This window comes from Qipengyuania sp. RANM35 (genome assembly GCF_041021145.2).
Taxonomy (GTDB): Bacteria; Pseudomonadota; Alphaproteobacteria; order Sphingomonadales; family Sphingomonadaceae; genus Qipengyuania; species Qipengyuania soli.
Window position 1 is genome coordinate 2,711,265 of the sequence record NZ_CM196433.1, and the last position, 112,661, is coordinate 2,823,925.

At 64.2% G+C, this 112,661-nt stretch carries 104 protein-coding genes and 1 tRNA gene (2 of these 105 cut by a window edge); 50 read left to right on the forward strand and 55 right to left on the reverse strand.

Annotated features, from left to right (window positions below; genetic code table 11):
• The 4 genes in view from RAM60_RS13605 to RAM60_RS13620 are tightly spaced (at most 60 nt apart) and all read left to right on the forward strand, a layout consistent with a single transcriptional unit that may run on beyond the window.
• Positions 1-23: the 3' portion of a MaoC family dehydratase gene (locus RAM60_RS13605; RefSeq protein ID WP_200981855.1), read on the forward strand. Its footprint begins 427 nt before the window's first position; 23 of the gene's 450 nt are visible here — the last part of the coding sequence; its start codon lies beyond the left edge, outside the window; its stop codon occupies positions 21-23.
• A 56-nt stretch (positions 24-79) separates the two neighbouring features.
• Entirely contained in the window at positions 80-1,261 is a 1,182-nt protein-coding gene (locus RAM60_RS13610) for an acetyl-CoA C-acyltransferase (protein WP_200981856.1), read from the forward strand.
• Positions 1,261-1,842 carry a carboxymuconolactone decarboxylase family protein gene (locus RAM60_RS13615; protein ID WP_369026313.1) on the forward strand — a complete coding sequence of 194 codons (582 nt, stop codon included), beginning with the start codon at positions 1,261-1,263 and terminating at the stop codon, positions 1,840-1,842. The genes RAM60_RS13610 and RAM60_RS13615 overlap by 1 nt, the downstream gene beginning before the upstream one ends.
• A gap of 60 nt (positions 1,843-1,902) precedes the next feature.
• Positions 1,903-2,517 carry a DUF4126 domain-containing protein gene (locus tag RAM60_RS13620; protein WP_200981858.1) on the forward strand — a complete coding sequence of 205 codons (615 nt, stop codon included), beginning with the start codon at positions 1,903-1,905 and terminating at the stop codon, positions 2,515-2,517.
• On the opposite strand, the gene RAM60_RS13625 is transcribed toward RAM60_RS13620, so the two are convergent.
• Complete coding sequence (locus RAM60_RS13625) at positions 2,514-3,752, reverse strand: polyhydroxyalkanoate depolymerase (protein WP_369026312.1); 1,239 nt, start codon at positions 3,750-3,752, stop codon at positions 2,514-2,516. The two genes, RAM60_RS13620 and RAM60_RS13625, sit on opposite strands and share 4 nt — an antisense overlap.
• 201 nt (positions 3,753-3,953) lie before the next feature.
• Between RAM60_RS13625 and RAM60_RS13630 the strand changes: the two genes are divergently transcribed.
• The 5 genes from RAM60_RS13630 (at position 3,954) to RAM60_RS13650 (ending at position 9,585) form a co-directional block, all read left to right on the forward strand.
• Entirely contained in the window at positions 3,954-5,741 is a 1,788-nt protein-coding gene (locus RAM60_RS13630) for an ABC transporter transmembrane domain-containing protein (RefSeq protein WP_369027319.1), read from the forward strand.
• Positions 5,742-5,865: 124 nt separating this feature from the next.
• Positions 5,866-8,010, forward strand: coding sequence for a M13 family metallopeptidase (locus RAM60_RS13635; protein ID WP_369026311.1), 2,145 nt, complete (start codon positions 5,866-5,868; stop codon positions 8,008-8,010).
• Positions 8,011-8,092: 82 nt separating this feature from the next.
• Positions 8,093-8,905, forward strand: a complete 813-nt coding sequence (locus RAM60_RS13640; protein WP_200981862.1) for an undecaprenyl-diphosphate phosphatase — start codon at positions 8,093-8,095, stop codon at positions 8,903-8,905.
• Positions 8,906-8,990: 85 nt separating this feature from the next.
• Positions 8,991-9,245 (forward strand): GlsB/YeaQ/YmgE family stress response membrane protein, encoded by a 255-nt coding sequence (locus tag RAM60_RS13645; RefSeq protein ID WP_200981863.1) that lies wholly within the window; start codon positions 8,991-8,993, stop codon positions 9,243-9,245.
• A gap of 79 nt (positions 9,246-9,324) precedes the next feature.
• Complete coding sequence (locus RAM60_RS13650; RefSeq protein ID WP_200981864.1) at positions 9,325-9,585, forward strand: hypothetical protein; 261 nt, start codon at positions 9,325-9,327, stop codon at positions 9,583-9,585.
• Between the two features lie 63 nt (positions 9,586-9,648).
• On the opposite strand, the gene phhA is transcribed toward RAM60_RS13650, so the two are convergent.
• The gene (gene phhA / locus RAM60_RS13655) at positions 9,649-10,587 is read right to left on the reverse strand and encodes a phenylalanine 4-monooxygenase (RefSeq protein ID WP_369026310.1); all 939 of its coding nucleotides are present in this window, start codon (positions 10,585-10,587) and stop codon (positions 9,649-9,651) included.
• A 56-nt stretch (positions 10,588-10,643) separates the two neighbouring features.
• On the opposite strand from phhA, the gene ppk2 reads away from it, so the two are divergent.
• Positions 10,644-11,414 (forward strand): polyphosphate kinase 2, encoded by a 771-nt coding sequence (gene ppk2, locus RAM60_RS13660; RefSeq protein ID WP_369026309.1) that lies wholly within the window; start codon positions 10,644-10,646, stop codon positions 11,412-11,414.
• Here ppk2 and RAM60_RS13665 read toward each other — a convergent pair.
• The 6 genes from RAM60_RS13665 to RAM60_RS13690 all read right to left on the reverse strand — a co-directional run bounded on the left by RAM60_RS13665 (position 11,411) and on the right by RAM60_RS13690 (position 16,522).
• Complete coding sequence (locus RAM60_RS13665; RefSeq protein ID WP_369026308.1) at positions 11,411-12,265, reverse strand: HTD2 family dehydratase; 855 nt, start codon at positions 12,263-12,265, stop codon at positions 11,411-11,413. The two genes, ppk2 and RAM60_RS13665, sit on opposite strands and share 4 nt — an antisense overlap.
• Positions 12,265-13,497 carry an acetyl-CoA C-acetyltransferase gene (locus RAM60_RS13670; protein WP_369026307.1) on the reverse strand — a complete coding sequence of 411 codons (1,233 nt, stop codon included), beginning with the start codon at positions 13,495-13,497 and terminating at the stop codon, positions 12,265-12,267. Before RAM60_RS13670 ends, RAM60_RS13665 begins: the two co-directional genes overlap by 1 nt.
• Positions 13,494-14,750, reverse strand: a complete 1,257-nt coding sequence (locus tag RAM60_RS13675) for a CoA transferase (protein WP_369026306.1) — start codon at positions 14,748-14,750, stop codon at positions 13,494-13,496. Before RAM60_RS13675 ends, RAM60_RS13670 begins: the two co-directional genes overlap by 4 nt.
• Position 14,751: 1 nt before the next feature.
• Positions 14,752-15,936, reverse strand: coding sequence for an acyl-CoA dehydrogenase family protein (locus tag RAM60_RS13680; RefSeq protein ID WP_246449822.1), 1,185 nt, complete (start codon positions 15,934-15,936; stop codon positions 14,752-14,754).
• A complete protein-coding gene (locus RAM60_RS13685; protein ID WP_369026305.1) occupies positions 15,933-16,139 on the reverse strand; it encodes a hypothetical protein in 207 nt (68 codons plus the stop codon). Before RAM60_RS13685 ends, RAM60_RS13680 begins: the two co-directional genes overlap by 4 nt.
• Positions 16,140-16,234: 95 nt before the next feature.
• Positions 16,235-16,522, reverse strand: a complete 288-nt coding sequence (locus tag RAM60_RS13690) for a hypothetical protein (RefSeq protein ID WP_369026304.1) — start codon at positions 16,520-16,522, stop codon at positions 16,235-16,237.
• Between the two features lie 137 nt (positions 16,523-16,659).
• Here RAM60_RS13690 and recQ point away from each other — a divergent pair, with 137 nt between their 5' ends.
• The 5 genes from recQ to RAM60_RS13715 all read left to right on the forward strand — a co-directional run bounded on the left by recQ (position 16,660) and on the right by RAM60_RS13715 (position 20,952).
• Positions 16,660-18,447 carry a DNA helicase RecQ gene (gene recQ / locus RAM60_RS13695; protein ID WP_369026303.1) on the forward strand — a complete coding sequence of 596 codons (1,788 nt, stop codon included), beginning with the start codon at positions 16,660-16,662 and terminating at the stop codon, positions 18,445-18,447.
• 58 nt (positions 18,448-18,505) lie between these two features.
• Positions 18,506-19,417 (forward strand): SPFH domain-containing protein, encoded by a 912-nt coding sequence (locus RAM60_RS13700; RefSeq protein WP_369026302.1) that lies wholly within the window; start codon positions 18,506-18,508, stop codon positions 19,415-19,417.
• A gap of 24 nt (positions 19,418-19,441) precedes the next feature.
• Positions 19,442-19,633 (forward strand): type II toxin-antitoxin system antitoxin, encoded by a 192-nt coding sequence (locus RAM60_RS13705; protein ID WP_369026301.1) that lies wholly within the window; start codon positions 19,442-19,444, stop codon positions 19,631-19,633.
• A 1-nt stretch (position 19,634) separates the two neighbouring features.
• Positions 19,635-19,904 (forward strand): hypothetical protein, encoded by a 270-nt coding sequence (locus tag RAM60_RS13710; RefSeq protein WP_369026300.1) that lies wholly within the window; start codon positions 19,635-19,637, stop codon positions 19,902-19,904.
• A gap of 61 nt (positions 19,905-19,965) precedes the next feature.
• Positions 19,966-20,952 (forward strand): right-handed parallel beta-helix repeat-containing protein, encoded by a 987-nt coding sequence (locus RAM60_RS13715; RefSeq protein ID WP_510639885.1) that lies wholly within the window; start codon positions 19,966-19,968, stop codon positions 20,950-20,952.
• Here the strand turns inward: RAM60_RS13715 and RAM60_RS13720 are convergent.
• The 3 genes from RAM60_RS13720 to xth form a co-directional block, all read right to left on the reverse strand.
• Positions 20,949-21,449 (reverse strand): GNAT family N-acetyltransferase, encoded by a 501-nt coding sequence (locus RAM60_RS13720; protein WP_369026298.1) that lies wholly within the window; start codon positions 21,447-21,449, stop codon positions 20,949-20,951. The two genes, RAM60_RS13715 and RAM60_RS13720, sit on opposite strands and share 4 nt — an antisense overlap.
• Positions 21,446-22,372, reverse strand: a complete 927-nt coding sequence (ribA, locus tag RAM60_RS13725) for a GTP cyclohydrolase II (RefSeq protein WP_510639888.1) — start codon at positions 22,370-22,372, stop codon at positions 21,446-21,448. Before ribA ends, RAM60_RS13720 begins: the two co-directional genes overlap by 4 nt.
• Before the next feature lie 131 nt (positions 22,373-22,503).
• Positions 22,504-23,295, reverse strand: a complete 792-nt coding sequence (gene xth / locus RAM60_RS13730; protein ID WP_369026296.1) for an exodeoxyribonuclease III — start codon at positions 23,293-23,295, stop codon at positions 22,504-22,506.
• Between the two features lie 103 nt (positions 23,296-23,398).
• Here xth and RAM60_RS13735 point away from each other — a divergent pair, with 103 nt between their 5' ends.
• Positions 23,399-24,838, forward strand: coding sequence for an alkaline phosphatase (locus RAM60_RS13735; RefSeq protein WP_369026295.1), 1,440 nt, complete (start codon positions 23,399-23,401; stop codon positions 24,836-24,838).
• A 221-nt stretch (positions 24,839-25,059) separates the two neighbouring features.
• Here RAM60_RS13735 and RAM60_RS13740 read toward each other — a convergent pair whose 3' ends face one another.
• From RAM60_RS13740 to pabB, 5 genes are all read right to left on the reverse strand, one after another.
• A complete protein-coding gene (locus tag RAM60_RS13740; RefSeq protein WP_369026294.1) occupies positions 25,060-25,719 on the reverse strand; it encodes a LolA family protein in 660 nt (219 codons plus the stop codon).
• Between the two features lie 74 nt (positions 25,720-25,793).
• A complete protein-coding gene (gene rpmG / locus RAM60_RS13745) occupies positions 25,794-25,961 on the reverse strand; it encodes a 50S ribosomal protein L33 (RefSeq protein ID WP_200981879.1) in 168 nt (55 codons plus the stop codon).
• Positions 25,962-26,091: 130 nt separating this feature from the next.
• A complete protein-coding gene (gene arfB, locus RAM60_RS13750) occupies positions 26,092-26,496 on the reverse strand; it encodes an alternative ribosome rescue aminoacyl-tRNA hydrolase ArfB (RefSeq protein ID WP_369026293.1) in 405 nt (134 codons plus the stop codon).
• A gap of 6 nt (positions 26,497-26,502) precedes the next feature.
• Entirely contained in the window at positions 26,503-27,171 is a 669-nt protein-coding gene (locus RAM60_RS13755; protein ID WP_369026292.1) for an RluA family pseudouridine synthase, read from the reverse strand.
• A complete protein-coding gene (pabB, locus tag RAM60_RS13760; RefSeq protein WP_369026291.1) occupies positions 27,168-28,979 on the reverse strand; it encodes an aminodeoxychorismate synthase component I in 1,812 nt (603 codons plus the stop codon). Before pabB ends, RAM60_RS13755 begins: the two co-directional genes overlap by 4 nt.
• A gap of 109 nt (positions 28,980-29,088) precedes the next feature.
• On the opposite strand from pabB, the gene RAM60_RS13765 reads away from it, so the two are divergent.
• Positions 29,089-30,615, forward strand: a complete 1,527-nt coding sequence (locus RAM60_RS13765; RefSeq protein WP_369026290.1) for a helicase HerA-like domain-containing protein — start codon at positions 29,089-29,091, stop codon at positions 30,613-30,615.
• Here RAM60_RS13765 and RAM60_RS13770 read toward each other — a convergent pair.
• The 5 genes from RAM60_RS13770 to RAM60_RS13790 all read right to left on the reverse strand — a co-directional run bounded on the left by RAM60_RS13770 (position 30,612) and on the right by RAM60_RS13790 (position 36,003).
• Positions 30,612-32,006 carry a sensor histidine kinase gene (locus tag RAM60_RS13770; RefSeq protein ID WP_369026289.1) on the reverse strand — a complete coding sequence of 465 codons (1,395 nt, stop codon included), beginning with the start codon at positions 32,004-32,006 and terminating at the stop codon, positions 30,612-30,614. The genes RAM60_RS13765 and RAM60_RS13770 overlap by 4 nt on opposite strands.
• A 32-nt stretch (positions 32,007-32,038) precedes the next feature.
• Positions 32,039-32,773, reverse strand: coding sequence for a response regulator (locus tag RAM60_RS13775; protein ID WP_369026288.1), 735 nt, complete (start codon positions 32,771-32,773; stop codon positions 32,039-32,041).
• A 49-nt stretch (positions 32,774-32,822) separates the two neighbouring features.
• Complete coding sequence (locus tag RAM60_RS13780; protein ID WP_369026287.1) at positions 32,823-33,548, reverse strand: hypothetical protein; 726 nt, start codon at positions 33,546-33,548, stop codon at positions 32,823-32,825.
• A 199-nt stretch (positions 33,549-33,747) separates the two neighbouring features.
• Entirely contained in the window at positions 33,748-34,140 is a 393-nt protein-coding gene (locus RAM60_RS13785; RefSeq protein ID WP_369026286.1) for a VOC family protein, read from the reverse strand.
• A gap of 60 nt (positions 34,141-34,200) precedes the next feature.
• Positions 34,201-36,003: an aminopeptidase P family protein gene (locus tag RAM60_RS13790; RefSeq protein WP_369026285.1), complete on the reverse strand. Its 1,803-nt coding sequence runs from the start codon at positions 36,001-36,003 to the stop codon at positions 34,201-34,203.
• A 158-nt stretch (positions 36,004-36,161) separates the two neighbouring features.
• Here RAM60_RS13790 and RAM60_RS13795 point away from each other — a divergent pair, with 158 nt between their 5' ends.
• Together RAM60_RS13795 and RAM60_RS13800 are read left to right on the forward strand one after the other, a co-directional pair.
• A complete protein-coding gene (locus RAM60_RS13795; RefSeq protein WP_369027318.1) occupies positions 36,162-38,246 on the forward strand; it encodes a S9 family peptidase in 2,085 nt (694 codons plus the stop codon).
• A gap of 1 nt (position 38,247) precedes the next feature.
• The gene (locus tag RAM60_RS13800; RefSeq protein WP_369026284.1) at positions 38,248-38,643 is read left to right on the forward strand and encodes an acyl-CoA thioesterase; all 396 of its coding nucleotides are present in this window, start codon (positions 38,248-38,250) and stop codon (positions 38,641-38,643) included.
• Here the strand turns inward: RAM60_RS13800 and RAM60_RS13805 are convergent.
• From RAM60_RS13805 to ald, 3 genes are all read right to left on the reverse strand, one after another.
• Positions 38,640-40,349: a sensor domain-containing diguanylate cyclase gene (locus RAM60_RS13805; RefSeq protein WP_369026283.1), complete on the reverse strand. Its 1,710-nt coding sequence runs from the start codon at positions 40,347-40,349 to the stop codon at positions 38,640-38,642. The two genes, RAM60_RS13800 and RAM60_RS13805, sit on opposite strands and share 4 nt — an antisense overlap.
• A gap of 67 nt (positions 40,350-40,416) precedes the next feature.
• On the reverse strand, positions 40,417-42,135 hold the full coding sequence (locus RAM60_RS13810; protein WP_369026282.1) for a sensor domain-containing diguanylate cyclase: 1,719 nt from the start codon (positions 42,133-42,135) through the stop codon (positions 40,417-40,419).
• Positions 42,136-42,245: 110 nt separating this feature from the next.
• Positions 42,246-43,361 carry an alanine dehydrogenase gene (gene ald, locus RAM60_RS13815; RefSeq protein ID WP_200981892.1) on the reverse strand — a complete coding sequence of 372 codons (1,116 nt, stop codon included), beginning with the start codon at positions 43,359-43,361 and terminating at the stop codon, positions 42,246-42,248.
• Positions 43,362-43,486: 125 nt separating this feature from the next.
• Here ald and RAM60_RS13820 point away from each other — a divergent pair, with 125 nt between their 5' ends.
• From RAM60_RS13820 to RAM60_RS13830, 3 genes are all read left to right on the forward strand, one after another.
• Positions 43,487-43,951 carry an Lrp/AsnC family transcriptional regulator gene (locus tag RAM60_RS13820; protein WP_200981893.1) on the forward strand — a complete coding sequence of 155 codons (465 nt, stop codon included), beginning with the start codon at positions 43,487-43,489 and terminating at the stop codon, positions 43,949-43,951.
• A 179-nt stretch (positions 43,952-44,130) separates the two neighbouring features.
• Positions 44,131-46,821 (forward strand): TonB-dependent receptor plug domain-containing protein, encoded by a 2,691-nt coding sequence (locus tag RAM60_RS13825; protein ID WP_200981894.1) that lies wholly within the window; start codon positions 44,131-44,133, stop codon positions 46,819-46,821.
• Between the two features lie 268 nt (positions 46,822-47,089).
• Positions 47,090-49,969 carry a TonB-dependent receptor domain-containing protein gene (locus RAM60_RS13830; protein ID WP_369026281.1) on the forward strand — a complete coding sequence of 960 codons (2,880 nt, stop codon included), beginning with the start codon at positions 47,090-47,092 and terminating at the stop codon, positions 49,967-49,969.
• A gap of 70 nt (positions 49,970-50,039) precedes the next feature.
• On the opposite strand, the gene RAM60_RS13835 is transcribed toward RAM60_RS13830, so the two are convergent.
• From RAM60_RS13835 to RAM60_RS13845, 3 genes are all read right to left on the reverse strand, one after another.
• Positions 50,040-51,575: a DUF389 domain-containing protein gene (locus RAM60_RS13835; RefSeq protein ID WP_369026280.1), complete on the reverse strand. Its 1,536-nt coding sequence runs from the start codon at positions 51,573-51,575 to the stop codon at positions 50,040-50,042.
• 34 nt (positions 51,576-51,609) lie between these two features.
• Positions 51,610-53,952, reverse strand: coding sequence for a DNA translocase FtsK (locus RAM60_RS13840; protein ID WP_369026279.1), 2,343 nt, complete (start codon positions 53,950-53,952; stop codon positions 51,610-51,612).
• A 71-nt stretch (positions 53,953-54,023) separates the two neighbouring features.
• Entirely contained in the window at positions 54,024-54,560 is a 537-nt protein-coding gene (locus RAM60_RS13845) for a thiamine phosphate synthase (RefSeq protein WP_369026278.1), read from the reverse strand.
• Here RAM60_RS13845 and RAM60_RS13850 point away from each other — a divergent pair.
• Positions 54,559-55,221, forward strand: coding sequence for a YggS family pyridoxal phosphate-dependent enzyme (locus RAM60_RS13850; protein WP_369026277.1), 663 nt, complete (start codon positions 54,559-54,561; stop codon positions 55,219-55,221). The two genes, RAM60_RS13845 and RAM60_RS13850, sit on opposite strands and share 2 nt — an antisense overlap.
• A gap of 10 nt (positions 55,222-55,231) precedes the next feature.
• Here RAM60_RS13850 and RAM60_RS13855 read toward each other — a convergent pair whose 3' ends face one another.
• Both RAM60_RS13855 and RAM60_RS13860 read right to left on the reverse strand, forming a co-directional pair.
• Positions 55,232-57,991, reverse strand: a complete 2,760-nt coding sequence (locus RAM60_RS13855) for a [protein-PII] uridylyltransferase (protein WP_369026276.1) — start codon at positions 57,989-57,991, stop codon at positions 55,232-55,234.
• A complete protein-coding gene (locus RAM60_RS13860; RefSeq protein ID WP_369026275.1) occupies positions 57,988-59,682 on the reverse strand; it encodes a class I adenylate-forming enzyme family protein in 1,695 nt (564 codons plus the stop codon). The genes RAM60_RS13855 and RAM60_RS13860 overlap by 4 nt, the downstream gene beginning before the upstream one ends.
• Positions 59,683-59,847: 165 nt before the next feature.
• Between RAM60_RS13860 and lgt the strand changes: the two genes are divergently transcribed.
• From lgt to RAM60_RS13875, 3 genes are read left to right on the forward strand one after another with little or no spacing between them, the layout of a single operon-like run.
• Positions 59,848-60,723 carry a prolipoprotein diacylglyceryl transferase gene (gene lgt, locus RAM60_RS13865; RefSeq protein WP_200981902.1) on the forward strand — a complete coding sequence of 292 codons (876 nt, stop codon included), beginning with the start codon at positions 59,848-59,850 and terminating at the stop codon, positions 60,721-60,723.
• Complete coding sequence (locus tag RAM60_RS13870) at positions 60,720-61,805, forward strand: class I SAM-dependent methyltransferase (RefSeq protein WP_369026274.1); 1,086 nt, start codon at positions 60,720-60,722, stop codon at positions 61,803-61,805. Before lgt ends, RAM60_RS13870 begins: the two co-directional genes overlap by 4 nt.
• Positions 61,802-62,212, forward strand: coding sequence for a DUF2147 domain-containing protein (locus RAM60_RS13875; RefSeq protein ID WP_369026273.1), 411 nt, complete (start codon positions 61,802-61,804; stop codon positions 62,210-62,212). Before RAM60_RS13870 ends, RAM60_RS13875 begins: the two co-directional genes overlap by 4 nt.
• On the opposite strand, the gene RAM60_RS13880 is transcribed toward RAM60_RS13875, so the two are convergent.
• The 4 genes from RAM60_RS13880 to RAM60_RS13895 are packed head-to-tail and all read right to left on the reverse strand — an operon-like array spanning position 62,209 to position 66,472.
• Positions 62,209-63,744: an ABC transporter permease/substrate-binding protein gene (locus RAM60_RS13880; protein ID WP_369026272.1), complete on the reverse strand. Its 1,536-nt coding sequence runs from the start codon at positions 63,742-63,744 to the stop codon at positions 62,209-62,211. The genes RAM60_RS13875 and RAM60_RS13880 overlap by 4 nt on opposite strands.
• Positions 63,741-64,508, reverse strand: a complete 768-nt coding sequence (locus RAM60_RS13885) for an ATP-binding cassette domain-containing protein (RefSeq protein WP_369026271.1) — start codon at positions 64,506-64,508, stop codon at positions 63,741-63,743. Before RAM60_RS13885 ends, RAM60_RS13880 begins: the two co-directional genes overlap by 4 nt.
• Positions 64,505-64,966: a hypothetical protein gene (locus tag RAM60_RS13890; RefSeq protein ID WP_369026270.1), complete on the reverse strand. Its 462-nt coding sequence runs from the start codon at positions 64,964-64,966 to the stop codon at positions 64,505-64,507. The genes RAM60_RS13885 and RAM60_RS13890 overlap by 4 nt, the downstream gene beginning before the upstream one ends.
• Positions 64,967-65,026: 60 nt before the next feature.
• The gene (locus tag RAM60_RS13895) at positions 65,027-66,472 is read right to left on the reverse strand and encodes a sensor histidine kinase (protein ID WP_510639901.1); all 1,446 of its coding nucleotides are present in this window, start codon (positions 66,470-66,472) and stop codon (positions 65,027-65,029) included.
• 242 nt (positions 66,473-66,714) lie between these two features.
• Here RAM60_RS13895 and RAM60_RS13900 point away from each other — a divergent pair, with 242 nt between their 5' ends.
• The 6 genes from RAM60_RS13900 to RAM60_RS13925 all read left to right on the forward strand — a co-directional run bounded on the left by RAM60_RS13900 (position 66,715) and on the right by RAM60_RS13925 (position 73,915).
• Positions 66,715-67,284, forward strand: a complete 570-nt coding sequence (locus RAM60_RS13900; protein WP_369026268.1) for a DUF4402 domain-containing protein — start codon at positions 66,715-66,717, stop codon at positions 67,282-67,284.
• Positions 67,235-67,837 carry a DUF4402 domain-containing protein gene (locus tag RAM60_RS13905; protein ID WP_510639903.1) on the forward strand — a complete coding sequence of 201 codons (603 nt, stop codon included), beginning with the start codon at positions 67,235-67,237 and terminating at the stop codon, positions 67,835-67,837. Before RAM60_RS13900 ends, RAM60_RS13905 begins: the two co-directional genes overlap by 50 nt.
• Before the next feature lie 138 nt (positions 67,838-67,975).
• Positions 67,976-68,458, forward strand: coding sequence for a DUF4402 domain-containing protein (locus RAM60_RS13910; RefSeq protein WP_200981910.1), 483 nt, complete (start codon positions 67,976-67,978; stop codon positions 68,456-68,458).
• A 70-nt stretch (positions 68,459-68,528) separates the two neighbouring features.
• On the forward strand, positions 68,529-69,050 hold the full coding sequence (locus RAM60_RS13915; RefSeq protein WP_369026266.1) for a DUF4402 domain-containing protein: 522 nt from the start codon (positions 68,529-68,531) through the stop codon (positions 69,048-69,050).
• A gap of 99 nt (positions 69,051-69,149) precedes the next feature.
• A complete protein-coding gene (locus RAM60_RS13920; protein ID WP_369026265.1) occupies positions 69,150-70,052 on the forward strand; it encodes a fimbrial biogenesis chaperone in 903 nt (300 codons plus the stop codon).
• Positions 70,049-73,915 carry an SdrD B-like domain-containing protein gene (locus tag RAM60_RS13925; RefSeq protein WP_369026264.1) on the forward strand — a complete coding sequence of 1,289 codons (3,867 nt, stop codon included), beginning with the start codon at positions 70,049-70,051 and terminating at the stop codon, positions 73,913-73,915. The genes RAM60_RS13920 and RAM60_RS13925 overlap by 4 nt, the downstream gene beginning before the upstream one ends.
• Before the next feature lie 9 nt (positions 73,916-73,924).
• On the opposite strand, the gene RAM60_RS13930 is transcribed toward RAM60_RS13925, so the two are convergent.
• Both RAM60_RS13930 and RAM60_RS13935 read right to left on the reverse strand, forming a co-directional pair.
• Entirely contained in the window at positions 73,925-75,262 is a 1,338-nt protein-coding gene (locus RAM60_RS13930) for a patatin-like phospholipase family protein (RefSeq protein WP_369026263.1), read from the reverse strand.
• 52 nt (positions 75,263-75,314) lie between these two features.
• Positions 75,315-78,095, reverse strand: a complete 2,781-nt coding sequence (locus RAM60_RS13935; protein WP_369026262.1) for a phosphoenolpyruvate carboxylase — start codon at positions 78,093-78,095, stop codon at positions 75,315-75,317.
• Positions 78,096-78,323: 228 nt separating this feature from the next.
• On the opposite strand from RAM60_RS13935, the gene RAM60_RS13940 reads away from it, so the two are divergent.
• Genes RAM60_RS13940 through putA form a run of 3 tightly spaced genes read left to right on the forward strand, consistent with a single transcriptional unit; the run spans position 78,324 to position 83,896 of the window.
• Positions 78,324-79,196, forward strand: a complete 873-nt coding sequence (locus RAM60_RS13940) for a phosphorylase family protein (protein WP_200981916.1) — start codon at positions 78,324-78,326, stop codon at positions 79,194-79,196.
• On the forward strand, positions 79,193-80,701 hold the full coding sequence (gene glpD, locus RAM60_RS13945; protein ID WP_369026261.1) for a glycerol-3-phosphate dehydrogenase: 1,509 nt from the start codon (positions 79,193-79,195) through the stop codon (positions 80,699-80,701). Before RAM60_RS13940 ends, glpD begins: the two co-directional genes overlap by 4 nt.
• A 60-nt stretch (positions 80,702-80,761) precedes the next feature.
• A complete protein-coding gene (gene putA, locus RAM60_RS13950) occupies positions 80,762-83,896 on the forward strand; it encodes a bifunctional proline dehydrogenase/L-glutamate gamma-semialdehyde dehydrogenase PutA (protein WP_369026260.1) in 3,135 nt (1,044 codons plus the stop codon).
• Between the two features lie 86 nt (positions 83,897-83,982).
• Here putA and RAM60_RS13955 read toward each other — a convergent pair whose 3' ends face one another.
• Positions 83,983-84,396, reverse strand: coding sequence for a hypothetical protein (locus RAM60_RS13955; protein ID WP_369026259.1), 414 nt, complete (start codon positions 84,394-84,396; stop codon positions 83,983-83,985).
• Positions 84,397-84,700: 304 nt separating this feature from the next.
• Here RAM60_RS13955 and dcd point away from each other — a divergent pair, with 304 nt between their 5' ends.
• From dcd to RAM60_RS13975, 4 genes are all read left to right on the forward strand, one after another.
• Positions 84,701-85,255 (forward strand): dCTP deaminase, encoded by a 555-nt coding sequence (gene dcd, locus RAM60_RS13960; RefSeq protein ID WP_173212812.1) that lies wholly within the window; start codon positions 84,701-84,703, stop codon positions 85,253-85,255.
• Positions 85,252-86,046, forward strand: coding sequence for a hypothetical protein (locus RAM60_RS13965; protein ID WP_369026258.1), 795 nt, complete (start codon positions 85,252-85,254; stop codon positions 86,044-86,046). Before dcd ends, RAM60_RS13965 begins: the two co-directional genes overlap by 4 nt.
• Before the next feature lie 339 nt (positions 86,047-86,385).
• Positions 86,386-87,561: a saccharopine dehydrogenase family protein gene (locus RAM60_RS13970; RefSeq protein ID WP_369026257.1), complete on the forward strand. Its 1,176-nt coding sequence runs from the start codon at positions 86,386-86,388 to the stop codon at positions 87,559-87,561.
• A gap of 52 nt (positions 87,562-87,613) precedes the next feature.
• Entirely contained in the window at positions 87,614-88,072 is a 459-nt protein-coding gene (locus tag RAM60_RS13975) for a DoxX family protein (RefSeq protein ID WP_200981921.1), read from the forward strand.
• Here RAM60_RS13975 and RAM60_RS13980 read toward each other — a convergent pair.
• Together RAM60_RS13980 and RAM60_RS13985 are read right to left on the reverse strand one after the other, a co-directional pair.
• The gene (locus RAM60_RS13980; protein ID WP_369026256.1) at positions 88,069-90,219 is read right to left on the reverse strand and encodes a TonB-dependent receptor; all 2,151 of its coding nucleotides are present in this window, start codon (positions 90,217-90,219) and stop codon (positions 88,069-88,071) included. The genes RAM60_RS13975 and RAM60_RS13980 overlap by 4 nt on opposite strands.
• Positions 90,220-90,313: 94 nt before the next feature.
• Positions 90,314-90,388, reverse strand: a tRNA-Gly gene (locus RAM60_RS13985).
• 195 nt (positions 90,389-90,583) lie between these two features.
• Between RAM60_RS13985 and RAM60_RS13990 the strand changes: the two genes are divergently transcribed.
• Positions 90,584-91,495, forward strand: a complete 912-nt coding sequence (locus tag RAM60_RS13990; protein ID WP_369026255.1) for a tetratricopeptide repeat protein — start codon at positions 90,584-90,586, stop codon at positions 91,493-91,495.
• Positions 91,496-91,502: 7 nt separating this feature from the next.
• Positions 91,503-92,114: an LON peptidase substrate-binding domain-containing protein gene (locus RAM60_RS13995; protein ID WP_246449836.1), complete on the forward strand. Its 612-nt coding sequence runs from the start codon at positions 91,503-91,505 to the stop codon at positions 92,112-92,114.
• 3 nt (positions 92,115-92,117) lie between these two features.
• Here the strand turns inward: RAM60_RS13995 and RAM60_RS14000 are convergent, their stop codons facing one another.
• The 7 genes from RAM60_RS14000 to RAM60_RS14030 form a co-directional block, all read right to left on the reverse strand.
• Positions 92,118-92,741, reverse strand: coding sequence for a MarC family protein (locus RAM60_RS14000; RefSeq protein ID WP_200981925.1), 624 nt, complete (start codon positions 92,739-92,741; stop codon positions 92,118-92,120).
• Positions 92,738-93,412 (reverse strand): Cif family virulence factor, encoded by a 675-nt coding sequence (locus RAM60_RS14005; RefSeq protein WP_369026254.1) that lies wholly within the window; start codon positions 93,410-93,412, stop codon positions 92,738-92,740. Before RAM60_RS14005 ends, RAM60_RS14000 begins: the two co-directional genes overlap by 4 nt.
• Positions 93,409-94,305 (reverse strand): bifunctional methylenetetrahydrofolate dehydrogenase/methenyltetrahydrofolate cyclohydrolase FolD, encoded by an 897-nt coding sequence (gene folD, locus RAM60_RS14010; protein WP_369026253.1) that lies wholly within the window; start codon positions 94,303-94,305, stop codon positions 93,409-93,411. Before folD ends, RAM60_RS14005 begins: the two co-directional genes overlap by 4 nt.
• Complete coding sequence (locus RAM60_RS14015) at positions 94,305-94,595, reverse strand: YggT family protein (protein ID WP_200981928.1); 291 nt, start codon at positions 94,593-94,595, stop codon at positions 94,305-94,307. Before RAM60_RS14015 ends, folD begins: the two co-directional genes overlap by 1 nt.
• Before the next feature lie 82 nt (positions 94,596-94,677).
• Complete coding sequence (argB, locus tag RAM60_RS14020; RefSeq protein ID WP_200981929.1) at positions 94,678-95,577, reverse strand: acetylglutamate kinase; 900 nt, start codon at positions 95,575-95,577, stop codon at positions 94,678-94,680.
• Positions 95,578-95,629: 52 nt separating this feature from the next.
• Positions 95,630-96,541 carry a sulfotransferase domain-containing protein gene (locus tag RAM60_RS14025; protein ID WP_369026252.1) on the reverse strand — a complete coding sequence of 304 codons (912 nt, stop codon included), beginning with the start codon at positions 96,539-96,541 and terminating at the stop codon, positions 95,630-95,632.
• Positions 96,542-96,612: 71 nt separating this feature from the next.
• Positions 96,613-96,789 carry a hypothetical protein gene (locus tag RAM60_RS14030; RefSeq protein ID WP_369026251.1) on the reverse strand — a complete coding sequence of 59 codons (177 nt, stop codon included), beginning with the start codon at positions 96,787-96,789 and terminating at the stop codon, positions 96,613-96,615.
• A gap of 107 nt (positions 96,790-96,896) precedes the next feature.
• Here RAM60_RS14030 and RAM60_RS14035 point away from each other — a divergent pair, with 107 nt between their 5' ends.
• Entirely contained in the window at positions 96,897-97,742 is an 846-nt protein-coding gene (locus tag RAM60_RS14035; protein ID WP_369026250.1) for an SDR family NAD(P)-dependent oxidoreductase, read from the forward strand.
• Here RAM60_RS14035 and RAM60_RS14040 read toward each other — a convergent pair.
• Positions 97,739-98,077, reverse strand: coding sequence for a DUF1294 domain-containing protein (locus RAM60_RS14040; protein ID WP_369026249.1), 339 nt, complete (start codon positions 98,075-98,077; stop codon positions 97,739-97,741). The genes RAM60_RS14035 and RAM60_RS14040 overlap by 4 nt on opposite strands.
• Positions 98,078-98,153: 76 nt before the next feature.
• Between RAM60_RS14040 and RAM60_RS14045 the strand changes: the two genes are divergently transcribed.
• Positions 98,154-98,723 (forward strand): thermonuclease family protein, encoded by a 570-nt coding sequence (locus RAM60_RS14045; protein ID WP_369026248.1) that lies wholly within the window; start codon positions 98,154-98,156, stop codon positions 98,721-98,723.
• A 43-nt stretch (positions 98,724-98,766) separates the two neighbouring features.
• On the opposite strand, the gene RAM60_RS14050 is transcribed toward RAM60_RS14045, so the two are convergent.
• Positions 98,767-99,045 (reverse strand): YjhX family toxin, encoded by a 279-nt coding sequence (locus RAM60_RS14050; RefSeq protein ID WP_369026247.1) that lies wholly within the window; start codon positions 99,043-99,045, stop codon positions 98,767-98,769.
• 351 nt (positions 99,046-99,396) lie between these two features.
• Here RAM60_RS14050 and RAM60_RS14055 point away from each other — a divergent pair, with 351 nt between their 5' ends.
• Positions 99,397-99,528, forward strand: coding sequence for a hypothetical protein (locus RAM60_RS14055; protein WP_369026246.1), 132 nt, complete (start codon positions 99,397-99,399; stop codon positions 99,526-99,528).
• Between the two features lie 149 nt (positions 99,529-99,677).
• Positions 99,678-99,812, forward strand: coding sequence for a hypothetical protein (locus RAM60_RS14060; protein WP_369026245.1), 135 nt, complete (start codon positions 99,678-99,680; stop codon positions 99,810-99,812).
• Positions 99,813-99,832: 20 nt separating this feature from the next.
• Here the strand turns inward: RAM60_RS14060 and RAM60_RS14065 are convergent, their stop codons facing one another.
• On the reverse strand, positions 99,833-100,087 hold the full coding sequence (locus RAM60_RS14065; protein ID WP_369026244.1) for an HP1242/YdcH family protein: 255 nt from the start codon (positions 100,085-100,087) through the stop codon (positions 99,833-99,835).
• A 105-nt stretch (positions 100,088-100,192) separates the two neighbouring features.
• Here RAM60_RS14065 and RAM60_RS14070 point away from each other — a divergent pair, with 105 nt between their 5' ends.
• On the forward strand, positions 100,193-100,603 hold the full coding sequence (locus RAM60_RS14070) for a hypothetical protein (RefSeq protein ID WP_369026243.1): 411 nt from the start codon (positions 100,193-100,195) through the stop codon (positions 100,601-100,603).
• Between the two features lie 10 nt (positions 100,604-100,613).
• On the opposite strand, the gene RAM60_RS14075 is transcribed toward RAM60_RS14070, so the two are convergent.
• Both RAM60_RS14075 and RAM60_RS14080 read right to left on the reverse strand, forming a co-directional pair.
• Positions 100,614-101,675, reverse strand: a complete 1,062-nt coding sequence (locus RAM60_RS14075; protein ID WP_200981939.1) for a ribonucleotide-diphosphate reductase subunit beta — start codon at positions 101,673-101,675, stop codon at positions 100,614-100,616.
• A 288-nt stretch (positions 101,676-101,963) separates the two neighbouring features.
• Positions 101,964-102,353 (reverse strand): PepSY-associated TM helix domain-containing protein, encoded by a 390-nt coding sequence (locus tag RAM60_RS14080; RefSeq protein WP_369026242.1) that lies wholly within the window; start codon positions 102,351-102,353, stop codon positions 101,964-101,966.
• 161 nt (positions 102,354-102,514) lie between these two features.
• Between RAM60_RS14080 and RAM60_RS14085 the strand changes: the two genes are divergently transcribed.
• Both RAM60_RS14085 and RAM60_RS14090 read left to right on the forward strand, forming a co-directional pair.
• A complete protein-coding gene (locus tag RAM60_RS14085) occupies positions 102,515-103,738 on the forward strand; it encodes a GGDEF domain-containing protein (RefSeq protein ID WP_369026241.1) in 1,224 nt (407 codons plus the stop codon).
• Positions 103,739-103,829: 91 nt separating this feature from the next.
• Positions 103,830-104,105 (forward strand): DUF2171 domain-containing protein, encoded by a 276-nt coding sequence (locus tag RAM60_RS14090; RefSeq protein ID WP_200981942.1) that lies wholly within the window; start codon positions 103,830-103,832, stop codon positions 104,103-104,105.
• Between the two features lie 78 nt (positions 104,106-104,183).
• Here the strand turns inward: RAM60_RS14090 and RAM60_RS14095 are convergent, their stop codons facing one another.
• The 4 genes from RAM60_RS14095 to RAM60_RS14110 all read right to left on the reverse strand — a co-directional run bounded on the left by RAM60_RS14095 (position 104,184) and on the right by RAM60_RS14110 (position 110,058).
• Positions 104,184-106,226 carry a ribonucleoside-diphosphate reductase subunit alpha gene (locus RAM60_RS14095; RefSeq protein WP_369026240.1) on the reverse strand — a complete coding sequence of 681 codons (2,043 nt, stop codon included), beginning with the start codon at positions 106,224-106,226 and terminating at the stop codon, positions 104,184-104,186.
• Between the two features lie 602 nt (positions 106,227-106,828).
• The gene (locus RAM60_RS14100; RefSeq protein ID WP_369026239.1) at positions 106,829-107,326 is read right to left on the reverse strand and encodes a TonB family protein; all 498 of its coding nucleotides are present in this window, start codon (positions 107,324-107,326) and stop codon (positions 106,829-106,831) included.
• Between the two features lie 396 nt (positions 107,327-107,722).
• Positions 107,723-109,090: a peptide MFS transporter gene (locus RAM60_RS14105; RefSeq protein ID WP_369026238.1), complete on the reverse strand. Its 1,368-nt coding sequence runs from the start codon at positions 109,088-109,090 to the stop codon at positions 107,723-107,725.
• A gap of 77 nt (positions 109,091-109,167) precedes the next feature.
• Positions 109,168-110,058, reverse strand: a complete 891-nt coding sequence (locus RAM60_RS14110; RefSeq protein ID WP_369026237.1) for an alpha/beta fold hydrolase — start codon at positions 110,056-110,058, stop codon at positions 109,168-109,170.
• Between the two features lie 266 nt (positions 110,059-110,324).
• On the opposite strand from RAM60_RS14110, the gene RAM60_RS14115 reads away from it, so the two are divergent.
• Together RAM60_RS14115 and RAM60_RS14120 are read left to right on the forward strand one after the other, a co-directional pair.
• Positions 110,325-110,657 (forward strand): PilZ domain-containing protein, encoded by a 333-nt coding sequence (locus RAM60_RS14115; protein ID WP_369026236.1) that lies wholly within the window; start codon positions 110,325-110,327, stop codon positions 110,655-110,657.
• 118 nt (positions 110,658-110,775) lie between these two features.
• The gene (locus tag RAM60_RS14120; RefSeq protein ID WP_369026235.1) at positions 110,776-111,141 is read left to right on the forward strand and encodes a PilZ domain-containing protein; all 366 of its coding nucleotides are present in this window, start codon (positions 110,776-110,778) and stop codon (positions 111,139-111,141) included.
• 3 nt (positions 111,142-111,144) lie between these two features.
• Here the strand turns inward: RAM60_RS14120 and nadB are convergent, their stop codons facing one another.
• Positions 111,145-112,661 carry the 3' portion of an L-aspartate oxidase gene (gene nadB / locus RAM60_RS14125; RefSeq protein ID WP_369026234.1) on the reverse strand. Its footprint extends 70 nt past the window's final position, so the window shows 1,517 of its 1,587 coding nt (coding positions 71-1,587); the start codon falls outside the window, past its right edge; it ends in the stop codon at positions 111,145-111,147.

Below are 112,661 nucleotides of genomic sequence, written 5' to 3' on the forward strand. Positions count from 1 at the left end.
GGATCATGCAGTTCTTCGTCTGATTTCCCCCTCCTCCCCGGCGAGGATCGGACATTCTTAGCTATCCAAGGAATTACCCATGCGTGACGCAGTCATCGTCTCAACCGCCCGCACCCCGCTGACCAAGGCGGCGCGCGGCGCCTTCAACAACACCACCGGCGCGACGCTAGGTTCGTGGTCGATCAAGGCCGCTGTCGAACGAGCCGGCCTCGAAGGCGGCGAGATCGACGACGTGGTGATGGGCTGCGCCGCGCAGCAGGGTTCGACCGGCGGCAACGTCGCGCGCCTCGCCGCACTGCGTGCGGGCCTCCCGGTGACGGTCCCGGCCATGACCATCGATCGCCAGTGCTCCTCGGGCCTGATGACCGTGGCGACGGCTGCCAAGCAGGTCATCGTCGACAACATGGACATCTGCGTTGCCGGTGGCCTCGAAAGCATTTCCAAGGTCGTGGGCAGCGGCAAGATGTTCGTCGAGCCCGACCGCCAGCTGCTCGAGATGCACCCGCACATCTACATGCCGATGATCGGCACGGCAGAAGTCGTGGCCAAGCGCTACAATATCAGCCGCGAGTACCAGGACGAATATTCGCTCCAGTCGCAGCAGCGCACTGCCGCAGCGCAGGCCGCAGGCAAGTTCGATGACGAAATCGTCGCCTGCACCGCAACCATGGCGGTGATGGACAAGGAAACCAAGGAAGTCTCCTTCCACGAAGTCACTGCCGATCGCGACGACTGCAACCGTCCCGACACCACGCTCGAAGGCCTCGCCAGCCTCAAGCCAGTGATGGGCGAAGGCCACACGATCACGGCAGGCAACGCCAGCCAGCTGTCGGACGGTTCGTCGTCCTGCGTGGTGATGGAAGCCAAGGTCGCCGAGAAGCGCGGCCTCGAACCGCTGGGCCGTTATGTCGGCATGGCGGTTGCCGGCACGGAGCCCGACGAGATGGGCATCGGCCCGGTCTTCGCAATTCCGAAGCTGCTCGAGCGCTTCAACCTCAAGATGGACGACATCGGCCTGTGGGAGCTTAACGAGGCCTTCGCGGTGCAGGTGCTCTACTGCCGCGACAAGCTCGGCATTCCCGACGAACTGCTCAACGTCAACGGCGGCTCGATCTCGATCGGCCACCCCTTCGGCATGACCGGCGCGCGCTGCACCGGCCACGCGCTGATCGAAGGCAAGCGCCGTGGCGTGAAGTATGCCGTCGTCACCATGTGCATCGGTGGCGGGCAGGGCGCAGCGGGCCTCTTCGAGGTCTTCTGATGCGCCTTTCTGCCCCTCGCATTGAGCCGCTCGACATGGAGCGGCTCGACGAGGAGCAGCGCGAAGTTCTCGCCCCCTTCGCCGATCCTTCCAACAAGGTCGGTGGGGGGCGAGTCCTCAATATCTTCCGCACCCTAGCCCGCGCACCCAAGGCCCTGACGGGCTTCCTGGCGTGGGGCAATTACATCCTATCCCGCCGCAACAGCCTGCCACCACGCGAGCGGGAAATCGTTATCCTGAGAACCGGCTGGCTGTGCCGTTCGGGGTACGAATTCGCCCAGAACCGGCGCATCGGCATCGACTGCGGCCTGACGCCGGAGGAAATCGAGCGGATCAAGGCGGGGCCCGATGCGCCTGGCTGGACGCCGCTTGAATCGGCTATGCTGCGCGCTGCCGATGAACTCGTCGCCGATAACTTCGTCTCTGACCAGACCTGGAAGGCACTCGAAGAACTGGGCGACAAGGGAAGCATGGACCTCGTCTTCACGGTGGGCCAGTACACGCAGGTGTCGATGCTGCTCAACAGCTTCGGCGTGCAGCTGGAAGACGGCGACGCTGCGGATCCCGACCTTACACCCTGATCTTGCTATAGTCTGTCGGCGGGCGCATGCTCAGGCAGCGTCAATGGCGAAGGGTTCGCGATGGGCATCATGGAAATCATCGGGGTCGCTGCCAGCGTCAGCATCCTTTCCGGCTGGCGGCTTTACCTGTGCATCTTTGCGACAGGCCTCGCCATGCGGTTAGGGGCGCTGCCGTTGCCCGACCACCTCGCCTCGCTAGACGTGCTCGCCAACCCCTGGGTCATGGGTATCGCCGCACTGGGTGCCACGGCGGAGTTCCTTGCGGACAAGGTCATGTGGCTCGATTCCATCTGGGACACGGTCCACACTCTGATCCGTCCGGTCGGCGGGGCGCTCCTGGCCCTGGCTATCGTCGATCCGTCGGACCCCGCAACGCAGGTTATCGCCTTCATCCTCGGCGGTGGGGCAAGCTTCATGGCCCATGCCGGCAAGGCCGGCGCGCGCGGCGTTGTCAACGTCAGCCCCGAGCCGGTGAGCAACGTGGCCGTATCGACCGCCGAGGACATTGCCACGATGGGGCTGCTGTACCTGGCCTACCAGTACCCGGTTGCGGCAGGAGTGATCGCCGTCATCCTGCTGGTGCTGGTCATCTGGCTTCTGGTCCTCGCCCGCCGCGTGCTCGGACGACTGGTCGCCAGCGTTCGCGCACCACAGGAGCCGCTGCCGCCGGCCTAGCCGTGCCTGGCGATGAAGTCCTCGACCACAGGCGCAATCTTCTCGCGCCAGCGACTGCCGTTGAAGATCCCGTAATGTCCGGCACCTTCCGCCATGTAATACCGCTTCTTCGATGAAGCGAGCTTGGGCGTCAGGTCGAGCGCGGCCTTGGTCTGACCGAGACCCGAGATGTCGTCGCGCTCACCCTCGATGGCGAGGAGCGCCGTTTTCGTGATGTCGCCGAGGTCGACGCGCTTGCCGCGATGGAAGAATGTTCCGTTTGGCAGGGCATGGGTCTGGAACACCTCTTCCACCGTCTGCAGGTAGAATTCGGCGGTCATGTCACAGACGCTGCGGTATTCGTCGTAGAAATCCTTGGTCGCCTGTGCGCTCTCGTCGTCGCCGATGGTAAGGTGTTTGAACATCTCGTAGTGGCTCATCATGTGATTGCCGAGGTTCATGCTCATGAAGCCGGCAAGTTGCATGAAGCCCGGGTACACTTGTCGACCGGCGCCGCGATACTGCATCGGGACGGTGGCGATGACGTTGTGGCGGAACCACTCGATCGGGCGTTCCATGGCAAGATCGTTGACCGATGTCGGTGAACAGCGCGTGTCGATCGGCCCGCCCATCATGGTAAGCGTCATGGGCGCGCAGGGATGATCGTCACGGTTCATGATAGCCGTGGCAGCGAAGACCGGCACGGACGGCTGGCACACTGCCATGGCGTGCGCGCCTGGTCCGATATGCTCGAGGAAGCCGATGACGTAGTCCATGTAGTCGTCGAGATCGAAGGTGCCGTGATGCATCGACACGGTCTTGGCGTCGGCCCAGTCGGTCACGAAGACGCGATAATTCTGCAGCATCCGCTCGACCGTGCCGCGCAGGAGAGTAGCGTAATGACCGCTCATCGGAGCGACGATCAGCAAGCGCGGAGCATTTTCGGGAAGACCGGTACGATGGAAACACTTGAGGTCGCCGAACGGGCGGTTGACCACGGTTGCCTCGATCACCGGGTCGAGCGTTCCGTCAACGTCGACGGCATCGATGTTCCATGCAGGTTTGCCATAAGGAGCCGTGGCGTGTGCGAAAACTTCCAGTGCGCTGGCCGCCATCGGGCCTATGCCCATGTATCCCATCGGGCCGACATAGTTCATCGGATTGGCAGGATTGGACAGCATCTCGGCCCCGATCGAGGCCCATGCGCTGGCCGAGTTGAGCCAGCTGCGCTGCAGTTCGTAGGCATGGTATAGCAATGCGTGTCCCCTGCTGGCCGGCCTGTTCTTTTCTCTGACCGGTCCTGAAAGGAGGGTATCCTGCCGCCGATCACTGCGTTGTGCAATGCACAATCAGTGCAATTGTGCCCAAGTCGGGGCTCGCCTGTGGATTTTCACTCTTGGCGCACCTAGTTGGGGCCGATGGACGTGGAAACGGTAGAACAGGCGCCAAGGCGGCGCATTTTCGGGCGCAGCAAGGCCGATGGCGAACCCAGGGAGCGCTCGCTCAAGCCGCTGCGGATGGTCTGGCAGTCTGGCGCCCGCTATCCCGGTCACGTCGCACTGGCGCTGATCGCCCTGCTGATAACCGCATCGGCCACGCTCGCCATCCCGGCGGGTTTCAAGATGGTGATCGACAAGGGTTTTGCCCAAGGTGCCGATCCGGGCGAGATGGCACGCTGGTTCCGGTACCTGCTGATGATCGTCTGCGTACTCGCAATGGGTACGGCCATGCGGTTCTATTTCGTCAGTTGGCTGGGCGAGCGGGTCGTGGCCGATATCCGGCTGAAAGTGCAGGAGAACCTGCTGCGCCTCGCGCCGGGTTTCTACGAAGAGAACAGCCCCAAGGAAATTTCCAGCCGCATGACCAGCGACACAGCGCTGATCGAGACGGTCGTGGGAACGACCGTCTCGGTGGCCCTGCGCAATGTTCTTATGGCCATCGGCGGGACGGCCTATCTTTTCTGGCTCGTCCCCAGCCTGACGCTAGGCCTCGTGCTCATAATTCCGGCAATCGTGGTCCCGATCACCGTGTTCGGCCGTCGCTTGCGCAACGTCAGCCGCACCAGCCAGGACCGGGTCGCCGACATCGGTGCCATGGTCACCGAGGTCCTGTCGGCGATGAAGATCGTCCAGGGCTTCAACCAGGAGGAGCGCGAGCACGGCCGCTTCACGCAGGCGGTCGAACGGACATTTTCGACCGCCAAGCGGCGCATCATCATTCGCGCGGCCATGACTGCGGTCATCATCCTGTGCGTATTCGGCGGTATCACCCTGCTCGTCTGGCGAGGGGCCGAGGCTGTCGGAGAGGGCACGATTTCCGGTGGTACAATCGCCGCCTTCGTCCTGACCGCAGGCCTTGTCGCAGGTGCCTTCGGTGCATTGACCGAGGTCTATGGCGACCTTCTGCGCGGGGCAGGTGCAGCAAGCCGTCTTGCCGAACTGCTCGACGAAAAGCCCGGCATTACCGCTCCGGAACGCCCTCAGGCCCTGCCGCAGCCGCCGCGCGGCGGGTTGTCGTTCCGCAATGTCACCTTCCGCTATCCGACGCGGCTCGATGCTCCCGCGATCCTCGACTTCAACCTCGAGGTAGAGCCAGGCGAAACGGTCGCGATCGTCGGCCCGTCGGGCGCGGGCAAGTCGACGATCTTCCAGCTTGCCGAGCGCTTCTACGATCCGCAGGCGGGCTCGATCAGGCTCGACGGCGTGCCGCTGACCAGTGCCGACCCGGCCGAAATCCGCCGCAGGATGGCCTATGTCCCGCAGGAAGGTGTGCTCTTCAGCGCCAATGCCCGCGACAATCTTCGTTACGGTCGCTGGGATGCGAGCGACGAGGATATCTGGGCCGCAGCGCGCGCTGCCAACGCGGAGGACTTCCTGAAGCGCCTGCCTGACGCGCTCGACACCTATCTTGGCGAAAGCGGCACACAGCTTTCGGGCGGTCAGCGCCAGCGCATCGCCATCGCCCGCGCGCTGTTGCGCGATTCTCCCATCCTGCTTCTCGACGAGGCGACGAGCGCACTCGACGCCGAGAGCGAGCGGCTGGTGCAGGAAGCTCTCGAGCACCTCATGGAAGACCGCACCACGCTGGTCATTGCGCACCGCCTGTCGACCGTGCGCGCCGCTGACCGGATCGTGGTGATGGAAGAAGGACGCATCGTCGAGCAGGGTACGCACGATCAGCTCGCCGCCAATGGCGGGCTCTATGCAAGGCTCGCTTCGCTGCAGTTCGTGCTCGAAAACGGCTGATTCTTCTACAAAACGTGCGCGGCGGACGACGAACGTCTTCGCGCACGCACGCGCGACTGCTATCGGGCGTGCCACTATCCGCCGCCCGGTCCCGGGCTGGCGCCTTTCCGGGAGACTGCAACCAATGATCCGCAAAGCACTTGCCATCGGCACCAGCGCGCTCGCACTTGCGCTGTCCGCGCCGGCCCTGGCCGACGAGACCGCGGCTACGCCCAAGGCCGAAGAAACCAGCACCCTGCCGACGATGAGCTTCGGCACTTGGGGCTTCGATCCCGAATATATCTCGCAGGACATCAAGCCGGGCGACGACTTTTTCGCATATGCCAACCAGAAGTGGCTCGATGCCAACCCGCTGCCGCCCGAATTCAGCCGCTTCGGCGCGTTCAACCTGCTTCGCGAGAAGTCGACCAGCGACGTTAAGGCACTCGTCGACGAACTGACCGCCAAGGATCTGGCAGAGCTCACCGCCGACGAGAAGCGCATCGTCGATGTCTATGCATCCTATCTCGACACTGCCGCCATCGATGCCAACGGCATGGCTGCCGCCCAGCCCTACCTCAACCAGATCATCGCCGCCGACACGCTCGAAAAGCTCCTGAAGCTGTGGGCGACGCCGGGCTTCCCCTCGCCGCTGGGTGGGGGCGTTGAAGTCGACGCCAAGGAAACCGATCGCTACTCGGTCTATCTCGGCACCGGCGGCCTCGGCCTGCCCGATCGCGATTACTACACCGACACCTCGGAGAAGGGCGAGAACGTCAAGGCGAAGTACAAGGAGTACCTCACCTTCCTGTTCGGCAAGGGCGGATACGCCGACCCCGCAGGCGCCACCGCCGCGGTCTATGCCTTCGAGGACCAGATCGCCCGCAAGGTCGATTCCGACCGCGCAGCGAGCCGCAATGCCGACCTCTTCTACAGCAAGTTCAGCCCTGCGGAGCTGACTGCACTGGCCGGTGACTTCCCGATCGACATCATGCTCGATGCCTCGGGCTTCGGCGAAACCGATCGCTACATCGTCACCAACCTGCGTCCGAGTGAAGAGCGCGCCAAGGAACTCGGCTTGACGCCCGAAATGATGGCAAAGCTGGGCAACGGCTTCGAAGGCATGCTCGAACTGCTCGGCAAGACCCCCGTCGCGACGCTCCAGGCCTGGACGATCAAGGAATTCCTCGACGCCAATTCGGCAATCCTCGGCTCGGACATCGATGCCGCGGACTTCGCCTTCAACGGCACCGTATTGAACGGTACGCCCGAACAGCGTCCGCGCTGGAAGCGCGCCATCGGCGAGACCGAGAGCCTGTTCGGCGAACTGCTCGGCAAGTCCTATGCCGCGCGCTACTTCCCGGCTTCGAGCAAGGCCGAGATGGAGGAACTGGTCGCCAACCTGCGCAAGTCGATGGCTGCCTCGCTCGCCGAGATCACCTGGATGAGCGCGGCGTCGAAGGAACAGGCCATGGCCAAGCTCGACAGCTTCGACCCGAAGATCGGCTATCGCGACAATCTCGAGACCTATGAAGGCCTCGTCGTGGCGGCTGGCGATCCGCTCGCCAACCGCATGGCTGCCGCCCATTGGAACTGGCAGGACAATCTCGACAAGCTCGGCAAGCCGATCGACCGCACCGAATGGGGCATGCTGCCGCAGACGGTGAACGCCTATTACAACCCGCTGAAGAACGAGATCGTCTTCCCCGCCGGAATCCTGCAGCAGCCGTTCTTCGGCCCGACTGCCGATCTTGCCGTGAACTACGGTGCCATCGGCGGCGTGATCGGCCACGAAATGGGTCACGGCTTCGACGACCAGGGCTCCAAGTTCGACTCGACCGGCGCGCTGCGCAACTGGTGGACCGATGCGGATCGCAAGAACTTCGATGCGCTGACCAACGCTCTGGTCGCCCAGTACGATGCCTTCTGCCCGCTCGACGACGGCAAGACCTGCGTCAACGGCCGCCTCACGCTGGGCGAGAACATCGGTGACCTCGGTGGCCTGTCGATGGCCTATCGCGCCTACAAGCTCGCCACTGCGGGCAAGGAAGTGCCGGTGATCGACGGTTTCACCGGCGACCAGCGCTTCTTCCTTGCCTGGGCACAGGTATGGCGTGCGACCCAGCGCGAGGATGCACTGCGCAACCAGCTGCGCACCGATCCGCACAGCCCGACCTATTTCCGCACCAACGGCATCGTCCGCAACTTCGACGAATGGTACAAGGCATTCGACGTCAAGCCGGGCGACAAGATGTACCTGCCGCCGGAAAAGCGCATCCGCATCTGGTAAGCGCTTCACTGCGTCGCAAAACTTCGCCGGGGCGGGACAGGTCGCTTGACTTGTCCCGCCCTTGCTTCATTTCCCTGCGGCGATGAACGATATCCTCACCGCAGTCTTCCTCGGCATCGTCGAGGGCCTCACCGAATTCATTCCTGTATCCTCCACCGGGCACCTCATCCTCGCCACCGAATTGAGCGGCGCGGACCCCGAGGAATGGGCCATGTTCAACGTGGTCATCCAGCTCGGGGCGATCCTCGCGGTGGTCTACCAGTACTGGGGCACCTTCTGGGGTGCCTTCATGGGCGTGCTGAAGCGCGAACGCGAGGGACTGATGTTTGCCCGGAACATCATCCTGGGTTTCCTTCCCAGCGCGGTGATCGGCCTTGCAATCTACGACACGATCGAGGCCATGCTCGGCAATCCGGCAATCGTGCCATGGGCGCTCATTGTCGGCGGCATCGCGATCCTCGTGATCGAGAAAGTTGCCAACCCGCAGGGCGATACCAGCGTTGCGGACCTGCCGGTGAGCAAGGTGCTCGGGGTCGGCTTCGCCCAGTGCCTCGCGATGATCCCCGGGGTCAGCCGCTCGGGTGCGACGATCATGGGGGCGCTGGCCATGGGCATCAACCGCAAGACTGCGGCGGAGTTCTCCTTCTTCCTCGCCGTACCGACCATGATTGGCGCATCTACGCTGGAAGTTCTGGGTAAGTACGACAGCCTTATGAGCGGAGCGACCAGGGTCGGTTGGGGTGACATCGCTGTCGGATTCGTTGTCAGCTTCATCGTCGCGCTGGTTGTCATCAGGGCTTTCGTTGCGTTCGTCAGTCGTAGCGGCTTCGCCCCGTTTGCCTGGTATCGCATCGTCGCCGGCGTTGCGGCAATCCTCTGGCTGGGCCTCGCCTGAGCAACTGCAAAAAGCGACGAACCGATCGGAACCTTTTCCGAATTGCGGCTTTATTGAGGCTAATGTGCAATAGCGGAAGGAGCCTATGGGCCTTCTCATTCTCGTCGTCGTCGGAGCCATTCTTGGATGGCTTGCGACTATCGTCCTCCGGATCGAGGATGGCCGCGGCATTCTGACAAATGCCCTGGTGGGTATCTTTGGTGCGCTGGTTGCTGGGTTCGTGGCCGGTAATGGCCTGTTTCTCGGCGCCCTGACCGGTTCCGCACTCATGTGGTCGGTGCTTGGAGCAATCCTTGCCCTTGCCGCATTCAATGTGGCCAAGCAGCGCGCCTTCCGCTAGGCAGATTTTTGCTTTAATCACAATCACTTGGGGTTAGCCTTCAATTCCTGGGGCGCCCCGCCAACCAAGGGGAAGACAAATGAAGTTCAACAAAGCCATGATCGCTTTTTCGGCCGCAGCCCTCAGCCTCGGCGTTGTCGCTTGCGACGGCCCGAAGGAAAACGCTGCTGAAGACGCCGGCGAGCAGCAGGCTGAAGTCGTGAACGAGCAGGCTGAAGCCATGGAAGACGCCGGCCAGATCACCGACGCCCAGGAAGACGCCATCACCGACGCCGCCGAAGACAAGGCCGACGCGATGGAAGAAGCCGGCGAAGCAGCCGACAACGCCGACGGCAACTAAGCCTCAGCCGCAAGGCAATCAAAAGCCGGTCCGGGAGCGATCCCGGGCCGGTTTTTGTTTGCGCTAGACCGGGGTGGCGCCGCTCCCACGTCCGCCGCGCAAGGTGTATTCGAGCGTGCCCTCGTTCACGACGTAGTCGACGTCGATTACCGCTGTGTTGGCGTAGGTGAAGCCTGGCCCGAGGTGGCGATACAGCTTGTCGAAATCACGCTCGACCGTCTGGCGGTAGAGGTCTTCGAAACTCTCGATCACGAAATAGGTCGGCTGCAGATCGCTGATGACGTAGTCGGTGCGCATGACGCGATCGACGTTGAGCATGATGCGGTTGGGGCTCTTTGCTTCCGTCGCATAGACCACTTCGGTCGGGCCAGAAAGGATGCCCGCACCATACGCCTTGATCCCGTCTTTCTCCTGGATCAGCCCGAATTCCACCGTGTACCAGTAGAGCGCTCCCAGCGCCTTCAGCCGGTTGTAACGCATCGCCTTCCAGCCCGCGCGGCCGTATTCCTGCATGTAGTCGGCATAGACCGGATCGGTCAGCATCGGCACGTGGCCGAAGACGTCGTGGAAGACGTCGGGTTCCTGGATGTAGTCGAAGGTTTCGCGCGTGCGGATGAAATTGCCCGCCGGAAAGCGCCGGTTTGCAAGGTGCCAGAAGAAAACGTGGTCCGGGATCAGCATGGGCACCGGCACCACGCTCCATCCCGTGAGCGCGTTCAGGTCTTCGGATAGCTTGCCGAACTCCGGCACGCCGCCGCGATTGAGATTGAGCTTTTGCAGTCCGGCCATGAAGGCACTTGCCGCGCGACCTGGAAGGACGTCCATCTGGCGGGCAAAGAGGTCGTTCCAGATGGCATCGTCGTCGGACGAATAGACGGTCTGCGCAGGCTCCAGCCAATCGTCGCCGACATGAGCCGGTTTCTTGAGCGGCGCGGTGAAAACCTCTGCCGGAAGGTCCGGAAGGCGGGTAAAGTCCTGTTCGGGTTCTGCGATGCTGGCCATATCGTTGCTGATGATACTACTATCGGGCGCTCGGCACAAACGGGGAGAAGGCTTTCATGAAGCGTGAGGAATACGAAGCCGCGATGGAGCCTATGCAGGCCGAGCTGGTCGGCATGGCGCGCTGGGCCAAGGCCACCGGCCAGCGCGTGTTGGTAATCTTTGAGGGTCGCGATACGGCGGGCAAGGGCGGCGCGATCGGCGCGGTGCGCGAAAGCCTCAACCCGCGCCAGTGCCGCACCGTCGCCCTCTCCAAGCCGACCGAGGCGGAGCAGGGCCAGTGGTATTTCCAGCGCTATGTCGAGCACCTGCCGACTGCGGGCGAGATCGTCCTGTTCGACCGCAGCTGGTACAATCGCGCAGGCGTCGAAAAGGTCATGGGCTATGCCAGGCCGGAACAGATCGACGCCTTCCTCGAGCAGGTGCCGGTGTTCGAGAAGTTGCTCGTCGACGATGGGATCCTGCTCTTCAAATACTGGCTCGCGACCGACCAGGCCGAGCAGGAAGAGCGCCTGCGTGAGCGGCTCGAAGATCCGATGAAGCGGTGGAAGCTGTCGCCCGTCGACCTCGCTGCGCGCGACAAGTACGACGCCTACACGGAGGCACGCGAGGCGATGTTCGCTGCGACCCATACCGCACAGGCTCCGTGGACCGTAGTCGACTTCAACGATCAGAAGCTGGGGCGTTTGACGCTGGTGCGCGACCTGCTCGATCGTTTGCCCGATACCAAAGTCGACCCGCAGGAGATCGAATTCGGTCCCTTGGGTCGCGAACCTGCAGTCGAGACTTATGGGGTGCTGCGCCCGATCCAGTCCTATCCCGAAAGCTAGGCGAGGGCGGCTTTTGCCTTCGTGACCTGCCGTCCGTCGGCAGCGAAAGCGCCGAGTTCGATAGCATCGCCGTCGCCCCGCATGACGAGATGAAGCGGTTCGCCCGCGATGGCTGGGCTGAGCCCACGGAAGGAGAAGCTAGCCAGGCGATTGTCGCCGAAGCGCGATGCAGCAAGTTGCAGCAAGAGGCTAGCGGTCAGCGGGCCGTGGACCACCAGGCCGCGATAACGCTCGATATTGCGCGCATAGGGCGTGTCGTAGTGGATGCGGTGCGTGTTGAAGGTGAGTGCGGAATAGCGGAACAGCAGGCGCGGATCGGGCGCGACCTCCCGGTGAGCGTCCCAACCGGCAGGATCAAAGGTGTTCTCGCCTGTTGCCGGCGGGACAAGCGCCGCATCGGCCGGCGCGGCGTCGCGATAGACGAGGGTTTGTTTCTCGTGGACTGCCTCGACATTCTCGCAAGTCGTGACGTGCTCGACCTCGACGAAGGCGAGCTTGCCGCTCGAACCGTCCTTTTCCGAAATCGAGGCGATCCGGCTGATCCGGTCGATGCGAGCGCCGGTCCAGATCGGCGAGAGGAAGGTAATGTCGCTGCTTGCCCACATCCGGCGCGGCATGGGGATGGGCGGCATGAAGCTGTCGGGATTGTCCGAGCGGGCCGGATGGCCATCTTCACCCAAGGCACTTGTCGCAGCGTCGGGCGTGCAGAGGCAGAAATGGATGCCCTGCGGCATCGTGGTGTCCGCTCCTGCCTGCAGGTCAAACGTGGCGAGCCAGCGCCTTGCCAGTGCCTCGTCCAGCCGGTCCTCGCGCATTTCATTGCGCCCGAGCCAGCTGTCCCACTCGCCCATCAGGCGGCGCGCTCGAACACGGCGGCCATGCCCTGCCCGCCGCCGATGCACATGGTCTCGAGCCCGTAGCGGGAACCGCGCCGGTGCATCTCGTGCGCCATGTCGGCTAGGATGCGGATGCCGGTCGCGCCGATCGGATGGCCGAGCGAGATGCCCGAGCCGTTGACGTTGACGATGTCACGGCGGCTGTCGTCACCGGAGAAGCCCCAGCCCTTGAGCACGGCGAGCGCCTGCGGGGCGAAGGCCTCGTTCAGTTCGATAAGGTCGATGTCGTCCCAGCCGAGGCCGTTGCGCGCGAACAGGCGCTCCACCGCCGGGACCGGGCCGATACCCATGCGGCTGGGATCGCAGCCAGCGGCACTCCACGAGTGGAACCACAGCATGGGTTCGAGGCCGAATTCGGCGACCTTTTCCTCGGCCACCACGAGGCAGGCCGCCGCGGCATCGTTCTGCTGGCTGGCATTGCCTGCCGTGACGATGGCTTGCGGATCGCGCTTCAGGTCGATGGCGCGCAAGAGCCCGAGCGTTTCCATGCTCGCGTCGGGACGAAATCCTTCGTCCTTGGCGAAGACCTCAGGGTCGCCCTTGCGCGAGGGGATCTCGACAGGGACCAGCTGCTCATCGAACTTGCCCTCGTCCCAAGCGCGCGTCGCGTTCTGGTGGCTGCGCACGGCAAATGCGTCGGCCTCTTCGCGGCTGATGCCGTAATCCTTGGCGAGGTTCTCGGCGGTCTCGATCATGCCGGTGATGATGCCATAGCGCGCGATCGGCTGGCTCATCAGGCGGCCGCGCGTCAGGCGGTCCCACAGCTGCATGTCGCCCATGCGCACGCCGTTTCGCACCGCAGTGGTATAATGTTCGACATTCGACATGCTTTCGACGCCGCCCGCAAGCACGCAGTCGGCAACGCCGGTCTGGACCATCATCGCTGCCGTCGCGACGGCCTGGAGGCCCGAACCGCAGCGGCGGTCCAGCTGGAAGCCCGGCACCTCCTCAGGGTAGCCGGCGGCGAGCCAGCTCCAGTGGCCGATCGCAGGGGCTTCGCCGCTGCCGTAGCCTTGGCTGAAGACGACGTCGTCGACGCGGGTCGGATCGATCCCGCTGCGTTCGACCAGCGCCTTGATGATGATGGCGCCAAGCTGCCCTGCCTCTAGCGAAGCGAGGCTGCCGAGGTATTTGCCGACCGGCGTCCTCAGCGGCTTGCAGATGGCTACTCGGCGAAGTGACGTCATGGCATGATCCTGGTCTTGGAATAGTCGTGGCCCTCGTCGCTCAATGCGGCGATGCCGCTGTCGACGAGCTTGCCGATCTGGCCCGAGGACAGGCCGAGCTTGTCGGCTAGAACTTCCTCGGTGTGTTCGCCGAGATAGGGTGCGCGGCGCGGCTCGCCGCGGGGCTTGTCGGGCATGTTGGCAAAACTGCGCGCCACCGGATAGTCGACCCCGCTGGGGTTGTCGGGCGTGCGCCCGAACATGGGGTTTGTGCCGACAAGAACCGGGTCCCTGGAGGCCTCGTAGGGTGTGCGATAGCGCTCGTAGGTCGTGCCCGCCGCGGCCATGCGCTTTTCAAGCTCGGCATAGTCATGCTGGCTGGCAACGGACTGGAACAGGCCGAGCAGGCGGTCGCGATGCTTGAAACGCGGCGTATCGCCATCGGCGAAGCGGACACCGAGTTCGGTTTCCAGTTCGGCGATGCGGTCGACGAGGCCGAAAGCCTCGACAATGCCGTCCCACTGCTTCGGCGTCAGCGCGGCGACCATGAAGCGCACGCCATCGCGGGTGATCATGTCGCTACCGAATGCACCCCAGATGGCATTGCCGAGCCGCTCGCGGTCGGCGCCGCGGAACAGCATCTCGGCCATCGTGCCCGAGTTCGCCAGCGTTCCGATCGCGACATCGCCCAGCGGCACGCGGATCTCGGCGCCCTCGCCGGTGGCGTCACGGTGGCGCAGCGCCGCAAGCAGGCTGAAGGCGCAATAAGCGCCGGTTAGGAAGTCCCAGGCGGGCATCAGCTGGTTGACCGGCGGTGCGGTGGCCGGGTCCCAATCGGCAGGGCCGGTCATCATCGGATAACCGGCGGCGGCATTGACGGTGAAGTCCATCGCCTGCCTGCCGTCGTGCCAGCCCATTATGCGGACCGAGACCATGTCCTCGCGCCCCCTGGCCATGGCCGCGTGGCTGAGGAAGCTCTTTTCCGGCAAATTGGTCACGCACTGGCCGATCCGGCTGGCGAGTTCGACGCACAGTTCGCGCCCTTCGCCGCTGCGCAGGTCTAGCGCGACCGACTTCTTGGTGCGGTTGAGGTTCTCCCACGAGAGCGAGCGGCCGTTGTCCGCCAGCATGAAACGGTCGTAGTCGAGCCCCCCGCGCTTGTCGTCGACGCGGATAACCTCGGCCCCGAACTGGCCGCAATAGAGGCCGACGGTAGGCGAAGCGACGAAGCTCGAAACTTCGAGGATGCTCAGCCCGGAGAGGAAATCGTACACCTCAGGCCTGCTCGGCAAATTCGCGCAGCATGTGCTTTGCGATCTGGAGCTGGAGGATCTGCGTCGTGCCTTCGTAGATGCGATAGATGCGCGCATCGCGGAAGAAGCGCTCCGCATCGTATTCGGCGAGGTAGCCCGCACCGCCGTAGATCTGCACCACCCGGTCGACCACGCGGCCGCACATTTCGGAGGCAAAGACCTTGAAGGCAGCGGCCTTCCTGAGGATGTTCTCGCCGCGGTCGGCGCGCGCGGTGACATCGGCCATCATCGCTTCGGCGGCGTAAATCTCGGTCTCACTCTCGGCGAGCATCTGCTGGATAAGCTGGAAGTTGGCGATCGGCTCGCCGAAGGCCTTGCGCTCGGTGGCGTAACGCAGCGCGCTGTCGAGCGCGCGGCGGGCATAGCCGGTCGAGGCCGCACCGACCGAGATGCGGCCATTGTCGAGGCTCATCATGGCGAAGCGGAAGCCCTTGCCGGTTTCTCCGCCAAGCAACGCCTCGCCCGGCACGTGCACGTCTTCGAGGATGATGTCGGCGATATGGCTGCCCGACTGGCCCATCTTGTGGTCCGGGCTGCCGACGGTGATGCCGGGCGTGTCCATCGGCACGATGAAGGCGGAGACATGCGCGTTCTTGGGCAGCGCTTCTTTCTCGGTGCGGGCCATGATCAGGCCGACCTCGGCATGGGGGGCATTGGTGATGTAGCGCTTGGTCCCGTTGAGGATCCAGCCATTGCCGTCGGGGTCGGGGCGCGCAGTTGTAGCCATCGCGGCGCTATCGCTGCCTGAACCCGGTTCAGTCAGGCCGAAGCAGGTGATCGACCCCGCTGCGACTTTCGGCCACCATTCGGCCTTCTGTGCCTCGGTGCCGCCGTTCTTGATCGCGGAATTGAACATGCCGACGTTGATGGAGAAGATCGAGCGGAAGGCCGGTGCGGCATAGGCCATGGTCTTGACGACCTTGGCGTATTGCGAGGTGTTGAGGCCCGCGCCGCCGTATTCTTCGGGCACGGTCAGGCCGAACAGGCCCATGTCCTTCATCTCGGTGACAATCTCGTCCGGGATGCGATCGTCGGCGATGACCTGCTTCTCGGCCGGGATCAGCCGCTCGCGAACATAGCGTTCGAGCTGTTCGAGGAACTGGTCGAAAATCTCCGGGTCCATGCCCGGGTTGGGCGCGCTGCTCATTGCTGGTCCTCTCCCTCGACTGCTTGGGTTTCGCTTTTGTCCTGTTCGACCGCATCCGCTGGCAGGCGCTGTTCCTCGAGCATCTCGGCCGCCTCATCGAGGGCCTTCGCTTCGGAGGGCGAAACGGCGTCGACCGGCTCCTCTTCACTGGAGCAGGCGGCGAGCGCGGCAAGCGCGGCGAGGGGGATTGCGAGTCGCTTCATGCGGGCAAGCTATCGCTGGTAGGCCGCAACGGGAAGGACGCTACGGAACGCAAGGGGGAATGGGGCCGGCGCGTCATGCGCCGGCCCCGGAATGCTTAGTTTTCGGTGTCTTCGGCCATGGCGTCCATCGCCTCGGCAGCGGTGTCGGCGGCCTTGTCGCCGGCTTCCTGGATGGCGGCTTCTTCGGTGGTCGCCGCATCGTCGGCTTCTTCCGTGGCGGTGGCGGCCTCGTCGGCCACCGGGGTCGCGTCGACGCCGGTCAGGGCTTCGTCGGCCGGAATCTCGACAGTGTCGGCTTCGGCTGCGGTCGAGGCGTCCTCGGTGCTGCCGCAGGCGGCGAGCGCAACGGTTGCGGCGACGGCGAGGGCGATACGGAACTTCATTGCGAACTCTCCTGTGATGTGCGCGACAGCATGCCGCGACGTGCTGGCGTTCTAAAGCGCGAGTGACGGGCAAGGGGCAAGGGGAAAATGCGCCGCAGCTGGTTGCCAGCAGGCCCTGCGCCCGCGATCAGGGGCCAATGCCCGACATCGCCACCCCACTTCCCGACCGCGCCCGCGCGCAGCTGAAGTCCGTCTTCGGCTTCGACGCATTTCGCGGACGTCAGGCCGACGTGGTCGCGCGCGTGCTCGACGGGCTGTCGACGCTGGCGGTCATGCCGACGGGGGCAGGCAAGTCGCTGACCTACCAACTTCCGGCCAACATGCTGGAGGGGACCTGCGTCGTCATCAGCCCGCTGATCGCGCTGATGCACGATCAGCTGCGCAGCGCGCGGGCGAACGGTATCCGGGCCGCCACTCTGACCAGCGCCGATGCCGACTGGCGCGAGACGCAGGATGCCTATCGCAGCGGTCAGCTCGACCTTCTCTATGTCGCGCCCGAGCGGGCGAGTCAGCCCGCCTTTCGCGACTTCCTCGCCTCGTCCCCAATCTGCCTCTTCGCCGTGGACGAGGCGCATTGCGTGTCCGAATGGGGCCATGATTTTCGCCCCGACTACCGCCTTCTGCGACCGCTCATGGACGCTTTTCCGGATGTCCCGCGCCTTGCGCTGACGGCGACTGCCGACCGTCAGACGCGGGCGGATGTCATGGCGCAGCTGGGTATCCCGGACGACGGGCTGGTGCTCGCTGGGTTCGACCGGCCCAACATCCGCTACGCCATCCGCCACCGCGACAACCCGGTGCGCCAGATAGAGACGCTGATGGCGGAGGAGCCGGGGCCGGGCATCGTCTATGCCCCGACCCGCAAGAAGGTCGAGGAACTGGCTGCCAAGCTGGCCGCCGCGAGCGGACGGAAAGTTCTGCCGTATCACGCGGGCCTCGACCCGGAGACGCGCGCCGCCAACCAGTCCGCCTTCGTCGCCAGCGAAGACATGGTGATCGTCGCCACGATCGCCTTCGGCATGGGCATCGACAAGCCCGATGTCCGCTTCGTCGCGCATGTCGGCGTGCCCAAGTCGATCGAGGCCTATTACCAGGAAACCGGACGCGCCGGGCGCGACGGCGACCCTTCGCAGGCGGTGATGTTCTGGGGGGCGGGTGATTTCGCCACGGCCCGTCAGCGCCTGGCAGAAATCGACGACGTTCGCCGCAATGCGGAGCGCGCGAGGCTCGATGCGCTTGCGGGGCTGGTGGAAACCGCCGCCTGTCGCCGCGCCGTTCTGCTGCGCCATTTCGGCGAGGACCCCGCCCCGACCTGTGGGAATTGCGACAATTGCCTCAGCCCGCCCAAAGTCAGCGACACGACCGAACTGGCGCAGAAGCTGCTCTCGGCCGTCTATCGCACCGGCCAGAGCTTCGGCCTCGGCCACCTGCAAAAGGTTCTGACCGGGGTGGAGGATGACCGCGTGCGCCAGCGGGGCCACGACGCCCTCTCGGTGTTCGGCATCGTCGGCGGCGAGGAAGCGGTGATGATCCAGCCGCTTGCCCGCGCCCTGCAGGCGCGCGGCGACCTCGTCGCGACGGAGCACGGCGGTCTGGCGTTGGGCGAGGGTGCGCGCGCCATCCTCAAGGGTGAGCGCGCTGTCGCCATCGTTGTCCCGCCCAAACGCGAACGCGGTCGCAGACGCGGCGATGCAGCACCCAACCCCGTGGGCGATCCGCTGTTCGATGCCCTGCGCGAGTTGCGTCGCGAACTGGCGATCGAAGGACAGGTGCCGCCTTACGTCATCTTCCACGATGCCACACTCCGAGAGATGACTGCGCGACGCCCTGGCAGCCTCGCCGAACTGGGTCGCTTACCCGGTGTGGGGGCGAAGAAGCTGGAAGCCTATGGCGAGCAGTTCCTGCGCGTGATCGATCGCCATTGACTCCGTCACCAAGCGATATAAATATGATATCATAATTATATCGAAGGAGTGATTCGTCATGTCGGTTGAACTCAAGGGGATGAAGACCAGCAGCGAGCAGGCGGGAGCCAGCTTCAGCGGTTATCCTATCCTGCTCGGGATCCTGGCCCTGCTGGTGCTGGTGGTGTGGAACGTTTCGGGCAACCTCCCGCCCGACGGAGCCACAAAGGCGATGAAACTGACCTTCCTCAGCCTGCTCGTCCTTCCGCTGCTGGTGCTGCTGTTCCTGTCGGCCGGTTTCTTCATGATCCAGCCCAACCAGGCTGCCGTGCTGACCCTGTTCGGCGAATATCGCGGGACGGAACGGCGCGAGGGGTTGCGCTGGGTGTGGCCGTGGATGGGCAAGAACAAGGTCTCGGTCCGCGCGCACAACATCCATTCGGAGCGGGTGAAGATCAACGACAAGCGCGGCAACCCGATCGAAATCGCCTGCAACGTGGTGTGGCGTGTCGCCGACAGCGCACAGGCGAGCTTCGACGTCGACGACTACAAGAAGTTCGTCGAGATCCAGATCGAGGCGGGTCTGCGCACCGTCGGATCACGCCACCCCTATGACGACTTCGAGAACGAGGAAGTCACTCTGCGCGGCAGCGGCGAAGTGGTCAATCACGAGCTGCTGGTCGAACTCAACGACCGGCTCAAGGTCGCCGGCATCATCGTCGACGAGGCGGGCCTGACCCACCTCGCCTATGCTCCGGAAATCGCCGGTGCGATGCTCCGCCGCCAGCAGGCCGACGCGGTCATCGCCGCGCGCCAGAAGGTGGTCATCGGCGCCGTCGGCATGGTCGAGGACGCGCTTGCCAAGCTGGCCGCGGACGGCATTGTCGAGCTCGACGACGAGCGCAAGGCGGCGATGGTCTCCAACCTCATGGTCGTGCTCTGCGGCGACCGCGAGGCGAGCCCCGTGGTCAACGCCGGCTCGCTCTACTGACACGAAGAATACGGGTTCGCGACCATGCAGAAGAAGGCCTTCGCCCTCCGTCTCGATCCGGCAGTCCATGCCGCGATCGAACGGCTGGCGGCGGCCGAATTGCGCAGCGCCAATGCCCAGATCGAGATGCTCCTGCGCGAGGCGCTGTCGAAGCGCGGTGTGGAAGTGCAGGCCAGCAAGCCCCCCAAGCGCGGGCGACCGGCGAAGGAGGATTGAGATGACCGACAAGCAAGACGACGGCGCGTGGTTTTCGGCCAAGACCCACGGGTACGGCGCGGGCCTCCCGATTGCATGGCAGGGCTGGGCGGTTCTGGGCGCCTATCTCGCGGTGATGTTGTTCGCGGGGCTCCTGATCGAATGGTACTGGGAGGAAGGAGCGATCTTCGCCATTCCGATCATGCTGGTCGCGACCCTGGGCCTGTTCCTCATCGCCCGTGCGAAGACGCGTGGCGGGATGCGCTGGCGCTGGGGTGGAAAGGACGACTGACCGCGTTCGCCCCGGTGTGCCGGTTATCGCGGAATTAACCATTACACCCTAGGATTGAGGCATGGTTTCACCGGCCCCCTTTCCTCCGTCGCGCATGCCGACATGGGTACTCGGTGTCGTTGTCGGCTTCGCACTTGTCGCGATCCCCATGGCCGCCGTCCTGGCGCAGGATGTCCGGCCCGCTCCTTTCACCGTGGTCGAAACGGGCCGCGGCTATCCCACGCTCCAACAGGCTGTCGATGCCGTCGGTGACCGGCAGGCGACGATCGAAATCGCCGAGGGCAACTGGCGCCAATGCGCCGTGCAGAGCGCGGGTACCATTACCTACCGCGCTGCGAACCCCGGCAAGTCACTGCTTGGCGGCACAGCTTGCGAGGGCAAGGCATTGCTTGTCCTGCGCGGTCGCGCCGCTCGGGTGGAGGGCCTCATCCTTGCGGACGTCAACGTGCCGGACGGCAATGGCGCGGGCATCCGGCTGGAACAGGGAGTGCTGAACGTCTCGCAGACATGGTTCCGCGACAGCCAGCAGGGAATCCTCACCGGCAACGATACCGCGAGCGAGATGATGATCGACAAATCGACCTTCACCCGCCTCGGCACATGCGAGAACGCAGCCGGATGCGCGCATTCGATCTATGCGGGGGACTATGGCCGCGTGGTCGTGACCCGCAGCCGCTTCGAACAGGGCCGCGGCGGGCACTACGTCAAGTCGCGCGCCGCGCGCACCGTGGTCGAGAACAGCAGCTTCGACGATTCTCACGGCAACGGTACCAATTACATGATCGACCTGCCCAATGGCGGCAGCGGCGCGATCCGGGGCAACTGGTTCGTGCAGGGCGCGGACAAGGAAAACTGGGGCACCTTCATCGCCATCGGTGCGGAGAATGCGCAGTACAGTTCCGACGGGCTGGTGATCGAGGGGAACGATGCACGCCTCGTCCCCGGCCTTTCGCGCAAGCCCGCCTTCATCGGCGACTGGACCGGCGACAAGCTCGCCATCGGCCGCAACACCCTGGGACCCGGCGTCAAGCCCTTCGAAGCGCGCTAGCCGAAAGCAGGTGCATAGGTGACCACGCCTGCGGGCGGCGGTCCATTCAGCACCAGCCGCTGGAAGTATTCGGGCGGGGGTCCGGGATAGGCGAGCAGCGGATCCTGTTCAAAGCCAAAGCGACCGTAGTACTCCGGGCTTCCGAGAAGTACGATGCCTCTTGCCCCGGCTGCGGAGAGGTTGGCGATCCCCTGCCTGATGAGCGAGGATCCGATGCCTTGTCCATGGAGTTCGGGCCAGACACTCACCGGCCCAAGGCCGAACCAGCCCTCGCTCCCGTCCGAGATCGAAACGGGTGAAAAGGCGATGTGACCAATGACCCGTTCGACGTCCTGCGCGACGAGCGACAGGCTCAGGTCGCCGTCCGCTCGCAGCCGGTCGATGAGGTCCTGCTCGTCACCGTCGCTGAAGGGCATGTCGCGGAAGGCCGCCTCGGTCAGCGCGTGGATGGTAGCCTCATCGCCCGACTGCTCGGGCCGGATGATGATGGCGCTCACGGGAGGATGTGGCCCGCACGGTCGCGCTTGGTCGCAAGGTAGCGGGCGTTGTGCGGATTGTCGGGGAGCGAGTGCGGCACGCGTTCGGCAACCTTCACCCCCTCAGCCTCGAGCACGGCGACCTTGGCCGGATTGTTCGTCATCAGCCGGATTTCACCGACGCCGAGAAGGTCGAGCATGCGCGCGGCGGTCGGGAAGTCGCGCGCCTCGTCGGGCAGGCCCAGCCGGGTGTTCGCATCGACCGTGTCGAAGCCCTGGTCCTGCAGGCGATAGGCGCGCAACTTGTTGACGAGGCCGATGCCACGCCCTTCCTGGCGCATGTAGAGCAATACACCCCAACCACCCCTGTCGGCCTCGTCCGCCATAGCATGGAGCGCTGCGTCGAGCTGCGGCCCGCAATCGCATTTAAGGCTGCCGAGGATGTCGCCGGTCAGGCATTCGGAATGGAGGCGGACCAGCGGCGCGACATCGCTGCGCTGCTGCCCGATGACCAGCGCGACATGTTCGCGCGTGTCGTCGGGGCTGCGGAAGGCGACGATGCGTGCGCCTTCGGCTGCGGCTACGGGGAGCCTTGCGCGGGCGGCGATCTGGAGGCGCGAGGCGTCGGCATAGGCAGCGACGTCGGACGCCTCGATGCTCACCGGCTCGCCCGCACCCTGCGGATCGACGAGGAAAGCGGGCAGCACGCCAGCCATGCGCGCGAGTTCGAGCGCGGCCTTAGCCTGCGCCTCCCACTCGTAATGCAGCGCCTTGAACGGACCTTTCAGCGGCGCATTGAGGTCCAGCGCGGGATCGGCCACCGCAAGGGCGTGCGGCAGGTCGAAAGGATCGGCAGCGCGCATCAGCACTGGCTGGCGCGGCACCGCGGCCTCGATCTGGTTGGCGAGCTTCAATGTCGCGGCGCGGCTGGCCGACAACAACATGGCCTCGCCTGTGATGTCTCCGAACGCCGTTTCCACCGGCTGGAGCAGCGGCGCGCCGGCGATTGCCAGCGGCCAGCCGTGGCGCAGCGCGTCGACCGCCTGCGCCGCCCGGCGAGAGGGCGAGCTCTCGCTCAGAGGGTGAACTCCGTCACCAGCGGCACGTGGTCGGAAGGTTGGGTCCAGCCGCGTGCATCCTCGTGCACCCGATGGCCGGTTGCCTGTTTCGCGAGCTCGGGGCTGGCCCACATGTGGTCGAGCCGCCGCCCGCGGTCGTTCGCCTGCCAGTCCTTCGCGCGGTAGCTCCACCAGCTGTAATAGCGCTGGGGGTCGGGGATGTGCTGGCGCCCGATGTCGGCCCAGCCGTGCGCGTCCATAAAGCGCTGCAGGCTTTCGACCTCGATCGGCGTGTGGCTGACCACCTTGAGCAGCTGCTTGTGGTTCCACACGTCGCTTTCGAGCGGGGCGATGTTGAAATCGCCCACGATCAGCGTTGGACGGTCGACCTTGTCGGCCCAGCGGGTCATGCGTTCGAGGAAGTCGAGCTTCTGGCCGAACTTCGCGTTGATCTCGCGGTCGGGCTCGTCGCCGCCCGCAGGAACGTAGACGTTCTCGACAATCATGCCCTGGTGATCGGGCAGCTCGACGCCGACATGGCGCGCCTCGCCATTGTCCTGCCAGTCGTGGCGCGAGAATTCGCGGATCGGCACGCGGCTGACCGTGGCGACGCCGTGATAGCCCTTCTGCCCGTGCACCGCGAAATGATCGTACCCCAGAGCGCGGAACGCCTCGTAGGGGAACTGGTCCTCCTGGCACTTGATCTCCTGCAGGCAGAGCACGTCGGGTGCCTGCTCCGTCAGGAAGCGTTCGACGATCGGCATCCGCAAGCGGACCGAATTGATATTCCAGGTAGCGACAGTGACCATGCGCGCCGAGTTAGGCGAGCGCCCCCGATGCCGCAAGCGTCACGCTTCCGTCTTACGACCGGCTGATATAGGGCGGGTCACGGATTGCCCCGGGAGAGCATTGATGAGCATTCGCACGATTTTCCTCGCCACCACCACTGTCGCCGCACTGGCGCTGGGTGGCTGCACCGCCACCATGGCGCGCGAGGCGCCGCAGGCGGCGATGACCGCACCGGCGCCCAAGAGGGCGAAGAACGTCATTCTCTTCATCGGCGACGGGATGGGTATTTCCACGGTTACCGCTGCGCGCATCTATGCGGGACAGAAACTCGGCCACACGGGCGAAGAATACGTCCTGCCCTTTGAAACCTTCGATCACGTCGCGCTGGTAAAGACCTACAACAGCAACGCGCAGGTGCCCGACAGCGCCGGCACGGCTTCTGCGATGAACACTGGCGTAAAGACCAACATCGGCATGCTAGGCTACGGCCCCGAAGCGAAGAATGGCGATTGCCGCTCGGGCGCGGGACATGAACTCCCGTTGGTGAGCGAGGAGGCAAAGAAGCATGGCCTCGCGCTCGGGATCGTGTCGACTGCGCGCATCACACATGCCACCCCCGCTGCGGTCTATTCGCGCAGCGTCAATCGCGACTGGGAAGCCGATGTCGCTATCCCCGAAACGCAGCGCGACCTCGGCTGTCGCGACATCGCCGAACAGCTAATGGCGAAACCCTTCGACGTGGCGCTGGGCGGGGGGCGTGCGGCATTCTATGGCAAGGCCGGTGGCGGTCAGCGCCTCGATCCGGCGGCAAACCTGCCCGCGGCATGGGTCAAGGCCACGGGCGGCACCTATGTGGAGAGCACTGCCGCGCTTGCCGCCGCGCCCAAGGGCAAGCCGGTCTTCGGTCTGTTTTCGCCCAGCCACATGACCTACACCGTCGACCGGAAGGCCGACAGCAGCGAGCCGACGCTGACCCAGATGACGCAGGCGGCGGTCTCGCGCCTCGGCACCGATCCGGACGGCTATTACCTGATGGTCGAAAGCGGCCGCATCGATCACGGCCACCATGCCGGACAGGCCGGCTATGCGCTGGAGGAAGCGGTCGAATTCGCCCACGCGATCCAGTGGGCAATCGACAATACCAACCCTGAAGAGACGCTGATCCTGGTCACTGCAGACCACAGCCATGTCTTCACCATGTCGGGCTATCCCCGGCGCGGCAACGACATCCTCGGCCTGGTAGTCCCGCCCGAGGGCGGGGGCGAGGATGGCGGTTCGGGCGACGGCCCGACGCTGGCTTCGGACGGCAAGCCCTACACCACGCTGGGCTATGCCAACGGACCCGGCGCAGTGCCGATGAACACCGAGGGTGGCCGCCCGATGCCCGAGACCGGCGTCCATGCGCACCAGCAGTCGCTGGTTCCCACTGGTGCCGAGACGCATGGCGGCGAGGACGTTGCGCTTTACGCCAACGGGCCGGGTGCCGAACGGGTGAAGGGGGTCATGGAACAGAACCTGATCTACAACGTGATCCGCGCCGCCTTCGGGTGGATGTCGATGTAGGCAGGATGCAAAAAACCCTCGTGCCGGGGGCATTGGCACGAGGGTTCCTTGTGAGCGTTCGTCACGCTTGGAACGAGGCGAACCAGGGCGAGCGGTTCAACAGGGGGGAAAACCCGCTCGCTTCGTCTCGTGAATTACAAACTAGGCCTCGCCCGCTTGCTCTTCAATGAACAAATGGCGGCGGGATGTCGCAAATTTACACCCGCCCGCCGTCCATCCGTTTACCGTGGGCGACGAGACGTTTTGCGCGGATCCTTGAAGGTGAACGCGCTGTCAGCCACCGAAACGCCATAGCGCTGGTTGCGCAGGCGCACCGTGGTGCGGTTATTCTGCGAGTCGAGCGCCACCCAGTGCGTCAGCTGCAAACCGCCCGGCGCGGATCCGTCGCGGCTGAAGATCAGCGTGATCACGCCATACTCGGGATGCTTGGTATCGCGCACTTCCACGCTGATCACATCGGGGTGACTGGTGGGCAGCAATTTACCGTACTTCTTCACGTCGCGGCTGGGGTCGAGCAGCGCTCCGAGCGGCGAGTTCGAAATCGGCCAGCGCTGGACCTGCTTCACCTCGTAATCGACGAGATACATCGATTTGCCGTTCGACACGACGAGCATGGGCACGCTCTTATCGTATTCGAAGCGGATCTTGCCGGGGCGCTTCAGCGTCATCACGCCTGCGACGGACTGGCCGTTGCGGTCGGTCTGGATGAAATCCGCCTTCATCGTGGAGATGGCGCGCAGTGCGCCAACCGCCTTGTCGAGATCGCCTGCGGCGGCTTCGGCCGGCGGCGTGGCGAACATGGCGGATGCAGGAAGTGCCGCAGCTAGCGAGAGAGCCAGCGCGGCGCGGATCGGTTTTGCTTTGAAAGACAAGTTGCTCATGCTCCTGGAACTAGGTTCGGAGCATTGAACCCTCACTGAACCCGGCTCGTTCCCGATGTTCAGCTTGGACCGGCTTACTTGATCTTCGCTTCCTTGAACTCGACGTGCTTGCGCGCGATCGGGTCGTACTTGCGGAAGGTGAACTTCTCGGTGTGGTTCCGGGGGTTCTTCTTCGTCACGTAATAGAAGCCCGTGTCGGCGGTCGAGACGAGCTTGATCTTGACGGTTGCGGGCTTCGCCATGGCGTGTTCCTAAAGATCCTGTGAGGCCACTATCGGGCCGAAAAAATAAGGGCGGCGCGAGCAGCACCGCCGTTCCGGCGCGCCCATTGGGTGATTCCGGGGGAAAAGTCAAGCGGTGCGCAGGGGCCGCCTACCAGTCGACCTTGCCGCGGTTGGCCTTGACCTCGCCGCGCACTTTCTTGGCCTTCAGCCGCTGCGCCTTGCCGACGCGGTTGACGCGGCTCTTGGCGCGTTTCTTGAGCGGTGTGAGTGCCTCCGCCAGCAATGCCAGGAGGCGTTCGCGCGCGGCCTCGCGATTGGCTTCCTGCGTGCGGTATTCGTTGGCGGTGAGGACGATCTCCCCACCCTTGGTCAAGCGGCTGCCGGCAATCTCCCTCAGCCGCGCGAAGGTTTCGGGCGACAGGCCGAGTTCGAAGACATTGACGCGCAGCTGGACCGCGGTGGCGACCTTGTTGACGTTTTGCCCGCCCGGGCCGGAGGAGGCGATGAACTTCTCCTCCGCGATTTCGAGCGCCTTGTCGGCTATTCTTCCCACTGCGGCCTATCCATCGCCGAAGCCGAGCGCGGCGAAATCGGCTGGCAGTGGCGCGCTCGCCTCGATCGGCGGCTTGCCATCGCGCGGAAGGACGATCCCGGCTGCGTGGAGCATGGTGCGCCTGGCTCCCCCATTCCCCTTTGGCCCGTCGCCATAGACGGGGTCGCCGAGCAAGGGGATGCCAAGGCCTGCCTGACAATGCACGCGGATCTGGTGGGTGCGGCCGGTCTCGGGCCGGAACTCTACGAGCGCGCGGCCATCGTTCTCGGCCAGCACGCGCCAGTGGGTGATCGATGGCTTGCCCTTCTTCGCGGCGATCATCCGCCAGCCCTTCTCGGCGCTGCTGATCTTCGACAGCGACAGTTCGATCGTGCCTTCCTGCTCTGCCGGAACCCCTGCGAGGATGCCGAGGTAGCGCTTGCCCACCAGCCGGTCCTCGAAGGCCTTGGCGAAGCGCTTCAGCGCCTTGGGATTACGTGCGAGGAGTAGGCAGCCGCTTGTATCGGTATCGATGCGGTGGACGGGCACGGGATCGCGCTGGAAGCCGAGGCGTAGCTGCTCGAAATGATCTTCGAGGCTCGGTCCGCCCTTGCGCGGCCGCTCGATGGGCAGGCCGCCGGGCTTGTCGATGACCAGCGCCTCGCCGTCTTCGAAGAGAATGGGAATCTTGTTCATGTCTTGAGTTTCGCTGGCATCATCAGCCGCAGGGCATTGCCGAGGAAGAAACCGCCTTCGAGGTCCTCGACCCGCAGTTCCGCCTCGCGCGCCTCGCCATTGTCGATCAGCGTGCGGCGCAACACTCCGGGAAGGAGGCCGAGGCTGGCGGGCGGGGTCAGCAGCACTCCGTCGGCGCCGCGCACGAAGAGGTTCGTCACGCAGCCTTCGGTAAGGAGCCCGTCTTCGCGCACGAAAATGGTTTCCTGCGCCCCATTGGCACGCGCAACGGCCTGGGCATCCTCGTAGAAACCGCGGTCTGTGGTCTTGTGGCGCAGGCGCCAGTCGCCTGGATCGACCGGGAGCGGCATGATGATCGCCGTGGCAGGCTCTGGCCAGGCCTCGGGCATGTCCTGCGCCTCGAGCGCGATGGCGCCCGATCGGCCGGCTAGCAGGCGCACCCGGCTCGGCGCTTCGAGGACGAAACACAGTGCATGAAGCTGGTTGCGCGCCTCGTGCCGGTCGAAGGAGATGCCGAGTTCGGCAGCGCTCGCCTTCATCCGTTCGAGATGTGTCTCGAGGGATGGGATTCCCGCCTCGGGCGTAAAACGCATCGTTTCGATGAGATCGAATTGCGCGGCGCGGTGGTCGGGCGAGGACTTGCGGACGAAGGCGCCCTTCAGCAGCGCCTCGCGCCACTCTGCCCGTGGCTCGCTGTCGGCGACGATGGCACCGCCGACGCCGAGCACGGCCTTGCCGCGCCCGTTCTCGATCTCGGTCAGGCGCAGGGTACGGATGGCGACATTGAAAGCCGCATCCCCGTCGGCATCGATCCTGCCGATCGCCCCGCAATACGGGCCGCGCGGTTCGCGCTCGACTTCGCCGATCAGCTCCATGGCGCGAATCTTCGGTGCTCCGGTGATCGACCCGCAGGGGAAGAGTGCGCGGACGAGGTCAAAGGCACCTTCACCCTCTTTCAGCTTGGCCCGCACGACGCTGACCATCTGGTGGACGGTGGGATAGCTTTCCACGGCAAAGGGGTCGTCCACCCGGACGCTGCCCGCCTCGGCCACCCGGCTGAGGTCGTTGCGCATCAGGTCGACGATCATCAGGTTTTCGGCCTTGTCCTTGACCGATCCGGCAAGCTCCTCGGCGAGCGCGCGGTCGCTGGCCTCGTCTGACCCGCGCGGGCGCGTGCCCTTCATCGGCTTGGCCTTGGCCTCGCGACCCTTCAGCGACACGAACAGTTCGGGGCTTAGGCTCAGCAGCCAGTGCGAACCGTCGAAGATGACCCCGCCATACCCAGCCTGCGCAGCCGGGCGCAGCGCCGCATAGAGGCCCAATGGATCGCCGGTGAAATTGCCCGCAAGCGGGAAGGTCAGGTTTGCCTGGTAGATGTCGCCGGCGCGGATCGCCTCCTGAAGCCGCGCGAAGGCTTGCTCGTAACCGCCGGGCGAAATCTGCGGATCGAGCGGCCCGACACTGCCGCCACCCTGCGCATGGGTAGAGAGCCATTCGGGCATCGCGTCGGCAGCGATATGCTCGGGTTCGTCGAACAGGCCCAGCCAGACGAGTGGCCCTGCCCCGCCCGTGCGGCTGTCGGCCAGCGACTTGAGCCTGGGTTCGAGCGCCAGCCCCGCCTCGTAGGCGATGTAACCGGCAAGGTGCCCGCCACCTGTCCGCGCTTCCTCTGCGCGCGCGAGTACATCCTCGACCTCGTCAGCGTGGCGCGCGACAAAGGTCTCGCGCGGGTTTGCAAACAGCAGCGCGTCTACCGCACCGCTTTCGCGCGCATCATCGAGGAGTACGAAGGGATGCCGGTCGGCCATCGGTCCCACTGCCTTTAGCCGATGCGACGCGCCTGTCGAGGGATAGCTTGACCCGGAGCGCACGCCTGCGCCAAACCGCAGCCTCATTTTCACGGGAGCGGGCGCAAATATGAGCGAGATTTTCCTCGGAGCAACCGAAAGCGGCGAACGGCAGGTATTGCTGCTCGGTCAGGCCAACCGGCACGGGCTCGTCGCGGGGGCGACCGGTACCGGCAAGACCGTCACGCTACAGGGACTTGCCGAGAGCTTCTCTGCCAATGGCGTTCCGGTGTTCCTTGCCGACGTGAAGGGCGACCTGTCGGGCATCTCCATGTCGGGATCGCCGCAGTTCAAACATGCCGACAAGCTGGAAGGCCGGGCCAAGCAGCTCGGCATGACCGATTATACCTATGCCGACAACGCAGCGGTGTTCTGGGACCTGTATGGCGAGAAGGGTTTCCCGATCCGCACTACGGTTTCGGAAATGGGCCCGCTGCTGCTCGCCCGCCTGCTCGATCTGAACGAGACGCAGGAAGGTGTGCTCAACATCGTCTTCCGCTTTGCCGACGAACAGAACCTGCTGCTGCTCGACCTCGGCGACCTGCAATCGATGCTCGCCTACACGGCGGAAAACGCCTCCGAGCTCTCGGCCAAGTACGGCAATGTCACCAAGGCTAGTGTCGGCACGATCCAGCGCCAGCTGCTGAGCTTCGAATCGCAAGGCGCGGACCTGTTCTTCGGCGAGCCTGCGCTGGAGATCGACGATTTCCTGCAGGTCGACGATCAGGGCCGCGGGGTGATCAACATCCTCTCGGCGCAGAAGCTGATGCAGGGGCCGAAGCTCTACGCGACCTTCCTGCTGTGGTTGCTTTCGGAGCTTTTCGAGACCTTGCCCGAAGTGGGCGACCCCGAGAAACCGAAGCTGGTGTTCTTCTTCGATGAAGCCCACCTGTTGTTCGACGATGCGCCCGATGCGCTGCAGGACAAGGTCGAACAGGTGGTGCGCCTCATCCGCTCGAAGGGCGTCGGCGTCTATTTCGTCACCCAGAACCCGATCGACATCCCGGAAAAGATCGCCGGCCAGCTGGGTAATCGCATCCAGCACGCACTGCGCGCCTTCACCCCGCGCGACCAGAGGGCGATCAAGGCGGCGGCCGAAACTTTCCGCATCAATCCCGACCTCGACGTCGCGCAGGCCATTACGGAACTGAAAGTGGGCGAGGCGCTGGTCTCCACGCTCGACGAGGATGGCGCGCCGACAGTGGTCCAGCGCACGCTGATAAAGCCGCCGCATTCGCGCCTCGGCACGGTGACCGACAAGGAACTGGCGATCATCAATTCGGTGAGCAATCTGGACGGAAAGTACGACACGCGGGTCGACCGCGAGTCCGCCGAGGAAGTGCTCGCCGCCAAGGCCGCCGATGCCGCGGCGACCGCAGCCGAGGTCGAGGAGAAAGGGCGCGAGGAAGTCGGCAAGCGCAGCCGCACGTCGACGTCGATGTGGGGCAAGGCCGGCAAGGCCGCGGCGACAGCCGCCGCAGGTTCGCTGACTTCGATCGCGGTCGCGACCGTGCTGGGCAAGAAGTCCAGCGCCGACCCTGTCCGCACCGGCCTCAACGCCTTCGTGCGCAATATCGTCGGCGGCCTGATGCGTTAGGCCGGCAGTCGGAACTCTGCCCTCAGCCCGCCTTCCGGGCGGTTGGTGAGGACCAGAGCGCCACCATGCTGCTCGGCCACCGCGCGGGCGATGGTCAGGCCAAGGCCGGCCCCGCCGGTCTCTCGGTTGCGGCTGGTCTCGCCACGGGTGAATGGCTCCAGCATCGATGCAATGCGGTCTCCGGGTATGCCGGGACCGTCATCGTCGACGCGCAGTATCACCTGTCCTGCATCACGCGTGACGGAAACCCGCGCTGTACCTGCATAACGCAGGGCATTGGTGACGAGGTTGCGCAGGCCGCGCTTCAGCCATGTGAAGTGCACCGGAGCGACGATGCGCCCGCCGGTTTCGAGGGTCACGGGCTCGCCCATGTCCTCGAATTCTTCAACCACCGAAGCCGCTAGCGCGCCAAGCTCGACGCTTTCGGCCTCCGAGTGATTGCGGCCGATGCGGGCGAGCGAAAGGATCTCGTCGAGCGTGAGAGTGATCTCCTCGATCGTCTGCGCCATCTTCGTCCGGGCGCCCTCGTCCTCGACGCTTTCGATACGTACGCGGAGGGCGGCGAGCGGGGTCTTGAGGTCGTGGCCGATAGCGCCGAGCATGACGTCCTTCTCGTCGAGCATCGAGCCGATGCGGCTTTGCATCGCATTGTGGGCTTCGATCAGGTGGCGAACGTCATCGGGGCCGGTTGGCTCCAGGGCAGGCTCGGGTGAGCCGGACCCCGCGAACCTGCGTGTGCTTTCCGCAAGCGCAGCGAGTGGTCCGGTAATCCGGCGCAGGACGAGATAGAGCAGTCCGACCAGGACCACGAACATTATGACCGTCTGGAGAACCAGGGTGCGCACGATGGCCCGGTCGCGCAGCGGCACGGGCATGCGCGCGACTTGCCAGGTGTCGCTGCCACCCTGGCGCAACCCGACCACCAGCAACTCATGGGGAAGGTCGCGCAGTCGCCGGTGGATTAGCGGGTAGTTGGTGGCGGCCTGTTTCACCTCTGGGTCGGACATGAAGGTGCGTTCCGCCACCACGAGCTCAGCGACATCGATCCCTTGCGATTCGAGAAGGCCCTTGAGTGTTTCCTCGCGTTGAGTCGACCGATTGTCGCTGGCAGCGAGCGGGCTGCTGCCCCCTTCACTGTAACGCAGACGGCGTGGAAGGCGAGGAGAGAACGGATCCCCTTCGCGCGGTCCCCGGCGAAATCCGGAATCGAGCGAACCAGGCCTGCGCCGGTCGCGGATCTGCTCGCGATCTGCGCGTGCCGGCCCGGTCAGCAACTGGAAGGCGACCGCGTGCATGAGCCCCATCTCGCGACGCTGCTCCGAGGCGCGATAGAGGAGGGCGGTGGAAATTCCCTGCGCCACCAGCAATGCCACGGCGGTTGCCAAGAGCACTTGGCCAAGGAGGCTCCTGGGCACGAGCCGCATCACACGGGGTCCCGGGTTACACGCAGGACGTCGGCAGAGAGGCGGTATCCGCCGCCGCGCACGGTCTGGATCAGCAGCGGGTTGCGACTGTCGACCTCCAGCTTGCGACGCAACCGGCTGACTTGGTTGTCGACTGCGCGATCGAACAGTTGCGCCTCGCGCCCTTGGACCATGTCGAGCAGGCGATCGCGGTCGAGCACCTGGCGCGGGTGATCGCAGAAGGCGCGCAGCATGCGGAATTCTGCCGTCGAGATGGGTACGAGGGCACCTTCAGGATCGGTCAGGCGGCGCTTGAGTGGATCAAGCGTCCAACCTTCAAAGCGATAGGCCAGTTCCTCGTCCTGCGGTTGGGTCGGACGTTCGGCGCGGCGCAGGACCGAGCGGATGCGGGCGACCAGTTCGCGCGGCTCGAATGGTTTGGTCACGTAATCGTCGGCACCGATTTCCAACCCGACGATGCGGTCCATCGCCTCGCCGCGCGCGGTCAGGAGGATGACGGGCAGGTGCCGGCTTTCGACCAGGTGGCGGCAGAGCGACAGACCGTCCTCGCCCGGCATCATGATGTCGAGCAGGACGAGGTCGGGCAGGTCCTGCGTCAGCCGCGTGCGGGCGGCGGCGGCGCTCTCGGCCTCATGCACGACGAACCCCTGGCGAGTGAGATACTCTGCCAGGGGTTCGCGCAGGGATCGCTCGTCGTCGACGAGGAGCAGTGTGGTAGGCGCGGCGTCGGTCATGTTTGTCCTTGTCGCGCCTACCTTGGGGCAGGAGTTGCGATCAAGCGCCTTACTGTGCCTGGCGCGCTTCGCGCTTGGCCTTCCATTCGGCACGCATGGCCTTGTGCGCGGCATCGCGCTCTTCGGTGCTGATCTTGCCGTCGCGATTGGTGTCGACCTTAGCGAAGTGCGCGGCGAGCGCGGTGTCGAACTCGGCGCGGGTCACGGCCTTGTCGCCATTGGCGTCGGCCATCTCGAGCATCATGTGCGCCCCGCGCATGCCGGGCCCGCCTTCCATGCCGTGCTTGCCGCGCATTCCGCGCTTGCCTTCACGCATGCCTTCACCGCCGCGGTGCTCGCCGCGAGCTTCGTGCATTGCGCGCAGTTCGTCCTGCGACAGGCCGCCGCTATTGTCGGTGTCCATCTTGGCGAAGTGTTCGGCCATCCGCTCTTCGCGGTTGCCGGCCTTGGCGGCGCGACGTTCTTCGCGGCGCTCCTTGCGGGCTTCGTGCATGGCCTTCATTTCTGCCTGCGAGAGTTCACCGTCGTTGTTGGCATCGGCCTTGGCGAACATTTCCTCGTGATGGGCCTGGCGATCGTCGGCATTGATCGTGCCGTCACCGTTCTCGTCCATCTTGGCGAAGAGCTCGTTGCCGTGCGCCTTCATCTCGGCGAGCGTGACGACGCCATCGCCATTGGCATCGGGGTTCGGGCGGTCACCGCGTTGGGCATAGGCGATGCCCGCACCGGTCAGGGCCAGGGCAGCGGCGGAAAGGGAAAGGATGGTCTTGCGCATTGTGTCACTCCGGTTTTGCGAAACGGGGTGAGCCGCAGCGGGCGGGGGGAGGGGGAGGGAGAAAACCGACATCCCGCTGCAGCTCGTGTCCCCTGTCTAGGAGGTCAATGTCGCAGGAATATGCCGGATGCGGGCCGATTTGTATCGCTTTGTCGCGAAGGGGCGACGCGGTTCATCAGTCCGCAATCCGGCGAAGTGGTCAGGCCTTGTCCATCAGGAATGCGTTGAGCTTGTTGCCATCCGGATCGCGGAAATAGGCGGCGTAGAAGACCATGCCGTTCTCGTCGGGTTCGCCACGTGGTCCGGGTTCGCCTTCGCAGCTGCCGCCATTGGCCAGAGCGATGTCGTAGATGCGCTGGACCTGGTCGCGGTCCTTCGCCTCCAGCGCCACCATCACGCCATTGCCGACCGTTGCCGCATTTCCGTCGAACGGCTTGGTCGCAGCGATACCGGGCCCGCCGCCCCATTCGCCCCAGGCGATGAAGGTTTCGAAATCCATCATCCGCCCGACGCCGAATTCGGCGGCGATCGCATCATAGAAGGTCGCGGCACGTGCGAGGTCGTTGGTGCCGAGGGTAACGTATCCGATCATGACAATGCTCCTGCTGTTGCGACTCGCGACAGTAGGAACATTACGTGAACATGCGCGATCCTACAAGGGCGCGCATTCGCGTTCGAGCCATGCCAGGTCCTCGCCATCGAGCTGCGGCGCGAGGATCGCGCGGACCTGCTCGTGATAGCGGTTCCACCAGCCGATCTCCGCCTCGCCGAGCATCGACCTGTCGACCAGCTTGCGATCGAGCGGTACGAAGGTCAGCGTTTCGAAGCCGAGGTAATCACCCTCGCTCGTGATCTGCGCCGGAACGACCAGCACCAGGTTCTCGATGCGGATGCCGTAGTGCCCTGCCTTGTAATAGCCGGGTTCGTTCGAGAGGATCATGCCTGCGCGCAGTTCGGTCATGCTGCCGGGATAGGGGCCATTCGGCTTGGCGATACGCTGTGGCCCTTCGTGGACCGAGAGATAGCTGCCTACCCCGTGGCCGGTGCCGTGGTTGAAGTCGACCCCGCCAGCCCACAGGTGCATGCGCGCCAGCGCGTCGAGCGCGCCACCTGTGGTGCCCTGCGGGAAGATCTGCATTGCGAGCTGGATATGGCCCTTGAGGACGCGGGTGTTGCGGTCGATCATCTCGGCACTGGGCTCGCCCGGGCCGACCCAGACGGTGCGGGTGATGTCGGTCGTACCGTCAGCATACTGGCCGCCCGAATCCACGAGGTAGATGGAGGAAGGCGGGATCGGGATATTGCTGTCTTCGTCGACCTTGTAGTGCGGCAGGGCGGCGTGCGGCCCTGCGGCGCTGATGGTGTCGAAGCTGAGATCGCGCAGGTTCCCGCCCTCCGCGCGAAATTCGCGCAACTTGGCGGCAGCGGTCAGTTCGTCGATATTGCCGCTCGGCGCCTCGATTTCGAGCCAGCGGAGGAAGCGGGTCACAGCCGCGCCGTCGCGCGCCTGTGCATCGCGATGGCCCTGCTGTTCGGCGGCGTTCTTGATTGCCTTGGGCAGGACCGTGGGGTCGCCTTCGCGCACGATCCTGGCTCCGGCTGCCGCAAGTGCATGGAAGATACCTGCCACGGCATGCTGCGGATCGACCGCGACGGTCTTGCCCGATAGCCCTGCCAGTGCCGGCTCGAATTCGTCGCGCGGACGCACCGAAACCGCATTTCCAAGGTGCTGGGTCAGTTCCTGGGTGACCTTCTCGGGCGCGATGAACAGTTCCGCCGTGCCGTCTGCATGGGCGAGGACGTAGGACAGCGCCACCGGCGTGCTGTCGACATCGGTGCCGCGCAGATTGAGCAGCCAGGCGACCGAATCCAGCGCGGTGATGACCGTCGCGTCATAGCCTTCCTTTTTCAGCCAGTCGGCGACTTCGGCGCGCTTGTCGGCGCTCGAACGGCCGGCGAGCTTCTCGTCATGCGGCGTCGCGTGGTTCAGCGACGGCTGCGGGCGGTCGTCCCAGATCGCGTCGATCGGATTACCTTCGACCGGGACCAGTTCGATGCCCTTCTTGGCGAACATTTTTTCCGCTGCTTCGGCCCAGCCGATGCCGTGGAGCCATGCGTCATAGCCTATGCGGCTGCCATTGGCCGCATTATCGGCAATCCACTTCGCCGGGCTGGTGGCAGGCACATCCTCGTAATCGTAGAGCTTGCCGTCGACCTGGTCGCGCACCTGCACGGTGTAGCGGCCGTCGGTGAACATGGCGGCCTTGTCCTTCAGCACCACGGCGCTGCCCGCGCTACCGCCGAAGCCGGTCAGCCATTTGAGGCGCTGGGCATAGGAGCCGACGTACTCGCTCATGTGCTCGTCCGAGATGGGGATGACGAAACCGTCGAGCCCGCGCCTGCCCAGTTCCTTGCGCAGGGCGTCGAGGCGGGCTTCGTGGGTTTGCATGAGCATGGGCGGGTATCCTCTTGTGTCTTTCTTGCCGGTCATTTCCTCCCGGCGCTTGCCGCGCACCCGTGGCCGTCATAGATCAGGGGCGCGCATGGTAGTGCGCCCCACTTAGGCCCCTCCAGCGCCCATTTCCACCCGTTGCCAAGCTCAGGAGTTGTCCCATTTCGACGAGCCGCCCCGCCGCGCCCCCGAAGGCTGAAAAACGCGAGCATTCCTACACCCATCACGGGATCACCATCGCCGATCCCTATGCCTGGCTGCGCGACCCGGGGTACCCCGAGGTCAAGGACAAGGAAGTCCTTGCACATCTGGAGGCGGAGAACGCCTGGTTCGAAGCGCGCATGGAGCCCCACAAGGAACTCGTCGAGACGCTGTTCAAGGAGATGAAGGCGCGCATCAAGGAAGACGATTCCACCGTCCCCCAGCGCCGCGGCGACTGGCTCTACTGGTCGGAGTTCGAAGAGGGCGCGGAATATCGCAAATACTACCGCAAGCCCGCCGAAGGCGGTGGCGAGGCACAGTTGATCCTGGACGAGAACGAGCTTGCGGCGGGCCACGAATATTTCCGCCTCGGCACCTTCTCGGTGTCGGACAACGGCAAGCTGCTGGCCTATTCGATCGATAACAACGGGTCGGAACGGTTCACCGCGCGCTTCAAGGTCATCGAAAGTGGCGAACACCTGCCCGACGAGATTCCCGGCACTCTGTCGGACCTTGTCTGGGTCAAGGACGACACGGCAGTAGTCTATGGTCTCGCCGACGAGAACTGGCGCGTGCACGACGCGACGCTCCACGTGCTCGGCACGCCAATGAGCGAGGACGTCGAACTCTACCGCGAGACCGAGGACGAGGGCTTTCGCGTCGGCGCGGGCCTGTCGGCGCAGGAAGATTGGCTGGTCATCGCCACGGGCGACAACGAGACGTCCGAAGTACGGCTGGTTCCGGCGAACGACCCGACCGCCACGCCGATTCTCGTCAAGCCACGCAAGAAGGGCGTCGAATACGATGTCGACCTGCGGGACGGGACCCTGTGGATCCACACGAACGACGAGCACGTCAATTTCCGCCTCGCCACGGCACCGCTCGAACGACCCGGAGAATGGACGACGCTGATCGAAGGATCGGACGAGTTCTATCTCGACGGCTTCGAACTCTACCGCGATTTCTACGTCACCGAGGGGCGGATCAAGGGTCTCGACCAGATCCAGCTGCGTTCCTACGCCGACCCTAATCTCGTGAAGCCGATCGCCTTTGCCGAAGCGAGTTTCACCACCGGGCTGACCAACAATCCCGAATACCACCAGGACAAGCTGCGGCTGTCGTACCAGAGCATGGTCACGCCGGACTCGGTCTATGACTACCACGTCGCGGCCGGCGAACTCGAACTGCTCAAGCAGCAGGAAATCCCGAGCGGATACGACGCCTCGCTTTACGTGACCGAACGGCTGGAAATCGAGGCGCGGGACGGGACCATGGTCCCGGTCAGCGTGGTCATGCGCAAGGACCGCGAGCCGGGCGGACCGCTCCACCTCTACGCCTATGGCGCCTACGGCTATGCCGTGCCGCCGGGTTTTTCGACCACGCGCCTCAGCCTCGTCGATCGCGGTTTCGCCTATGCCATCGCGCATATCCGTGGCGGCGACGATCTCGGGCGCAAGTGGTACCTTGCGGGCAAGCTTGCCGAGCGGACCAACACCTTCAACGATTTCGTCGACGTGGCCAAGGGACTGATCGCAAAGGGCTACACGCAAAAGGGGCGCATCAGCATTTCGGGAGGCTCGGCCGGGGGCGAACTGATGGGCGTCGTTGCCAATACCGACCCTGATTTGTGGGGCGCGGTGGTGGCGCATGTGCCCTTCGTCGACGTGCTTTCGACCATGCTCGATGGCGATTTGCCCCTGACCCCCGGCGAGTGGCCGGAGTGGGGCAATCCGATCGTCTCCAAACAGGCATTTGCGCAGATCCTTGCCTACAGTCCCTATGACCAGGTGGTGGCGCAGGATTACCCGCCGATGCTGGTGACCGCCGGGCTAAACGACCCGCGGGTCACCTATTGGGAGCCGGCGAAGTGGGTCGCCAAGCTGCGCGAGCTCAAGACCGACGGCAACGAACTGCTGCTGAAGACCAACATGGGCGCCGGCCATGGCGGCAAGTCGGGCCGCTTCGAGAGCATTCGCGAGACGGCCGAGGAGGTCGCCTTCGTGCTGTGGCAGCTCGGGGTGACCGAACACCGGGGTGAACGGTGACATGAAGCGCTTCATTCGCACCTTCGTCGCCGCTCCCGAACACATCGACGAACTAGGCCACGTCAATAATACCGTCTGGGTGCGCTGGATCCAGGATATGGCCACCGCGCATTGGGATGCCGTAGCGCGACCGGAAGATCGCGAGGCGTTCTTCTGGGTCGTGACCCGTCACGAGATCGATTATCGCGGCAATGTCGACGAGGGGCAGACCGTCACCGGCGAGACCTGGATCGAAGGCCCCGCACGCGGTGCGACCTCGCTCCGCCGGGTCGATTTCCGCAACGATGCGGGCAAGGTGATCGTCTCCGCTGCGACCACCTGGGCGATGCTCGACCGGGCGAGTAACCGCCTGGTCCGCGTCCGGCCCGAGGTCCTGGCACCCTTCTCCGAAGACTAGGCCGCGGCGGCTCCGCGCTGATCGACCTGCGGCTGGAACAGCTCCAGCCGTTCGTGGACCATGCGATTCCGCCCGTCGCACTTGGCACTGTAGAGCAGTTGGTCGGCGCGCGAATAGATGGTCGCGAAATCGATCTCGCTCTCGCCGATCACGGCGGAAAAATCGAGAAAGCCCATGCTGGCGGTAATCGGCCTGTCGAGTCCGTCGATCTCTGCCAGGATACGCACGGTAATTGCCCGACGGCGCGCTTCGGCACGCTGGCGGGCGTCCGTTCCGCGCAGGAGGAGCAGGAATTCCTCGCCGCCCATGCGCACCACGCGCGCCTCTGCATCTCCGGACAGTGCCTGCGCGGATGCCTTCAGCACCTCGTCACCCATGGCATGGCCGAATTCGTCATTGATCGACTTGAAGCGGTCGAGGTCGAGCAGCGCGACCGAGGTGTAGCCCTGCGCCACCAGCCCGGCGAAGTCGTCAGTCATGGCGCGGCGGTTTAGCACGCCGGTCAGCGGATCGTGCCGCGCCTGCTGCGCCAGCCCTTCGGCCTCGGCCTTAACCTTGTCGCGTTCGTGGCGCAGGACGAGGAATCGGTCGGCAACACCGAAAGTCGTCGCCACGACTTCCAGCACCACGCCGAGGAGAAAGAGTGCTCCTGCGTCGTAGGTCGGCATGCCGGGGACGAGGTGGCTGACCGTACGGATCAAGCCGACGATGACGAGCGGGGCAAAGCCGATGGCGAGGAAGCGGGCCGAGCGGCTGCCCTTGCGCCAAGCCTGCCACGTTGCCCAGACGAAGTACGGGCTGGTGGCGAAACAGGCGACATAGAATACCGTTGCAGGCAGGCTGCCGAGAGCCGGAAGGTGGGGCGAGTGGAGCAAGGTTGCCAAGGCCACGAGAGCGGCTTGCAACCTGAAGACCTGGGCTGCGTTTCGCGGCAGGTATTCACGCTCCAGGAAGGCCCCGGTAAAGAGGTTGGCGGCGATCACGATCCCTCCGAAGCTCGCGACGCCAAGCATGCGCGAGGTCGGCAGGTCGAGCGCGAAGAGCGGGATGTTGAGGCCCGACACGGTGACAAGGTGCACCAGCGTGCTGCCGATCATGGCAATATGGAACAGGCTGAAGCGCTCACGCAAAACATGGTAGACACCGGCGTCGATCAGCATCGGCATCAGCAGCACGCCGATGACCAGTGCAAACACCAGCAGGACATTGCGATCCTCCGCGCTCGAGCCGGGCACGCGATCCTCAAGGCGGAGGTAGTCGAGCGGCATGGTCTCGGTGCCGCCCTCCATGATCGCGTAGAATGTCTGGGTCTGGTCCGTGATGACGGGGACGGGCAGGCTGAACTGGCGATCGAGAAACGCCTGCTGTCCATCGGCGAAGACGCTGCGCGTCATGCGGATGGCACCGCCCTGATCGACGGTCACGAAGGTGAGCGAGGAGAAATCGGCCTTGCGCGAGATGGCGTACTTGAGCGATCCGCGATCAGTAGTCGACGATAGGTCGATGCGCAGAACCTGGAATCGTTCTGGCTCGACCGAGAATTCTGCCGGGCAGTGCCAACCCGCGAGCGAAGCCAGGGCAGATGCTGTTGGCGCCTTGTCGAAAGTCAGCGAGCAGCGCTCCTGTGACGAAGTCGGAGCAGCAATCGCCTCCACGCCGCAAAGCGCGAGCAAACTTGCCAGCAGTATCCCGATGATCCTGTTCACGACCCGATCCCCTTGTCGGGTCGTGGTAACGGACAAAAGTTCCAGTCGGGTAAATCCGAGAGGGAAATCAGGCTACGGCGGCGGTGCTGCCACCATCTTCCTCGAACTCGGGTTCGAACAGCTCGAGCTTGTCGGCAGCCATGCGGTTGCGGCCCGCGCACTTGGCATCATAGAGCAGCTGGTCGACGCGCGTGTAGAGCGCATCGAAGTCGACGCCCGCCTCGTTCCTGACCTGCGAAAAGTCGAGGAAGCCCATGCTGGCGGTGACCGGTCGATCGAGCCCGCCGATATGTGCCAGGGTCCGCACGGTCACTGCGCGGCGCAATGCTTCTGCCCGCTCGCGCGCGTCGAAGCCGCGGAGCAGCAGGAGGAATTCCTCGCCGCCGATCCGGAATGCCACCAGATCGCGTGCGGCCCCGCCTTGCAACGCTTCGCCGGTGCACCGCAATACGGCATCGCCGATCGGGTGCCCGTGCTGGTCATTGATCGATTTGAAGTGGTCGATGTCGAGTACCGCCATCGCGGAGAAGCCCTCTTCGACAAGCGTTTCATAGCGTGCCTCAAGGGCCCGGCGATTGAGCAGGCCAGTGAGCTGGTCATGCTCGCTCAGCGCTTCGAGCGTGCGGGCCTCGTCTACCGCCTGGTCGCGTTCGCGCTTGATCGCGATGAAGCGGTCGGCAACCGCCAGCGCCGTCGCGACGACTTCGAACAGCAGGGCAAAATTCTGCGGCCATGTCTCGTCGAAGGTATAGCTGGCCGGGAACCACAGTATGCTGGCGAATTGCGCCACGATGATCGAAGTGAAGGGAGCAAAACCTAGGATCAGGTATGGTGCCATCAGGCTACCGCGCTTCCACGCCTGCCCAAGGACAACGAAATAGGTTCCCAGCATCAAGATGTAGGCACCGAAATAGGCGTGGTCGATCCACTTGCCGAAAAGCTCCGGGAAGAAGGTCGTCGAAATCCCGTTGGCCAGGGCTAGCGGAGCGATGGCGAGCAGGGCCAGGCGACCCCTGCGCCCCAAGGCCGCAGGCTCGATGAAATTGCTGGCGAAAAGCATAGTTGCGGCGATCATCACATCGACGCTCATGTAGGTGATGTAGAGCTCGGTCTTGAAATCGATCGAACTCATCAGCGGGATCAGGCCCGAAACGGAAGCGGTCTGGACGAAGGCCATTGCACAGAACAGTGCGTGCCACAGCGGAAAGGGTTCGCGCAGCGCCCTGAAGTACCCCAGGTCGAAGAGGATAGGGGTCAGCAACAGGCCGCAAATCAACGCTGCATAGAGGTGTATCAAACCAGCGATCGGCGGGACCGACGGCTGGTCGACAAGTTCTGCGGCGGCCAGAGCCTCAGGCCATTTCCCACCGTCGAGGGTGAACACCAAGGCAGTCGCTCGCCCCCTGATTTCCGGCAGTTCGACCATGGATTGCAGGCTGGACGCGCCGAGCCATGTGTCGGTGAAACCGTAGCTGCGGCTCACCGCACGGCCTTCCTCGTTGACGAGGGTCACTGTCAGCCGCTCGAACTCGTAACGTTCGAACTCGGCAAAATGAGGATTGCCGTCGGCGACTGTACGCTCTGCAAGATCGAGCCGGACGATATGGCGCTGCTGCTTGAACTCGTATTTGTCAGAATTGCATGTCCAGCTTTCCGGCTTCTGCAGGGCATCGGCAAACTGAAGGTCGCGGCTACCGGAAATGTGACAGACCGACGCGGGGGCGAAACCACCTTCCGCCGCTGCAGGCCCGGCCACGACGAAAAAGCCCGCGATGAACGCGAGCATCACGCACCGGACGGCGCGCGAAATCGTCGAGGAGAGACCCCGTCCCATCCCGCCGTTTTAAGCACGAGGGCTTAAAGCGGCGTTACGGGTGCGGGAGTAGATTATTTACCTTAGCCGATAACCTCGGCCACCGGGCGGTAGTCGTAGCCCAGTTCCTTGGCCACGGCTTCGTAGGTCACCTGGCCAGCGTGGACGTTGAGCCCTTCTGCCAGGTGCGGGTCGCTGCGCAGGGCTTCCTTCCAGCCGAGATTGGCGATGCGCAGGGCATGCGGCAGAGTCACGTTGTTGAGCGCGTATGTGCTGGTGCGCGCAACTGCGCCCGGCATGTTGGCAACGCAGTAGTGGACGATGTCGTCGACCACGTATGTCGGCTCGGCATGCGTGGTCGCACGGCTGGTTTCGAAGCAGCCACCCTGGTCGATCGCGACGTCGACGAGGACCGCGCCCTTCTGCATGTCCTTGAGCATCTCGCGGCTGACCAGCTTGGGCGCGGCAGCGCCCGGGATCAGGACTGCGCCGATGACGAGATCGGCTTCGCACACGGCCTCGTAGAGATTGGCGGCGTTGGAAAAGCGCGTCTTGGCGCGGCTCTCGAAATGGGTGCCAACGCGCTCCAGCACTTCGGGGCTGCGGTCGAGGATCGTCACGTCGGCACCGAGGCCGGCGGCCATCTGCGCCGCGTTGAATCCGACCACGCCTCCGCCGATCACGGTGACCTTGCCCGGCATCACGCCCGGAACGCCGCCGAGCAGCACACCGCGTCCGCCATGGGCCTTCTCGAGCGCGGTGGCGCCTGCCTGCACGCTCATGCGGCCGGCAACCTGGCTCATCGGCTTCAGCAAGGGCAGCTGGCCGCCCGGGCCGGTCACGGTCTCGTAGGCGATGCCGGTGACGCCGCTGGCGACGAGTTCCCTGGTCTGCTCCGGGTCGGGCGCGAGGTGGAGGTAGGTGTAGAGGATCTGGTCGGCACGCAGCTTGGCGCGCTCGACCGCCTGCGGTTCCTTGACCTTCACCACCATTTCGCATTCCGCGAAGATCGGATCGGGTCCGTCAACCACCTTGGCACCCGCAGCGACATACTGGGCGTCGGTCGCACCGATGCCCGAACCGGCCTGGGTCTCGATCCAGACCTCGTGACCGTTGTTCACGAGTTCGCGCGCGCTCTCGGGCGTGAGGCCGACGCGGTATTCGTGGTTCTTGATTTCCTTGGGGCAGCCGATGCGCATGATATCTCTCCTTATCGGTCCGACATAGCGCCAAAGCCGGGGAATGTTTTGCCTCAATAATCTCCCGATTGACGGATGATCGGAAAATATTACTGTCTATCTCCATTTATATGGGAAAATATTGCATGGACCGCGCTGACAGGAAATTGCTTACCGCACTGCAGGAAGATTCGACGCGTTCGCTCGCCGAGCTTGCCGACCTCGCCGCGCTGTCGCCATCGGCCTGTCACAGGCGGGTCAAGGCGCTCGAGCAGGCAGGGATCATTTCGGGCTATGGGGCAAGGCTCGATCCGGCCCGCCTCGGCCTCAGCCTGGTGGTGTCGGTCGAGATCACCCTGATCAGCCAAAGCAGTGAGGCGATGGCCGCGTTCGAGGCGGCGGTGCAGGACTTCGACGATATCCTCGATTGCCACCTGATGTCGGGCGCCGGCGATTACCTGCTGCGGGTCGCTGCGCGCGATCTGGAGCAGTTCGATCGAATTCACCGCGAATGCCTGTCGCGGCTACCGGGCGTTTCCTCGATGCGGTCCAGTTTCCAGATTCGCAGTATCAAGCGCTGGACTGGCTATCCCGTAGCGCGAGACCTTTGAGGTGGCATCGCTGCAGTGATGCCGAAATCACCCGCATTGCAATTATGTTACGAAAAATTCAGGCAAAGGGTTGTTTTCTGAAAGGTGCCGGTTAACCCTGTCCCTCGGGTCGAATGCGGGAGGGGCGGCGTCAGGCCGATATTTCCGCATGGACTAAACGTTCCTGGGGAGAAAACCTTATGAATTTTAGAGGGAAACAGCCTTCGGCGCGGGCGCTGCTCGTTGCTGCCACGGCGGTTTGGGCGCTTGCCAGCGCCGACGTCGCGATGGCGCAGGATGCCGGTAGCGATGATACCGCTGCAGCCGAAGAGGATTCCGACGCTCCGGCCATCGTCGTCATTGGTACACGCCGTACTGACCGCAGCGCGGTGAATTCGGCATCGCCGGTCGATGTCATTTCGGCGAGCGAGATCCAGTCGCAGCCGGCCGCGAACATGCTCGACGTCGTGAAGAACGTCGTGCCGTCGTTCTTCGTGCCGCAAAACACGATTTCGGACGCATCGACCTTCGTGCGCGCGCCGTCGCTGCGCGGCCTTCCGGCCGACAACATTCTCGTAATGCTCAACGGCAAGCGTTTCAACCGCTCGGCGCTGGTGCAGGTCTACACCGGCGGCGACACGGCGCTGTCGTTCGGATCGCAGGGCGCGGACATCTCCTCGATCCCGGCGATTGCCGTGGGCAACCTTCAGGTCCTGCGTGACGGCGCGACCGCGCAATACGGTTCGGACGCCATCGGCGGCGTGCTCAACTACGGTCTGCGCGACGATACCGGTTTCGAGGCGCAGGCACTCTATGGCCAGCACTATGAAGGCGATGGCGAAACCTGGCAGATTTCCGGCTACGGCGGCATCGGCCTGGGTGACAACGGTTTCATCTCGGTTGCCGGCGAATATTACGACAGTGAAGGCACCAGCCGCGGTGTCCAGCGCCCGTCGGCAGTGAACTTTGCCAACCAGTTCCCCAACCTGGCCGACCAGCTACCCAACTATCCGGGCCCGGTACAGATCTGGGGCTCGTCGCCTTCGCACGGCTGGAAGGTCGTGGTGAACAGCGAATTCGAAGTTTCGCCGCAAGCCACCTTCTACCTGTTCGGCAACTTCGCCAATTCGAAGGCCGACCAGAGCTTCAACTACCGCGAGGCGGTGACCACCACGGCCACCCGCTTCAACGGGACATCATCGTCCACGGGTACGCTTTCCGCAAACTCGGCATTCCGTCATCCGATCTACCTGACGGCATGTCCGGCGGGCAACGCAACCTGCCCGAGCGGCGGGTTCGTGCGCGACGCCAATGTGTTTAACTTCACCGAGCTCTATCCGGCCGGTTTCACCCCGCGCTTCGTTGGCGAAACCGATCAGGCGATCGGCGTTGCGGGCATCAAGGGCTCGCTGGATTCGGGTTTCACCTACGACCTTTCGGGGTCGCTGGCCCGCCAGTCGCTGAACCTGTCGATGTACAACTCGCTGGCACCTTCATACGGTCCGGCGACGCAGACCGAGTTCCAGTTCGGCAAGCTGATCCAGCGCGAACTCAACCTCAACCTCGACATGACCTATCCGCTCGACATGGGTCTTGCGAGCCCGGTCACGTTGTCGTGGGGTGCTGAATTCCGGCGCGAGGAATACGAGGCGACAGAGGGTGATCCGCAGTCCTACGGTGCCGGCCCATACGCTGTGCAGGACCTCTATGTTCAGACCTCGCCGGGCGTCTATGCCTATGACTCCACCGTAACAATGCCTCCTGCAGCCAGCGGCTACGGCGGCACCAGCCCGACCTTTGCCGGCACCAGCAGCGAAAAGAGCTGGGGCGTTTACGTGGGTGCAGAAGCCGACCTTACCGATCGCCTGTCGATGGGTATTGCCGGTCGTTACGAGGACTACGAGAACTTCGGCAGCGCTACGGTCGGCAAGATCAACGCCCTGCTCGAAGTGACCGATGCCGTTTCGCTGCGCGCGACGGCGGGCACGGGCTTCCACGCTCCCTCGCCCGGCCAGAACAACGTCCAGGTCCTGACCACCACCTTTATCCAGGGCAACCAGGTGCAGGTGGGTACCTATCCGGTGACGAGCGACATTGCCCAGTTCTACGGGGCAACTACCCTCGGACCGGAAGAATCGACCAACTTCGGTGCCGGTATCGTCATCAAGCCGTCGAACAACTTCACGCTCACGGCGGATGGTTATTCGATCAAGGTGCGCGACCGTATCGGTATCTCGCAGACCTTCACGGTGAGCGCAGCCGACATCGTCGCCCTGCCTTCGCTTGCTGGTGTGGGTGAAGGCGGATCGGTCCAGTACTTCACCAACGGCTTCGATACGCTCACCCGCGGTATCGACGTCGTGGGTACCTATCGTACCGGCCTTGGCGACGGTTCGCTCAACCTCACGCTCGCGTACAACTACAACAAGAGCAAGGTGACGAACTTCGACCCGGGTGTGATCGGACCGACGCAGCTGATCGACATCAAGTACCTTGCGCCGAACCACCGGGCGACCTTCTCGGCCAACTGGGAAATCGGCGATTTCGCGATCAATTTCCGTGAGAGCTATTACGGCGAATGGCGCGATTCCAACGACTACCCCATTCGTGAAGGCAACCTCTCGACCGGAGCGATCATCGATGGCCAGCACTTCGGTGCCAAGTTCATCACCGATCTCGATGTGAGCTACACCTTCGCGGACAAGTACACGCTGACGGTGGGTGCGAACAATCTGTTCGATACCTATCCCGACAAGATCGCAGCCACGGTGAACAATCCGATCTACGATCTGACGGGCAGCATCTCGAACGGATCTATCTATCCGCGTCCGGGCGGGCCTTTCGGCCTCAACGGCGGGTACTGGTACGCTCGTATCCGCGTGAAATACTGATCACGCGATACATTGCTAAGCGATGCGGACGGGGGGACGAGAGTCTCCCCGTCTTGCGTTATACTGACCAAAATTCGGCTTATACATGCAGCGTGCGATCTTGATCGCCAATAACCTAGCTTAATACTTGCAATTCTCTTCTCACCCGCCATGTGGTGCAATTGTAACAGGGGCGCAACATTACGCTATCCCTGTAAAATAACCTTTTGCCGAATTCCGATTTGGAGCGATCATTTGATCCTTGCAACATGACAAGGACACAGTTCTTATGCGTCGTTCTTTCCTTCTTGCTTCGAGCGGCTTTGCCCTCGCAGTCAGCGCAACCACGCCCGCTTGGGCCCAGGAAGTAACGTCCGGAGGCGCGGAAGCGGCGGAAGCCACTCCGGGAGCACCGATCATCGTCACTGGTTCGCGCATTCGCCGCGACCCGCTCGACAACCCCTCACCCGTCATTTCCCTCGACGATGCAGCGCTGGAGCAGACCGGTCTTTCATCGGTTGCGGATATCCTCCAGCGCCTCCCCAGCGCTGCCGGCGGCCTGAACACCAAGGTCAACAACTCGGGTAACATCGGCAACCCGCAGGATGGTGGCGGCGTCGGTGCAGGTACGGCTGAAATCGACCTGCGCTACCTGCTGGCCAAGCGTACCCTGGTCCTCGTCGACGGCATGCGCTACGTGCCCGCCACTGCAGCGAGCGGCATTCCCTCAACGATCGACTTGAACTCGATTCCGCAGAGCATGATCCAGCGGATCGAAGTGCTGCAGTCGGGCCAGTCCCCGCTTTACGGCTCTGACGCCATCGCCGGGGTCGTCAACATCATCACCAAGCAGCAACAGGATGGCCTGCAGGCCTCGGCCAAGTACGGCCAGTACCTCAAGTACAACGATGGCGAGACGCTTGACCTGTCACTGAGCTACGGCGCCAGCGGCGAGCGTGTTTCGGTCGCAGCCGGCATCGATTATGTCGACCAGAAGCAGGTCCGCACTGCCAATCGCGAACTGACCCAGTTCCCTAACCCGGGCCAGACCAGCTGCACCGATCCCATCGGTGGCTGTTCGTCGGGCACGCTAGGCGGGCGCATTGCGTTCAACCCGGGCAACCCGTCGCTTCCCGCAGGTGGCAGCGTCACCGTGCGCAGTTTCCCGCTGACCACGCGCGGCGTCTACGACCCGACGCTTGTCGGCGGCGACTTCAAGGCCTTCACCAGCGCCGATCGCTTCAACTTCGCGCCTTTCAACCTGCTGCTGACGCCTTCGGAGCGTTACGGCGCGTGGCTGAGCGCCAAGGCGGAGCTGACCGACACGATCAACCTGCGCACGAGGATGGTCTACAACCGCCGCAACTCGAAGAACCAGGCAGCATTCCTGCCGCTGTTCCTCGGGCCCGATGCGGGTAACGGCAACCTCCTCGACACCGTGTCGATCGACGTGACCAACCCGTACAACCCCTTCGGCATCACGCTCAATTCGGGTGCCGACGGCAATCCGGCGACCTACAGCTTCATTGGCCGTCGACTGGTTGAAAATGGCCAGCGCACCTACACCCAGAAGGTCGACACCTGGACCGTGGCGGCGACGCTCGACGGCCGCCTGGGCGCAAACTTCTATTGGGACGTGAATGCTGTCCTGGGCTGGAACGATGCGCACCAGCTGTTCACGGGCAACGTCAACGCCGCCAAGGTGGCGCAGGCGCTCGGCCCGGTCGCCAACTGCACCGGCGACTGCGTGCCGCTGAACATCTTCGGCGGTGCCGGGTCGATCACGCAGGACATGCTCAACTTCATCTCGTTCGACGAGAGGTCGAAGAGCGACCAGCGTCTGCAGGACTACACGGCGAACCTCTCGGGTGACCTCTTCGAACTGCCGGGCGGCATGGTCGGAATTGCGGTCGGCTACGAGCATCGCCACCAGAGCGGTTCGTTCACCCCCGATCCCATCATCCAGGCCGGGCTTGGTGCCGACATCCCGGCGCAGGCTGCGTCGGGCAGCTACAACACCAACGAGTTCTACGGCGAGTTGCGTGTGCCGCTGCTCAAGGAGACGCCGTTCTTCGAACTGCTCGAACTCGACGGTGCGGTCCGGTACGCGGATTATTCGACCGGGTTCAGCAACACCAGCTTCACCGGAACGCTGCTGTGGAAGCCGGTGCCCGACGTCTTGTTGCGCGGATCCTATGCCGAAGGCTTCAGGGCCCCGGCGCTCGGCGAACTCTTCGGTGCGCAGTCGCGTGCCGACGCGCCGATCGACGATCCCTGCACCAACGTGGCCGGCTCGCCGTGGCAGACCGACACCACTGTGCGCCAGAACTGTATCGCCAACGGGGTACCCTCGGACGGTAGCTACAACGAGCCCAATGGTGGCCAGCTCCCCACTCTGACCGGCGGCAACTCGGCGTTGAATCCCGAAACCTCCGAGACCTGGCTGGTCGGTGCAGTATACAGCCCCGACTGGGCGCGCGGCGGAGCGTTGCAGGACCTGAGCCTCGAGGTGAACTATTACGACATCACCGTCGACGGGGCGATCGCCGCGATCAATCCGCAGGTTACGCTGGCACGTTGCGCATCGCTCGGCGACGCGCTGGCATGCGACAATGTGACGCGTACCGCCAGCGGTCGCATCGCCAGCATCCAGGGCCTGCTGCAGAACATCGGCAAGATCGAGACCAGCGGGTACGATGCCACGTTCAATGCCCGAACCAGCGAAGGTGGTGCCGGAAGCTTCGGCCTCTCGGTCAATGCCAATCTGCTGACCAAGTACAAGGAAACGCTCCCGACCGCAGGCGGATCGGCGACGGTGGACTATCGCGGAACGACCCGCGGCTTCCCCGACCAGTCGTATCCGAAGTTCAAGGCGACGAGCGTCCTCTCCTGGTCGCTTGGCGGCTTCGATGCGGCGTTCACCGGCCGGTACATATCCAAGGTGACCGAAGCAGACGGCAAGGAAATGAACTCGCGGTTCTACACCGACATGCAGCTGGCCTTCACGCCCAGCTTCATGAACGATTCCTTCCGCTTCACGGTCGGCATCCTGAACCTGTTCGACAAGGATCCGCCGGCTTGCTTCAGCTGCACGGGACCGAATTACGACCCGACGACCTACGACATCCCGGGTCGCTTCGGATACGTCCAGCTGAACTACAAGATGTAATGCAAATGGAGGGGCAGGCGGTGCGCTTGCCCCTCTTTTGTTGCCTGCGCCCTGTCTGAATGAGGGCCGGCTACTGGATTGCCCAGCTTGCTCTGACCTCTGGCCCGCGCCCCGTTTCCACTCTGACGCTCACACCAGACTTTGCAAGTTGCTCGCCAATCGGGTTCGCGTCCCGATCAGGGCCCGAGAGTACCACGGTGTTTCCCGTCCGCCGGGCTGCCCAAGCGATCAGGGCCAGGGCCTTTGCGCCATCCTCGTCAGGAGTGCCGTCCTCAAATGTGATGCTGGGAAGCGTGAGCGACGGTGGCCGCAGCAACACCGTCCATCCCGGCACGTCGGACGATACCCGCCGCTCCAGTTCGCGATATCCTCCAAGCGTCAGGCCGGGCAATTGCCTTGCCGTAGCCATGACCCGCCGGTTCTCGCGGTCGATCATCACTTCGTCCCGACCGATTCCAGCGACGAGTGCCATGCGATCGCCAAGGCCGCTAATCTGCCGCTCGTTGGCCTCTGCCTGCTCTTTGGCCCGGGCCTGCGCCAGGGCGGCTTGCTCCGCAGCGCCCGGGTCGGTGCCGACACGGTACTGGTCGATATTCACCGCAACCGGGGTGCCGAGCCGTTCTTCCAGACGCTTGGCGATCTCGGTATTCGCATTGGTGCGGAATTCGGGAGTGAAGACGCTGGCGGTCACGTTGACCGGGTCGGTGTCCCAGCTCACGACGGGCTGGTCCACCCGCGCTTTCGCGCCGAACGCTGCCTTTACCTCCTGGTTGACCACGCGCTGGCCGTTGGCCTCCCAGGCGATTGTCCGCAGGGAAAAACCGAGCGGGATTGCGAGTGCGATGAACACGGCCACGATGGCCAGCGACTGTACGCGGCTCTGACGTTCCGAAAGGCCCGAACGATAGCCATAGAATCGCGCCATGACGGCCGCCGTCAGGGCGATGGTGACGAAATTGGTGACGAACAATCCGAGTGCCCCGAAGAACACCGTCCAGTTCAGCGTCGCGAGGCCGAAGCCGACCACGGCCAGCGGCGGCATCAAGGCGGTTGCGATTGCCACCCCAACGATGGTGCCTTCGCGCCCGCGAATGACGGCGTAGCCGCCGGCAAGAGCGGAAAAGAGCGCAACCAGCAGGTCGAACAAATTGGGCCGTGTCCGCGCGGCAATCTCGCTGGTTACCGTCTGCAGGGGCGAAGATACGACGATGAGCGCGCAGAACAGGACGGCAAGTCCACAACCGACAGCCAGAGCCCTGGCGCAGCGACGCAACCACTGGGCATCGCCGGTCGCGAGGGCGAAGCCCGTGCCGATGATCGGATTCATCAGCGGCGACAAGAGCATGGCGCCGATGACCACCGCCGGTGAGGAAAGCAGCAGGCCGAGGATGGCGATGCCTGCCGACATCGCGATCATGAAGACATAGCGTGTCGTCAGCAGGGATTCGTCCCTGACGCGGGCGATGGTTTCGGCGTGGTTGGTCTGGCCCACCACTTCCTCTTGCCACCAGCTGCGCATTTCCGCGAAGGCGCGGAGGATCGTGTACTTGCTGATCGGCCCGCGTTTCGGACTGTCGTTTCCAGCCGCCGCTGCAACGTCGGTCATGCCCACCCCCTCATTTTCTAGGTCTGGCCGGATGCTAGATCGGATTGCCGTCGCGGTCGCGGAATATCTCGCGTCGCCCGACGTGGTTCGCGGGCCCGACAAGGCCGTCGCCCTCCATCCGCTCGATCCACTTGGCCGCCGTGTTGTAGCCTACCCCCATCTGGCGCTGGAGCCATGAGCCAGAGGCCTTCTGGTTTTCGAACACGATCTGGCAGGCCTGGCGGTATTTGCGTTCTTCCGGATTGTCGGAGGCGGTGAACTCGTCCTCGAAGCTGAAGCCGAAGCCTTCTTCCGGCTCCTCGGTGACCGCATCGACATAATCGGGCTTGCCCTGCGCGCGCCAGTGGTCGGCGACCTTCTCGACCTCTTCATCGGATACGAACGGCCCGTGGACGCGGATCATGGCGCCGGTGTTGGGCTTGTAGAGCATGTCCCCCTTGCCCAACAGCTGTTCGGCGCCCTGTTCGCCAAGGATGGTGCGGCTGTCGATACGGCTCGTCACCTTGAAACTGATGCGGGTCGGCAGGTTCGCCTTGATGACGCCGGTAATAACGTCGACGGAGGGACGCTGCGTTGCCATGATCAGGTGGATCCCCGCAGCACGCGACTTCTGTGACAGGCGCTGGATCAACACTTCGATTTCCTTGCCGACGGTGACCATGAGGTCGGCAAGCTCGTCGACGATGAGCACGATCAGCGGCAGCGGTTCGTAATCGAGCTGCTCTTCCTCGTAGATCTCCTCGCCCGTCTCGGGGTCGAAGCCGGTCTGGACGCGGCGGCCCAGCGGCTTGCCCTTGGCGATGGCGGTTTTGATCTTCTCGTTGAAGCCGGCGATGTTGCGCGAGTTGACGCTGCTCATCATGCGATAGCGGCGCTCCATCTCCTCGACCGCCCACTTCAAGGCGCGCACCGACTTCGCGGGTTCGGTCACCACCGGGCTCAGCAGGTGGGGAATGTCGTCGTAGGTCTTGAGCTCAAGCACCTTGGGATCGATCAGGATCAGGCGGCACTCTTCGGGCGTAAAGCGATAGAGCAGCGATAGCAGTATGGTGTTCAAGCCGACCGACTTGCCCGACCCGGTAGTACCCGCGACGAGAAGGTGGGGCATGGCGGCGAGGTCGGCGACGATCGGCTCCCCTGCGATGTCCTTGCCCAGGATCATCGGCAGGCTGCCCTTGCTGTCGACGAAGGCGGCGCTGGCGGCGAGCTGCTTGTAACTGACCATCTGGCGATCGGCATTGGGCAGTTCAATGCCGATCACGGTCTTGCCCGGAATCGGCGAGACGCGGGCCGAGATCGCACTCATGTTGCGGGCGATATCCTCGGCCAGGCCGACCACGCGACTGGCCTTGATGCCGGGGGCAGGCTCCAGCTCGTACATGGTGACCACCGGGCCGGCCCGTACAGCAGTGATCTCGCCCTTTACGTTGAAGTCGTCGAGCACGTTTTCGAGCAGGCGGGCGTTGCGCTCCAGCGCCATCTTGTCGAGCTTGGGCGCGGAATTTTCCGGCATGTCGTCCAGCAGGTCGAGGCTGGGCAGCTGGAAATTGGCGAACATGTCGCGCTGCTTGGCCTTGGCCGGACGCGGGCTGGCGGGGGCGGGGGCCGGGTCGGCAATTTCGGGGGCGCGGCGGGCCGTGACGGGGGCGTCCTCGTCATCCTCCTCGTCATCCGAAAGCAGCGCAGGCTTGGCCCGCTTCGCCTTCTTCGGGACCAGAGGCAGGTCGATGTCGGAGATATGCGGGCGCTGCTTGACGAAGTCGGGCAGCGTCAGGAACTGGACCCAGTCGATCGCGAAGACGCGGGTAACGAGGGCGATTCCCCCTCCCAGAGCGACCAGCGCAAGCGCAAGGACGACCCAGCCAGAGGCCGCTTCGCCGAAGCGGTCGCCGACCGCCTCGATGCCAAGCGCGCCCAATTGCCCGAACAGTCCGCCGAGACCTGCAGGCAGGCTGCCGGTCGCCGCGTCGAAGACGAGAGCGAGGATCGTGCCGAGCAGGACCATGGCCGCAAGGAGCATGGCGAAAGGCCCCCACCAGCGGCCCGGCGTTTCTTCCTCGTCCTCGTGCTCTACGCCGGTCCACAGGCGGCGGGCGGAAATGTACAGCAGCGGCAGCAGCAATATGGCGGGCAGGCCGAAATAGTTGAGGACGCGCTCTGCCCCCCAAGCGCCACTCGCACCCATCCAGTTGCGGATGTCGGTACCGGCGGCCGCAGTGGAAGGGCTGGGGTCGGTCTGCGTGTAGCTTGCCATCGCCAGCGCGAGGAAAAGCAGCAGGGCGAACAGCAGCCCCGCGCCTGCCATGTGTGTGGCACGGCGAAAGCTGCGGCGGAATGCCGCCCGCCAATCGGGTCCTGCGCCTGCGCGCGAAGCCATGAAATTTCCCCTGATCCGTCGAGAACGGCCATTATGAATCCTCGGCGAGTCCGAGGTCAAGGAAACTTCGATCAACCGAGTCCGTCGATCGCTCCCCAACGCGGCCAGTCGAGTTCGCGCGCCCTTTCGTGGGTCATCCCGCCAAGGGCGATGACCGGTACGGGCGACTGCTGTGCGAGGACGTGAAAGCCGTGCACCCCGAGCGTGTGCGCGCCCGGATGCGAGGCGGTCGGGAACACCGGCGAAAGGAAGATGCCGTCAGCCTTGTCTTCGACGGCAGCCTGGAGCTCTTCGCCATCGTGCGCAGTGATTAGCCGCAAGCCGGTCCCGCGATGACCCGCGGGGCCATAGCTGCCGTCCGCACCCCAGTCTTCATTTCCTGCGAAGACAACGACGTGGTGACCCTGTCGGGCGATCGTGGCCAGTTCGTCGAACCTCGCACGCCGGACGTCTGGCGCAAGGTGATAATGGCGAAAGACGAAGCCCGAGCCCGTAGGCAGCTTGCTCAGGGCCTCCTCGAGAACCGCATCGTTGCGCGCATCGGATAGCAACCAAAGCAGGGGGAGGGACTGGCGCGCAGGCATCGACACGCTATAGCGCGGCGCCATGGAAATTGCAGATACTCCTCTTGCGACAGTTCGCGCCAATATCGCTGCCGCCTGCAAGATCGCGCGGCGCGATCCGGGCGAGGTGACGCTTATCGCGGTAAGCAAGACGCACCCGGCCGAAGCGATCATGCCGCTGCTGGAGGAAGGCCAGCGCCACTTTGGAGAGAACCGCGTTCAGGAAGCACAGGCCAAGTGGCCGGAACTGAAGGAACGATTTCCGGCCACGCAACTCCATCTCATCGGTCAATTGCAGTCGAACAAGGCGGAAGATGCCGTCCAGCTGTTCGACTGCATCCATTCGCTCGACCGCCCGAGCCTTGTGACCGCGCTGGCCAAGGCCTTCGATAAGCACGGGAAGCAGGTCCCCTGCTTCATCCAGGTCGATGTCGGCGAGGAGCCGCAGAAGGGCGGCTGCCCGGTGAAGGATTTGCCGGCCCTGCTCGATCAGGCGCGTGATGCCGGTATTCCGGTAGTTGGCCTCATGTGCATCCCGCCCTTCGATTTCGAGCCCGTGCCCTTCTTTGCCTTTCTCGACAAACTGGCCCGCGACCACGGGCTGGAAGGCCGCAGCATGGGAATGAGCGGGGATTACGAAACCGCCATCAAACTTGGGGCGACGCATGTTCGCGTAGGCACCGCGCTTTTCGGAGCCCGGGACTGAGCCTGCAACGCTAGGCGTTTTCGAGCTTTTCCTGCATCTCGTCGCTCGCGACTTCGATCAGCCGCGCCTCGATCCGGTTCATTCGTTCGCCCGCGTCCAGCTTACCGCCGGTCAGGTCGGTGACGTAGAACGTGTCTGCTGCCCGCTCGCCGTAGTTGGTAATGTGCGCCGAATGGACCACAAGGCGACTCTCGAACAGTGCGCGGGCGAGCCGGTTGAGCAGAGCCGGGCGATCGCGCGCGTTGACTTCGATGACCGTGAAACGGTTGGATGCCTTGTTGTCGAACAGTACCTGCGGCGACACGTCGAAGGCCTTTGACCGGCTGTGCGGCAGGGGCCGCTGCGCAAGCCGGGGGGCGAGGTCGACCCGGTTGGCCAGCGCATCGGCAATGCTCTTTTCCAGCCGGTCGAGTTGCGCCTTCTCGGCAAAGGGATTGCCGTGCGGATCTTGGACGAGAAAGTTGTCCAGCGCCCAGCCCTGCCGCGTCGTGTGGATGCGCGCGTCGATGATGTTTCCGCCGGCTAGGTGGATGCCGCCCGCGATGCGATAGAACAGGCCGGGATGGTCGGCCGCAATAACCGTGACCAATGTGGCGCCGCGCGCCTCGTAGAATTCGCAATGGACCGACAGGTCGTGCTTGGCCGCGCGCGCCTCGGCATAATGGACGAGGTTCAAGGCGATGATGTCGACCGGCTCGGCGATCCAGTAGGCATCGCCCAGCGTCCTGGCGAGCTTGTCGACCAGACCGGCCTTGTCACCGAGAAGCTCGGCGACCTGCTGTTGCTTCGCGGTCACCCGCTGTTCGCGGCCATGGCGCATGTGGCCGAGGCGCAGGCGCTCCTGCGAGACGTCGTATAGCTCGCCGAGCAATTGCCCCTTCCAGCTGTTCCACGTGCCCGGACCGACTGCGCGGATATCGACGGCGGTCAGGATCGCGAGATGGCGTAGGCGCTCGGCACTCTGCACCTGCGCGACGAAATCCTCAATCGTCTTGGGGTCGGTCAGGTCGCGTTTTTGCGCGGTGTGGCTCATCAACAGGTGGTTGAGCACCAGCCACGAGACGATGTCCGTCTCGCTCTCGGTGAGGCCAAAACGCGGGCACAGCTCCTTGGCGACTTCCGCCCCGAGGATCGAATGGTCGCCGTTACGGCCCTTCGCGATGTCGTGGAGCAGCGCCGCGACATAGGCGACGCGGCGCGAATTGACCTTGTGGATCAGCCGGCTGGCGCGCGGATGGTCGGCGGTTAGCTCGCCCTTCTCGATCTTGTTGAGCAGGCCGATCGCGCGGATGGTGTGCTCGTCCACCGTGTAGTGGTGGTACATGTCGAACTGCATCTGCGCGTTGACCTTGCCGAAATCGGGCACGAACTTCCCGAAAACTCCGGTCTCGTTCATCCAGCGCAGGACCATTTCGGGGTCATTGCGGCCGGTCAGCAGGTCGAGGAACAGGGCATTGGCGCGTGCGTCCTTGCGCACCGCGTTGTCAATGAGACCGCTGTCGCGCGTTGCCTGGCGCATGGTTTCGGGATGGACCTCGAGCTCCTCCGCCTCGGCCAGCTGGAAAACTTCGATGAGGCGCACCGGGTCCTTGCGGAACCAGTCATCCGACGGCGCGGCGATCTTGCCGCCGAAGATGCGATAGCCCTTCAACGTGCGGGCTTTCTGTTTCCAGCCGGCGAAGAACCCCGACCGCGCGCTCTTGGCCGCGAATTGCTCGTCGATATGCGCAAGGAAGACGCCAGTGAGCGAGCCCACGCGCCGGGCGTGGAGGAAATAGAGCTGCATGAAGCGCTCGACCGAGCTCTTGCCCGGCCGGTCGGCGAATTTCATTCGCTCGGCGATGCGACGTTGCATGTCGAATGTCAGGCGGTCCTCGGCCCGCCCGGTCAGCACATGCAGATGGCACCGAACGGCGAGCAGGAAGTTCTCTGCCCGGCGAAAACTGCGATATTCTGCGGGGGTGAAAAGACCGACATCGACCAGTTCCGATGCAGAGCGCACCCTGTGGATGAACTTGCCGATCCAGTAGAGCGTGTGAAGGTCGCGAAGGCCGCCCTTGCCGTCCTTCACATTGGGTTCGACGACATAGCGGCTGTCGCCCATGCGCTTGTGCCGGGCATTGCGCTCGGCCAGCTTGTCGGTGACGAAATTGCGCTCGTTCCCGCGCACGACTTCGGCATCGAACCGGCGCGAGCCTTCATCGAACAATTCCTGGTCGCCCCAGACATAGCGGCTTTCAAGCATGGCGGTGCGGATCGTGAGGTCTTCCTTCGACATCCGCAGCGCCTCGTCCACCGTGCGGGTCGAGTGGCCGACCTTCAGGCCGAGGTCCCACATCATGTAGAGCATCGCCTCGACCACCTGCTCGCACCACGGCGTGCGCTTGCCGCCGACGAGGAAAGCGATGTCGACATCCGACTGCGGCGCCATTTCGGCTCGCCCGTAACCACCCACCGCCATGATCGCGAGCCGTTCCGCCTGCGAGCGGTTGGCCGTGGCGTAGAGGTGGGTGATCGCGTGATCGTGGATGATCCGCACCAGCTGGTCGATCAGGAAGGCATGCCCGCCCGCGCATTCATGCCCGGCACTGGGCTTTTCCTCGAGCCGGCGGGCAAGCTCAGCACGGCCGTCCTCGAGCGCCTGCTTGAGCAGGGCGACGATCTTCGGGCGGGCCTTGTCGCCGTGCTCCCCGACCAGCGCGGCGAGACGGTCGGCGATATCGCGCCGGTCGATGATCGCGCGTTGGGCGGGGATGCGGACGCGGTTCAAGCGGCGAGGTGCTCCTTGGCGAAGGTCGCCTTGACCGTGCGCTTGTCGACCTTCTGCGTGCCGAGGCGCGGGAGCTGTTCCTCGCTCTGCCACATCAGCGCCGGGATCTTGAACGGTGCGATGTGTTCGCGCAGGAATGCCTGCAGGTCCTCGATCGACAAGGTCGTGCCCGGGTGGACGTAGTAGACCGCCGCGGGCACTTCGCCGAACCGTTCGTCGGGTACGCCGAAGACGCTGCATTCGGCGACGTCGGGATGGGCGTAGATCGCTTCCTCGACCTCGATGCAGGCGATGTTCTCGCCGCCGCGGATGATGATGTCTTTCTTGCGATCGACGATGAAGAGATATTCGTCCTCGTCGAGATAGCCGAGGTCACCGGTGCGGAAATAACCGTCGTCGGTGTAGGCCGCGGCGGTCGCTTCCTCGTTCTTCCAGTAGCCGAGGAAATTGCACAGCGAACGCATCGATACCTCGCCCACCTGTCCGCGCGGCAAGGGTTTGCCGTCGTCGTCGAGGATGGCAAGGTCGACCAGCGGCTTCGAAGGCATCCCGGTCGAACCGGGCTTGGCGAGGTAGTTCTCGTTCAAATTGCCACAACCCACGCCATTGGTTTCGGTGAGGCCATAGCCGAGCAGCGGGAAGCCTTCGGGGAAGGCCTCGCGGATGCGCTCGACATGCTCGACAGGACGCGGTGCGCCACCGGCGGCGAAGCTCTTGCACTGCGACAGATCGTACTTGTCGCGGTCGGGATGGGTTGCAAGTTCGTAGCTCATCAGCGGAACGCCGACGAAGTAAGTGACCTTTTCCTCGTCGAGCAGGCGCAGCGCCTCGCCCGCATCCCACTTGGGCATCAGCACCAGCTTGCGACCCATGGCGAGCGACTGGAGGAAGACCGGGACCTCACCGGTTACGTGGAACAGCGGAACGGTGACCAGTGCACTCGGCTGCACGGTGGGCGCTTCGCCGCGCTCGGTCATCAGGCCGAGGATCATCGCGGTCTGGCAGACGTAGTTCATCACGCCCGACACGACGCCGAGGTGGTCCGAATAGGCGCCCTTAGGGTGTCCGGTCGAACCCGAGGTGTAGAGAATGGTGGCCAGATCGCGCGGTCCGAGCTCGCCGAGCATCTGCGTGGCGGTATCGCCCTCTGCCCAGATCGGCGCGAGGCCCGTTGCCGGATCCCCGTGGTCGAAGATGACGACCTTGGCACTGTGCGAGATGCCATCGAGGCGCGCGGCGCGCTGCGGGTCGGCGAGCACTAGCGAGCATTCGCACAGGTCGATACCGTATGCGAGTTCTTCACCTGTCCACCAGCCATTGAGCAGGGTCGCGCAACCGCCGGCCATCAGCGTGCCCATGTAGGCAAGGATCCAATTGACCGAATTGCGTGCGGCGATGCCGACCCTGTCGCCCTTCTTCAAGCCGTGGATCGTCGCCAGTCCGTGCGCGACGTGCCGCGCGGCGGCATAGACCTCGCCGAAGGTCATGCGCATGTCGCCGTCGACGAGGAAGACCGTGTCCTTATGCTCGTTGCAGAAGTGCGCGAAGTAATGCGCCAGGCTTGGCGGGGCGTTCTTGAAGCCCGGCATCATCACGCCGCGGCGTTCCACGTCGACCAGTTCGAACATCTGTCCGGGTGCGGTCACGTTGGCGGTAAAACGATGGATGTCCTTGTCGAGTTGTGTCGGCATCGGTCCTCTCGGTTCCTCTCCAAATCCGGCGCGCGGCTTCGTTTCGAAGCCCGCGTTTGTACTGCGGCTCGACGCAGGCTTTCCCCAAATGCCCTGCTATGCCAAAAGCCGCCTCCGATGGGTCGCCGGGCGCGGCTGTGAATCAGTCTCTAAAAGGATACGCACTTGCTGTCACTACTCGCCGCGAGCGGCGCTTCGGATCCGATCTACTGGCAGGATCTCGGCCTCAGGCCCTATCTCTTCCAGATCGGCGGTTTCCAGCTGCGCTACTATTCGCTCGCCTACCTGTTCGGCATCCTGTTCGCCTATTGGCACCTGTCGAAGATGATCAAGGCGCCTGGCAGCCCGATGGCGCAGCGCCACGCCGACGACCTGTTCTTCTACTGTACGCTCGGAGTCATTCTCGGCGGGCGGCTTGGTTATGCTGCGTTCTACAAGCCCGAGCTCTTCGCCAGCACCGACCTGTTCAAGCTGTGGGAAGGCGGCATGAGCTTCCATGGCGGCGTAATCGGCGTGCTTGTGGCGATCACCTGGGTCGCATGGCGCGGCGGCCTCAACTGGCTGCGCATCTGCGATTACATCTCGGTCAACGTGCCGCTCGCCTACATGCTCGGGCGCATCGCGAACTTCATCAATGGCGAACTTTACGGCCGCCCGGTCGAAGGCGATTTCCCGCTGGCGATGATCTTCCCGACCGATCCGCAGCAGCTGCCGCGGCATCCGAGCCAGCTGTACCAGGCCGGTTTCGAGGGCTTGATGCTGGGCATCCTGATGCTCGCTCTCTTCTGGAAGACCCGCTCGCGCTATCGCCCGGGTTTTCTCGTCGGCGTGTTCACCATCGGCATGGGTCTTGGACGTTTCCTCGTCGAGTATTTCCGCGAGCCCGACGCATACCTTGCCTATGTCGTGGTCCAGACCGGCCTCTCGCGCGGCCAGTGGCTCAGCCTGCCCATGGTCGCTGTCGGCATTATCGTGATGGCCTATTCGATGATGCGACCGGCAATCGGTAGCGCCAACGGAGCGAAGCCGCAGTCCGCATGAGCGAGGATGCCCCCGCCGACCTCGGCGAGAGCTTCCGCCGCCTGATCCGCAGCCACGGGCCGATGCCCGTGGCGCGCTACATGGGCGAGAGCAATGCGCGCTACTACGCCGGGCGGGACCCCCTGGGCGCCGCCGGCGACTTCACCACCGCGCCCGAAATCAGCCAGATGTTCGGCGAGATGGTCGGGCTGTGGCTCGCGGACATCTGGGTACGGGCGGGGCGCCCTGCCGATGCAATCTATGTCGAACTCGGGCCGGGGAGGGGAACGCTGGCGAAGGATGCGCTGAGAGCCATGGCGAGCCAGGGCCTGCGTCCCGAGGTGCACCTCGTCGAAGGCTCGCCCGCCTTGCGCCAGATCCAGTCGGGCGCGCTCGGAGGGGCGATATTCCATGACTCGCTCGACACCTTGCCCGACGACCGCCCGATCCTGCTGGCAGCCAATGAGTTTCTCGACGCCCTGCCCGTGCGACAGCTGGTGATGACCGAAAAAGGCTGGCGCGAGCGGATGGTGGCGCTGGATGACGCCGAAGGGTTCGTGTTTGCCGCCGGACCAAGCCCGATGGACGATGCCGTTCCTCAGGACAGGCGCGCCGCCGAACCGGGCACGGTGATCGAGACCTGCCCGGGTGCTGCTGCTCTCGTGGAGGCACTATGCGAGCGGATCGAGCGGCAGGGCGGCGCGGTGATATTCTTCGACTACGGCTATCTCGCCCCGCAGAATGGATCGAGCCTGCAGGCCATCCGTGCGCACGAGAAGGTTGGCGTCTTCGATGCCCCCGGAGACATGGACCTGACTGCCCTCGTAGATTTCGCCTCGCTGGTGGAATTGGCCCGCCGCAGCGGCGTCGCCACCGCCACGGCGGAACAGGGAGCGTGGCTCACCGCAATGGGCATCGGCATCCGCGCGCAGGCATTGGCAAACCGCAGCCCCGAGCGTTCGAAGGATATTCAGGAAGCTCACGACAGATTGGTCGGAGCCGCGGCCATGGGTGAATTGTTCAAGGTCATGGCGATGACTGCCCGCGACTGGCCGCGCGGGGCCGGTTTCGACGAAGGCCCAAGGAGGAAGCCGCCCGAATGAAACGCCTGCTCGCGCTCGCCGCCCTGCTTGTTGCCCAGCCGCTGCTGGCCGCCGAACCCGTCTCAGGTCGCTGGGTGACTGCGGAAAAGGATGCGGTCATTTCGATCGGGCCCTGCGGCAAGCAGGTTTGCGGGACAATCGCCAAGTTCCTCGTGCCGCCACCGCAGGGCCTCGACCAGCGCGACGTCAACAATCGCGATGCCGCGAAGCGCAGCCGCAAGCTGCTTGGGATGGCCATCCTCACCGGCTTCTCCGAAGATGGCGACCAGTGGCGCGGGCAGATCTACGATCCCAAGAGCGGCAAGACCTATCGCTCGATCATCAAGCGCAAGGGAGCGAATGTGCTCGAGGTGAAGGGCTGTATCGGACCCTTCTGCCAGACGCAGGTGTGGCGCCGGTCGAGCTAGAGCCCGGCGCGCTTTGCCAGGCGCCGTGCTGCTTCGTCGAAGGTAAGCTTGTTCTCTTCGCGATCGACCGAGAAATTCGCCTCGCGCATGGCCTCCACTGAAATGGAGCCGACCAGCGGGCGAAGCGCTGCAACCAGTCCTGCGTTCGCGCCGGTCTCCGGGCTCAGCAGGATGATGGCATCGTAGTTCGGAAAGGCGCGCTTCGGGTCGGCGAGGATGACGAGCCTGTCCGCCGCAATCCGCCCGTCGCTGGTATAGGCGCCGATCACGTCCGCCTCGCCAGACTTGAGCGCATTGTACATGAAAGTGGGCGAGAAATTGCGCTGCTCCCGAAAGCGCAGGCCGTAGGCATCGCGGACGGCGCGCCATTCGGGCCGTTCGAAGAATTCGGGATCGCCGCCGACGGTCAGTTGCGGCGCCACTCGCGCCAGATCTTCGATGGTCTCGATTGCAGATGACTGCGCGCGGGCCTCAGTGACCGCAAGCCCGTAGGCGTTCTCGAAACCCAGTCTTCCGAGCACCACCGCGCCGCTTGTACGGGTTTCCCAATCGGTGATTTCCGAAATCATCGCATCCCGGTCGGGATTGTCCGTCCTCTCCATCTGGTTGGTCCAGATGGTCCCTGTGTAGTCGACGAGGATATCGATGGCTCCGGTCGTGACGGCCTTGTGCGCCACCGCCGACCCCAGACCGTCGCGATAGTCCACCGCATAGCCTTCCGCTTCGAGCCGCTGGCCGATGAGGCGTGCGAGGATGTATTGCTCTGAGAAGCCCTTTGCACCGATCACCACGCGCCGCTCTTCGCCGCCGCCGAATTGCGCCGCCAGTGCCGCAGCGACGCCGAGTGCGACAGCGGCAATGCCGCCCCAGGTGAGTGCGCGTCGCCGCGTTTTCAGGCCCGTCTCGATGGTCCCCAGCAGTGCGTCCGCGACCATAGCCAGGCCAGCGCTGGCAATGCAGCCGGCCAACACCAACGCCCAGTTCTGCGTCTGCAGCCCGGCAAATATCGGATCGCCGAGACTCTTCTGACCGATGGTCGTGGCAAGCGTTGCCGCGCCGATGGTCCAGACCGCGGCCGTGCGGATTCCCGCCATGACATAGGGGGCGGCCAGCGGAGCCTCGACGAGCCGTAGACGCTGCCACGCGCTCATGCCTACGCCATGTGCTGCTTCGACAACACCGGGATCGAGATTGGCCTGCGCAGTAACCGCATTGCGCAATATCGGCAGGACCGCATAGAGCGCGAGGGCGAGCAGGGCGGGGAGGAAGCCGAGCGTGGGCAGTCCTTCGCCGAAGACCGCGCGCAGGCTCAGCAGGATGGGGAAGAACAGGGCGAGTAGCGCAAGCGCGGGAATGGTCTGGACAAGGCTGGCAAAACCCAGTGTCGCACGTGCAACGGTCTGCGACCGGCTCGCCCAGATCGCCAGCGGCAGTGCCACGATTATGCCAAGCGCCAGAGCCGCAGCCGAAAGCAGGACATGCGCTGCCAGCTTGTCGCCGAGGTCCAGGAGGTCAGTCCAGATTTCGTTCACCGGGCCAGCTCCGCCAGACGGTCCGCCTGCGCGCGAGGAACAGCGACCAGGCCTTGGGCGATCGCTCCACCTGCACCTGCAAGCAGGGCCTTGGGCGTCTCGTCGGCGACAATTCGCCCTCCGTCCATCACCAGGACCCGGTCTGCCAGCAGTAGCGCCTCGGCCATGTCATGGGTGACCATTACCGTGGTAAGGCCGAGTTCGCTGTGCAGCTTGCGCACCGCCTCGCCCAAAGCGTCGCGGGTGATCGGGTCGAGCGCACCGAAAGGTTCGTCCATCAACAACAGGTGCGGTTCGCCCGCGAGCGCCCGTGCCACGCCCACACGCTGGCGTTGCCCGCCCGATAGCTCGTCGGGCACGCGCGTTGCCATTGCTCCTTCCAGCTCTACCAGTTCGAGCAGGTGTCCGATGCGCTCTGGCGAGATTTTCTCGCCCGCGAGTCTCGGGCCGATGGCGATGTTTTCCGCCACGGTCATGTGCGGGAAGAGGCCGATCGACTGGAACACGTAACCGACCCTGCGACGCAGTGCCGGGAGGGGCAGCTCGGCTACATCTTCGCCTTCGAACAGAACGTTCCCCGCATCGGGTTCGATCAGGCGGTTGACCGTCTTGAGCAATGTCGACTTGCCGGAACCGGAGGCGCCAACCAGCGCCACGAACTCGCCCGCACGGATCGAGAGCGTGACGCCATCGACGGCATCGACATGGCTGAAGCGCTTGCGGACGTCACAAAATTCGAGCGCGGGTTTCGCAGTTGGCGTCACGCTGCCTTGTCGTCCCCGCTATCCGCCGGCGCGACATAATCAACCCGCTCCAGTTCGATCTGGCGGCCCTTTTCGTCGCTCGCGTCCATGGTGTCTCCATGCATCCGGTCGGGCTTCCAGCAGGTCTCGGCGCCATTCTCGTCTTCGGGATTGAAGCACAACAGCCCGCCGCCGCTGGCGTCGAAGCGCCACGTTCCGGACTGCCAGGGATCGCCGTTCCGGACGTCGCGATAACTTCCGTCGCTGTCGAGGTAGGTGGTGAAGCGCGCCCCGTCGTCAGACGTCGCGCGCCAGGCGGTTGCGGCAAAAACCTCTGGTACAGGCGATCCTGTCGGGGAGGCATCGGTGCTGGCGTTCTCGCTCATGCCGGTCGCATCGGCAGTGTCGGCTTCGGGAGCACAACCCGCTACCAGCATCGCCAACCCGACATGCGCCGCTGCCCAGATCATCGCCTTCATTTACGCTCTCCCATGATGCCACCATAGCAGGGGGGAGCCCGCTGGCGACCCCGATGTGGCTCAGCCGGTTATCGAGACGGCAGGGAAATCGATTTCAACAAGCATCCCGTCATCGGTAAACCGGCGTTCGAAACGTCCTTGCAACTGGCTTTCGATCGCCATGCGCAGAAGACGCGAGCCGAAGCCCTCGCGGTCCTGAACCTGGTCTGCTTCGACCGGGCTACCGGTTTCGGACCATATGACATGGATTCTACCCCCCTCCTCCGTGGAGGAGGCAATCGTCACCTGCACGCGACCCTTGCCATTCGACAGCGCGCCGTACTTTGCCGAATTGGTCGCAAGCTCATGGAAGATGAGCGCCAGAGGTGTCGCTGCCCTTGCGCCGATCGCGACATCGTCACCGGCGATTTCCACGCGGTCGCTGCCGTCGTGATAGGGCGCGAGCAGGTCGCCCAGCAGGCCCTTGAGGCAATCACTGCTACGGCCCTCGAGCGGGCGGACATAGTCATGTGCCGTGCCGAGGGAGCGGACCGCCGCACTCAGCTCGCTGGCGAATTCGGCGACTTCATGACGTCCGCGCGACCTGATCGCTATAAGCCCCGAAATGACCGCAAAGATGTTCTTGATGCGGTGCGACAGCTCGTTGGCGAGCAGGTCGTTGGCTTCACGCTGGCGGTGTTCGCGGTCGATGTCGATGAGTGTCCCGACCCATCGCCGCTCACCCTGCGGGGTCTCGATGGGAACGACGCGTGACAGCGACCAGCGCCATTCGCCATTTGCCTGCTTGAGCCTGACCTCGTCTTCGAACGGCTCGCCACGCGATGCCGAATCCTGAAAGGCGGGGGCGCTGCGGGCGAAGTCTTCCGGGTGGATGCTTGCGCTCCACTCGGCCACGGTCTTCGGAGCCGGTGCACCGGTGAGTTCCATCCAGCGGGCGTTGAAATAGTCGAAATTCAGCCCCTCATCAGCCGACCAGGCGATGCCGGGGAAGGAATCGAGCACCTGCTGGATGCGCTGCTGGGCAGCTTCCTGCTCGATGGAACGCTCTTCAGACTGTCGTTGCGAGGCGAGGCGCCGCATGACGGCCAGCCCGAGAGTTTCCAGCGTCTGGCGCTGTAGGTCGGACAGTCCCTCGGGACGAGGCACGGTGTCGATCACGCACAGTGCACCCAGTGGCGCACCCTCGGCAGAAATCAGGGGCTGACCTGCGTAGAAGCGGATACCGAGTTCTCCGGTCACCAGCGGATTTTCGGAGAAGCGCGGGTCACGCGTCGTATCGGTAACAACCATGGCGGAATCGCCGAGCATGGCATGGGCACAGAAGCTGGTCGGGCGCGGGGTTTCCTCATCGGCCACACCGAGCCGAGCGAGGAAGACTTGCCGCTCACTCTCCACCATGGTCACCATGGCCATGGGGGTCTGACAAATCTCCGCGGCCAGGGCTGCAATTCCCTTCAGCTCTGCGTCATCGACAAGCGCACCCGTGCCATGAGCAGCCAGCACCATAAGGCGTTGGTCTTCTCCACAATACGCCTGCGCTGGCTTTTCGCCGCGCGGCCATAAGTCGCTCGCTTTGTGATACATCGGCCCGGACGCGATAGATTAGCCGTTCCCGCACAGTTTGACAAAGAAAATGCGCCCGACCGCACGTTGCTCGCCAAGGACTTAAGGTCGGACTACGCAACTCCACTCATGGTTACCAAGCTTTTAACACTTGCGACGATCCTCTATATTGCCGGGTCATGGAGATGCGTGGGACAGACCTGAAGAAGCGTGGACGACTGCGCATGGGCCAGATCGGCGTCGTGGCGACCCTGCTGCTGGCGACGGGACCAGCCCCTGCTCTCGGGGCGCCTTCGACCATTTCGGTGACCAATCCGCTTATGTTGCGCTTTGGCACTTTTGCGGTGCCCAGTTCAGGTTTCCGCGAGGTTTCGGCGAGCGGGGCGGTAAGCAGCGCAGGGATCTTTGCCCTTAGCAGCGCAGGAACGGGACCTGCCCGCTTCACGGTGCAGTACGACCGAGGCAACAATTCCAAGCGCCGGGTCGATGTGACCATTGATCTCGTGTTCTCGACCCCTTCTGCGTTTGCGCAGGGCGGGCTCACGGCGCGGCTCAGTCGCTACCAGTCGGACATCCCCGGCTATCCCTCGATCGCACCGGGGCAGATCGTTCGCGTCCAGCTGGCCAATTGCCTCCAGCGGGTCTGTTCGATGTCCTTCAACCTGGGTGGAAGGCTCGATGTGGACCGGAGCTTTGGCGGGGGCAATGTCGCAATTCCGATTCCGGTCGATGCCGTACTGGTGTCCGAGCGCTGAGATGCAGGCGCGCTGGCTCCTCGTCCTGGCGGGTCTTGCGGCAGGCAGCCATGGAGTCCCCGCGATTGCCGGCGGAAGTGCCGCGGCAAGCGGGATTGCAAGTGCAACGATCGTCGAGCCGATCGCCCTGCGTTCGATCGACCCGCTCCAATTCGGCGTGATTGCGGCGGCGCGTTCTGGAAGCGGATCGATCACGGTCGATCCGCAGACCGGGGCCAGCACTTTTTCGGGCAGCCTCGCTCCGGCATGCCCGCACAATGCCAGCTGTTTTGCGCGCCCGGCGCAATTTGGAGTGACGGGTGAAGCAGGGCGTCGTTACCGGATCGATGCGCCCCAGGTGGCCAGCGCGGTGCGGCAGGAAGGCGGCTATGCCACCTTGCCGATCAGCGCGATAAGGATTTGGGTCGGATCCGGTTCGGCGCAGGATTCAAGAGGACTGCTGGACGCGAGCGGCAATGACAGTTTTCGAGTCGGTGGAACGCTGTCTGTTCCTGCAGGCACTGAGCCGGGAATTTACCAGGCAGAGCTCGCAGTGGTTGTCTCCTATGATTAAGGCGCTCCTAAGCTTGTGCGTAAAACCACGTAATTGCGGGTTATTTTCCCAGTAAGCCTTTCTTAAAAGCTACGCGGTATCCCTTAGCTCGCACCGGCTGCTGCTGGGCGCCATAGAAAGATACCAGGGGACACCTACATGAAGAAGATCGTTCTGGCGGCAGTCGTCGCTACCGCTGCAACCATCGCTGTCCCGGCCGCTGCGGCGCCGGGCGACACCGCAACCACCACGGGCTCGGCCACCGCAACCATCGTTGCGCCGATCTCGATTTCGCACGACGCTGCCTCGCTGAACTTCGGCGTTCTCGTTTCGCCTTCGGCTGCCAGCCAGGTTACCGTCGTCGGCGCCAACGCGACCGTCACTTCGGGCGATGCAGTCCAGCTCGGCACGGGCGGGTCGGACTCGTTCACCGTTACGGGTGATGCGGGTCGCAGCTTCGCCATCGTGACCGGTGGCAACACCATGGGCGGCATGTCGTTCACCACGACTGCTCCTGCTTCGGGCACCATCGGTGCCGGTGGCTCGACGCAGTTCTCGGTCGGCGGTGTGCTGAACATTCCGGCCAGCCAGGCTGCCGGTGTTTACACCACCACCTACAACGCCACGGTTACCTACAACTAAGTAGCGCCTCGAGTTTAGCCGTCGGGCGGGTCATCCTGACCCGACGGCTTCCTCGTGCCGGAAACGCACCATGCGCACCGCCCTCCACAAGATAGCCAAAGGCCTGATGGCCGGCACGCTGGGGTTGGTGGCGGTTTCGGCGCAAGCGGCGCCCGGGAACACCAAGACTGTTGCCGGAACCGCCAATGTTACCATTGCCCAGCCGGCAAAGATCCAGAAGGTCGACGACCTGCGCTTCGGCGTCATCGTTCGTCCTGCCGGCGCCGGTATGGTAGAGATCGATCCGACCGGTACGATCACAGCCAACATCGATATCAGCGCCTACCCGGGCAATCGTGGCCCTTCGCGCTTCCTGCTGGTTGGCGACAACAATCGCAGGTTCCTCGTCTTCCTGCCCAGTCGCATCGACATCACCAATGGGACTGCGACCATGCGCGTCGACCGGTTCCGCATGAATGCCGTCAACGGTTCGACCCGTTTCGACGCCAACGGCCGCTACAACCTGTATGTGGGCGGACGCCTGAACGTCGGGGCAAACCAGGCAGTTGGACAATACTCGGGGACATTCGACGTCACCGTAGTTTACCAATAAATTAACCATATTAGGGTTATCCCTCAGGTTCGAAGCAACCTCTAGGGAACGGGCAATCCTAACATGACGTCGGGTCCGACCAGAAAACTCCGCAGCCGCGTGGCCGCCGGCACTGCCATCGCGTGCCTCATGGCGATGGGCATCACCTCCTCTTCGGCGCAGCAAGCCGGCGATCTCGGCGCAGCCGTGCCCGTTCCACCTGCGGGCTCTGTCGGGGGCATGGGTGACGTCAACCTCTTCCCCAAGCGCGTCGTCATCAACGGACGGCGCGAAATCGCGACCGTGGGCCTTTACAACAAGACCACCGACGACGGCGAATACGAGATCGCGATCGTCGACATGGCGATGACCCCGCAGGGGCAGCTCGTCCGCTTCGACAACGGTCTCGACGAGGCGACCAAGGCCAAGGTCCGCACTGCCAGCGAGATGCTGCGCTATTCGCCGCGCAGGGTCATCCTGCGGGGTAGTGAATCCCAGCTCGTCCGCATCATGGCGCGCGCGGGCGCGGAAGTGCCCGATGGCGAGTACCGCTCGCACTTCGTCGTCACTTCGGTCCCCGAGGATGCCGGATTCAGCATCGAGCAGGCAGCCGGTGCCCAGCAGCCGGACGGCATCGGTGTGACCATCCGCCCGCGCTTCGGCATCGCCATCCCGGTGTTCGTGCGGGTCGGTACGACCACCCTCGACGTCGGCATTACCGCACCCAGGATCATCACCGAACCTGACGGTTCGCGCGCGGTGTCGTTCACGCTCACGCGTTCGGGCACCCGCTCCGCATTCGGCGATGTCTTCGTTCGGGCACAGGGCTCTTCCAAGCCGATCGCGATCTCCAAGGGTATCGGCGTCTACCCCGAAGTGGATTCGCGCCAGGTCATCGTCCCGATCGATCCTACGACCGACCCGCGCCTGCTGGCCAAGGGAACGCGCCTGACGATCGACTTTGTCGACGATGACTTCTCGCCCGGTAACAAGCTTGCCGAAAGCGCATTCCAGGTCCCGTGAGTAACCGTGTTTTCGTCCGTGGTGCAGGCGTCGCATGCCTCGCCGCGGCCCTTGTCGGCTACTCGCTGGCAACGGACGACAGCGACTACCTGCCGCAACTCCCGGGCGATGGCGACGACGGAGACGAGGGCGCTCCGCAAAAGCCCTTTTTGCGTGCGCCGCTGCCCGAGCCCAGCTTCGGGGCTTCCGCAACACGCCTGCCGACGGCCAATGGTACGTCGACCAGCCTGAAGGCACGTCGCAGCGGTCTGCTCACCTCTGCAAGCAGGGTTCCGGTCGCGGTCGATCCGGCCCGTCCATCCTTCGTCCTGCCGGTCGCTCCTGCGGGCGATGTTGGCGAAGGGCCAGCTCCGGCAAGTCCGCCAGCAGCGGTCGAGAACGTCGCGGCAGCGCCGGACCAACCGGTCGCCGCCGTTGGCACCACTGCATCGCCTGCCGCAACCTCGGGCGAGGTTCCGAGCTTCGCGGATGTCTTCGGCGCTCCCTCCGGCCCCGCAGAGGCGGCTGTACCGAGCGATGTCGCCGAAACCGTCCCGACCGCTGCGCCACTTGCAGCCCCTGCAGTCCGGTCGGAGGAGGTGGTGGCCGAGCCCGTTCTCGAGCCACCGCCGCTCCCTCCGCCAGTCGCGACAGGGGTGACTTCCCCGTCAGCGGAGCAACCAGCAGACCCGATCACCGAGGCGCCCGTCGAGGCGCCTTTCGCGCAAGCTGAGCCCGGCGAAATTCCGCCTGCCGCGACAGTTCCGGACCCAGAGCCTGCGCCGGTGACCGCGCTGCCGGACAACCCGCCTGAAGTTACTGTCCCTGTGGACCCGGTTCCGGCACTTGCCGCAGCTCCCGTCCCTGCTCCTGCTTCCATTGCCGCTGCTGCGTCGGTTCCCGCATCGCCAGCCCCGTCCGCCCGGATTGCCGATGAGGGAATGGTGCCTGCTCCGCTGAGCCCTGCGACGGATAAAACGGACGCCCCCCAAGGCCAAGTTACTGTTGAGAAGACGGTTTCTCCGGAGGTCAGGGCACCACTCGCGCCGATAGCTCCGGCTCAGGCGACATCGCCAGCCAGCACTGCTTCGACGGCATCGGTGGCTCCCGTCGAGCCGGTCGCCGAACTCGTACCGCTGCCGCGCCAGTCCTCGATCCTCGGCATGCCCGGGACCGGCGAGCAGGTTTCCGGCCAGCCGGCCTCGATTGCCGACGATCCGGTCCAGCTCGGCATGGCGTCGAACGCGCCTTTCTCGACCACTGCGGGAACCCCGCTGTTGAGCTACCAGGACGAGCTCATCCTCGAGCTGAAGGTCAATGGCGCGCCTGAAACCGACACGATCATTGCCTATGGCACGCGCGGCGGGCTCTACTTGCCGCTCGGAGCGATCGCGCGCATCCTCGACCTTGCGGTCACGGTTACCGACGAGGGCCGCTACGCTCATGGCTGGGTGCTCAGCGAGGACCGCACGATCACCATCGACCTGCGCGGCGACGAAATCGAGCTGCCGGGCAAGACGATCCGGATCGACAACACTCTTGCCACCGATTTCGATGGCGAGCTCTACCTGCGGATGGACCAGTTCGCGGTCCTTTTCCCGGTCGAGGTCACTGCCGACCTGCGATCGCAGACAGTCCTCCTCAAGACGCTCGAAACCTTTCCCTTCGAGGCCCGCAGGAAGCGCGAGGCCGACCGCGAGAAGCTGGCGGCGCGCGAGGCTTCGACCGACAGTGGCCCGAAATTCGACCGTGTCGAGCAACCCTACCAGGCCTTCTCGATACCTTCGGCCGATGTCGAATTGCGCGCGGTTTCGGACCGCATCTACGGCACCCGGATGGAAGGCGACATCCTGCTGGCGGGTGACCTCGGTTACTTGTCGGCGGATGCCTACCTCAGCGGGGATACCAAGAACGGCCTCGTCGCTTCGCTGTTCAAGGTCGGGCGGATGGACCCCGATGCCGACTTGCTGGGACCGCTGAAGGCCACTGCCTTTTCCCTGGGCGACATCCATTCGACCACCATGGCGCTGGGCCTGCGAAGCGTTTCGGGGCGCGGCCTGACCCTGACCAATGCGCCCTCGCAGGTGTCTTCGGTATTCGACAAGGTCGATATCCGCGGCATCCTGCCCGACGGCTACGAGGTCGAGCTCTACCGCAACGACGTGCTGGTCGGATCCACGCGCGATGCGGTCAATGGGCAGTATGAATTCCTGCGTATCCCGGTCGATTTCGGCCTCAACGTCTTCCGCCTTGTCTTCTTCGGGCCGCAGGGTCAGCGCAGCGAGACGGTGCAGCGGATCAGCGTCGGCGATGGCCGCGTGCCGAAGGGCAAGCTGGTCTACAGCATGGACCTGGCGCAAAAGGACGAAAACCTGTTCGAGGTCCGCCAGCCACGCTTCGTCCCGTCGCGAGACTTCGGATCGTGGCGTGCATCGACACAGCTGGCCTATGGCCTGACCTCGGGCCTGACCGGTATCTTCGGCGGGGCGTGGCTGCAGACGCTCGACCAGGACCGCTGGCTCGCCAATGCGGGTCTGAGGACGAGTATCGCCGGCCTCGCGGTCAAGGCTGATGCGGGTTACGCGGACGGCGGCGCGACGGCTTTCGGCCTCGGCATCGGCGGACGTTTCGGTCGCTCGGCGATCACGGTCAGCCACACCGAATACGGCGGGGAATTCCCCGACGAGACCAAGCTCATCGGCCAGCAGTTCCTGCGCCGCGCGACGGAAGTCGACATCAACACCAGCCTGTCGCTCAACAACGACAGTTTCACGCTCCCGCTCAGCGCCCGCTTCCGCAATTACCTCGATGTCGATGGGCGCAATACGCTGGTGGGAGGGCTGCGGGCATCGAGCCGCCTGGCCGGCCTGCTGGTTTCGAACACGATCGACTATTCGCGGGTTACCGGGCCGGACATCGAGAAGAACGAACAGCTCTACGGCAATTTCGACCTCGCGACGATTTCGCGCGGCTCGACGCGCGCCCGCGTTTCGCTGGGCTACCAGCTGATGCCGTCGACCGATCTCACGAATACCACGCTCGAGATCGATCACGCCATTGATCCGAAGACCTCGATTCGTGGCATTGCGGGCTATGACTTCAATGCCAAGGGTGCGCGCTTCGGAATATCCGGCGTACGCGATTTCGATCGCTTCAGCCTTGCGCTCGATTCCAATTATTCCTTCGTCGACAAGAGCTATTACGTCGGGTTGCGGCTCGGCTTCAGCCTCGGGCGCGACCCGCTGCGCGGACGCATGTTCATGGCAAGGCCGGGTCTGGCAAGTTCCGGCGGCGCGACCGTCCGCGCGTTCCGCGACCTCGATGGCGACGGGACCTTCGGCGTGGGCGACGAAGCCATCGGGGATGTCGATTTCGTCGCCTACAACCAGACCGCGAAGACCGATGACAAGGGCGTGGCAAGGCTCACCGGGCTCGGCATGGGGCGCGCGGTCAGCATCCAGATGGACACGACCACCCTGCCCGATATCGACATGGCTCCGGCAAAGCCCGGCCTCGAAGTCGTGCCGCGGGCGGGCCGAATCCACGCGATCGATTATCCGGTCGTTTCCCTGAGCGAAATCGAGGGCATGGCGCGCTTCGCCGATGTCGCCGGCGAGCGCGGCGTTTCCGGCGTGCGGCTCCAACTGGTCAACGAGAAGGGCGATGTCGTCGCTTATGCCAAGACCGAGGTCGACGGGTATTATTTCTTCGAACGCGTGGTTCCGGGCACGTATCGCCTGCGCATCGACCCAGACCAGCTAGAGCGGTTGCAGCTCTGCCCGCTCAATAGCGAGGCGGTGTTCGTCGGCAATGTGTCCGACGTGATTTCGCGCAACCTGTCGATCGGCACCTGTGCCCCGGCCATTGCCCGTGCCAGCGAATAGCTTTCCCGGCTAGAGCGTGCTGAGCGGCCAGAAGGCCCCGCCTGCCCGTTCTGCCTTGTAGCGCCCCAGGTCGCGCAGCCGCGCCATGAAGGCGGGCTTGAACATCTCGTCCTTCTTGAAGTTCTCGCCAACCTCGCTCGGGAAGGTGTCGTACTGGTCGGCCGTGGTGACGAGGATCTCGCCATAGGGATTGCTCAGGCGGAGCGAGGCGATGGCGCCGATTTCGCTTTCGTTGACCAGCAGGTCGTAGCCGCGCTGGCCGTTCTCGAGCGGACCCGACTTGTGGTTGAGGGTCTCGTCGAACTTGCGCACGGTCGGGCCGTTGCGGACCACGAAAACTTTCGGGGCCTTGCGCCGGTACTCTTCGGAAAAGGCTTCCTGCGTGACCGCGGCGGTCTTGGTCATGCCATGGCTCGCCATGGCCTCGCGCACCTCCTTGTCGACGAGAGCCATCGCGCGATCGAAGAATACCGAGCGCCTGACGCCGCCATCGTAGAGCGACAATGCCTTTCCGCCGCTCCCCGCGACGCGCAGTTGCTGGTGGAAAATTGGCATGGCGGATGAAGCCATCGTGGCCGCCGCCAATGCCTCGGTCGCGGCAGCCTTGTTCGCCGCCTTGTTCACCAGTTCGCGCAAATCGGCATAGCGGAAGATGCCACGCTCCGCTTCAACGAAGCCCGCGTATCCCGCAACGCTCGACGCGCCAATGGCATCGACAAGGCGATAATCACCGCCCGGTGCCAGCGCCTCGATAATGCGCTTCCTCAAGGGCGCGGTTCCGGCGGCCGAACCGTACAGCGGGACCGTCAGGAGCCCGTTGTGATCGACCACATCGCTCTCCTTCTCCGGTGAGTAGCCCCAGAGCATGCGGTCGATGGCGAAGCGCCGCATTTCGGGTGTCTGCTTCTCGTCGAGAGCAACCATCAGCATCATCGTCTGCAGCGATCCGGTCGAAATGCCGGTAATCACGCCGATCCCGGGCAGGGCCAATTCCGGGGCACCACTCTTCCTGCTCAGCGTGTCGAACAGGCCCGCGCCGAAGGCACCCCACTGGCCGCCGCCTGAAAGCAACAGGACATTGCATTCTCCGGGCCCCTCCTGTGAATGGCACAGCACTGCATCGCGTACGGAGCAGGCCAGCGGATCGTCGACCCGGCACAGCTCGGCCGTCTGGGCGTCACGCTGGATATCGCGAAACAATGGCCCGGAATCGCCGTCCATGACATGCGAGTAGAAGCCCTCGACCTCGAAGGTCAGCGCGCCGCGGCGGAAGACCTTGAAGACCGTGAGACCGATCGAGACCAGTGCCACCAGCGTGACCAGCACGCCAAGAAAGAAATTGCCCAATTCGCTTCTCCCCCTGTCCTGCGGGTGTGAAGCGAAAAGCGCGAAATTTCAATCAGCCGTGGGCGCCGAACTCGTTGGCGATCGAAGTCGAGATGCGCAGGCAAAGGGCATAGGCATCGTCGATCGGGTCGATGAATTGCTGGCGGATGGCGGCATAGCCCTCGTCCTGGCCCGGGGGGTAATCGCCCGGCTCGGCCATGGCGAAATCCCCCTTGCGCGGGAAGCTGGTGGGATAGGCGCGGCGCAGCTGCGCTAGAGCGTCCTCGATGCGGAGCGAGAAGACCATCTCGAGCACGTCGTGGCGGCTGATGTCGTTGGCCCGGCTGAAGGCCGGGACCGACACGGCCTTGAGGAAGATGTGCTGGAGCAGGGCCAGGCGAACTGCTTGAAGCACGCCGATCATGCGTCGCACCCCTTCGCGTTCGGGATGCGGGTCCTCGTCGGGCACCAAGTCGAACAGCCGGTGGAGCTTGAGCGCATCGACCCGCAGGCGCGAGGCGAGGCGGCGGAAGACTCCGTTGCGGTCGTCGGAAATCAGGTACTCGGCCAGGGCCTCGCAAGCCTCGCCGAGGTGGTCCTCGGTCCCGCGATAGGGGCGGCTGGCCCAGTATGCCGAATTGAACAGCTCGCCATAGGCGGCGACCGTCTTGATGCTGGCGAGCGCGTTCGATGCGCGGACCAGGCGCATGATCTGCTGCCCGCGCGCGCTCTCGCCGATCAGCGCGGCGATGTCCTCCATGTTGCCTTCCGCCGCACTGCCGACACCGGCGATGATGTTCACCGGGTAGCCGAGCTGCTGGAGGATGGCGTTGTGCGGAATGGCGCGGATCTGGCGCAGGCTCATGTCGCGGTCGGCGGCGATGTCAGACTGGCGGCGCGACTTGCGGCTGCCGGTTTCATTGAGCAGGCCGAGGCCGAAGGCGGTAATTGCGCGGCTGTAGGTCCGGCTTTCCAGGTGGTCGCGCTGGTGCTCCTTGATCGCGCGGTAGAAGTCGAGGCTGAGGTCGGTGCGGCGGTAGAAAGGATCGACCGGAGCATCGGTGTCCGTGTGCGCGGGACTGAACTCGACGATCCGCGTCAGGGTCGCCAGCGCCAGCTCGGGTGTACCGAAAAACAGATATCCGTCGCCACCCTGGAAGCTCGCTTCCGGCTCCAGCGCAATGCCCGCACGGGCGAAACGGCGCTGCGCCCAGGGGCTCAGCGGCCATTCAAGGCGGTCCTCGAAGCTCGAGGGATGGGCGCCGCGGCCCATGCCTTCGCCATGCGTGTCGAAAACCAGCGCCGCGACATCGGTCATGCCGTTATTGGCCATCGCTTCGGCGAGGCGGCCCTGCAGGCGCTCGATGGCAAGGCTTGCGGGGATCTGGCCGACGAAGCGCCCGGCATCGGAAAATCCCGTCTGGATGGCTACGCGGCCGCGTTTGCGGGCGTAGCTGCGGTAGGCTTCCTCGGCGAGCAACTGGTCGAGGAAGCGCCCGCCGTGCTCCAGCGCTGTCTCGGTCTCGAACAGGGGCGAGACGTCGACCTTGCCGTCGATCCCGAAGCGCTTGGCGAAGAACAGCGCGGCAAGCACGGTCGAGGGCTGCTCGCATTCGGCCACCAGCATGCGGATCGGCGCATCTGCGTCCACATGCTTGAGGATCTGCGCCATGGCGAGGAACTGGCGCACCGCTGTCGAGCTTTCGACCGCGAGGCTGGCGAAATTGGCGCTGATCGGCTCAGCGGCATCGACGAGGTCGCGCAGCGCCGCCACCGCACCGCGGCTGCCGAGATCGATGTCGTGCGCATCGCCGAGCCGCTGGCGGATCGCATTATGCAGCTGCTTGGCATTCACGCGGAAGTGGATCCAGCCCATGCCGAGGCCGTCTGCGCGCATCGCCGCGGCGAGAGTGCGCAGGGCGATGGCCTTGCCGGTTTCGGCGGCGCGGGCCTCCTCTTCCAGCTGCGCAACCAGCGGGGCGAGCGAGAGCAGTCGCGCCTCGCCCCCTTCGGTCAGCCGGTCTGCGGCAGCGGAAAGGTCTGCCGGATCGGACAGGTCGCCGCCGAACTCCGCGGCACTGGCACCGGCGAGATCGCCTGCCGTGCGCAAGGTCGGGATCAGCGGGTGAGCACCATCGATGGCTTCGAGCGAGGCGGCGTAGCGCGACAGGCGTTCGGCTTTTTCCGACAGGCGGAAGGCGATCGAGGTGTACCACTTGATATCGGTGCGACCGTCCATGTCGTAACCGACCCAGCTTGCGAAGCGGAAAGGCAACGGAGCCAGTTCCTGCCAGCGTTCGGGCCATGCCTCGCTCGCCTGCCGGAAAACTTCGGCCACGATCCGGTCGCGGGCGTCCTGCGCGCGGGCGATGGCTGCCATGGCGCATTCGTGTTCGTAGGCGAGAGTTATGTCTGGCCGCTCGCTTCCGGTGCCCGGTGGGATGGGATCGCCGGTTACGGCGCTCTGCGCGACCGCTTGCGACTGGCCGGGCGTGAGGAGGAAGGTCGGGTGCGCGGTGAAGACCGCATGGAGATGCGGGCGCTCCCAGAACCTGCGAAAGGCGTCGAAGCTGCCTGACGCGTCGGCCAGTTCCGCGAGACGGCGCGAGGATGCGGAAGGCTCGACCAGGCAGCGCAGGCGCGACGCGCGCGATTCGAGCGACTTGGCTTCGAGCTCGTCGACCAGCCCGGCAAGGTCGGCAATCGAGGTCATCCCGCTTTCGAGCTGGCGCGACAGGTCGAGCGAAAGCTGGAATACCGGGTTGAACAGCGGTGTCTGCGCAGTGGTCCGGTGCAGCTCGCGCAGCCGCTCGCTGAGCGCGGCTAGGGTCGGCTGGAGCGGCTTGGGGGTCATCGCACTGTCCTCGCTTTCAGGGGCGACACTGTTCGGCGCGGAGGCGCCCTCCCGTCAAGCAAGCCTGTCCTTCGCCTTGCATGAATACGGTTGCGGCGCGCAAATGCTTGCCGGGGCTGGACACGGCGTCGGGGAGAGGTCACCCCCTTCTGCGCGTTAACCCTAAGCCGGAACCGTGCGGTCACGTGCGGGCGGGCAGTGCCTTTTGAAAAGGGACCAAGGAAGATCATGAGCGACTGGACCATCGGAATCATCGGCGGATCGGGCCTTTACGCGATGGATGCGCTGGAGGATGCGCAGTGGATCCGGATCAACTCGCCCTGGGGCGAGGCATCGGACGAAATCCTCTGCGGCACCATCGGCCATGTGCGCGTGCGCTTCCTTCCGCGCCATGGACGCGGTCACCGGATCTCGCCGTCCACACTGAATTCACGCGCCAATATCGATGCGCTGAAGCGGGCGGGCTGCACCGACATCCTCGCGATCAGCGCGGTCGGCTCGCTGTCCGAAGAACTGCCCCCGGGCCGCTTCGTGACGGTCGACCAGTTCATCGACAATACCAAGGGCCGTCCCTCCTCTTTCTTCGGAGACGGACTCGTCGCGCATGTCTCCATGGCCGATCCGGTGTGCCCGCGCCTGTCGAAGCACGCGGCGAAGGCGGTTGCCAAGGTCGGCGGGGATTGCAGCGAGGGCGCGACCTATCTCGCGATGGAAGGGCCGCAGTTTTCCAGTCGCGCCGAGAGCAAGCTCTACCGCCACTGGGGCGCCGAAGTCATCGGCATGACCGGCATGCCCGAGGCCAAGCTCGCACGCGAGGCGGAGCTTCCCTATGCGCTGCTGGCCATGGTGACCGACTGGGACAGCTGGCGCGACAACGAGGCCAGCGTCGATGTCGCCGAAGTGGTCGCGCAGATGGGCAAGAATTCTGCCGTCGCTCGCAAGGCGGTCGAGGCATTCTGCAAGGGTCTGCCCAAGAAGCGCAATCCTTCGCCCATAGATCATGCGCTGTCCGATGCGGTCATCACGGCACCGGACAAGCACGACAAGGAGTTGCTTTCCAAGCTCGACGCCGTGGCAGGACGCCTGTTCCGCCACTCATGAAGGAGTACTACGACCTCCTCGTCATCGGCGGCGGGATAAACGGCGCGGGGATCGCGCGCGACGCGGCGGGACGGGGGATGAAGGTCCTTCTGGTCGAGAAGGACGACCTCGCCTCTCATACCTCGTCTGCCAGCACCAAGCTGGTCCATGGCGGCCTGCGTTACCTCGAGAATTACGAGTTCCGACTGGTCGCGGAATCGCTGCGCGAGCGCGAGGTGCTACTGCATGCTGCGCCGCATATCATCTGGCCACTGCGCTTCGTGATGCCGCACGAACCCTCCATGCGACCCAAGTGGATGCTGCGGGCCGGGCTGCTGCTCTATGACAATATCGGTGGGCGGATGAGCCTGCCCAAGAGCCGTTCGGTCGACCTGCGCAAGGCGCCACACCGCGGGGTCCTGCAGGATCGACTGACGTCCGGCTTCGAATACTCCGATTGCTGGGTCGAGGATTCGCGGCTGGTCGTGCTCACGGCAATGGACGCCGAGGCGCGGGGCGCCGAGGTGCTGGCGCGGACCGAATGTACCGGGCTGGAGCGGGGGCCTGAGGCGTGGCAGGCGATGCTGCGGGACGAGGCCGGCACGCGCGAGGTTTGTGCGAGGGCCGTTGTCAACGCCGCGGGTCCTTTCGTCGACCGCGTGGCCAGGGTCGCGCTGGGCCAGGGCACGCCCGCACACCTGCGCCTGGTCAAGGGCAGCCATATCATCGTCTCGCGCCGTTTCCCGGGAGAGCACGCCTATATCTTCCAGCAGCCCGACGGGCGGATCGTCTTCGCCATTCCCTACGAGCGGGACTTCACCCTCATCGGCACGACCGACCAGTTGTTCGACGGCGACCTCGACGCGGTCGAGATCTCGCCTGCGGAGGTCACTTACCTGTGCGAGGCCGCTTCGCGCTATTTCGCCAGCAGCGTGACGCCCGACGAAATTGCCGCGACCTATGCGGGCGTGCGCCCGCTCTACGAAGACAATGCGGCCAAGAATTCGACCGTGACGCGCGACTATGTCTTCGAACTGGACACGGCGGACGGCGCGCCGATCCTGTCGGTCTATGGCGGCAAGATCACCACCTATCGCAAGCTCGCCGAACATGCGCTGGCCAAGCTGGGCAAGGCGATGGACTTGCCCGGAGAGGCGTGGACGGCCGACGCATCGCTTCCGGGCGGTGAGTTCGAGGACGGCGATTTCGCGCGCTTCCTGTGGCGCGCCAGCGAGGGGCGCGAATGGGTGCCACCCGAAATGCTTCTCCGGCTGGCGCGCGCCTACGGGACGCGGCTGGCCGAAGTGCTCGGTGATGCCACCAGCCTCGACGACCTGGGCGAACACATGGGGGGCAACCTCTACGAGGCCGAATTGCATTACCTCGTCGAGCACGAATACGCCCGCACCGGTGAGGACGTGCTGTGGCGGCGCAGCAAGCTGGGTCTCCACCTGCCCGCCGGCGCCAGGGAGCGGGTGATCCGCTGGATGGCTGAGAACGCTACGGCACGCGTCGACTTCGCTTGATTGCGCGAGGTTGCGGGTCCAAGGGCCGCGCAACAATCTTTCACGCAAGAATTGAGTCGTATGGCCGCCGAAAATTCCCTCCCCAAGTCCATCTCCCGCCAGGCATTGCGCGAGGCCTATCGCGCGGAAGAAAACGCGCTGGTCGCAGAGCGCATGGCGCAGGCGCAGCGCGCGTCGGAGAAGAACGCGGAGGCGGCGCGACTTGCAGGTCGGCTGATCGAGGGCGCGCGTTCGCGCAAGGCAAGCGGGCTCGATGCGTTCCTGCAGCAGTACGGCCTCGCGACCGAGGAAGGCATTGCGCTGATGTGCCTTGCCGAGGCGCTGCTGCGCGTCCCCGATGCGGCGACCGCCGATGCGCTGATCCGCGACAAGATCGGCGATATCGACTGGGCCGAACACCTCGGCGAAAGCTCCTCGACCTTCGTCAATGCGGCGACCTTCTCGTTGATGCTTACGGGCGAAGTGCTCGACCGGCCGGAGGATATCCAGAAGGGCCTCGGCAAGACGCTGAAGCGCACCGTCAATCGCCTCGGAGAGCCGGTGATCCGCAAGGCGACGCTGCAGGCGATGAAGATTCTCGGGGGGCAGTTCGTCTTCGGACGGACGATGGACGAGGCGCTGAAGCGTGCCGCGCCGGAACGCGCGCGCGGGCTGACGCACAGCTTCGACATGCTCGGCGAAGGGGCGATGACCTATGCCGATGCCGAACGCTATAGGCAGAGCTACGAGCGCGCGATCGTGCGGCTGGCGAAAGAGGCCACGGGCAAGGTCGAAACTTCACCCGGCATCTCGGTGAAGCTTTCGGCGCTGCACCCCAAGTACACCTTCCTCCACGCCGCGCAGGCGGTGGCGGAGCTCGTGCCGATGATCCGCGACCTCGCGGTCATGGCGCGCGATGCGAACATTCACTTCACCATCGACGCCGAAGAGGCCGAGCGGCTCGAACTGTCGATGGATATCATCGAAGCGCTGGCGGCGGACGATGCGCTGTTCACCCGCGCCGACGGCTCGCAGTGGACCGGCTTCGGGCTGGCGGTGCAGGCGTACCAGAAGCGCGGCGTGCCGATGGTCGACTGGGTCGCGCGGCTTGCCCGCAAGCATGACCGCAAGTTCTTCGTCCGCCTGGTCAAGGGCGCGTACTGGGATACCGAGATCAAGCTCAGCCAGGTCGGCGGGTACAAGGACTTCCCGGTCTTTACCCGCAAGCTTGCGACCGACGTCAGCTACCTCGCCTGTGCCGAGCGGATGCTGGCCGCCGACGATGCCATCTACCCGGCCTTCGCCACGCACAACGCCTACACGATCGGCGCGATCAAGGCGCTCGCGGCAGGCAAGACTTTCGAGTTCCAGCGTCTCCACGGCATGGGCGAGGACGTCTATGACACGCTCGCGCAGGCCGAGGGCAATGCCCGCACCAACGTGCGCATTTATGCGCCTGTCGGCACCCACAAGGACCTGCTCGCCTACCTCGTCCGCCGCCTGCTCGAGAACGGGGCCAACAGCAGCTTCGTCAACCGCATGGCCGATGCCGATGTACCGGTGAGCGAGCTGGTGACCGACCCGGTAGCGGACCTCGCCGCGCTCGAGCCCTATCGCAATCCGGCGATCCCGCTGCCGCGCGACATCCTGCCCAACCGCGTCAATTCGGCAGGCGTCGACCTTGCCGATCCGACCGTGCGCGAGCCGCTGCTGGAGCGCCTCGCCGCGCTCGAAAGCCGCCAGTGGCACGCCGATCCGACCTTCGTCTCCAGTGCCGAGGGCGAGACCGCCCCGATCACCAAGCCGCACGATCTCAGCCAGACTGTCGGCACCCGCCGCGATGCCTTGCCCGAGGAAGTGGCCGAGGCCATCGCCCGGGCCGAAGCGATCCAGCCCGGCTGGGACGCGCTGGGCGGCGAGAAGCGTGCGCTGCTGCTCGAGGAAGCGGCCGACCTGTTCGAAGCGCATACCGACGAAATCCTCAGCCTGTGCCAGCGCGAAGCGGGCAAGACGCTGGTCGATGCGGTGCTCGAACTGCGCGAGGCGGTCGACTTCCTGCGCTATTACGCGGGCGAGGCGCGGCGGCTGTTCACTGCGCCGATCCCGCTGCCCGGCCCGACCGGCGAGGAGAACCGCCTGACGCTCGCCGGGCGCGGCGTCTTTGCCACGATTTCGCCCTGGAACTTCCCGCTCGCCATCTTCATCGGCCCCGCCGCCGCCGCGCTCGCCGCGGGCAATACGGTGGTCGCCAAGCCCGCCGAGCAAACCCCGCTAATCGCTGCGCTGGCGGTGAAGCTGTGCCACCAGGCGGGCATTCCGGAGGACGTGTTCCAGCTGATCACCGGCGCGGGCGATGTCGGCGCGATGATCACCTCCGACCCGCGCATTGCGGGCGTCGCCTTCACCGGCTCGACCCAGACCGCGCAGGCGATCAACCGCAGCCTCGCCGCGCGTGATGCGCCGATCGCCACCTTCATCGCCGAGACCGGCGGGCAGAACGCGATGATCGTCGATTCGACCGCGCTGCCCGAGCAGGTCACGCGCGACGTCGTCGCAAGCGCCTTTCAGAGCGCCGGTCAGCGCTGCTCGGCCCTGCGCGTGCTCTACGTCCAGGAAGACGTCGCCGACGGCATGATCGAGATGATCCGCGGTGCATTCGAAGCGCTGAGCGTGGGCGATCCCGAGGACCTCGCGACCGATGTCGGCCCGGTGATCGATCCCGATGCGCAGGCCGCGCTCGAACGCCATGTCGCGCGGCGCGAACAGTCGGGTCGGACGATCTGGCGGCGCGACCTCGCGCCCGAGACCGCCAAGGGCTGCTTCGTCGCGCCCACGATCATCGAGATGGATTCGATCCTCGACCTGAAGCGCGAGAACTTCGGCCCTGTCCTCCACGTGGTCCGCTTCAAGGCCGCCGACCTGCCGCAAGTGGTGCGCGACATCAATGCCACCGGCTACGGCCTGACGCTGGGCCTCCATTCGCGGCTCGAAGAGACCCGCGAATATGTCGAGCGCCACGCGCGGGTCGGCAATTTCTACGTCAACCGCAACCAGATCGGCGCGGTGGTCGAAAGCCAGCCCTTCGGCGGCGAGGGCCTGTCAGGCACCGGCCCCAAGGCGGGCGGCCCGCACTACGTCCTGCGCTTCGCGACCGAACGCGTTGTGTGCATCGACACGACGGCTGCTGGCGGGAACGCGACGCTGCTGGCGAGTTAGGAGCTGAATGTCCGCTAACGACCCGATTGCGGACATACCACGCGCAGCAGGTATCCAACCTTGATGGACCGAGCCAAAGCGCGCCATCAGTTCTCAGTTGATTTACGACACGGACTCTTAATAATATTTTCAATGATAGTATTAGATTTATCTAATCGGGGAATTGCGCTGCCGTCATCAGAATGCAAATATATTGCCAATCCCTTCGCTCTTTTGTCACTTACAATTCTATATTCTATGTTTCCGTCATATATAGTGATGGCATCTGCATGCGAATTGTTTTCGTCCGAGCCCAGCATATACACTAGACTTCTATCATAAGTATATTCGCGAATGTTTGATAAAATAGTGTCAGATGGGACGTATCGACATTCCCATCTTTGCCCTTCTAGATTTGAGCGCTCAACGCAGCCATTCAGCACAGTAAAGAAAGCCGATGCAGTCACCAGCAGTATCAGGGGGTCAATTACAGAGCCGTCTGGACGGTCGGGCTTGGTCAATTACGCGCTCCTTGGATGGCAAGTGCTAAGTACATTGAATAGAAAAAATGAAATAATTAAAAGGGGATGCACCCCCAAATTTGCGTTGGATGGTTCGAGCGTAGAGGGTGAGATCGAAGCCTCAATAGCTTTTCGAGCAATGAGATTCCCTCAATTGCCCAACTCTGCTCCACGAACAATGAAGCGTCATACGGATCAAGTGCTTCTGTCAGCTTTCCACTTATAGTCGGCCATTCCATCCGCAAAAGGGGATATTCCCCGCCCCAAGCTTGCCCCCGCCCCCCCAATCGGGAATCCCTCTTCCATGGCGATTCTTTCGGACAAGTGGATCCGCGACAAGGCGATGAACGAGGGCATGATCGAGCCCTTCGTCGAGGCGCAGCGGCGCGAGGGGTGCATCTCATATGGCCTGTCGAGCTTCGGCTATGATGCGCGGGTTGCGCCCGAATTCAAGATATTCACCAATGTCGACAGCGCCGTCGTCGACCCCAAGGATTTTGCCAGCAACAGCTTCGTCGACCGCGACACCGACGTCTGCGTGATCCCGCCCAACAGCTTCGCGCTGGCGCGCACGGTCGAATACTTCCGCATCCCCGAGGACGTGCTGGTCATCTGTCTCGGCAAGAGCACCTATGCGCGCTGCGGGATCATCGTGAACGTCACCCCGCTGGAGCCGGGCTGGGAAGGCCACGTGACGCTGGAGTTTTCCAACACCACGCCGCTGCCCGCCAAGATCTACGCCAACGAGGGCGCGTGCCAGTTCCTGTTCCTGCAGGGCAACGAGCGGCCCGAAGTTACCTATGCCGACCGCGCAGGCAAATACATGGGCCAGCGCGGGGTGACTTTGCCGAGGCTATGAGCGTCGGCCGCTTTCCGTTCTGGCGGGTAGTTCCCAAGGACCCGGGTAACCAGCGAAGCGGCGAATACATCCTCCCTGTCATGCCCCCGGCGACCGCCGGACCCGATGGCGCGCCGCATATCATGGGCGGCGTCGCGCTGGCGGCCATCGTCGATGCGATGGAACTCGACAGCGAGCTGCCGCTGTTGTGGGCGCAGGTCCAGTTCCTCGGACCGACGCAGCATGCCGAGGAACTGGTGGTCGCGGTCGAGCAATGTGGCGGCGGGCAGGCGGTGGCGCAATATGCTGGCTCGGCCAGCGTCAACGGGCGCCCGACCCATCGTGCGAGCGGCGCACTCGGTTTTCGCGAGCCTTACGAACAGACGCTCTTCGCGCAGATGCCCGACCTGCCCGGTCCCGATGCCGCGACGCCGGTCGAGATCAGCCATTCCTCCCCCGGCGGACTGCCCGACCAGTTCGAATATCGCGTGGCCCTGTATGACGAGGCGCGCGGAATGCAGGCGACATGGACCCGCTCACGTGCGGATTTCGCCGTAGATGCGGGATGGCTGGCGATCATCTCCGACCTCTTCCTCGGCGCGCATTCGGCCTCGCGCGGCGGGTCGAGCCTCGATGCCATGTTCCGCTTCGTCCAGGGGACCGATCCGGGCTGGGTGCTTTCGGTGATCGAATTCGCCGCCTTCGACCGCGGCGTGGTCCATGGCTCGGCGCGGCACTTTGCCGAGGACGGACGGTTGCTGGCGATATCGAGCCAGACCGGCGTGCTGCCGCGCATCCCGCGCGGGACATAGCCGAAGGCGCGCTTTCCTACTCGCGCGAAATCGGGTTTGCTTGCTTCCCCATGCGCGATCCAACGAACCAATCCTTCCACGATGACAATTGGCGTGGGCCAAGGCGACACATTTGCACGCGGCCCGGTGACACATCGCCGGCATGGGGTGTCATCAGCCTGGGCGCGAGTGACGCTTTGCGCCGAAGGGTGACACTTCGGGCCGCGCAGGGTGACAGGGGCGGCATTAATTCCCTGGACCGTGTTCCATGTGTTCCATCCTGTTGGATTGGCACTGACGCTACGTCTTTGACTCCGGCCCATGTGGCGCGCATTCAAGCGGGCAAAGGAGAGAGAATCCATGGCTGACCGCGAATTCGACATCATCGTCTATGGCGCCACCGGCTACACAGGCCGCCTCGTCGCCGAACATTTCGTGCGCGAATACGGCAACAAGGCCGACGGTCCGAAATGGGCGATGGCCGGTCGCAGCATGGCCAAGCTGGAGGAAGTGCGCGGCGAGATCGGCGCGCCGTCCTCGACCCCGCTGGTGGTCGCCGATGCCGATGATCCGCTGAGCCTCGAGACCATGTGCAACCGGACGAAGGTCGTGCTGACCACGGTCGGCCCCTACCAGCTTTACGGCGATGGGCTGGTCGCGGCCTGCGTAAAGACCGGAACCGACTATGCCGACCTTTGCGGCGAGCCCGCATGGATGCGCGAGCAGATCGACCTCCACCACGAGGCAGCGAAGAAGAGCGGTGCGCGGATCGCCTTCTCTTCCGGATTCGATTCCATTCCCTTCGACCTTGGCGTCTTCATGCTGCAGCAGGAAGCGGTAAAGCGCCACGGCTCGCCCGCACCGCGCGTGAAGGGCCGCGTTCGCGGGATGCAGGGGACGTTCTCAGGCGGCACGGCGGCCAGCCTGACCGCGACGGTGAAGGCAGCGGCCAAGAACCCCTCGATCATCAAGGTGCTCAACAGCCCCTTCGGCCTGACGCCCGGATTCGAGGGGCCCGACCAGCCCAGCGGCATGATCCCGCGCTACGAGGACGAGCTCGGCAAGTGGGCCGCGCCCTTCATCATGGCGACGATCAACACCAAGAACGTCCACCGCACCAATTTCCTGCGCGACTTCCCCTACGGGAAGGACTTCCGTTACGACGAGATGATGCTCACCAGCCCGGGCGAAGCGGGCAAGGCGGCGGCCAATGCGGTCATGGAAATGCTCAAGAACCCCTTCGGCGCCAAGCCGCCCGCGCCGGGGGAAGGGCCGAGCAAGGAAGAGCGCGAGAACGGTTACTACGATGTGCTCTTCGTCGGCGAATGGCCCGACGGGAAGCGCATCCATTACGGGGTCAAGGGGCGGTACGATCCGGGCTATGGTTCGACCAGCCGGATGCTGGCGGAGACGGGCATGGCATTGCTCGCCAGCGATGCCGAAGGGGGCGTGGGCACGCCCGGCTCGTTCCTCGGCGAAGCGTTGGTCGAACGCCTGCGCGATCATGCCGAACTGACCTTCGCCTTGGAGGATTGAGGAACGACGGCGGGAGAGGGCCGTTTCGGGAAGCAACAAGGGGAGAGATATAATGGCTACGATCGCCGCCATACTGGGTCGCATCCTGCTGGGTGCGCTGTTCATCTTCGCAGGCTTCGGCAAGGTCATGGATCCTGCCGGGACCGCCGCCTACATGGAAGCCGAGTCACCGATCCCGGGCAGCCTTGCGCTGGCCGTGGGCGTGTTCGAGATCGTCGCAGGGCTGGTGCTGGCGAGCGGCTTCATGACGCGGCTGGCCAGCGTGCTGCTGATCGGCTTCACCGCGCTTGCCACGCTGTTCTTCCACGAGAAGGTCACCGACCAGCTGCAGGCGGCAATGGCGCTCAAGAACCTCGCGGTGATCGGCGGGCTGATGATGGTCTTCGCCTATGGCCAAGTGCGCGGCCAGGTCGGCACCTGGCGCGAACGCGACCGGGCGCATGACGCCGAGGTCAAGGCGGCCCATGCCGAAGGCAAGGCCGAAGGGCTCACCGAAACGCGCGCCGACTAGAAGCTGGCGCGCAGGTTGGCGCTGAAATTGCGCCCTGCCATTGGCACATAGTCCTTGGTGAAGCTGGCGTGGCGCCGGGCCGTCACGTCGAGGATGTTGTCGGCCTTGAACACGATCGCGATATTCCTGTCGCCACGAATGGGTCGCCAGGTGAAGCTCGCGTTGAGCAGGGTGAAGCCCTCGGTCTGTGTTTCCAGCGGTGCGGTCCGCGTCATGTCATCGGCCCATTCGACCTCGACCCGCGCGTCCCATGGATCGCTCTGCGCCTCGAGCCCGGCCGTCAGGCTGAGCGGCGGGATGCGCGGCAGTGGCGTGCCGTCGGCAAGCTTGGCATCGATGTAGTCGCCCTTGAGGTCGAGGAGCACCGATACCGGCCCGTTGTCGATAAAGGCCCAGCTCGCCTCGCCCTCGACCCCGGCATAGGTCGCATCGCCCTGCCGGTATTCATAGACGGGGAGGCCGTCCTCCACATCGCCTGTCGCGGCCTGGTAGATGTAGTTGTCGAACCAGCTCTTGAAGAGGGCGAGATTGAACTGGATCGGGCCTTTGGATCCGCGGGCATAGATTTCTCCGCCCCATGCCCGTTCGATCTTCAATCCCAGGTCGCCAACTTCGAACGACTGGGTGGCTATATGGGGACCATTGGCCAGCAATTCCTCAGCACTCGGCGCGCGCGAGACTCGCGACGCGTTGACGCCAAAGCGCAGTCCGCCATCGGTCTCGTAGGAAAGGCCTGCAGCACCCGACACGGCATTGAAACTGCGTGCGAACCCGATCTGGGTGGAATCGACGGATGAGTGCTCGAAGCGGCCGGCAAGCTCGAGTTCGAGAGGGCCGATGTCGAACTCCTGCAGCGCGAAGCCGGCCAGCTGCTGGGTGCGGTTGGGCGAAATATAGGCCTCGTCGCCGACGGCCAGGAAGTCACGGAAATAGTACTGCCCGCCAAAAGATCCGCGCCAGTTTCCGCGATCGGCCTGGATGAACTCTAGGCGACCCTCGATCCCCTGAACGTCGAATGTCGTTCCCGGATCTCCGCCTTCGAATTCGGTGTGGGTGTAATCGCTGTAGGCGGCGCGCAGGCGGATGCGATCGAGAAATCCGCCGCCGGTCACGGCCTCAGCTCTGAGGTCGCCACGATACTGACGCAGGCCGATGGAAACTTCCTCCGCCTCCCCGCCGCCCGGGCGCGTGGGAACGCCATAGGCCGTGTCGTAAACGCCGATCGCGGCGCCAATGTTGCTCTCGCCAGCGAAGAAGGCGACGCCCGCATTGGCTGTCCAGGTCTCGGTGCCGCTGTTCGGTAGTGTCCCGCGATTGAGAGCGGCCGTGCGAAGTTCGTCAGCGGCATCTGTATCGCCGCCAAGTTCGAGAGCATCGGCCTGGCCGAGCAGTTCTTCGCGCAGGGCCGGCGCGATCTGGTATCCGGCAATCGAAAGGTCGTCCGATCGGCGCCAGCTGCCGTCCACATGGCCGACAAATCCACCGCCAAGCGGGACGTCGAGCGAGCCACCGGCTTCGCGCATGTCGCTTGCCGTATCTGCTCCTACCAATGCGTCCACATGGTAGGATTCATCGGGGACCCTGCGCGGAATGCGCTTGTCGATGACGTTGATCGCTCCGCCTATGGCAGAGCTGCCGTACATCATGACGGCCGGACCGCGCAGGACCTCCACCCTTTCTGCCGTCAGCGGGTCGATGGTAACTGCATGGTCGGCGGAAGTGTTCGAAATGTCGATCGAGCCGATCCCGTCGACAAGGACGCGGACACGCTCGCCGGAGAAGCCGCGCAACACGGGACGGGACGCACCCGGGGAGAAACTGGTCGCAGAGACACCAGGGAGGCCGGCAAGCACATCGCCAATCTGGCCGGCGGTGTTTTCCTGGATGGCGCGGACGTCCATCACCGACGTGCCGGCAAGCAGATCGAGCTTCTTCAGCCCGTGCCCGGTGACGACAATTTCGCCCTTGTAGTCGATCCGCCTGTCATGGAGGTCGTCCCCGGCATCCGCCGGATCACTGGCAGCTTCCTGCGCCGTTGGCTCGTCTGCAGGCACGGCGTCCTGCGCCAGGACGGGCTGCGGGAAGGTCAGCGCTACGAAAGAGAGCGAGGTGAGAAGAGCGGCCTTGCCGCGCGCATGATACAACATCACCGCGCCAGATAGTGGCAAGCGCTAGCTACGCAAGCGATTAGTCGCCGGAACGGCGAAATTGCCGGACGAAATGCGTGATGCAGTGGGAAAATGGAGCGGGCGAGGCGATTCGAACGCCCGACCCTCACCTTGGCAAGGTGATGCTCTACCCCTGAGCTACGCCCGCTCACTGGCGCTACCGGAACCAAGTGGTCCCGGTGGGGAGGCGGCCAACTAGCAGCGGGTTTTGAGTCCCGCAAGCCCAAAAAGCGCTTTCTTGGTAGCGGCCTTGCCACGGCCCGTGCGCCCCTTCACATTGGCGCGACAAGTCCCACATGGGGCGCTGGAATTTCACGCAGAAAGGCGGATCAAAGTGGCGAGCATGGGTCTCAGCATCGACGAACAGAAGGCCGTGGACCGCTTCCGCAGCGAGGTGGTCGAGCCGTCGATGACCAAGCTCGTCATTCTCGACTTCTACGCCGACTGGTGCGGACCGTGCAAAGCGCTTGCGCCGGTGCTCGAGAAGGTCGCAGGCGAGTACGCCGACAAGGGCGTCGAATTGCGCAAGATCGATGTCGACAAGGAGCAATTCATCGCCGCCCAGTTCCAGGTCCAGTCGATACCGACAGTCTATGCCATGTTCCAGGGCCAGCCCGTCGCCGACTTGACCAATGCGCGCAGCGAATCGCAGCTGAAGCAAACGCTCGACCAGATCCTTGCCCAATTGCCGATCGAAGGCGGTGAGGTTGATGGCGGGGCGCCGCAACAGGACGTGTCGCAATTCGTCGAGATGGCCGAACAGGTGCTGGCGGAAGGTGATGCGGAGCGTGCTGCGGGAATCTTCGGCCAGGTTGCGGAAATGGCACCCGACAATGCTGCCGCGCATTCCGGCCTGGTCCGCGCTCTCGTCCAGGCAGGTCATGTCGAAGCGGCGCAGGCGGCCATGACCTCGGCTGAAGCAAACCCGGCTGTCGCCGCAGACCCTGCTTTGGCACAGGCAAAGACTGCACTGGAGCTTGCAGGCAATCGCGTCGACGACAGCGAACTTGCCGAGCTGAAATCCAAGGCTGCGGGTGGCGACATGGATGCGCGCTATGCCTATGCCGAGGCGGCATTTGCTGCCGGCGACCGCGACGGTGCGGCCGATGAGCTCCTGGCGATGTTCGAGGCCGATCGCGAATGGAACGACGGCGCGGCCAAGTCCAAGCTGCTGCAGATCTTCGAAGCCGTCGGGCTGGAAGATGCCTGGGTTGTCGCGACGCGTCGCCGCCTCTCGCGGCTGCTGTTCGGTTAGGGCGCGCGTGAGCACGAAGCTTTCCATCTTCCCCCTGCCCGGTGCGATCCTGTTCCCGGGCCTGCAGTTGCCGCTGCACATCTTCGAGCCGCGCTATCGCGAGCTTGTCGGCCACGCGCTGGCCAAGGATCGCCTCATCGGCATGATCCAGCCTCAGCGTTCGCGCGAAGGCGCGCCGCTTTACGAGATCGGCTGCGTCGGGCGGATCGGCGATGTCGAGGCGCTGGAAGACGGGCGTTACAACATCGTCCTCGATGGCGAGGCACGCTTCCGGGTGATCCGCGAGCTCGAAGTCAAGACGCCCTTCCGCCAGGTCGAGGCGGAGATCATCGAGGATCCGGAAAACCAGTACCTCTCCAGCGTCGAGCGGGCCGGCTTCGAATTCGAGGCGCGGCGCTTCGCTGACGCACAGGGCTATTCGGTGGACTGGGATTCGGTATCGCGGCTCGATGACGAGACGCTGATCAACGGCGTCGCGCAGATTATCCCCTTCGACGCGGCGTCGAAGCAGGCGCTGCTCGAAGCGCCCGACCTTGCCAACCGGTGCGAGTTGATGATCCAGCTGATGCAGTTCTTCGCCCTGCGCGACGACGGCGACGAGATCGTCACCCTGCAGTAGAGCCTAGAGCCCGAAAGAGTTCTTCAAGCCGTCGATCACATATTGTGCGGCGAGGGCTGCCAGAAGCACGCCGAGCAGCCGGGTGATGACCGCTTCGACGCGGTCGCCGAAAATCTTCATCAGCGGGCCGGCAGCGATCAGTGCCAGCATCGTCAGGAGCAGGACCGCAGCCAGCGCCGCGAGCACGATAAGCGTGCCTTCGAGGCCCTTGGCATTGCTCATCAGCAGCATGATCGAGGCTATGGCGCCGGGGCCGGCCAGCATCGGCATGGCCATGGGGAAGACCGACACGTCCTCGATCTCGGGCGTGGCGGCCACTTTCTCTGCCCGCTCTTCGCGGCGCTGGGTGCGTTTCTCGAAGACCATCTCGAAGGCGATCCAGAACAGCATCAGGCCGCCGGCGATGCGGAAGCTGTCGAGCTCGATATGCAGCGCGCCAAGGAGGTCCTCGCCGAACAGGGCAAACACCAGCAGGATGGCCGAAGCGATGATCGTCGCGCGGATCGCCATGTTGCGGCGCTGGGCCTGCGACGCGCCCTTGGTCAGGCCCGCATAGATCGGCGCGCAACCTGGCGGGTCGATCACGACGAAAAGCGTGATGAAGGCGGAGATGAAAAGCTGGGTCATTGCGTCGGCGCCGCTACGGCAAGCTCGAGCACCTTGTCCATGCCAGCGGGCGAGTTCACGTAGACGGCTAGGTCGCGCGCGTTGTCATCGCGGACATTCACGTTCCAGGACAGGGTGCCGTCGGCAGACTCGCCGAAGAACTGGCGTTTTGGTCCGTCTGCCTGGACAAACATATTGGAACGCTGGCATTCCGCGACGACAGTACGAATGAACTCGGGTGCTATGAGCGGCTCCGCCAGCACGTCGCCCTGGTCCATAACCCACTTGTATTCGCCGTTCTTCTGGCGCTCCCAGACGGTCGTAAAATAGCCATGCGTGCCGTTCGGCCGCTGCCAAGCACCGCGGGTGACCGCCAACGAGCCGTCGCAGCTCGACCAGACTTCGTGCGGCTGCCACTTCACCGCCTCGGAAGGATCGGTCCGCTTCTTCAGCCACTCCTGCGCATTGACCGGTTCGGGCACGAACATGGTGGCGTCGCCAGTCGCAAATTCCCGAAAGGCGGTCCACTGGCCCTTTTCCTGCGCGCGCCTGGCAAAGGCGAGTTCCGTGGCCACCACTTCGCTCGGCTTGGCGGTCGGAGCGAGGAGCCGGGCATAATAGTCGCGCGGTCGCTGCGGGGATGCCGAACAGGCGGCAAGCAAAACCGCCAGCGAAAGCGCGACGATCCTCACAAGGCGTCCTCGGGCAGGTCGAGGCCTTCATTGCGGTAGGCTGCGACAATCGCGTTCCTCAGGAGAACGGCAATTGTGGTCGCCCCCACACCGCCCGGGACAGGCGTAATGGCGCGGACATGGTCGAGTGCCTCGTCGTAGGCGACGTCACCGACAATGCGGCCCTTCTCCTCACCGGCTTCGGGTGCGAGGCGGTTGATTCCGCCATCGAGCACGATCGCGCCCGGCTTCAGCCAGTCACCCTTGATGAGATGGGGCACGCCGACTGCGGCGACGACGATATCTGCGCGGCGGAGCACTTCGGGCAGGTTGCGCGTGCGGCTGTGCGCCATCGTCACCGTGCAGTTCTCTGCGAGCAGGAGTTGCGCCATAGGCTTGCCGAACAGGATCGAGCGACCGACCACGACTGCGTCCATGCCGGAAAGGTCGCTAAGCATCTCCTTGAGGATCATGGTGCAGCCGAGCGGGGTGCAGGACACCAGCGCATCCATGCCCAGGACCAGGCGCCCCGCGTTGGCCGGGGTGATGCCATCGACGTCCTTGTCGGGGTCGATCTCCGCGATCACCGCTTTCTCGTCGAGGTGCTTGGGCAGCGGCAGCTGGACGAGGATGCCATCGACATTGCGATCGGCATTGAGCTTGCGGACCAGTTCTACAAGTTCGTCCTGCGGGGTGTCGGCGGGCAGGCGGTACTCGAAGCTCTCCATGCCCACGGCAACGGTCGCCTTGCCCTTGCTGCGGACATAGACTTCGCTGGCCGGATCCTCGCCGACGAGGACCACGGCAAGGCCCGCCTTGCGACCCGTCGCCTGCTCGAACTTCGCCGCGTGTTCGCCAACGCGTGCGCGCAGCTTCGCCGCGAAGGCCTTCCCGTCGATAATTTCCGCGCTCATCAGCCGAAGGCCACCGAGCCGAGAACGATCAGGACGATGTTGAGGAGGATGATCAGCACGATTGGCGAGAAATCGATCGCGCCCGTGTTCGGCAACAAATTGCGGATCGGTCGCAGCACCGGTTCGAACAGCCGATTGATGGCATCGTAGAAGGCGGCGAGGAATTCGTTCGACCGTCCCACCACGTTGAAGGCGAACAGCAGCCCGATGATGAACTGGATGATGATCAGCATGATCACGATCGAGGTGATCATGTCGACGATCTGGTAGAGTGCCACGAGGCCTGTCATTTCAGTCGCGTTCCCGTCGGTTGAAACTTTGTCGGTGTCCTACAAGAGTGGCACGGAGCGCGCCACCCCCGAAGCGGCAGTGTTACCCGGCGCTGACGAGCGTACCCGCACCGCGCGCGGTGAAGAATTCGAGCAGCATCGCGTGCGGCACCCGCCCGTCGAGGACTACCGCCGCCTCGCACCCGGCCTCGACCGCCTTGACGCAGGTTTCGAGCTTGGGAATCATGCCGCCGCTGATCGTGCCGTCTTCGCGCAGGCGCGCGATGTCGGCAGGCCTGAGGTCGGTCAGCAGATTGCCCTGCTTGTCGAGCACGCCGGTCACGTCTGTCAGCAGCAGCAGGCGCGCAGCGCCCAGGGCCGCGGCCAGCGCGCCCGCCATCGTATCGGCATTGATGTTGTAGGTATGTCCGTCCTCGCCAACGCCAATCGGCGCGACGACCGGGATCATACCGGCAGCAGTCGCGGTTTCGAGCACGGTGGTGTCGACCGCACTCGGCTCGCCCACGAAGCCGAGGTCGAGTGCCTTCTCGATATTGCTGTCCGGGTCTTTTTGCGTGCGCTGCAGCTTGGTCGCGGTGACGAGGCCGCCGTCCTTGCCCGAAATGCCGATCGCCTTGCCGCCGGCACGCGCGATCGAGCCGACAATCGCCTTGTTGATCGCGCCGGACAGGACCATTTCAGCCACGTCCGCGGTCTGCTTGTCGGTGACACGCAAACCATCGACGAACCGGGTTTCGACACCCAGCTTTTCGAGCATCGCACCGATCTGCGGCCCCCCGCCGTGGACGACGACAGGGTTGATGCCCACCGCCTTCAACAGGACCACGTCTTCGGCAAATTCGCGCGCGGCCTGCTCGTCGCCCATGGCGTTGCCGCCGTATTTCACCACGAAGCTCTTTCCCGCGTAGCGCTGGAAATAGGGCAGCGCCTCGATCAGCGTTTCCGCCTTGGCGTGGATGGTCGAGAGGTCGGTGTCGGTCATGCGGGCCGAACTAGCGGGGCGGGAAAGGGGAGGAAAGCGGTTTTACCCGCTCCTATCCCTGCAGGGCATCGACTTCCGCCGCGAGACTGGCGAAGTCCTTGTGTCCCGTGACCGGCGCAACCCGCTCCGCCCACAGCGCGTCGATCTGTGCTGCAATCGCAGGCGGAACCTGCTTTGCATCGCTTCCTTCGGCCTTCACCTTGCTCGATTCAAGATCATGCAGGCCCAGCATTTCCGCCATGCCCTGCTTGATCATCGCGTCGTCGAACTTGTCCTTGTGTTCGTACATGAACTCGCGCGTCGTCAGCGCATCGACCCGATCGATCATCGCGTCATCGGCGTCGATGCCGAGGAAGGCGGCCATCTTCCGGATCATCGCCTGCTTGTTCTTCACCATCCAGCGGTAGGTGACGAGCAGCGTATCTGGCTCGTTGCGGCGCGCGTACCAGCTCAGCAAGTGCGTGTAGTAGTCGCAGCCGCCCGGCCCGCCCATCATCCAAAGCGGAAAGAATTCTTCCATCGGGATGGTACCCGGCTCGAACAGGTAGCCCGAGAAGAAGCGGTGGAACGAGTGGTAAGTTTCATGCGGGTCGCGCAGCGTCACGATGTAGCGCATGCCCGGCTCCAGGCGCTCGTATTCGCGGTGCGACTTGAAGCCTCGCGGTGACGCCTTCTGCGGCACATTCATGTCGAAATTGTTCTGTTGCGCAGTGTCTTCCCACGGCGTCATGCGGCTGATGTCGTCGAAATCCATGTCCGCCTCGCCGGTTGCAGCGAGCATTCGCAGCTGGTGGAACATCTGCTGGGTCATGGTGGTACCGCTCTTGGCCCAGGAGGTGATGAAGACATCCCCGGCATGCGGTTCATAAGTGCGATAGTCAGGCCTCTCGATCGCCTGCATCGCGCCGAGGTTCATTCCCACTTCTTCGATCGAGCGCGCAAGACGCCCCAGTCCGACCGTCATCCCTGTCTCCCCCTGCAAGTCGCGTCCCCGCGGGAACTATGCCATCGCGACCGCGACGAGGGAAGGCGGAGCTATTTTTCGAGCGCCCAGGGATTGGCTGCATGCTTCTTGGCGGCGATTTCCGCCTGCTGCTTTGCCGTTTCTTCTGGGGAGGGCACGCTGCAATAGGCGAGCAACAGCACGCTGGCCCCGAACCACAGCGCGCGCCATCGGCTGGCAAAGACGGTTCCGAGTCGCGGTCCGAACATGGCCGTCATCCTAACTCGCGAGGGTTAACGAGCGCCTCCCTTTCGCCATTGCGGCGCGGATTGCGCGGGTCCATGCTCGCCCCCGGAGAAAAGTGGAGGAGAGGACGATGCAGCATCTGGAAGGCAAGGTCGCATTCGTGACCGGGGCGGGCTCGGGTATCGGGCTGGGCATTGCGCAGGCGCTGGCCGCTGCGGGGGTCAAGGTCATGCTCTGCGATATCGAGCAGGCCGCACTCGATCGCGCGGTGGAGGGACTTGCCGCGACCAATGCCGACGTCGCCGGTGTTCGCGCCGATGTCAGCCTCAAGGAAGAGCTCCAGAAGGCTGCGGACGAGACCATCGCGCGCTTCGGCAAGGTCCATATCCTCGTCAACAACGCTGGCGTCGGGGGCGGCGCAGAATACGGCAAGTGGACCGATGCCAGCTGGAACTGGACCATCGGGGTCAATTTGATGAGCGTCGTCTGGGGCATCGAGATCTTCGGTCCGCTCATCGAGAGTCATGGCGAGGGCGGCCAGATCGTTTCCACGGCTTCGATTGCCGGGCTCATCGCCGCAACAGGTCCGTCCTACAATGTCACCAAGTACGGCGTAGTCGCCCTGAGTGAAGGGCTGCGGGTCGACCTCGCCTCGCGCGGGATCGGCGTGTCGGTGCTGTGCCCGGGGTTCATCAGGACGCAGATCATGGATTCGCGCCGCAACGTTCCTACCCGTTTCGGCGAGCTGGAGCAGCAGAACGAGGGCGACGGCGCGGCCGAGTTCGTCCAGCTGGCGCGCGAGGCGATCGAGAACGGGATCGACCCGCGCTATGTTGGGGAACTGGTCCGCGAAGGGATCGAGGGCGACTGGCCCTACATCTTCACCGACCTCCAGTTCGAACCGCTCATCAACGAACGCTTCGCCAACATCACTGCGGGCTTCGACCGCATCCGCGACCGGGTGCCGCAACGCTAGCTGCGCTCGAACACCTTCGTCAGGGCATTCGGCAGCAATTCGTCGCGCATCGGGCTGTCGCTGAGCAGGCTGATGTAGAGGATGTAGAGCATGGCGAGCACGTAGAGCAGCATGACGAGCCGCAGCGCCTCGTTGAAACTCTTCTTGCGCGTCTTGTGACGGAACAGCGAACGGCCCGCGAGCGCGCCAGGCAGCCCACCGAACAGCGCCAGCGTCAGCAGCGTGCTTTCGCGGATGCGCCATTCGCCGGCTTCGGACCGGGCCTTGTCGATGCCGAACATGGCGAAGGCGGTGAAGTTCATCGCGATCAGGAAGTAGGCGAAATATTCGGTCATCGGGGCATGCGACTCATCGGCTCTGCCACTGGTCTAGCGCGCAAGGCTTAACGGATCGCGCTACGGAACATCGACAATGGCCCGCAGACGATTCGTATCGCGAAGGAAACCGCAACCGGTGCGCTTCGACGCGCTCTGGCAGAAGGCGCGGGCGCGACGCTCGCAGTGGCGGCGCATCCGGCGGCTGGCGACGCCCTTCTTCCTCCTCGGCGTGCTGCTCGGCGTGTGGCTTTTCGTCGGCGACCGGATGCGACCGGGCGCGGAGGAGTGGGTCGAGGTCCCGACCCGCTTCGAACTGTGCGGCAGCGGGCCCAACAGCGCCTGCGTCATCGATGGCGACACGGTGCGCTACGGCCATTTGCGGGGCGACCGGCGCATCCGCCTGACCGGCTTCGACGCACCCGAAATGGACGGCGCCTGCGCTGCCGAGCGGACCAGGGCGCAGGAGGCCAAGCGCGCGCTCCAAGCCTGGCTCGCCGAGGGGCCGTTCGAATGGAACGGCGGTGCCGATCCCCCGCGCGACAAATACGGCCGCGAGCTGCGCGCAGCGCGGCGGGGCAAGGACGAGCTTGCCGACCACATGATCGGCCTCGGTCTTGCCGAAGGCGGCGGCTGGACGACGCAGCGCATCGACTGGTGCGCATGAAGCGATGCGAGGGGTGGTCTCCCGCCCCTCGCACCATTGTCCCCTACCGGTTGTCCAGCTGCGCCCGTACGGCGAGGAGGCCGGCGCGAGTGACGCGGTAGGGGCCGCCGCCGTGGCTGGCGATGAAGCCGCGCTTCTTCAGCCGCGCGAAGGTGGCCATCTTGCAGTCGACCAGCACGTAGCCGTCGCGATTGTAGCATTCGACCGCGCTGATCGGCGGGCGGCCCTTGTTGCCGCTCGCCTCGCCGTCGCGACGCACGAGGATCTGCCCGCCCTGGGCGAGCGCGTGGAGCGTGCGCTGCTCCGCTTTCGAAATATTCATGGGATGCTTGTCCGCTGTCCTTGGACGCGCGCGACGCGAAGGAACGCGCGCGGGTTCGGCGGAGGCCCGGTTCAACGGGACACCGCCGGCGAAGGCCATGCGCTCACCCGCCCATCAGGGGTGGGGCACGGCGATCAGCGGAAGGCAAGCTCTGTCATATTACTCCTGCGGCGGGTAATAAAGCCGATGGCGCGATGGCGTCAATCGCGGCTGTTTCGAAACGTTTCGCTATCGCCAAGTTCATGCGGCGTAACATTTTATTAGAAACACCAAACTAAGTTGACGCCCAGAACACAAATTGCCGGTCGCATGGACAGTCAATTCCACGCATTATTTGCAGAGGGACGCGCCATGGAAAGCAAGCACAAGGTCAGAACGCCCACAGAGCGCCGTATCGGCGACAGGCGTAACAAGCAGGTCGAGATCAACGGGACAGACCGTCGCAAGGTCGAGCGCCGCAGCGGCACCGACCGCCGCACCTGAGCCGCATCGCCGCGCGAACGCGCGCAAAGACCAGCAAGATCTTTCCTGCGCAACGCTTTCTTAAGCGGCTGCGGACATTTTCGCGTTCCGGATTCGGACGGCCCGCGTGATGGGCGTTCCGGCAGCGCCGGGATGACAGGGGGATCATAGTGGGTCGAGAATACATTGAGCGTTCGGGCGAGGATCGTCGCCAGGGTGACAGGCGCAGGCAGCAGCTGCCGTTCGAGGGACCGGACCGCCGCAGCGGCACCGACCGCCGCGGCGGCGTGGAACGGCGCAAGTAGCAGCGCCGCCTGGCACCGGTTCACGCCGCCGCGCGGGCCCTGGTGATGATGGCGGTGATTTCGTCGAGCAGGGCGAGGCGCTGTTTCTTGAGCGTTTCGAAGCGCTCGTCGCTCGCCGCCTCGGTTTCGGCCTCGATGCGGTGCACCTGGCGGTTCACCTCGTGATATTCGTCGGCGAGCCGCGCGTAATGCGCATCCTCGGTCTTCAGCCGCGTGACCAGCTCGCGATCGCGGGCGAAGATCTGGGTCAGTTCATTGGGCGTGTGCTGCGACATGTGGGGTCCTTCCTCTAAGGTGATGAGGGGAAGGTAGCACGGTCCGGGTGGCGGTCTTTGAGGTGGATCAATCTGACCCCCGGGAGAAGTGCTATGATGTGAACTATGGCCATTCTGCGCGCCGCTACACTTTACTGGGCCGCGATCTTCGGTCTCGGCTTCCTCTTGGGTACGGTGCGCGTGCTGTGGGGCGCCGCGGCAATTGGCGAGACAGCCTTCGTTCTCGTTGAAGTGCCCGCAATGCTTGCCGCCAGCTTTGTAGCCGCGCGATTGTTGTTGAGACGATATGCGCTCGATAGCTTGCGAGAAACAGGGCTGATGGGCGGACTGGCCTTCACACTCCTGATTATTGCCGAGCTAGCGCTTGCGATGCTTGTGGGCGACCTGAGGCCATACGAATGGTTCGCGTCCCTATGGACGGTACCATTTTTCTACGGAACTTTGGGCCAGATTGCTTTCGGCTTGATGCCGACGGCGATCTGCCACTTCCTGCCTCATAGGCAGCGCTCAGATTGAGCGGCGAGCTTTACTCCGCCGCCTGCGCTCCGGCTTCGTCCCCGAACAGGCCCGGACCTTCGTCGCCAGCGCCGTCTTCTTCGTTCGCGGCCTTGGCCTTGTTGCGCTTGTCGAAGCTGGCCCAGACGTCGTTCCAGTTGCCGCGGGTCGCGCCCTTCGAATATTCGGTCGCGCGGGTTTCGAAGAAGTTGGCGTGCTCCACGCCGTTCAGCAGCGGGGCGAGCCAGGGCAGCGGGTGGTCGTCGACCATGTAGATCGGCGACAGGCCCAGCTGGCCCAGGCGCCAGTCGGCGATGTAGCGGATGTACTTCTTGATTTCCTTCGCGGTCATGCCGCTGACCGGGCCCATTTCGAAGGCGAGGTCGATGAAGTTGTCTTCCAGCCGCACCGACTTCTGGCAGATGTCGATGATGTCTTCCTTGACCGCCTTGGTGTAGCAGTCGCGCTCGCGCACGAATTCGTGGAACAGGCGCACGATGCCTTCGCAGTGGAGGCTCTCGTCGCGGACCGACCAGCTGACGATCTGGCCCATGCCCTTCATCTTGTTGAAGCGCGGGAAGTTCATCAGCATGGCGAAGCTGGCGAACAGCTGCATGCCTTCGGTGAAGCCGCCGAAAGCCGCCAGCGTGCGGGCGATATCCTCGTCCGTGTCGACGCCGAAGACCTGCAGGTAATCGTGCTTGTCCTTCATTTCCTCGTATTCGAGGAAGGCCGAATATTCGCTTTCGGGCATGCCGATCGTGTCGAGGAGGTGCGAGTAGGCCGCGATGTGCACCGTCTCCATGTTGGAGAAGGCGGTGAGCATCATCTTCACCTCGGTCGGCTTGAACACGCGCCCGTACTTGTCGTGGTAGCAATCCTGCACCTCGACGTCGGCCTGGGTGAAGAATCGGAAGATCTGGGTGAGCAGGTTGCGTTCGTGCTCGGTGATCTTCTGCGCCCAGTCGCGGCAGTCCTCGCCCAGCGGAACTTCTTCCGGCATCCAGTGAATCTGCTGCTGGCGCTTCCAGAACTCGTAGGCCCAGGGGTATTCGAAGGGCTTGTAGGTCTTGCGGGCTTCCAGCAACGACATCTTGTATCTCCACGTATTCGGCCGAACGACTCATATAGGGAATCACGGGCCGGATTCGAAGGCAAGAGGTTATGATTCGGCGGGGATAAGCCGGGATAATTTCACGCCTTTGCGACGAGCTGCCGGAACACCGCCCGAGGGCCTGCGTTCACTTCCACGGAACAAGTTTCCGGGGAACAGCGGGCCTAGTCCGGTTTCCCCTTTTGCGGGCTCTGCCTGCGAACCCCGGCGCCCCGCCCCTCGCAAGAGGGGTGGGGTGTCAATCTTTCGGGCAGTCGCGGAAGCGGACTATTTCCAGAACCAGCGGTCCTGCGCACCGCGGCGGGCGCGCTCGCGCCACATGCGGATGTAGAGCCACAGTCCCGAGAAGGCGAAGAACAGCAGCGCGAAGCCCGACAGGATCGAGATCGCCGTGCCGACGGGGCCGAACTCCTCGCCCGAGTGGAGGTGGTGGAAGAACCCGACCCAGGCGCGCGGGCCGGTCTCGGGCCGCGGCGGCGAACAGCGCCAGCCTTCGGGGCAGGTGAAGCCGGCGGGCGGTTGCTGCGCGGCGAGTTCTGCCGCGCTCGGCTCGGCCACCGGCCACAGCGATGCGCCGTGACTCAGCAGGCCGGTAGCCGCGATGAAGAGCAGGAAGACGGCGAAGAATACAGAAAGCCAGCGATGCCACTTGCGCATCCGAAAGTCCTTTTTGCGAGTGATTTGCAATTGCAGATACAGTGCGGCCCGGGGGATGCAAGCGGCATATTGTCGCGACGTGTCGCGAAAGCAGAACCGCGATCGGGTCCATCATGGTCCGAATTGCTTGCCAGACTGCGGGAAGGGACTAATCTCCGCCCATGATAAGGTCGCGAGACGAAAGCGCTCCGGACCACCGGAGGCATGAAAATATTGTCGAGGCTGCCGAAGCAGCCCTTGCCGGCGATGTCGATCCGTCCCGCTGGCCTGCCGAACTTGCCGCCGCCTATGAAGCATCGCTTGAGCAGCGCCAGTTCACGCAGGGACGCCTGCTGCTATGGACCGGGCTGGCTGTCGCGATTGCCTCGATCTTCATCGACTTCCTCGCGATCCCTGAACATGCCCCCCTGATGCTCGCCCTCAGGGTGGTGTTCGTCTTCCCGCTCCAAATCGCCGCCCTGCTCATGCCGGCCAGGTTCCTCGGCATGCAGAAGATGCTCATGGGCTGCTCGATCGTGAGCTTCGCCGCGATTCTCCTGATCGGGGTCCAGTGGGCGCCACCCCTTTCGGCAGCATACATGGCGATCGGTCCGGTCGTCCTGATCGGCGTTGCAGCGCAGGTGCTGCCCTATTCGCCAAAGGAGATCGGCGCGCTCGTCCTGGCGTTCGGCATCGTCACCGGATTTGCCATCGTGATGGTGGATGCGCCCGCAGTGCGGGACCCGGTCTTCCTCGGTATCCTGATCGCCACGCTCACCGTTTCGCTCCTCCTGCCGCACCGGATCTGGGCGGCCGAGGCGCACAACTTCCTGATCGCCCGGCAATCCGAAAAGCGACTGGCAGACCTCGAGGAAACCAATCGCGCGCTCGAAGACCTGTCGCGCAAGGACCCGCTCACGGGCCTCGCCAATCGCCGCCATGCGACCGAGGTCTTCAACCGCCACTATGACGCGGCACCCGCCACTGGCGAAGCGCGGGTGGCCGTGATGATGGTCGACATCGACCACTTCAAGGCCTTCAACGACCACTGGGGCCACCAGCTCGGCGACGAGTGCCTGCAATCGGTGGCCGAAGAGCTGCGCCACTGCGCGGCACGCAATGGCGGTCTCGCCGCGCGCTTCGGTGGCGAGGAATTCGTGCTCATCCTGAGGGCCGACAACGCTGCCCATGCCTTCAAGCTGGCGGACGACCTGCGCACCGCGGTCGAGCGGATCGAGATTCCGCACGAGGAAACCAATGGCACGGCGACACTGACGACCAGTATCGGCGTCGCCATGCACAACGGAACCGGCAAGCCCGAACTTTCCCCGCTGCTCGGAGCCGCCGACGCGGCGCTTTATGCGGCGAAGGCAGGCGGCAGGAACCGGTGCGAGATGGCGGCCTGATTGGACGTTCGGGACGAGACGTTCTCATCCTGCGCCCCCCTGCGAAACGCTCCTCGGCTCCGGTCATTGGTTAGGCAGAAGGAGATTTTGCATGACCGATATTTCGCAGATCAAGGAACACATGGAAGTCATCGGCGCTGACGGCGTCCACGTCGGCACCGTCGACGGCGTCGAAGGTGACCGGATCAAGCTGACCAAGAAGGATTCGGGTGCCCAGATCGAACAGGCCGAGGGCAGCCACGAAGGCCACCACCACTACATTTCGACCGGGCTGGTCGCGGGCATCGAAGGTGACAAGGTCCGTCTCAGCGCGACCGGCGCCAACGCGGTGAACTTCGAAGAAGAAGAGGGCGGCCAGCAGGGCTGAGCGACCTTCCGGTCAAAGAAAAACCCCGGCCCGCATTCCGCGGCGCCGGGGTTTTCTGTGCGTGACCGTCTGCCGGTCCTACTGGCAGGCGAGGCATTCCTCGTAATCGGTCTGCTCGCCGGCGCTGGCGGACAGTTCGATCTTGGCTGCGTCGGCGGTGTTGTCCGCCTCCACGCCGCCCGCGAAGCCGGCGCGCTGCACGCTCTTGGAGCGCAGGTAGTAGAGCGACTTGATGCCCTTCTCCCATGCCTGGAAGTGCAGCATCATCAGGTCCCACTTGTCGACGTCGGCAGGGATGAACAGGTTCAGCGACTGGGCCTGGTCGATATAGGGCGCGCGGTCGGCGGCGAATTCGAGCAGCCAGCGCTGGTCGATCTCGAAGCTGGTCTTGAACGCGGCCTTTTCTTCCGGCGTCAGGAAATCGAGGTGCTGGACCGAGCCGCCCTTCTCGAGGATCGAATTCCACACCGCGGTCGAGTTCTTCGACTTCTTGTCGAGGATCTTCTCGAGGTACGGGTTCTTCACGATGAAGCTGCCCGACAGCGTCTTGTGGGTGTAGATATTGGCCGGGATCGGCTCGATGCACGCGCTGGTGCCGCCGCAGATGATGCTGATCGACGCGGTCGGCGCGATCGCCATCTTGCAGCTGAAGCGTTCCATCGCGCCGGTTTCCTCGGCATCGGGACAGGCACCGCGTTCCTGCGCAAGCACGAGCGAAGCTTCTTCGGCCTTGCCGCTGATGTGCTTGAACATCTTGAGGTTCCAGACCTTCGCCATCGGGCTTTCGAAACCGATGCCCTTCTGCTGGAGGAAGGAGTGGAAGCCCATCACGCCCATGCCGACGCTGCGCTCGCGCATCGCCGAATAGCGGGCGCGGGCCATCTCTTCGGGGGCGTTGTCGATGTAGTTCTGCAGCACGTTGTCGAGGAAGCGCATGACGTCCTCGATGAAGCGCTTGTCGTCCTTCCACTCGTCCCACTTTTCGAGGTTGAGCGAGGACAGGCAGCACACCGCCGTGCGGTCGTTGCCGAGGTGGTCGATGCCGGTCGGCAGAGTGATTTCGGCGCACAGGTTCGAGGTCGAGACCTTGAGGCCGAGTTCGCGGTGATGCTTGGGCATCATGCGATTCACCGTGTCGGAGAACACGATGTAGGGTTCACCCGTGGCAAGGCGGGTTTCGACCAGCTTCTGGAACAACGAACGAGCATCGACCGTCTTGCGGACCGAGCCATCCTTGGGGCTGACAAGATCGAATTCCTCACCCGCACGCACCGCTTCCATGAATGCGTCGGTGACGAGCACGCCGTGGTGCAGGTTGAGCGCCTTGCGGTTGAAATCGCCCGAAGGTTTGCGGATTTCGAGGAACTCCTCGATCTCGGGGTGCGAGACGTCGATGTAGCAGGCGGCCGAACCGCGGCGGAGCGAGCCCTGCGAGATTGCCAGGGTCAGGCTGTCCATCACGCGGACGAAGGGGATGATGCCGCTGGTCTTGCCGTTGAGGCCGACCGGCTCGCCGATCCCGCGGACATTGCCCCAATAGGTGCCGATGCCGCCGCCCTTGGAAGCGAGCCAGACGTTCTCGTTCCAGGTGTTGACGATGCCGTCGAGGCTGTCGCTGACCGAATTGAGGTAGCAGCTGATCGGCAGGCCGCGCGTCGTGCCGCCGTTCGACAGGACGGGGGTCGCGGGCATGAACCACAGGTTCGAGATGTAGTCGTAGAGGCGCTGAGCGTGATCCTGGTCGTCGGCAAAAGCGTCGGCGACGCGGGCGAACAGGTCCTGGAAATTCTCGCCCGGCAACAGGTAACGGTCGATCAGCGTTTCCTTGCCGAAATCGGTCAGGTTCTCGTCACGCGCGGTGTCGGTGACGACGTTGAACCGGCGGTCGAGAATCTTCTTGCTGTCGTCCTTGACCTCGGCCTTGGCAACAGCCGCCATCGCACCGGCCAGCGCCTCGCCGGCGGCTGCGGTGACCAGATCGTCACTACCCTTGTCGCTCTTTTCCATCGTTACCGCCGTTTCGGGCGCCTTCTTGTTGCTGGTGGTTTCGTTCGTATCGGCGGCGGTGTCGGTATCCAGATCGAGTGCCATCGCCATATCGTCCCCAGTCTTGAAATCCATCGTGTGCCCGCCCCTGTCAGTCCGGTCGTTTGCCCCGCGAAACCTGCCCTCTTGCCGGGTCAATGTTCCGCTTGTGTTCGAGTCGGCGAGCCAAGTTTCCCGCCTAGCATTTTCTGTCTGGTCCGGGGCGAAAACTTATCCCCCGTCTGCCCACAGGCCAGCGCGCAAGGAGCCTGCTCCCCATATGGGGAGGATTGGCTCATCCGCTAGGTCTTGTGGGTACCCCCGGTATCCCGACCACTAGATACTGAATCAGCCGGGACTCGCGCGCAAGAGGGTTGATGAAGTTTTAATCGTCCGGACGGGCCCGCAATGGGGGTGTCGTGCAATGCTGCAACGCCGCGACGCGTGGACAAAGCTGGACTTTGCGGGCGCGCAAGCCCGAAAATGAATCCGTGAAAAAAATTATGCGGGCAAAAATGATGCTGTCGGCTTGTGAATCCTTCGAATCCCGGAGCGCAATTTTCGAATCCGCGATGCACGAAAAGAGCCCCGCGTGACGGCGGGGCTCATGAATGTCTGCAAGCTATCCCGGCGCGGGGCGGCATCCCCGCAGAAAGACCCCGCCCCGACGCCGAGACGGCTCCTGGCCCCCGTCGGGCTCAGGAGACCGGGCGAGGCGCCAGGGTCAGAGCGAGCACTGCTCGCTCCCGGGGGGACCTGGCGATCCGCGCCGCTTCGTCACGGGCGAGCTTCCTGGTGAGACGGGCCATTTGCGCATCGCTCGATGCGACGAGGATGTTGGCCTGGATGACCTGGTCGTCGCTGCTGCCTACCGGCATCGGGTCGAGGCTCGTCAGCCCGGACACCGCGCGACGGGCCGCGCGGTCGAGCTGCGAATTGCCCGAGGAACGGTACATCGCGATATTCGTCGGACGCCCGTCGCCCCCCGCCTGGAAGCGCACCTGGACGATGCCCTTGGCATCCCACCTCGGATCGATGCGGGTCGCGGCAAGGCGCGCCTCGAGATCCTGCGAAACCTCCTCCACGAAGGTCGTGTCCGATCGCGGGGAGACGACGATCTCCTGCGAGGCGATCGGTACGGCAAGCACCGAACCGGTGACGGCAAGGGAAATGGCGAAAACGGCAATCTTGTTCATGGGATCATCCTTTCAACGAAAGAGATGATCGGCCGCAGAGAGTATCACGCAGTGTGCGACTGATGATTATGATCAGGCGATGACGGTCTATGGTCGATCCGCGCCCGGCGGCGTCTGCGGTCCCTACCGGACCGCGGCAATCTACGCCCTTTCCGGATGTTGTCAAAAAACGCCGAAATCTGTGTCGCGTCCTTCCAAAGTCGTAACTTGGTTGCGCGCGATTGTTCGATCGGATCATCCCGTCGTGCAAATGAACGACCCGGGAGTGCGATTGTAAGACCCTGCTGAAACCGACTCGCATCCCGGCCTCCAGCCACTTTTGGCCAGAACCTTGCGCGTGCCTGCAGCCGGTCGAGTGAAGTCGCGCGCCGGTCGAACCCGGCACGGCCGGATCGCCTAGCCTGCCGCTTCGAGCGCATCCATCCGGCGGCGGATCGCTCCCCCGAACAGAAACACGAGGATCGCCCCGCTGGCCGAAATGCCAGCCTGGAGGAACCAGAATGCGGTGTCGCCCAGCGGCTCATAGAAGCGCGCGATGTAGCCTGCCCCCACACCTACGACGAACAGGGTGAGGTAGGCGCCCGCCATCATCAGCGCGTTGATCTTCTTGGGCGCCCTGCGCGACACTAGCGCGAGTGCGGTCGGCCACATGTACATGAAGGCAATGCCCGAAAGGAAAAAGGTCACCAGCGGGAAAAGGATCGACACCTTGCCCTCGGGCGCGCTCATGCTGCCGAGCGCGAGGAAGAGAGAGGATGTCGCCATGATGAGCGCACCGGTGGCAATCTTGGTCAGATCGCCCGGTTCGCCCCCGCGCCTGCCCTGCCAGGCCCAGATGGACAGCAGCAGGGGCAGGGCGATGACCGAGGCAAGGCTGTCCTCCGATGCGAACCAGGGGGCGGGCACCGAGAACGCGCCGAAGGTCAGGTCGACCCGCTCGTTCACCCACAGCATCCCGACGTTCCACAGCTGCTCGAAGGCGAAGCTCTGGCACATGGTGATCAGGAGGACGAGCACGACCAGCCCGATCATCTTCCACTCGTTGGTGGTCAGCGGCGGCAGGGCCTCACCCTCGGGCGCGACCTCGCGGTCCTCGGCGAAATACTTCAGCCCGGCGAAGTAGACGACTGCCGCGACAAGCATGAAGAGGCCCGCCGCGCCGAAGCCGAAATGCCAGCCATAGATCTGTGCCAGGAGGCCGCAGATCAGCGGTCCGATGGTCGCGCCGACATTGATGCCGGTCGAGAAGATCGCATAGCCCTTGGAGCGCAGCGTCTCCTCGTGCTTCTCGTAGAGGTGGCCGACCTGCGCGGCGATATTGCCCTTCAAGCAGCCCGAGCCGAGCACCAGCAGCAGGAGCGCGAGCAGGAACGACCAGTCGAAGGCCATGGCAAAGTGGCCCAGCGTCATCAGCGCGATGCCGATCATCACGACCCGCTTCGCTCCGAGCCAGCGGTCGGCGAGCAATCCGCCGAACAACGGGGTGAAATAGACGAAGCCGGCGTAGAGCCCGAAGGTTTGGCTGGCGAAGGCCTGCGTCGAGAGCTCGCCAAAAATCGCCTCGATCACTCGGCGATAGCCATCCATGCCGGCGACATTCTCGATGCGGCCGGGCAGGAGCAGTTCCTGCACCATGTAGAGGACCAGCAGCGTGCGCATGCCGTAGAAGCTGAAGCGCTCCCACGCCTCGGTCATGGCGAGGAAATAGAGACCCTTGGGATGGCCCCAGAGGCGCTCCTCGCTTCGCGCAACAGCTGCTTCCATTCGATTGCCTCCCCCAAACCAGAGGCTGGGGTAAGCTACCGGCAGTGCTTGTCAATCTTGCGGCAGGTGGCCCGGGGTCAGGCGACGCTCGCCTTTGCGTGCTCGGCAATCGCGTCGGCGACCTCGTCGACCAGTTCCAGCGGGAGGTCATGGCCCCAGCCGGGAATGGTCTTGATCTTTGCGCCCGGAATGCTCGCCGCCGTGTCGCGGCCACCTTCGACCGGTACCAGCGGATCATCCTCGCCATGCAGGACGAGCGTCGGGACGGAGACACCCTTGAGCATCGCACGGCGATCACCATCGGCCACGATGGCGGACAGGTGCCGCGTCGGGCCCTCGGGATAGAAGCTGCGGCGCACCGACATGCGCGTGCGCTCGCGCAGCCGCTCCTCGTCGGCCGGAAAACCGGGCGAGCCGATCGTGCGGGCAAGCTTGACCCCGTGGTCGACCAGGACGTCCTCGTCGGTGCTGGCGGGACGGGTGATGAGCACCTTCATCGCCTCGGGCTTTGCCGGCGGAAGCTTGGGATTGCCGGTGGTCGAGAAGATCGAGGTGAGCGAGAGGCATTTGTCGGCATGGCGCGCGGCAAAGTGCTGGGCGATCATGCCGCCCATGCTCGCGCCGACGATATGCGCCTTCTCGATGCCCAGCGCATCGAGGAGGCCCGCCCCGTCATCAGCCATGTCGGCGAGGGTATAGGGGACCTTGGGCTTCAGCCCTATCTTGGACAGCAGGGTCATCTTGACGATCCCTGGCGCCTTGACCCCGTCGAACTTGTGGCTGAGGCCGATGTCGCGGTTGTCGTAACGGATGACCCGGAAGCCGTGACCGGCCAGTTCCTCGACCAGCTCGTCGGGCCACAAGGTCAGCTGCGCACCGAAACCCATGATCAGCAGCATCGGCGGTGCGGCGGGATCGCCATGCTCTTCGTAGTGGATTTCGATTCCGTTGGCCGTGACCTTTGGCACCTGGCTTTCTCCCTGTATCTGTCTTTTCCGGTCGAATTCACCGCAATCGGCGAGACTTGTCCATGAACAAAATCTTCTCGCACCGCAGGGGGCGTGAGGGCAGGCATCTGCTGTAATCCCTTGTCTCGCTAGCGAAACCTGCTTCGGTCCGGAAAATCGTGGTTAATCAGAACCTAACGCGCAGCTAGGAAAGTCGCCTTCATACAATCAAGCGACGCGCAAAGGCGGCATCACACCGCAATGGGACGCCGCACCGGGATGACGTGATGGACCGTAGAAGGGAAACTCGCAGCACCACGCAGGAGAGCGTGCGGGTAAACATCGGCCGCCGCACCCTGCGCTGCCGCATGCGCAATTTGTCGCGGTCGGGCTGCATGATCGAGACCTCGCTGATGCTGGTCGAGGTCGGTACGCCCTTGGAAATCGTGTTGGGGCCCGGTGTCGTGGCGGAGGGCGAGGTCGCCTGGCAGTTGGGCGAATGCTTCGGAGTGAGTTTCCATTCGGCCATATCGGACGCGGTTGTCGAGGAATACACGGTGGAGGACTGGCACGTAGCCCCTTTGACAACCCGATCGCTTCGCGACGCGTCAGAGAAATAAATATAAGACAACGACGACAATAAAATACGGCGCACAATATTTCTTAATAAATGTATCGCTACAAGTTGAAACTAGAAAAATACGGTCGCTCTCGCATGGGTATTACGGAGAGAGCAAGGTGAACGAACATCGCAGGATCGAGCGCGACACTTGCGCCGGCCGGATCGATTATACTTTCGCCGGGCTGACGCGCCCGGCTCACCTCGTGAACATGTCGCGCGAGGGCTGCAGGCTCGAACTGTCCGGGCCGCTTCCCGACGCGGGTGACGTAATCGAGGTCACCTTTATCGACGGCGTGAGCGTGTCAGGTCGGGTGGTCTGGGAAGAGTCCGGCACTGTCGGCGTGCAGTTCGAGCAACCTATCATTGAAGCGATCGTCCGCTTCTTCGGCCTCTCGCCGGCAGGTTCGATCAGGGACGAAGCGCCCAAGGACGGGTTTGGTCGTCCCCTGCCCCCCATGGGCCAAGCCGATACGCCGCACTGACTCTCAGGGAGCGAGTACCGTGTCCCGGGCGACCGGATCTGTCTCGGGATAATCGAGAATGTAGTGCAGCCCGCGGCTTTCGTGCCGACGGAGCGCGCTCTGCACGATCAGGTCAGCGCATTCGAGCAGGTTGCGCAGCTCGATCAGGTCGGTCGTCACCCGGAAGTGGCCATAGTAATCCTCGACCTCCTCGCGCAGCAGGCGGATGCGGTGCGCGGCGCGTTCGAGTCGCTTGGTCGTCCGCACGATCCCGACATAGTTCCACATGAAGCGACGGATTTCGGTCCAGTTCTGCTTCACGACCACTTCCTCGTCCGAATCGGTCACGCGGCTGGCGTCCCAGGGCAGGATTGTCGGCGGGTCGTCCATCTCGTCCCAGCACTCGAGGATGTCCTTCGCCGCCGCCTCACCGAAAACGAAGCACTCAAGGAGCGAATTGGAAGCGAGACGGTTCGCGCCGTGCAACCCGCTTTCGGTGCATTCGCCTGCGGCCCACAGCCCGGGCAGGTCGGTGCGCGCGTCGAGCGAGATCTTCACTCCGCCGCAGGTGTAGTGCTGCGCCGGGACCACGGGAATCGGCCCCTTGGTCATGTCGATGCCGAGGCCGAGCAGCTTCTCGTGAATCGTGGGGAAGTGCTCCATCACGAACTCGGGCGGCTGGTGGCTGATGTCGAGGTGGACGTAGTCGAGGCCGTAGCGCTTGATCTGGTCGTCGTTCGCGCGCGCCACGATGTCGCGCGGGGCCAGCTCCAGGCGCTCGGGATCGTACTTCTCCATGTAGCGCTCGCCCGTCACCGGATTGTAGAGCCGCCCGCCTTCGCCGCGCACGGCCTCGGTGATGAGGAAGTTCTTGACCTCGAGGTTGTAGAGGCAGGTCGGGTGGAACTGCATCATCTCCATGTTGGAAACGCGCGCTCCGGCCCGCCATGCCATCGCGATACCGTCGCCCGTCGCCCCTCGCGGTGCGGTAGAGAAGAGGTAGACGCGGCCCGCGCCGCCGGCCGCCAGCACCGTGGCGCGCGCGACATGGGCTGTCACCTCGCCCGTCTGTTCGTCGAGGGCATAGGCCCCCCAGATGCGGCCCGATCCGGAATATTCGACCTGGTTGCGCCCGGTGATGAGGTCGATGCAGCTCTGGTTCGGCAGCAGGGTGATATTGGGGTTTTCCTCCGCCGCCTTGAGCAGCGCGGCCTGCACCGCCCATCCGGTCGCATCGTTCACATGCACGATCCGGCGGTGCGAATGGCCGCCTTCGCGGGTCAGGTGGAGGTCGCCGCTGTCGCGGTTGAACGGCACGCCAAGCTCGATCAGCCGCTCGATCGCGGCGGGTGCGCGCTCGATGACGAACTCTACCGTCTCGATGTCGTTGAGGCCCGCGCCTGCGACCATGGTGTCGCGGATATGGTTTTCGAATGTGTCGCCGGCATCGAGCACCGCGGCGATGCCGCCCTGGGCCCAGGCGGTCGATCCGCTGGTCAGCTGACCCTTGGCAAGGACCAGGACCTTGCGAGTTTCGGCGA

What these genes read in the sequence shown, in the direction of transcription:
- RAM60_RS14080 (WP_369026242.1), bottom strand. Translation starts at nt 102,353, where the DNA reads ATGCGCAAGTGGCATCGCTGGCTTTCTGTATTCTTCGCCGTCTTCCTG.
- RAM60_RS13825 (WP_200981894.1), top strand. Translation starts at nt 44,131, where the DNA reads ATGAATTTTAGAGGGAAACAGCCTTCGGCGCGGGCGCTGCTCGTTGCT.
- glpD (WP_369026261.1), top strand. Translation starts at nt 79,193, where the DNA reads ATGAAGGAGTACTACGACCTCCTCGTCATCGGCGGCGGGATAAACGGC.
- RAM60_RS14030 (WP_369026251.1), bottom strand. Translation starts at nt 96,789, where the DNA reads ATGTTCGGACCGCGACTCGGAACCGTCTTTGCCAGCCGATGGCGCGCG.
- rpmG (WP_200981879.1), bottom strand. Translation starts at nt 25,961, where the DNA reads ATGGCGAAGCCCGCAACCGTCAAGATCAAGCTCGTCTCGACCGCCGAC.
- RAM60_RS14025 (WP_369026252.1), bottom strand. Translation starts at nt 96,541, where the DNA reads ATGACGGTCGGACTGGGGCGTCTTGCGCGCTCGATCGAAGAAGTGGGA.
- RAM60_RS13740 (WP_369026294.1), bottom strand. Translation starts at nt 25,719, where the DNA reads ATGAGCAACTTGTCTTTCAAAGCAAAACCGATCCGCGCCGCGCTGGCT.
- RAM60_RS13875 (WP_369026273.1), top strand. Translation starts at nt 61,802, where the DNA reads ATGAAACGCCTGCTCGCGCTCGCCGCCCTGCTTGTTGCCCAGCCGCTG.
- RAM60_RS13610 (WP_200981856.1), top strand. Translation starts at nt 80, where the DNA reads ATGCGTGACGCAGTCATCGTCTCAACCGCCCGCACCCCGCTGACCAAG.
- RAM60_RS13840 (WP_369026279.1), bottom strand. Translation starts at nt 53,952, where the DNA reads ATGGCTTCGCGCGCAGGCGCAGGACCCGATTGGCGGGCGGCATTCCGC.
- RAM60_RS14015 (WP_200981928.1), bottom strand. Translation starts at nt 94,595, where the DNA reads ATGACAGGCCTCGTGGCACTCTACCAGATCGTCGACATGATCACCTCG.
- RAM60_RS14045 (WP_369026248.1), top strand. Translation starts at nt 98,154, where the DNA reads ATGGCCCGCAGACGATTCGTATCGCGAAGGAAACCGCAACCGGTGCGC.
- phhA (WP_369026310.1), bottom strand. Translation starts at nt 10,587, where the DNA reads ATGGCCAGCATCGCAGAACCCGAACAGGACTTTACCCGCCTTCCGGAC.
- RAM60_RS13830 (WP_369026281.1), top strand. Translation starts at nt 47,090, where the DNA reads ATGCGTCGTTCTTTCCTTCTTGCTTCGAGCGGCTTTGCCCTCGCAGTC.
- RAM60_RS13700 (WP_369026302.1), top strand. Translation starts at nt 18,506, where the DNA reads ATGTCGGTTGAACTCAAGGGGATGAAGACCAGCAGCGAGCAGGCGGGA.
- argB (WP_200981929.1), bottom strand. Translation starts at nt 95,577, where the DNA reads ATGACCGACACCGACCTCTCGACCATCCACGCCAAGGCGGAAACGCTG.
- RAM60_RS14055 (WP_369026246.1), top strand. Translation starts at nt 99,397, where the DNA reads ATGGAAAGCAAGCACAAGGTCAGAACGCCCACAGAGCGCCGTATCGGC.
- RAM60_RS13975 (WP_200981921.1), top strand. Translation starts at nt 87,614, where the DNA reads ATGGCTACGATCGCCGCCATACTGGGTCGCATCCTGCTGGGTGCGCTG.
- RAM60_RS13670 (WP_369026307.1), bottom strand. Translation starts at nt 13,497, where the DNA reads ATGACGTCACTTCGCCGAGTAGCCATCTGCAAGCCGCTGAGGACGCCG.
- RAM60_RS13870 (WP_369026274.1), top strand. Translation starts at nt 60,720, where the DNA reads ATGAGCGAGGATGCCCCCGCCGACCTCGGCGAGAGCTTCCGCCGCCTG.
- RAM60_RS14065 (WP_369026244.1), bottom strand. Translation starts at nt 100,087, where the DNA reads ATGTCGCAGCACACGCCCAATGAACTGACCCAGATCTTCGCCCGCGAT.
- RAM60_RS13890 (WP_369026270.1), bottom strand. Translation starts at nt 64,966, where the DNA reads ATGAAGGCGATGATCTGGGCAGCGGCGCATGTCGGGTTGGCGATGCTG.
- RAM60_RS14100 (WP_369026239.1), bottom strand. Translation starts at nt 107,326, where the DNA reads ATGAACAAGATTGCCGTTTTCGCCATTTCCCTTGCCGTCACCGGTTCG.
- RAM60_RS13710 (WP_369026300.1), top strand. Translation starts at nt 19,635, where the DNA reads ATGACCGACAAGCAAGACGACGGCGCGTGGTTTTCGGCCAAGACCCAC.
- RAM60_RS14035 (WP_369026250.1), top strand. Translation starts at nt 96,897, where the DNA reads ATGCAGCATCTGGAAGGCAAGGTCGCATTCGTGACCGGGGCGGGCTCG.
- RAM60_RS13915 (WP_369026266.1), top strand. Translation starts at nt 68,529, where the DNA reads ATGCGCACCGCCCTCCACAAGATAGCCAAAGGCCTGATGGCCGGCACG.
- RAM60_RS13735 (WP_369026295.1), top strand. Translation starts at nt 23,399, where the DNA reads ATGAGCATTCGCACGATTTTCCTCGCCACCACCACTGTCGCCGCACTG.
- RAM60_RS14085 (WP_369026241.1), top strand. Translation starts at nt 102,515, where the DNA reads ATGATAAGGTCGCGAGACGAAAGCGCTCCGGACCACCGGAGGCATGAA.
- RAM60_RS13650 (WP_200981864.1), top strand. Translation starts at nt 9,325, where the DNA reads ATGAAGTTCAACAAAGCCATGATCGCTTTTTCGGCCGCAGCCCTCAGC.
- RAM60_RS13645 (WP_200981863.1), top strand. Translation starts at nt 8,991, where the DNA reads ATGGGCCTTCTCATTCTCGTCGTCGTCGGAGCCATTCTTGGATGGCTT.
- RAM60_RS13620 (WP_200981858.1), top strand. Translation starts at nt 1,903, where the DNA reads ATGGGCATCATGGAAATCATCGGGGTCGCTGCCAGCGTCAGCATCCTT.
- RAM60_RS13765 (WP_369026290.1), top strand. Translation starts at nt 29,089, where the DNA reads ATGAGCGAGATTTTCCTCGGAGCAACCGAAAGCGGCGAACGGCAGGTA.
- folD (WP_369026253.1), bottom strand. Translation starts at nt 94,305, where the DNA reads ATGAGCGCGGAAATTATCGACGGGAAGGCCTTCGCGGCGAAGCTGCGC.
- RAM60_RS13810 (WP_369026282.1), bottom strand. Translation starts at nt 42,135, where the DNA reads ATGCTCGCGTTCATCGCGGGCTTTTTCGTCGTGGCCGGGCCTGCAGCG.
- ribA (WP_510639888.1), bottom strand. Translation starts at nt 22,372, where the DNA reads ATGTTGTTGTCGGCCAGCCGCGCCGCGACATTGAAGCTCGCCAACCAG.
- RAM60_RS14040 (WP_369026249.1), bottom strand. Translation starts at nt 98,077, where the DNA reads ATGACCGAATATTTCGCCTACTTCCTGATCGCGATGAACTTCACCGCC.
- RAM60_RS13900 (WP_369026268.1), top strand. Translation starts at nt 66,715, where the DNA reads ATGCGTGGGACAGACCTGAAGAAGCGTGGACGACTGCGCATGGGCCAG.
- RAM60_RS14090 (WP_200981942.1), top strand. Translation starts at nt 103,830, where the DNA reads ATGACCGATATTTCGCAGATCAAGGAACACATGGAAGTCATCGGCGCT.
- RAM60_RS13980 (WP_369026256.1), bottom strand. Translation starts at nt 90,219, where the DNA reads ATGTTGTATCATGCGCGCGGCAAGGCCGCTCTTCTCACCTCGCTCTCT.
- RAM60_RS14000 (WP_200981925.1), bottom strand. Translation starts at nt 92,741, where the DNA reads ATGACCCAGCTTTTCATCTCCGCCTTCATCACGCTTTTCGTCGTGATC.
- RAM60_RS13990 (WP_369026255.1), top strand. Translation starts at nt 90,584, where the DNA reads ATGGGTCTCAGCATCGACGAACAGAAGGCCGTGGACCGCTTCCGCAGC.
- RAM60_RS13680 (WP_246449822.1), bottom strand. Translation starts at nt 15,936, where the DNA reads ATGAGCAGCGCGCCCAACCCGGGCATGGACCCGGAGATTTTCGACCAG.
- RAM60_RS13940 (WP_200981916.1), top strand. Translation starts at nt 78,324, where the DNA reads ATGAGCGACTGGACCATCGGAATCATCGGCGGATCGGGCCTTTACGCG.
- RAM60_RS14050 (WP_369026247.1), bottom strand. Translation starts at nt 99,045, where the DNA reads ATGAATATTTCGAAAGCGGAGCAGCGCACGCTCCACGCGCTCGCCCAG.
- RAM60_RS13820 (WP_200981893.1), top strand. Translation starts at nt 43,487, where the DNA reads ATGGACCGCGCTGACAGGAAATTGCTTACCGCACTGCAGGAAGATTCG.
- xth (WP_369026296.1), bottom strand. Translation starts at nt 23,295, where the DNA reads ATGGTCACTGTCGCTACCTGGAATATCAATTCGGTCCGCTTGCGGATG.
- RAM60_RS13635 (WP_369026311.1), top strand. Translation starts at nt 5,866, where the DNA reads ATGATCCGCAAAGCACTTGCCATCGGCACCAGCGCGCTCGCACTTGCG.
- dcd (WP_173212812.1), top strand. Translation starts at nt 84,701, where the DNA reads ATGGCGATTCTTTCGGACAAGTGGATCCGCGACAAGGCGATGAACGAG.
- RAM60_RS13640 (WP_200981862.1), top strand. Translation starts at nt 8,093, where the DNA reads ATGAACGATATCCTCACCGCAGTCTTCCTCGGCATCGTCGAGGGCCTC.
- RAM60_RS13665 (WP_369026308.1), bottom strand. Translation starts at nt 12,265, where the DNA reads ATGGGCGAGTGGGACAGCTGGCTCGGGCGCAATGAAATGCGCGAGGAC.
- RAM60_RS13845 (WP_369026278.1), bottom strand. Translation starts at nt 54,560, where the DNA reads ATGGCGCCGCGCTATAGCGTGTCGATGCCTGCGCGCCAGTCCCTCCCC.
- RAM60_RS13780 (WP_369026287.1), bottom strand. Translation starts at nt 33,548, where the DNA reads ATGCGCAAGACCATCCTTTCCCTTTCCGCCGCTGCCCTGGCCCTGACC.
- RAM60_RS13790 (WP_369026285.1), bottom strand. Translation starts at nt 36,003, where the DNA reads ATGCTCATGCAAACCCACGAAGCCCGCCTCGACGCCCTGCGCAAGGAA.
- RAM60_RS13835 (WP_369026280.1), bottom strand. Translation starts at nt 51,575, where the DNA reads ATGACCGACGTTGCAGCGGCGGCTGGAAACGACAGTCCGAAACGCGGG.
- RAM60_RS13800 (WP_369026284.1), top strand. Translation starts at nt 38,248, where the DNA reads ATGAAGCGCTTCATTCGCACCTTCGTCGCCGCTCCCGAACACATCGAC.
- RAM60_RS13910 (WP_200981910.1), top strand. Translation starts at nt 67,976, where the DNA reads ATGAAGAAGATCGTTCTGGCGGCAGTCGTCGCTACCGCTGCAACCATC.
- RAM60_RS14115 (WP_369026236.1), top strand. Translation starts at nt 110,325, where the DNA reads ATGGACCGTAGAAGGGAAACTCGCAGCACCACGCAGGAGAGCGTGCGG.
- RAM60_RS13615 (WP_369026313.1), top strand. Translation starts at nt 1,261, where the DNA reads ATGCGCCTTTCTGCCCCTCGCATTGAGCCGCTCGACATGGAGCGGCTC.
- putA (WP_369026260.1), top strand. Translation starts at nt 80,762, where the DNA reads ATGGCCGCCGAAAATTCCCTCCCCAAGTCCATCTCCCGCCAGGCATTG.
- RAM60_RS14075 (WP_200981939.1), bottom strand. Translation starts at nt 101,675, where the DNA reads ATGTCGTTGCTGGAAGCCCGCAAGACCTACAAGCCCTTCGAATACCCC.
- RAM60_RS13715 (WP_510639885.1), top strand. Translation starts at nt 19,966, where the DNA reads ATGGTTTCACCGGCCCCCTTTCCTCCGTCGCGCATGCCGACATGGGTA.
- RAM60_RS14070 (WP_369026243.1), top strand. Translation starts at nt 100,193, where the DNA reads ATGGCCATTCTGCGCGCCGCTACACTTTACTGGGCCGCGATCTTCGGT.
- RAM60_RS13970 (WP_369026257.1), top strand. Translation starts at nt 86,386, where the DNA reads ATGGCTGACCGCGAATTCGACATCATCGTCTATGGCGCCACCGGCTAC.
- RAM60_RS13935 (WP_369026262.1), bottom strand. Translation starts at nt 78,095, where the DNA reads ATGACCCCCAAGCCGCTCCAGCCGACCCTAGCCGCGCTCAGCGAGCGG.
- RAM60_RS13850 (WP_369026277.1), top strand. Translation starts at nt 54,559, where the DNA reads ATGGAAATTGCAGATACTCCTCTTGCGACAGTTCGCGCCAATATCGCT.
- RAM60_RS14095 (WP_369026240.1), bottom strand. Translation starts at nt 106,226, where the DNA reads ATGGATTTCAAGACTGGGGACGATATGGCGATGGCACTCGATCTGGAT.
- ald (WP_200981892.1), bottom strand. Translation starts at nt 43,361, where the DNA reads ATGCGCATCGGCTGCCCCAAGGAAATCAAGAACCACGAATACCGCGTC.
- RAM60_RS13965 (WP_369026258.1), top strand. Translation starts at nt 85,252, where the DNA reads ATGAGCGTCGGCCGCTTTCCGTTCTGGCGGGTAGTTCCCAAGGACCCG.
- RAM60_RS13785 (WP_369026286.1), bottom strand. Translation starts at nt 34,140, where the DNA reads ATGATCGGATACGTTACCCTCGGCACCAACGACCTCGCACGTGCCGCG.
- RAM60_RS13895 (WP_510639901.1), bottom strand. Translation starts at nt 66,472, where the DNA reads ATGGTGCTGGCTGCTCATGGCACGGGTGCGCTTGTCGATGACGCAGAG.
- RAM60_RS13690 (WP_369026304.1), bottom strand. Translation starts at nt 16,522, where the DNA reads ATGAAGTTCCGTATCGCCCTCGCCGTCGCCGCAACCGTTGCGCTCGCC.
- recQ (WP_369026303.1), top strand. Translation starts at nt 16,660, where the DNA reads ATGCCCGACATCGCCACCCCACTTCCCGACCGCGCCCGCGCGCAGCTG.
- RAM60_RS14105 (WP_369026238.1), bottom strand. Translation starts at nt 109,090, where the DNA reads ATGGAAGCAGCTGTTGCGCGAAGCGAGGAGCGCCTCTGGGGCCATCCC.
- ppk2 (WP_369026309.1), top strand. Translation starts at nt 10,644, where the DNA reads ATGAAGCGTGAGGAATACGAAGCCGCGATGGAGCCTATGCAGGCCGAG.
- RAM60_RS13755 (WP_369026292.1), bottom strand. Translation starts at nt 27,171, where the DNA reads ATGAACAAGATTCCCATTCTCTTCGAAGACGGCGAGGCGCTGGTCATC.
- RAM60_RS13775 (WP_369026288.1), bottom strand. Translation starts at nt 32,773, where the DNA reads ATGACCGACGCCGCGCCTACCACACTGCTCCTCGTCGACGACGAGCGA.
- RAM60_RS13685 (WP_369026305.1), bottom strand. Translation starts at nt 16,139, where the DNA reads ATGAAGCGACTCGCAATCCCCCTCGCCGCGCTTGCCGCGCTCGCCGCC.
- RAM60_RS13860 (WP_369026275.1), bottom strand. Translation starts at nt 59,682, where the DNA reads ATGCCGACACAACTCGACAAGGACATCCATCGTTTTACCGCCAACGTG.
- RAM60_RS13905 (WP_510639903.1), top strand. Translation starts at nt 67,235, where the DNA reads ATGTCGCAATTCCGATTCCGGTCGATGCCGTACTGGTGTCCGAGCGCT.
- RAM60_RS13705 (WP_369026301.1), top strand. Translation starts at nt 19,442, where the DNA reads ATGCAGAAGAAGGCCTTCGCCCTCCGTCTCGATCCGGCAGTCCATGCC.
- pabB (WP_369026291.1), bottom strand. Translation starts at nt 28,979, where the DNA reads ATGGCCGACCGGCATCCCTTCGTACTCCTCGATGATGCGCGCGAAAGC.